Here is a 110,208-nt window from a genome sequence, read left to right as displayed (position 1 = left end):
CGCCGATCCCGGACCCTGTTCGGGGGGCAGCTCCTGTGCGGTTTCACATTGTTCGACGCGTCACTGCGCCATATGTTTGCATCAACCAAGGAGTTGCTGAATGCGAATGCGATCGGCTGTTGCCGCAATGGGGGCGCTTGTTTGTGCCGCAACGCTGTTCCTCACGGGTTGCACAAATGACACGAACACGACTGCAGATCCCACGTCGAGTGCTCGTGCATCGCGGGCTCTCGTGGACCCGATGGTGCAGCTGCGCGACAAGTCTCACGACTTCTACACGGACGCAACACCGGTTCTGCACGAGTCCGGGACCGGCACGACGACGTTCACCGTCTCGAACATCCCGGCCGGGACGAAGCAGATCACCTACTACGTGTCATGCTCGCCAGTGAGCCATTACACGGTCACCATGGGCAAGCACTTCGAGGGCCCTTGCACGTACATCGTCTCCAACAGCGGCGGTATCCCGATCGCGTCTGCGGCCGACACCTCCGTCACCATCACGCTTCCAGCGTCCACCCGTTTCTGGATCGTTGGAATTCCTGATAGCAACTGATGCCCAATCTGGGGGGAAAATGAAGAAAACAATTGCGACGCTGGTTCTGGCGACAGTCCTGGTCGGCACCGGCGGCACGATGGCTCTCGCTGATGAGAGTGGACCGGACACGCCGATCTCGACCGATGCCACCGAGAACGGGATCGTCTCGGAGGACGGTTCCCCGCGGTCTGTCGATGAAGGCGGCACCGGAACTGGTGCCGGATCGGGGAGCGGTGGAGGTCTGCAGCATTCTCCGGTGAGCAGCCCCAGCAGCCTGTGCGAGGGCGGCCGGATCGTCTACACCGCGCGTGACGCGTCGACCGCATTCACGGTTGCGAGCGGGAAGGACGCAACCGTGAGTGGCGAGTCCGACATCACGCTCTCGATCAGTCGGAGCACCACGTTCTCCGTCGGTGGCTCGATCACGAGCACGACCGGAGTATCCGTCTCTGCCGGTGTCGCGGCAGTGAAGGAAGACATCGGTGTCACCATCTCGGCGAACTACTCGGGTACCAGCTCGAGCAGCGGCTCCTGGAAGGTCCCGCACAACTGGAAGCTCGGTCGCCTCGAGATCGGTTCGATCAAGCACACCGGCAGTGTGCAGCGATACGTCGAGAACAAGGCATGCAAGCTGGTCGCCTCTGGTGACCCGCTGCGGTACAAGGCGCCGGAGCGGGGTTGGAGCTTCCGGCACGTGCACGTCTCCTGACGCGGACATGACAAGCGGGGTCTCGGTCGCGCCGAGACCCCGCTTCCTTCTTGCTGATGAGGGTCGTCACTGCTCTGCCTCTCAGCATCGGCGCCCCTCGTCCAGATCTGAACATCGTGTCCACTCGTCGGCAGAAGATCGAACGTGGCATGTCGAATCGTCGGCTGCGCACCCCGTCGCTCAGGCCGGCGGCGTCGCGCCCGCGCCCTCGGTGTCGTCTGCCCCGGCCGGGCCGGTGCCTGCCTGGTCGAGGTTCTCGTGCGGGTCGCCCATGTCGCCGGTGGCCTTGCCGGCGGGGGACAGCCCGAAGTGCTTGCGTGCGGCGTTCTCGTCGGCGAGGGACAGGGTGTTCCCGGCGCCGGCGGACGGTGCGTCCTTGATCGCGCGCTTCGTGTACCCGACGTGCAGGTCCGAGCCGTCGAACGTGGCGTCCTCGACCGGGACGAGCACGGCGTGGCTGCCGAGGAGTCCGGTGGCGACGCTGATGAACGCGGCGCTGCCGTCCTCGTCGGAGGGTAACACCTGCGCGACCTTGCCGACCGATGCGCCGTCTCGGTCTCGGACGGTCGCGTGCTCCACCTCGTGGATCTGGGCCTTGGTGATCATGCGTGTAGTCAACGCCCTCGGCCTGACGCACCCTGTACGGCGAGTCCTCGACCTGTCAACGTTGGCCCATGGGTGAGGACGCGACGACGCTGCGTCGTGTCGCCGGCTTCCGGTCGTACTGGTCGGCGGCGACCGTCTCGTCGTTCGGGTCCGCCGTGAGTGCGGTAGCGGTGCCGGTCCTCGTGGTGACCGTGCTGCACGCGACGCCCTTCGAGGTGGGCTTGGTCAACGCTGCCCAGTTCCTGCCCTACACGATATTCGGACTGGTCGTCGGGGCGTACGTCGACCGCTTCCGTCGGAAGCCCCTCCTGATCTGGTCCAGCGTGGGTCGTGGCCTGAGCCTGGCCGTGATCCCGGTCTCCTGGGCGTTCGGACTGCTCGATCTCTGGGTCACGGCCGGCGCCTTGTTCGTGTTCGGTGTCCTGTCCGTCATCGGTTTCGCCGCGACCCAGTCGCTCCTGCCGCGGATCGTGCCCCGACCGCTGCTCCTGGCGGCCAACGCACGGATCGACCAGAGCGACGCGGCCGCGCAGACCGTGGGGCCGGCGCTGGGTGGTGCGCTCGTGAGCCTCGTGACAGCGCCGCTCGCGATCGCGCTCGACGCCGCGAGCTACTTCGTCGACGCTGTCCTCGTCGCCCGCGTCCGGGTCGACGAGCGCGTGCCGATGCGCCGCGCACGTCCGCGGTTGCGCCGCGACGTCGCCGACGGCCTGCGGTGGACCTACGGGCACGCGATGCTCGCCCCGCTGGCCTTCTCCACGCACCTCTGGTTCCTCGCCAACGCGGCCGGGTCGACGGTGTTCGCGGCCCTCGCACTGCGGACGCTCGCGTTGCCGGCAGTCGTCTACGGTGCCGTCCTCGCGGTCAGCGGTGTCGCGATGCTCCTCGGCACCACCGCGGCACCACGACTCGGCAGCCGCTTCGGGGCTGGGCGCACGATCATCGCCGCTCGCGGCGCGTACCCGGTCGCCTGGGCCGCCATCGCGGTCGCGACCATCGTGCTCGGGCAGTCGATGCCGACGGCGAGCACCATCGTCCTCTTCGCTGCGTTCGCGGTGCAGGGTGTCGCTGCCGGGTGCGAGAACGCGAACGAGATGAGCCTGCGCCAAACAGTGACGCCGGACGAGCTCCTCGGACGCATGAACAGCACGATGCGCAGCGCGAACCGGTCGCTCGCAGCGGTCGGAGCGATCGGAGGCGGAGCTCTCATGACCATCGCGGGCGGAGGGATGGCGCTCATCGTCGTGACGGTCGTCTTCGTGGCCGCTGCGGTCGTCGCCGCTCGTTCTCCGTTGCGGACCGCGCAGCTCCGACAGCACGGCGAGTGATGGAGGTCGGTCAGGAAGTCAGTGTCGCCCGCGGGTGTGCTCCACGACCGTTGGTCCATCGGTTGCCGTTGCGGCGACGGGACGGCACCGGAGGAGCGGGGCTCACGACCGAGCGCTGCCAGCTACGAGTAGGTGCGTCCGACGGCAGGTAGCGACGGTCGCCGTGACTTGTCCGTCGCCGCATCAGTCCTCGGATTCCGCTCGGCGCACCGCGCTGTGGGCAAAAGGAATGGAGAGGAGTGCGCCGCCCAGGAGGACGACCGACACGACGATCACCGACGCGGGGGTGCGGAGCGAGGGTACGACGATGCACACTGCGCAGCAGAGGATCGTGATCACGCCCGAGATCAGCGCCGGAGGCAGCGCCGCTCGGTGCCCGGTCCGCCAGGCTTCGTCGCTGGACATCGTCACCCGCGTCCGGATGCCGGCGAGGTCGTTCCGGCCCAGCTGCCCGTTCGCAGCTCGCCACGTCAACCACATCACGAGGACCGCTCCACCGATCTCGATGACGAGTGTGGACACCATTGCTCCAGGCATGGTGACGACGCTAACGTGCTGGTACATGAACGGCAATGTTCCACGTGGTCAATGGCGGGCGGGCGTTCGGACGACCGACGGCTGGCAGTCCGTCCGCGAGCCCGCCGGACGGTACGCCGAGGCATCCTTGCTCGAGTGGGGGAGCATCACGAAGGGGCTCGTCGGGACGACGGCCGCGGTCACGCTCGAGCTCGAACGGCCGGTCGCGTCGTACCTGCCCGGCGTGCCCGACAGTGAGATGACGGTCGGTGATCTCGTCCGCCACACCTCCGGGCTGGCCCGGGTACCACCGACGATCCGTGACAGCCTCGTCCGTGGCCCGTACCGACCGGCCGTCGGGGTGCCGCTGGACCTGACGACCGCGGTGCCCCTGACGCCGAGGGGGCAGTACGTGTACTCGAACCTCGGGTACGCGCTCCTCGGGGCGGTCCTCGACGCGGCGTACGGGAGCTGGTTCGACGCCGTGCAGGAGCAGGTCCTGCGGCCGGCGGGCATCGATTCCGCGACACTGGTGCCGGCTGCATCGGAGCGCATCATGCCGAGGTTCCTCGGTCGCGCGATCTCGCCGTGGGCGCTGGGTGCGTCCTCGTTCGCGGCGGCCGGCGGGCTCTGGTCGACCTTTGACGACCTCTGCCGCTACGCCGACTGGGCGCTGGAACCGGGTGCACCGCCCTCCCGCACGGTCAGCTGGCAGCGCGACGAGGGCACTCGCTGGATCAACGGCGAAGTCCGGGCCGCGGGGGCGGTGATCGCCCGGGCAGCGGGAGTGACCGCCGTGGTGCACACGCTCGCGAAGGCACCGTACGCGGCCGATGCGATCGCGGCGGCGCTCGTCGAACGGGAAGCGCTGCGCGCGAGAGACGCATGATCCCGATCAACGCGACCGACCCGTCGAGGTCGAGGCAGCTGGACGGACGGGCGCGTCGGTCATTGAGTAGTGTCGGGAACCAGCTTGCGAGCGACACGGGGGTGTGCGTGACGACGGTGTTCGATGACAGGGCGAACGACGCCCCCATCGCTGCTGCAGACGGGACGTCCGGGGACCTGCGAATGCATCGCTCCCGTCCCCGACCGCGCGGCGCGATCGTGACCGTGCTCGCGGCCGTGGTGCTCGCGACGACCGGATGCGCCTCGGACGGCGGAGGCGGACAGGACGCGCGAGACGCGGCAGGCAGGACGCAGGCGCAGGTAGCCGATCTCTCGTTGCAGGACGAGTTCGAGCTGGCTGGCGAGCGGTACGAGCACGGGCAGGCCGTGCTCGCAGCCGCACAACGACAGATCTCGGATGGCACGTGGTACTGGAACGGCGGAGACGTCCGTCCTCTGCCCGCAGGCGATGACGCGTTCGGCGAGGCGCCGGAGGGTGCGACCAAGGAGAACTCCTACAAGTTCCGAGCCGTGCGGATCATCGAACCGGAGGGTGCTACCGGCGCGGTGCAGGACCTCGAGCCGATGCAGCGCTACTTCGACGAAGAAGGGTGGCGCTGGAGCAGCGCGAAGGTCGGTACGGATCACGAGGTCCGGGCCGACACCGGCGACGGATGGTGGGTGACCTGGAACGTGCGACCGAACGGGCAGTACTCGCTCGGCGTGTACAGCGAGGCGTTCTGGGCACACGATGCTTCGGAGCTCATCAAGGCGATCGCACTGCGGGACCCCGCCGACTTCCCCGATGCATCCGAACCGGGTGTCTCGGAGCCGTTCCCGAGGTGGAGCGACCATGTCCGGCAGCGCTGATCTCCGGACGAGGGTGCGCCTCGCAGACGCCGACCGGTCTGCGAGGGACTCCCGCGCGGAACTCACTCGGTGGATGGCCGTCACCGGGCTCCGAGCCACCGCAGTGGCTCTGCTCGCCGCGGTCGTGCTCACCGGCTGCAGTGCCGGCATCGGGAAGACCCCTGAGCAGGCGAAGCAGTCCGTCGTCACGTTCGTCGAGGAGTCCACCGACGTCGTCGGCGACGGCTGGGAACCGAGCGAGGGTCCGGGACTCGGGAAGTGCGGCCTCGCACCCGGGCTCGGTGGCGTCCGGTACGTCTACGCCGTGGTCCGGTCCGCGAGCGCCGACCCGAAGGCCGACGTCGAGGCGGTGGAGCAGCACTGGAAGGACCTCGGGGTCACCACCGAGCGCTACCAGACGGGTGGCGAGGACCCGATCCTGGGCGTCCGGGGCCGGGGTGGCCCGGTGAGCTCGTCGGACTTCCGCGCCGACCCCCGCGGCTACACGATCGACGCCAGCTCGCAGTGCTTCGTGGGCGACTTCGACCGGATGAGCCTGGACGGTCAGGACTGACGGACGTGAGCCGCCTGTCGGGGCCGAGCCGTGCCTCCAGGCCGGTCTGGAGCCGCGCCGCTACCGCCCGGCCGACACCGCGACGTTGGCCAACTCGGCCCGCAGGATGTCCGCACCAGCGGACAGCGCACTGAGCTTGCCGAGTGCCGCACCCCGCACCAGCGGCGCCATCCCGCAGTTCGAGCTCGGGATGAGCTTGTCCGCGTCGACGAACTCGAGCGCCCGGCGGAGCGCCTCGGCGACCTCGTCCGGGGTCTCGACGGTCTCGGTGGCGACGTCGACCGCGCCGAGCATGACCTTCTTGCCGCGGATCAGCTCGACGAGTTCGAGGGGGACGTGGGAGTGGATGCACTCGAGCGAGACGATGTCGATCGAGGACTGCTGCAGGAGCGGGAAGGACTGCTCGTACTGCCGCCACTCGGCGCCGAGGGTCTCCTTCCACTTGTTGTTCGCCTCGATGCCGTAGCCGTAGCAGATGTGCACGGCGGTCTCGGCGTGCAGCCCCTCGGCAGCGCGTTCGAGTGCGGCGACGCCCCAGTCCTGCACCTCGTCGTGGAAGACGGTGAAGGCGGGCTCGTCGAACTGGATGACGTCGACGCCGGCGTCCTGGAGCTCGCGGGCCTCCTGGTTGAGGATCGTGGCGAACTCCCACGCGAGCTTCTCGCGGCTCTTGTAGTGCTGGTCCGACAGGGTGTCGATCATCGTCATCGGGCCGGGGAGCGCCCACTTGATCGGCCGGTCGGTCTGCGCGCGGAGGAACTTCGCGTCCTCGACGAAGACCGACTCCGGACGGCTGACCGCGCCGACGACGGTCGGCACGGCGGCGTCGTACCGGTCGCGGATACGGACGGTCTCCTTGCGCTCCTGGTCGATGCCGTCCAGGTGCTCGATGAACGTGGTGACGAAGTGCTGGCGGGTCTGCTCACCGTCGCTGACGATGTCGATGCCTCGGCGCTCCTGCTCGTGGACGGCGGAGCGGAGGGCGTCCTGCTTGCCCTCGGTCAGCGCGTCGCCCTCGAGCTGCCAGGGGGACCAGAGTCGCTCGGGCTCGGCGAGCCAGGACGGCTTCGGCAGGCTGCCGACGATGGCGGTGGGGAGGAGGGTGCTCATGCGGGCGGGGTTCCAGTCGTTCAACGGGTCGGGACGGCGGTGTCGGCGGCGAGACGTGCCAGGAGTTCGCGGTGTGGCTTGACCAGGTGCTCCTCGGTCCAGCGGCCCTGGGTGACGCCGAGGCGGCTCCGCTCCTCGCGGTCGTAGGTGACGGGCGGCACGGCGAAGTCGGTGTGCTCCAGGGTCGGGCGGTAGGTGGCCGGGGCGACGACGTCCGCGTTGTAGATCTCCGGGCGGTAGATCTTCTGGAACGTCTCCATCGTCGCGATCGTGCCGATGAGCTGCAGGTCCGAGTAGTCGTGCAGCAGGTCGCCGCGCGTGTAGAACGCGAGCGGGGCCTTGCCACCCGGGGGCATGAAGTAGCGGACCTGCATGCCCATCCGGCCGAAGTAGTCGTCGGTCAGCGAGGAGTGCTCGTGCGCGTACTCGGCGCCGAGCACGGGGTGGACCGTCGCGGTCTGGCGGTAGGTCTGGCTCGTGGAGACGCTGATGCAGACGACGGGCTCCTGGTCGAACTCGGACCGGAAGGCGTCCGACTCCAGGAAGCGCTGGAACAGTCGGCCGTGCAGCAGCCCGAAGTCGGCGGGAATCCCGGCGGACTTGTCGAGCGTCGGCAGCAGCACGGAGAAGTCGTAGTCGCGCAGGTACGACGAGAAGTTGTTGCCGAGGATGCCGTGGTGGCGCTCGCCGGTGTGCTGGTCGACGATCGTGACGTCGAGCATCTCGAGCAGCGGGAACGCCACGTCCGTCGCTCCGTCGTCGAACTCGGCGGTGACCGAGACGATGTCGAGCTCGACCGCGTAGCGACGCGTGACACCAGCAGGCGACGCCGACGACGCGTGCGAAGCCGACGTCGCCGCCGCCGACGCCGACGTCGCCGCCGCCGACGGCGCGGCCAGGTCGTTCGCCCGCTCGTCGATCATGCCGAGCGCGTTCCGGAGGTTCTGCTGGCGGTGCTCACCGCGCGCCAGGTTGGCGAAGTTCGTGGTCAGCCGGGAGCTGTCGGCGGGGGAGTAGTCCTCGTCGAAGCGGGTCCGGGTGATCCGGAAGGTCAGGTCGTTCGCCATCCCCCGATCATGACCGCGGGCGCGGGCCATCAGGTAATCCGCAGTTGCTATGCGGCGGTATAGCCTCTGCCTATGGCCCGCGTGTCGAACGACATCACCCTGCAGCAGCTCCGGTACTTCATCGAGGTCGCGACGGAGGGGTCGATCACCGCCGCGGCCGACCTGCTCTACGTCTCGCAGCCGACGATGTCCGCGGCGATGAAGGACCTGGAGACCCGGATCGGCCGCCCGCTCTTCACCCGGTCGGCCCGAGGGGTCGTGCTCACCGTCGACGGGGTCGAGTTCCTCGGGTACGCCCGGCAGGTCGTCGAGCAGGTCTCCCTGCTCGAGCAGCGCTACGTCGGGCGGCAGGCCTCGCGGCGGCTGCTCGGCGTCTCCGCGCAGCACTACTCCTTCGCGGTGGAGGCCTTCGTCCGCATGGTCGAGGCGGCGGCCGCGGACGAGTACGAGTTCTCGCTCCGGGAGACCCGCACGTGGGACATCATCGAGGACGTCCGCACCCTGCGCAGCGAGGTCGGCATCCTGTACCGCAACGACTTCAACCGGCAGGTGCTCGGGAAGCTCATGCGCGACGCCGGGGTGGTCTTCACGCCGCTGTTCGTGGCGCAGCCGCACATCTTCGTGGCCAGACGGAACCCGCTGGCGTCGCGGGAGCGGGCGACGCTCGAGGACCTGGCCGACCTGCCCCGGCTGACGTTCGACCAGGGCGCGAACAACTCCTTCTACCTGGCCGAGGAGATCCTGTCGACGATGTCGAGCAAGCGGGAGATCCGGGTGTCGGACCGGGCGACGATCTTCAATCTGATGATCGGTCTCGGCGGGTACACGATCTCGACGGGGCTGATCAGCGACGACCTGGACCCGGAGATCGTCGCCATCCCGCTCGACGTCGACGAGCGCATCGAGATCGGTTGGATCGCGCACGCGTCGGTGCCGCTCACGGTGCAGGCGCAGGCGTACCTGGATGAGCTGCGTGCGGTGGTCGTCAGCTACGGGGTCGAGCCGCTGGGCTGAGCCCGGCGGGCGGCGGCCCGGCAGGCGGGCTCGCGTCGTCCGTGTGGGTGGTGGCCGGCCTGGAGGCGCGACCTGCGTCCGTCACCTGGGTCGCGCCTCCAGGCCGGTCGCCTCCTCGCGGACCGGACCCAGCGTCGCGCTCTTGGGGGTCCGCCCGTCCCCGGACGACCGTCCGGTGAGGCGTCTGCCGACCCACGGCAGGACGTGGACGCGGAGGTGTTCGATCGTGGACGCACGCTCCGCGAGCCGGACGGCCCCGTCCCAGGTCGGCGCGGGGACGCCGAGGGCGGTCAGGACGTTCGCCGCGACCCGCCGGTGGCCGAGGGTGTTGAGGTGGAGCCGGTCCGGCGCCCAGAGCGCGAGGTCGTGGAACCCCGCGTCCGTCCAGTTGTCGACCACGGTGACGTTCGGCCGGTCCGCCCATGACCGGATGTGGTCCGCGTACTCGTCCCCGCGTCGGCGGATGAGCCGGCCGAGCGGCAGGTGCCGGGTCATGTCCGCGACGGTGACGAAGAGCACGTCCGCACCGGTGCGCACGGCGGCGTCGAGCCCGGCCGTGATGCGTCGGGCGTTGGCGGCGATCGACACCCGCGGGCGCAGGATGTCGTTGTTGCCGCCGCTGATGCTCAGCAGGTCCGGCCCGAGGCGCAGCGCGGTGGGGAGCTGATCGTCGAGGATCGGCGCGAGCAGCTTGCCGCGGATCGCGAGGTTGGCGTAGGTGAACGTGCGGTCGGAGGCAGCGGCGAGGCCACCGGCGACGAGGTCGGCCCACCCCCGGGGCGAGCCGTCGGGCCACTCGTCGCCGACCCCCTCGGCGAAGCTGTCGCCGATCACCGCGAACTTGGTGTGCATCGTCGCCATCCTCCCACCGTCACCCGAGCGCGGTCCCGGGCGCGGTGCAAGCACCCGGGACCACGCTCGGCGCGCCTGCGCCAGCTCCCGGCGCTCAACTCGTCGGCACGACGTCCCAGTGCTCGCGGATCAGCCCGCCGTCGACGCGGAACAGGTCGGCCGCGAGCAGCGGCGCGTCCGGTGCCGCCCCGACCGGCTGCGAGAACGTCCACACCAGGTCGCCGTCCGCGAGCGAGATGACCGACTGCTGGGCGGGGAACTGCGCGCCGCTGCCGAACAGCTGCTCGAGGGCGGCCGTCCCGTTCGGCGCGACGGGGTTGTGCTGCAGGTACGCGGGGTCGAAGTCGCGGTCGAGGACGGACACGTCGTGGTCCCGGAACAGGGTGTCGTAGGCGGACACCGCGAAGGTCCGGTTGCGCTCCTCCTGGCGTTCGCTCGGGGGCGGCGTCGGTCGCGCCGGGCGGTACAGGTCGCTGAACATCGTGTTCGTGTTGCCGCTGGCGGGCTTCCCCGTCGCGATGGCCTGGTCGAGGGACCAGTGCTCCACGACCCGGCCGTCCCGCAGCCGGAACAGGTCCACTGCCGCGTCCCCACGGCGCTCGTCGTGGATGTCGGGTGCGACCTGCCAGTGCACGGCCACCAGGTCACCGTCCGCCGCGACGTGCTTCACGACCGTGTGGGCGCCGGGGACGCGGGCGCGGTCGGCGGCGAACTCGGCCAGGACCCCGGCGGGGCCGGCGCTCGCCCCGTTCGTGTGCGTCACGGCCTCCGGGGCGACGAGCGTCTGCGCCAGGCGGCGGGCCGCCGGGCTGGTCGGGTCCACGAACGTCCGGGTCAGGAGCGTGACGACCGCGCAGCGGTTCCGGCGTTCGGTCGCGGTGTCGAGACGGGAGGCGGTGGTCCCGCCGTCGGCGATCGTGGCCGACCGGGAGGCGCGGGTCACGTCCGGTGCGGCGCTGGCGGTCGCGGGGACGCCGAGTCCGGCGAGCAGGGCGGCGCCGGTGACCAGGGCGGCGCCGCCCACGAGGGCGGCGCGGTGGCGGGTGCGGTGCTTCGTCAGCGGGTGCTTCGTCGTGGGCTGCATGGCGACGACGGTAGGTCGAGCGTGCACTGGCCGGAAGGAGGCACTTCTCCGTACGGTACTGACATGGACGTCGGAATCGCGGTCCCGGACGGAACGCACGACACCCCTGCGGACGGACCGGTCCGGTTCCCCGCGGCGTGTCCGACGCGAGTGGTGCTCAGTCACGTCACGAGCCGGTGGGGCGTCCTCGTCCTGCTCGCACTGCGGGACGGGCCGGTGCGGTGGGGTGCGCTGCGCCGGACGATCGAGGGCGTGAGCGAGAAGATGCTCGCCTCGACGCTCCGGACGTTGGAGCACGACGGCATCGTGCACCGGGACGTGCAGCCGACGGTGCCGCCGCGGGTCGACTACTCGCTGACGGGTGCCGGGCAGGAGCTGGCCGAGCGGCTCGTGCCCCTGATGGACTGGATCGTCGAGCACGCGGACGCGATCGTGGACGGTCGATGACCGCTCCTGTCCCGCACCGCGGCGGCCGCTGTCAGTTCTCGAGTCGCTGCTGGTCGGGCATCCCGTCGGAGCACTTCGACGTCGCCGACATCTGGTAGTTCCCCGGGTAGGCGTCGAAGCTCGCCGACACGACCGGCCCACCGCGCCCGCGGACTCCCGGTACCGGGTCGGGGCCACCGCTCTGGTACTCGTCGACGTCGACTCCGGCGTCCCGCCAGTGCTTGCTCACCGCTTGCACGTCGACTCGGGCATCAGCGCCAGAGGTGTCAGCCCGCTTCATGACGTAGACGAACATCGTGCCGGGTGCACCGGAGTCTTGCTCGCACTCTCGGACGCCGGGACCGCTGAGGTGCTCCCAGGTGCCGCCGGCGGCGGTCGTCGACTGCTCGACGAATTCGATCACGGACTGCTTCGCTTCCGAAGGCTTCATGGTGGGTTCTCCAGGGTCGTGGGCGCAGGCCGCCAGGATGAGTGCGGACCCGACCAACAGCGCCGTCACCGACGCCGGTTGCGATCGTCGCGCCGTCACGGGACCTGTTGCATCTGTTTGAGCACGGTCTTCTCGTACCACGTCATCCCCTTGGGTTCGTGCTTGGTCATCGCCTCAGGGTGGCCCGTCGTGGCCTGCCCGATGTTGTAGAGCGACTCCGTGTCGGGGTCCAGGTACCCCCGCATCTCCTTGGTGTGGACGTTGTGGTCGTCCACGGAGAGCTTCTCGTCGTCGCCGGGGACGCCGTCCGTTCCGAACGCGGTGGCGTCGAAGTCGGGGTCGGTGGGATCTTGACCGTGTGACCAGCTCAGCCTGCCGGTCTGTGCCCATCGGTCGCCTCGTCCTGGCTCGAAGACCCAGATGTTCTGGGCCTGTCCGGCGTACACGTGGTCCGCGTGAAGGTCCGATGCGTTGTCGACGGAGTCGGGGAGGCCTGCCGAGCCGATCGTCGTGAAGGTGTCGACGTGGATGTCCGGCTTCGTCAGCGTGTACGCAGCGGTGGTCGAACCGTACGAGTGGGCGACGATGTTGTTCGAGTACGAGTCGTCTCCGCGCGACGCCTTCAGCCCGCGCAGCGCGTTCGCGAGCTTCTCGCTGCCGTCCCTCGCGTACTTCGTGCCGAGGACGCCGAAGTCGAGTTGCCCTTGGATGACGGGTTGCGGCGGTGTCGAGTAGCCGACCCAGGAGATGACGGCACGGTCAGCTGGTCCGGTGAGGCCCTGTTGCCGCCGAGCACCTTCACCGTGCCGGTCGACGCCCAGGACGTCCTCGACGGCGGGGCGCTCGCGGCGGGGTCCGAGCTGTCGCTCGGGGCCTGGGACGTGCGGGTGGTGGCCGTCCGGTAGACGCGACCACAGGACGGACGGGAGGCGCGGTGCCAGCTGGCACCGCGCCTCCCGTCCGGTTTGCGGTCGCGTGCCGCCTCAGACGCGCGTCGCCTCGATCACCACGTTGTCGACCGAGGGTCGACCGTCCGGCCGCTGCAGGCAGGTGACGACGACGAGGCGGTCGGGAGTGTCCGCCCAGACGGTCGCGTCCGTTGCGATGTCGCCCTTCCGGACGGTCTCGGTGCGCGTCACGCGGTAGGTGACGTCGTCGACCGTGATCGTGGCACCGGCGGCGATCCGCGCCCGTCCGTCGGCGACGTCGATCAGGGCGTTGCCCGGACCGACACCCCCGCCGCGCAGCGAGTGCATCGCGACGAAGACCGTGCCACGAGAGGCCGCGGACGGCTCGACGCCGAGGTTGCGGACCCAGTACGCGGACGTGGACCCGGGCGGTTCGATGACCCCGTCGGCGACGTCCAGTGCCCCGAGCGGAACGTCGAGCCCGACCGAGGGCACCACGAAGCGACCGTGCCCGGACGGCGTCGCCGAGGCCGCTGCCGGCGGCGGCGGACCGTCGAGCTGCACGGCGTTGCCGGCGAGGTCGACGCTCGACGTCGTACCGGAGCCGTGCGGGTGCGGCGTGAGGAGCTCGACGCCCGCGACGGCGATCATCGCAGCCGCCGCGGCCCCCGCGACGGCGGTGAGGCCCACGCCCCACCGCCGTCGCTGCGCTGTGCTCGGCACTCAGCGCCCCGTCCGGAGGCGCGCGCGGAGCCGGAACGCGCCGAGGCCGCCGAGGACGAGGGCGCCGAGACCGCCGAGGGCCAGCCACGGGGCGTCGTCCCGACCGCCGACGACCGTGCCGCCCGTCGCGACCGACGGCCCGACCGCTGCCGTGGTCGTCGCGCCGGTCGAGGTCGCACCCGTAGTGGTCGACGCCGTGATGGTGGCGGTCACGGTGAGGGCGAGCGGGTCGCTGACCGCGTCGCCGGCTGCGTCGGCGAGGAACAGCGTGTGTGCACCGGGGACGAGGTCGGCGGGCAGCGTCACCGAGGCGCGGACGGAGCCGTCCTGGGCCGCGGTCACGTGGCCGAGGACCTGCGGCGTCGAGTGCACGACGACCTCGTACACGGAACCGGGCGTCATGCCACCGGCGTCGACGGTGACGGTCGACCCGGGCGTGAGCGTGCCGTGCGCCGCGAGCGTCAGCGTCGGGCGGGCGACGGTCACCCGGTAGGTCCCGGTGGTGGTGCCGTCCTCGGCCGTGACCGTGACGACGGCGGTGTCGCCCTGCACGTCGACGGTCGAGCGGGCTGCCGCGTTCGTCGTCGTGACGTGCACGTCGCCGCTCGTGAGCGTCGCGACCGGCGCGGTGACGGTCGCGCCCGCACCGGAGGACGCGGCGGCGAGCGGGACGGTGACACCGTCGACGGTGATCGCCGACGCGGAGGCGTCGTTCGAGACGAGGAAGCGGCTCCGCAGGGCCGCCGCCTCGGCCGGGGTCACGCCGATCGTCTTCGACAGGTAGGAGTCCATGCCGGCGTACTTGGTCGCGATGTCGCTCTCGAAGGTGCCCTGCAGCAGCGCGGGCGTCGCCCACGTCACACCGAGCTGCGTGTTCGAGAGCAGGTAGTCGTGCAGGATGTCCGCGCTGTCGACGCCGAGGACGCGGTCGAGCAGGTCGACCACGGTGCCCGTGCGGTCCATGCCGTGCGAGCAGTGGATGAGCACGGTGCCGCTGGTGTGGGTCGCGAGGATCTGCAGGACCTGCGCGTACGCGCTGATCATCGGTCCGCGGTCCGATGCGTCGACGTAGCCCTTGTCGACGAGGTCGTGGTACATCGCGGTGTCGTCGCTGTAGTTGCCGTCGGCACCGAACATCGAGATGTCGACGTCCTTCGCGCCCGGGATGGCGACGTCGGGCTTCGCGGCCACCTGCGTGGGGGTGCGCAGGTCGATGACGAGGTCGACGTGGTACTTGCTCGCGAGCGTCTGTGCGCCGGCGGCCGTGACCTTGTCCAGCGACTCCGAGCGGATGAGGCGGGAGGCGTCCACCCGCTGCCCGCCGAGACCCGTGAAGGCACCGAGCTCGCGACCGTTCACCATCCCGGGGACGTCGGTGATGGCGTGGTCCTGCGCGGTCAGTGCCGGCTGGGCACCGGCGTCGGCGTGGGCGGCGGTGGACGAGAAGGCGACTGCGCCGAGGACGGCGGCAGCGGCGACGGCGGTGGAACTCGCGCGGAGGAACGCGGACGAGCGGGCGGGACGGCGGGACACGGGTCTCCTCGGGGACGGGGCAGCGATGTCGGTCGTCCGGTCGTCCGGGCGGCCCGCGGAGCAGCGTGCCGACGTCGCCGGTCCCGTCCGTGAACGGGTCGGGGCGGTGGGGTTACCGGGAGGTGAGGTGGGTCACAGGTCCGGGGTCGTGTCCCGCTGGCGCCCGCGCACGACCGACGCGGCCACGAGCGCCGCGCCGACGATCGCGGGGTACGCGCTGACCGCGGAGTACCCGACGGCGTCCGTCGGGCTCCACCACTGCGTGGTCCCGGTCGTCCAGGCAATCCGCTGCGTGACCGCGAACACGGTGACGAGGAGCACGACGGCCCCTGCGGTGGTGCCGACCGTCGGCCAGCGCGTGCCCACGGCCACGGCGGCCGCGCCCACGACGGCGAGCCCCGCGAGCACAAGTGGGTTCGTGGTCGAGCCGCCGCCGAGCGGTGCCGTGGCGATCACCGCGACCACGTACACGGTGACGAGGCCGACGAGGACCCCGGTGCCGAGCCGCGCGGCGATCCGGTTCGGGTGCTGACGGGTGGTGGTCTCGGACGTGGTCGTCATGGTGTCCCCCTCGACCGACACGACGGCGTGTCGGGGCCCCAGCGTCGCACGCCGACCGGGCGCCGTCCAGCCGCTGGCGTCGCGCCGGCTGCGCTCCGGCAGCTCAGGCGCGTGGACGGGGCTGTTGCGCGCTCGCTCGCCCCGCGGCCGCCCCGTACAGGAGCGCCCCCTGCAGCGCGACCCCGGCGCCGAGGACGAACACGATGATCCCGGCCGCGATCGCCCTGACCGAGCTGCCGACCGCGCCCGAGACGATGCCGAGGGCGGCATCGGCGAAACCGGTCAGGAACGCCGCGATCGTGAGCGCCTGGAACGTCCGGGGGCGCGGCGCGGTCGTCGGGCCGACGGCGAACCGTCGAGCCGCGACCGCGATGGCCGCGCCGATCGCCGCGAGGGCCAGGTGTGCGACCGCCGGGCCGGACAGCGGTGGTTCGGTCGTCGCCACCCAGATCCAGGCCGCCGCCAGGACGAGCGACGCGACAGCGGCCACCCAGCACACGGCGGCGTTGACAGCCGGTCGACGTGTCCGGAAGTCGGTCACGCCGTTCCGCTCGTTGCCCTGGTGCGTCATGTGGTCCCCCCGTCACCCGGTCCGCGCTGCTGGTCAGCGCCGTGCCCAGCACGTTGTCGTGCCCGGACCCACCATCCCACGCTGCACGGCAGAGTGACCGATCGGTCGCCAGCGAGGCAGGACCGCGAGATCGTGGAGCTTCGGCGACGCTCGTCCGTCGGACGACTGCGCTACCCTCGGGCCCCGGCGACCGGGATGTCCCAGTACGTCGGCTGCTCGTACTGTTCCGACCAGCCGCGACGCATCCGTGTCGCAGCCCGGTCGAACGCCTCGACGAGGTCGGTGTCGGTGGTGAGCAGTGCCTGCAGCCGGAGCCCGTCGTACAGGGCCAGGAGCTGTTCGGCACCGCGGACCGGGTCCATCGTCTCCGGCTCGCGACCCGCGCGCACGTCCTCCGCGAGTCCGTTCCGGACGGACTCCCGGAAGCGGCGGTAGATCGATCGGTAGTAGTCGGCTCCGTCGACCGTCGGGTCTGCCGCGGAGACGAGACTCGCAGCGAGGAGCTCCACGAGCCCCGGTTCCTCGGCCTGCGCCGCGAGGAGCGCGTGCAGGTACGCGACCGTTCCCTTCTCGGCCATCAGTGGCGTCAGCGGCGTCGAGATCGCCAGGGTCCACCGTTCCACCGTGGCCGCGAGCAACGCGCGCTCGGTCGGGAACGCCGCGCGCACCTCCGTCGCGGTCATCCCGGCGTGCGCCGCGGCGACCTCGAGGCTGAACCGCGTCACCCCGCCGTCGTGGAGCGCGAGAATCGCACCGTTGATCGCCCGCGTGCGCGGTGCCTCGTCCGCTTCGGCGCTCCGGCTCGTCAGGGGCGCGAGCGGGTGCTTCCGGAACCACTCGAGCAGACCCCGAGCGCGGCTCAGGCCCGCGGCCGGGTCGAGCGGGCGACCGGGCGCGAAGAGGTCGCTGAACCCCGGGACCTGCTCCATCAACGGGTCGATCGGTTGGAACGCCATCGACCAGTCGGGGAAGGAACGGTGCTCGATCGACTCGTCCATGAGGACCCGGACGTTCGTGTGCCGAGGATCGGTGCGGACCTGCCCGAAGCGCGCACCGACGACGGCGTCGTCGCCCTCGAGGATGCCGAGGCAGTTGTCGCCCTTGTGCGCGAGGATGCCGGTCACCCCGAGCACGGTGTTCTTCTCGCGGCCGACCGCGAGGATCTGGGCGAGCTCGGTGTCCGTGATCGGACGGGTCTGCGTGCTGGTGTACACGATCGAACGCATGGAACGGGGTCTCCCTTTCTCACCGGGGTACGGCGTCCCTCCGAGTGAACCGTTCGGTCCACTGCGCCACAACCCCCAGATCGGCCGGGTCCGCGCCGGCCTGGAGGATCGCGGTGCGTCAGCGACGCCCGTCCGTCGGGCGCACGGTCACCGGGGCGAGCCACCGCGTCAGGCACACGGCCGTGCAGGCCCCGGCGGTCGCGATGGCGGCGAGCACGACGATCTGGAAGCGCCCGGCCTCGAGCGGGGAGAGCCCGCCGAACACCGCCCCGACGAAGGCGCCAGGCAGGGTCACCAGTCCCGTCGTCTTCGTCTGGTCGACCGTCGGGACGAGTGCTGCACTGACGGCACGGCGCACCAGGGTCTCGGTCGCACGGCGCGGGGGAGCGCCGAGCGCGAGCCACCCCTCGACGGTGTCCCACTGGTCGACGAGCAACTCGCGGAAGCGGCGACCACTGATCGTCGCGATGGTCATCGCGTTGCCGATCACGATCCCGCCGACGGCCAGCGCGTACCGCGGGCTCAGCTCGATCGCCCCGGTGCCGAACACCACCGCACCCGTGACGACGATGCCGATGGCCATCGAGACACCGACCGGGAGCGCGGACTCGCGCAGTGTGCCGAGTCGTCGGGCAGCCGTGACCACCGCGACGGAGAACATCACCACGAGCGCGACGGCGATCAGGACGGGTGAGCGGATGATGCCGGACAGCACGAGGCTGATCACCGCGAGCTGCGCTGCGCCGCGCAGGATCGCGACGGCGGGTGCCCACGGGGCCTCGGCCCGGGTCGCGAGCAGGACGGCCATGGCGACCGCCACGAGCAGCAGCACGCCGACGAGCGTGTGCAGCAGCGAGTCGGTCACGCCTCGAACAGTACGGGGCGGCCCGGCTCCAGGGCGCTGAGGACGGCCACCCGCACGGCGTCCGGGCTGGTGGCCTCGCGGTCGACGAGCAGCCCCCGCATCCCGGCCCGACGGGCACCGGCGACGTCCCGCTCGGGGTCGTCACCCACGAACAGGCATGCGGACGGGGCGAACCCGAGGGCGCGCGCAATCCCGGTGAAGGCCCGCTCGTCCGGCTTCTGCAGGCCCGTCCGCCCCGACGCGTGGACGACGTCGAAGGCCTCGCTGAGCCCGGTCCGCGCGAGCTTGTCGCACTGTTGTTCCGCGTCGCCGTTGGTCAGGAGCCCCAGGCGGTACCCACGGGACCGGAGTTCGTCGAGCAGGTCGCGGCTCCCGGGGAACGCTCGCCACGCGGCTCGGTACCGCCGGAGGTAGTCCGCGAACAGGTCGTCGAGTGCCGCGGTGTCATCGAGGTCGAGTGGGTGTCCGAGCGCCGGCAGCACCGTGCGCAGACGCTCCCGCCGCTGCTCGGCGAACCCGATCTCGCCCGACCGCCACCGTTCGAAGTGCTCGTCCTCGGCAGCTGCCCACCGCCCCAGGGCCGGCGCAGAGGCGGGCAACCCGAGGTGCGTGAGGAACGCAGTGGCACCGGTCCTCGCCGCAGCGCGGTGGTCGAAGAGCGTCCCGTCGAGGTCGAACACGACCGCCTGCAGGTGCTCCGCCACGTCAGAACATCGTGTCGGCGTTCGCTGCCTCCGGCTCGCCGGCGGCGGACGCCGGTTCGGAGGGCCCACGGACGAACTGCGCGTTGTGGGTGGCTGCCATCGTGTCCTCATCGTGCGGTGCTGGCTCGGTGCGCCAGAACCTACTCGCCCGGACGGGCGGCGGTCGCGACGGGCTGCTCCGGAGCGGTGAGTGCGCCCGCCGGAGCAGCGGGGCGGACTGCTGCGCGCCTCCCGGCCGGGGTGGCGGGGAGTGCCGTCGGACGGCCACCCGCCATCTCCTGCAGGATCCGGTGGACCTGCCGACTGTAGCCGGACTCGTTGTCGTACCAGACGTACAGGACCACGTGCTCGGAGCCGTCCGCGATCGTCGCGAGCCCGTCGACGACGCCCGCGCGGCGGCTGCCGAGGAAGTCGGTCGAGACGACCTCGGGGGACTCGACGTAGTCGATCTGGCGGCGGAGCGACGAGGTGAGCGACGCGTCGCGGAGCAGCCCGTTCAGGGCGTCGCGCGTGACGGGCCGGGCGAGCGTCAGGTGCAGGACCGCGAGCGACACGTTCGGCGTCGGGACGCGGACGGCGTTGCCGGTGAGCCGACCCCGCAGCTCGGGCAGGGCCTTCTCGGCGGCCCGCGCCGCGCCGGTGGCGGTGATCACCATGTTCAGCCCGGCCGCCCGCCCGCGCCGGTCGGCGGGGTGGTAGTTGTCCACGAGGTTCTGGTCGTTCGTCGCCGAGTGCACGGTCTCGACGTGGCCGTGTACGACGCCGTACGCATCGGACACCGCCTTGAGGACGGGGACGATCGCGTTCGTCGTGCACGAGGCCGCGCTGACGACCGGGGCGTCACCGACCTGCTCGTGGTTGATGCCGTGCACGACGTTCGGCACCCCGCCCGTGCCCGGCGCGGTGAGGAGCACCCGGGCGGCTCCGGGCGCGAGCAGGTGCTGCTCGAGACCCTCGGCGTCCCGCCAGCGGCCGGTGGTGTCGACGACGATCGCGTCCTCGATGCCGTGGGCGCGGTAGTCGACCGCGCTCGGGGCGTCCGCCGAGATGAATTGGATGAGCGTGCCGTTCGCGGTGATCGTGTCGTGCTCGGGGTCCACCGTGGCGGTGCCGGCGAACGGGCCGTGGATCGAGTCCCGGCGGAGCAGGCTCGCGCGCTTCACCAGGTCGTCGGGACCACGGCGACGGACGACGACGGCGCGGAGCGCGAGGGGCGCGTGCTCGCCGGCGCGTTCGAGCAGGATCCGGGCGAGCATCCGGCCGATGCGCCCGAAGCCGTACAGGACGACGTCGCGCGGGGCGGGGCGGGGACCGTCGGCGCCGTCGTGCCGTGCGGCGCCGCGGGCGAGGAAGAGTTCGTCCTCGAGGAACTCGCGGAGCGGCGTGCCGAGCGGGTCGGCACGGTGGCGGGCGGCGAGGTCGGCGAGGTCGACGGACGCCGAGGACAGGGTCATGGCGTCGAGCTCGGTGAGGATCGCCAGGCTCTCCGTCACCGGGAGCTCTGTCTCGTCGACCCGGCGCGTGGAGCGGTGCGCCTTGACGATCCCGATCGGGGACTCGCCGACGAGGGGTCGGCCGTACACCGAGGCGACGACGTCGTCCCGGCGGTACAGGCGTCCGATGAGGGGGACCATCGCCTCGGCGGCGGCGAGCTTGTCGGTCCAGGCGCGCTGCAGTCGTGCGCGGTCCGCCGCGGACGGCGGCGCGCTGGGCTGCGCGCCGGGTGTGGTGCTGGGCGAGGTCGCCATCAGACGACCTGCGGGGTGCGGGCAGGGGCGGCCGCGGCGGCGTGCAGGGCTGCCCGCCGCTCGTCGAGGACGGCGGTGAAGACCGCGGGGGAGCGGCCGCCGAACTCGTCGAGGAACTCCTCGGTGCGGCGGCACTCCTCGAGCCACGAGTCCGGGTCGACGGCGAACAGGGCGTCGAGCTGCGCGTCCGAGATCGCGAGCCCCCGCACGTCGAGGTCCGCGACGTCGGGGAGCAGGCCGACCGGGCTCTCGACCGCGGGGACGGCGCCCTCGACCCGGCGGGCGATCCACTCCAGCACGCGGGCGTTCTCGCGGAAGCCCGGCCACAGGAAGCTGCCGTCCTGGTCCTTGCGGAACCAGTTCACCTGGAAGACCGCGGGGGCACCGGCGCCGAGCTGCTCGCCGATGTCGAGCCAGTGCGACCAGTGCTCGGCCATGTCGTAGCCGCAGAACGGCAGCATCGCGAACGGGTCGCGGCGGAGCTCGCCGACCGTCCCCTCGGCCGCGGCGGTGCGCTCGGACGACACGGTTGCGCCCATGAACACGCCCTCGGCCCACGTCGGCGCCTGGGCCACGAGCGGCACGTTCGTCGAGCGTCGGCCGCCGAACACGACGGCGTCGATCGGCACGCTCGCGTCGACGTCGGCCGCGAGCGACGGGCAGCGGTCGAGCGCGACGGTGAACCGGGCGTTCGGGTGCGCGGCCGGGGTCCCGCTGGCCGGGGTCCAGTCCGCACCCGTCCAGTCGACGAGGTGCGCGGGCGGCTCCGGCGTCAGACCCTCCCACCAGACGTCGCCGTCGTCGGTCAGGGCGACGTTCGTGAAGATCGTGTCGGCGGCGATCGTCTCGACGGCGACCGGGTTCGTGTCGGCGCCGGTACCGGGTGCGACGCCGAACAGTCCCGCCTCGGGGTTGATCGCGTGGAGCCGGCCGTCGGAACCCGGCCGCAGCCAGGCGATGTCGTCGCCGATGGTCTCGACGGACCACCCGGGCAGCGCGGGCTGGAGCATCGCGAGGTTCGTCTTGCCGCAGGCCGAGGGGAACGCCGCTGCGACGTGGAACGCCCGGCCCTCCGGCGAGGTCAGCCGGATGAGGAGCATGTGCTCGGCGAGCCAGCCCTCGTCGCGGCCCATCACCGACGCGATCCGGAGCGCGAAGCACTTCTTCGCGAGCAGCGCGTTGCCGCCGTAGCCCGAGCCGTACGACCAGACCTCCCGCGTCTCGGGGAACTGCACGATGTACCTCGTCTCGGCGCAGGGCCACGCCACGTCCGACCGCTCGGTGCCGGCCGCGTCGCGCAGGGGCATCCCGACGCTGTGCACGGTCGCGACCCACGGCACGCCGGCCCCGATCGCGCGGAGCACCTCCGGCCCGAGGCGCGTGGTCTTGCCCATGCTGAGCACGACGTACGCCGAGTCGGTGACCTCGACCCCGAGCTGCGAGATGGGACCGCCCACCGGGCCCATCGAGAACGGCACGACGTACATCGTCCGGCCGCGCATGCTCCCGGCGAACAGGTCGTCCAGCTCCGCACGCATGGCGTCCGGGTCCCGCCAGAGGTTCGTCGGGCCGGCGTCCTCCGGGGTGCGGGAGCAGGTGAAGGTCCGACCCTCGACCCGTGCGACGTCGTCGGGCGCCGAGCGGGCGAGGTAGCTGTTCGGTCGGCGCTCCGGGTCGAGGGCGATCAGCTTGCCCTCGTCGACGAGCTGCTGCGTGAGGCGAGCGGTCTCGTCCGGTGACCCGTCGCACCTGACGACGGCATCGGGGCAGGTGAGGGACGCGACCCGGGCGACCCACGCCTCCAGGGCGACGCGGGGTGAACCGGGGACGGTGGCGGGGGCGGGCGTCGTGTGGTTGGGGTTCGTGATCATCGTCGATCTCCTCGTGTCGGGGGGACTACCGGCGGGTGGCGGCCTGGCGCTCGGGCTCGACGATGGTGCGGACGGCCTCGGTCGAGATGCGCTCCTGCTGGTCCGACGGGGCCGCGGCCGGTGCGCTGTGCTCGTCGGCGGACATGGTCCGCTCGTCGAACGGCGCGGCACCGGACAGCACCCGCTCGACCTGCTCCTTGTCGATCTGGCGCGTCCAGGTGCCGACCAGGACGGTCGCGACGGCGTTGCCGGTGAAGTTCGTCAGGGCGCGGGCCTCGGACATGAACCGGTCGATGCCGACGATCAGCCCGACGCCGTTCACCAGGTCGGGACGGTGCGCCTGGAGACCGCCGGCGAGGGTCGCGAGGCCGGCGCCGGTGACGCCGGCCGCGCCCTTCGAGGCGATGATCATGAAGACCAGGAGCGAGATCTGCTCCGGGATGTTCAGCGGGGTGCCGAGGGCGTTCGCGATGAACAGCGAGGACATCGTCAGGTAGATGGCCGTGCCGTCGAGGTTGAACGAGTAGCCGGTCGGCACGGTGACGCCGACGACGGGCTTCGAGACGCCGAGGTGCTCCATCTTGGCGATGAGGCGGGGCAGGCTGACCTCGCTCGAGGACGTCGACACGATGAGCAGGTACTCGCGGCCGAGGTACTTCATGAGCCGGAAGATGTTGACGCCGGTGACGAGCCGGAGCAGGAGCCCGAGCACCCCGACGACGAAGACGATGCAGGTGATGTAGAAGGCGACCATGAGCGTGCCGAGCGCGACGAGCGCCGCGACACCGGTGGCACCGACGACCGCGGCGATCGCTCCGAAGGCGCCGACCGGCGCGACCCACATCACCATCGCGAGGATGCGGAACACCAGGGCCTGCAGATGCCGGATCCCGGTCAGGATCGGCGCACCCTTCTCGCCCATCGCCTGGAGGGCGAAGCCGACGAGCAGGGCGACGAAGAGCGTCTGCAGGATGCTGCCGCTCGTGAGCGACGACACCAGGGTCGCGGGGATGATGCCGAGCAGGAACCCGGACGTCGACGACGCGTCCTCGGTCGAGCCCGACGGCGGGTCGTACTTCGCGGTGGACATGTCGAGGTGGTCGCCGGGGTGGATCAGGTTGCCGACGACCAGGCCGATCGCGAGGGCGAACGTGGACATCGCGATGAAGTACCCGAGCGCGAGCCCACCCACCTTGCCGACCGTCGCCGCCTTGGCGATCGAGCCGACGCCGAGGACGATCGTGCAGAAGATGACGGGGGCGATCATCATCTTGATGAGGGCGATGAACCCGTCCCCGATGGGCTTGAGGCCGACCGCGAACGCCGGGGCGGTGAGCCCGACCACGATGCCGGCGAGCACGGCCACGATGACCGCGATGTAGAGCCAGTGCGAACGGTCCAGCCCGCGCCGCCGGACGGGGCGTGCGGTGGACGAGTGCGTCGATGCCATGAGACTTCCTTGTCGTCAGGACCGGGGCGTCGTCACCTCGGTCGGCTCGTTCCCCGAGGGGACGGGCCCACCCTGCCGCGGACCGTGGGCCGGGCGTGACTTGCGTTCATTGCGTTCACGGATGCCCCCACACCGCCCTGCGGTGTCGCAGAATGGTGGTCCCGCGACGAGGCGAGGAGGGTCGGACCGTGGCACCGAGACGGTGGAGCATCGCCAGACGGCTCTTCGCGCTGCAGCTGCTGTTCGTCGTGGTCGGCGTCGTGGTCGGCGTCGCGGTGGGCGGCGCGTGGAGCTGGGCATCGGCGCGGGCGGACCTGCAGGCCGACGCCGCCGAGAAGAGCACCGCGCTCGCCGTCTCGATCGCCCGGAACCCGTTCGTGGTCGAGCAGGCGGCGACCGCCGATCCCTCGGCGCGGCTCGAGCCGTACGCACTCGACCTGATGCGGCGCACGCACACGGACTTCATCACGATCATGGCGCCGGACCGCACCCGGTGGACGCACCCGGACCGTGCCGAGATCGGTCGGCCGTTCCGCGGGACGATCGCCCCGGCGCTGGACGGGCAGACCTTCACGGAGACGTTCGCCGGGACGCTCGGCCCCTCCGTCCGGGCCGTCACGCCGATCACCGACCAGGACGGGAAGGTCGTCGGGCTCGTCGCCGCGGGCGTCACCGTCGCGAACATCTCCACCGCGCTCGTCCCGCGGCTCGGGTCCGTCGTGGCGCTGGCCCTGGCCGTCGTGGCCGTGTCCGCGCTGTTCTCGTGGCTGCTCAGCCGGTACCTCGGCCGGGTGACCGCCGGCCGCGGGCCCGAGGAGCTCGCGCGGGTCTTCGCCTCGTACGAGGGCGTGCTCCACTCGGTGCACGAGGGACTCGTCGTAATCGACCGGAGCGGTGCCGTCGTCCTGCACAACGACCGCGCCGCCGAGCTCCTGCACCTGCCCCCGCCCGCCGAGCGCCAGGTGCCGATCCCGCTCGCCGCGCTCGACGTCCCGGACGGGCTCCGCACGCTGCTGGCGTCGGGGGACCGCGCCGTCGACGAGACCCACGTGACGGCGGACCGGGTGCTCGTCGTGAACCAGGAGCTGGCGTTCCCGCGGGGCTCCGCGAAGCCGATCGGCACGGTCGCGACGATCCGCGACCAGACCGAGCTGCTGCACCTGTCCGGCGAGCTCGCGGCGACGCGGACGCTGACCGGGGCGCTCCGCTCGCAGACGCACGAGTTCGCGAACCGGCTGCACACCGTCGTGGCGCTGCTCGAGCTCGGGCGGGTCGACGAGGCGATCCGGTTCGCGTCCGACGAGATCGATCGGCACCGGATCGACCGGCAAGGGGTGGAAGCCCCAGATCCGCGAGGGCACCCCGACGACGGCCCCCTGGTCGTGACCCCGGAGGTGCTCGCCGCCGTCCTGCACGCCAAGCGCGCACAGGCCCACGAGCGCGGGGTCGTGCTCGTGGCCGACACCGACGGCCTGCACGCTCCGGTGGCAGCGCCGGCGAGCGACGTCATCACGGTGCTCGGGAACCTCGTCGACAACGCCGTCGACGCGGTGGCCGAGCACACCGGCGGGCCCAGCGGTCCGCGGGTCGCCGTCACCGTCACGACGCAGGACGACGGACGCACCCGCATCGTCGTCGCGGACAACGGCCCCGGGATCGCCGACGTCACCGCCGCCGCCGAGCGGGGCTGGTCGACGAAGCCGTCCGGGCCGGAGGGGCGTGGCATCGGACTCGACCTCGTCCGCTCGGCCCTCGCCGACATCGGCGGGACGATGACCGTCGACACCGGCCCGACCGGCAGCACCTTCGTGGTCGACCTCGAGCCGCGGCAGGTGCCCGCGTGACGGACGTGATCCGCGTCCTGATCGTCGAGGACGACCCGCTCACCGCCGAGGCCCACGCCGCGTACGTCGGCCGCGTCGACGGCTTCACCGTCGTCGCTTCCGCCGCCACCGGTCGGGAGATGCTCGCCGCGGTCGCCGCCGCGAAGCCGGACCTGGTGCTGCTCGACTTCAACCTGCCCGACGCGCACGGCCTCCAGCTCGTCCGCGCGCTGCGCACCGCCGGCTCCGCCGTCGACGTCATCGCCGTCACCGCCGCGAACGACGTCCGGGGCGTGCGGAACGCGATCGCGCTCGGGATCGTCCAGTACCTCGTCAAGCCGTTCAGCTTCCGCACCTTCGCGGACCGGCTCACGACGTACCGGGAGTACCGCCGGGGCTTCGAGGACCGGCGGTCGCTCACGCAGGCGGACATCGACGCGCGGCTCGGGAAACTGCGACCGGCGGCGCCGGCCGAGTCGGAGAAGGGCATCGCCCCGGAGACGCTCGAGACGGTCCGGTCCGTGCTGATCGGCACCGACGGGGGCACGTCCGCCACCGAGGTCGCGCAGGCCACGGGGACCTCGCGCGTCACCGCGCGGCGATACCTCGAGCACCTGATCGCCGCCGGCCAGGTCGACAAGGACGTGCGGCACCGCGGGCCGGGTCGGCCCGAGTACGAGTACCGCTGGTTGCGCTGACCCGACATCGGCGCTGACGCGCCACGGGACGGACGGGAGGATCGCGGCGGCGCCGCCACGATCCTCCCGTCCGTCGTGCGGTCCCGTCTACAGACCGACGCTGCCCTGCGAGATGCCGCCGTCGATCGTGACGGTGGTGCTCGTCATGTAGGCGGCCTTGCCGGAGGCGAGGAAGACGACCACCTCGGCGATCTCGTGCGGCTTCGCGGGTCGACCGAGCGGGATGGCGTCGTCGAGCTGCTTGAGCTTGTCGGGGTCGGACGTCGTCGCCGTGTTGATCGGGGTGTCGACGGCGCCGGGGGCGATGTTCACGATCCGGACGCCGTGCGGGCCGAGCTCGACGCCGCCGCTCCGGGCGAGCATGCGCATGCCGCCCTTCGCGACGCAGTACGCCAGGTTGCCGGGCATCGGCCAGTCCTCGTGGACGCTCGAGATGTTCAGGACGAGGCCGCCGTTGCCCTGCGCGATGAACTGCTTCGCGGCCGCCTGGGTGCCGAAGAACGCGCTCTTCATGTTCACGGACATGACCTTGTCGTAGCCGTCCTCGGTCTCCTCGAGCAGCGACTTCCGGTCCTCGATCCCGGCGTTGTTCACGAGGACGTCGAGCGAGCCGAAGGCGTCGACGGCCTTCTGGACCATCCGGTGCAGGTCGTCGGCGCGGGTGATGTCCGCGTCGACGCCGACCGCGTGGCCGCCCGCGTGCTCGATGCGGTCGATCAGGGACTCGGTCTCCTCGGGGTGGGCGACGTAGTCGATGACGATGTTCGCGCCCTCGGCTGCGGCGGCGAGGCAGATCTGCTCGCCGATGCCGCTGTTGCCGCCGGTGACGACGATGGTCTTGCCCTCGAGCAGCATGGTTCCTCCTGGTGGGGCGGGGTCGTGGTGCCCCTCCCACGGTGCTCCGGACCGGCTGGCGGGGTCCGGCGGATGTGCTGAGGTCTCGCGCAGGGTGAGCGGCGTCTCGTCGCCGGGGCCGGGCGCCGGGGCCGGGCGCCGGGGCCGGGCCGGGCCTGGCCTGGCCGTCGATGGAGCAGAAGACGTCGGGTCGCCCGAGCACACCCGACGTCGTCTGCTCACTCGACGGGCGGAGGAACCACGAACGAGCGGTTGAACGCGCTCGTGTCGTACCGGACGAGCCAGGGGCTGGTCCCGTCGAGGAACGCCGGCAGCTCCGACAGGGGCAGCCACGAGCCGTCCACCGGCTCCGGGGCGAACACCCCGTCCTCCCCGCCGCGCAGGAGTGCCTCGACGGCGCCGCCGCTCGGCTGGAAGCTCTTCGACACGTGGACGTCCCGGCCGCCGAGCGCCCGGACACGGTCCAGCGCGTCCCGCTTGCCGTCCGCGACGAGCACGACGGAGACGATGAACGGGTCGAACACGGTCACCTCCACCACGGTGCGGCCGTCGGGCAGCCGCGTGGCGAACTGCGCGAAGGGCTTGCCGGAGCGGGACACGGACCGATCGTACGGCCGCGCGGGCGCCGAGCGGCCGTCGATGGAGCAGCAGACGTCGGGTCGCCCGAGCGCACCCGACTTCGTCTGCTCACTCGACGGCCCTGGGCAGCGAAGCCCCGGGACGCGGACCCCGGCTACTCGAACATCTCGGCGAGGGCCGCGTGCGGGTCCCCGTCGAACCGGTGGGCCGACGGCGGCGAGGGCCAGTGGGTCGTGCCGTCGTCCGGCCAGCAGGGGACCACGTGGACGTGGAGGTGCGCGACGCTCTGGCCGGCATCCGCTCCGGAGGCCTGCAGCAGCACCGTGCCCGTGGCCCCGAGGGCGCCGCGCATCGCCCGGGCGACCCGCTGCGCGAGCGCCGTCGTCGCGGCGAGGGCGACCGGCCCGGCGCTGAGCAGGTCCCGGGTGTGCTCGACCGGGACGACGAGGGTGTGCCCGGGTGCGAGCGACGAGTCGGGCAGGGGAGCGAAGGCGACGGCGTGCTCCTCGCGTTCGACCCAGACGGCGGGTGCGGAGCCCTCGATGATGCGGCAGAACGGGCACGGGTCCATCGGCCCAGTCTGCACGTCCCCTACGCTCCCCACGTGGTCACCATCGCGCGGGTCAGTCCCTCCGACGCCGTCGCCGGCCGGATCGTCCGGGCGTACCTGACCGACGTCGCCTCCCGCTGGCACGGCCGGACCGCGAGCGAGGACGAGGTCGACCGAGCGCTCGCCGACGAACCGTTCGACGACCTGGTCGAGCCCACCGGCGTGCTGCTGGTCGCGTCGGACGGAGGCCAGGCCGTCGGGTGCGCGGGCGCGCGGTTCCTCGGGAACGTCGCGGAGCTCACGAAGGTCTTCGTGTCGCCGACGCGCCGCGGGACGGGCCTGGGCGCCGCACTGCTGCGCGCTGTCGAGGCCGCCTGCCGAGAACAGGGCGTCGCGGTGCTCCGCCTCGACACCCGCGCCGCGCTGGCTGAGGCATGCGCACTCTACGAGCGCTCGGGATTCGAACGGGTCGCGCCCTTCAACGCAGACCCCTACGCGGACCGGTGGTACCGCAAGGTGCTGGAGCCGTGACCCACGACCGGACGGGAGGCACGCGGCGGACCCGCCACGTGCCTCCCGTCCGCTCGTGTCGGCGGGTACGGTGCGGACCATGACGGTGACCGGGATCGGTGGGCTCTTCTTCCGCAGTCGCGACCCGGAGGCTCGCGCAGCGTGGTACCGCGAGCACCTCGGGATCGACGCGGGGTCGGACACGGTGTGGCAGCAGGAGGCGGGCGCGACCGTGTTCGCGCCGTTCCCGGCCGACAGCGGGTACTTCCCCGCCGACAGCCCCTTCATGCTGAACCTGCGCGTGACCGGGCTCGACGACCTGGTGGCGCGGCTCGAGGCCTCGGACACCGCGGTGGAGCGTCGACCGGAGTGGGACACCGAGTACGGGCGCTTCGTACGGATCCACGACCCGGAGGGGCTGCCGCTCGAGCTGTGGGAGGCCGCCGGCTGACGAGCCCCGTGGCCGGGGCGGCTACCCGCCCTGCTCCTCGCGCCCGACACCGGCGAACACCTCGGGGTGGTCGTCGAGCCACGACCACCGGGCGACCGGCCACGTCACGACCACGGCCCGCCCGACGACGTCGGACTCCCGGATGAACCCCTTCGAGGGCAGGTCCTGGTGGAAGCGCGAGTCGGCCGAGCCGTACCGGTTGTCGCCCATCACCCACAGCCGTCCGGCGGGAACCGTGACGTCGAACGGGACACCCGACGCGGGGTCGCCCTCGGGTGCGAGGACGTACGGCTCGACGAGCGGGACGCCGTTCACCGACATCCGCCCCTGCGCGTCGCAGCACTCGACGTGGTCGCCCGGCAGTCCGATGAGCCGCTTGATCAGGTGGCCGTCGGTGTCCGGCCCGAAGCCGACCGTGCTGAGCGTCCGGCCGAGGAGCGTCGGCGTCCGCGCGGCGACCTGTTCGGGGGAACCCGGGACGTCGAGCCACCCGTCGGCGTCCCGGAAGACGACGACGTCGCCCCGGTGCAGGCCGGCGAGTTCGTTCACGACGACGTGGTCGCCCACCTGCAGGGTGTTCGTCATCGAACCGGAGGGGATCGAGAAGCTGCGGATGACGAAGGTCTTGACGAGGAACGACGCGAGCAGGGCTGCGAGCAGGATCACCACCATGTCCCGGAGGAACCGCAGCACCCCGTTCCGCTGTCCCGCGCGTCGTGCCATCCGTTCCCCCATGCGAGCAGCGTAGGGCAGCGCGCGGCAGGTCGGCTGACGCGACCAGCCCGCCTGCGTGACGTGCGCGTCGGGCGCGCACCGCGCCTCCAGGCCGCCTGGGAGGCACGGATCACCGCCGGCCGACGCGTGCGGTGGGTGCAGATGGCCGGTACGGTCGGTGCAAGGGGGTCGCGATGCGCTTCATCAACTGGCTGGTCGGGGTGTTGGGTGTGGTCGCGCGCGGCGTGGACGCGACCAACGGGGCGGGACCGGGTGTGCCGCCGAACGCGGCGAGCTGGCTCGCGGCCAACGAGAGCGACCACCAGCGGCGGCGCGACTACCGGCCCTGACGCGCGCCCCGGAGGGCCCGCAGGTCGCGGCCCGACAGGGCGTCGCTCCACGTCGCGGTGTCGCCACCGTCGCCCGCGCAGTGCAGGCCGTCGTGACCGGCCTCACGCTGACACCGCCAGCGGTCGAAGGTGCTCTGGCACGGTCCCGTGGTCCGGTCGGTCCGGTCGGTCCGGGAGTCGCGTGAGGTCCTGATCGCACTCATGACACTGCTGGGACGAGTCGAACGCCCGGATCGTCACGCTTCTTCGACGTTTCTTGGGGAACCTGCCGTCGGATGTCCGGGTGACCACCCCACTGCCCGTGTCCCCAGCCCGTCCGACCCGGCGTCGCGCCGTCGAGCGGGCGGTGGTCGGCGTCGTGCTCCTCGTGGTCGTCGGCTTCGTCCTCCGTGCGCACCCGGTGGACGCCGGCCTCGCCCGAGCGCTCAACAGCCTGCACGTCGGGGTCCTCGGCGCCGTCGGCTCCGCGGTGTACACCGTGTTCGAGCCGGTGCCGGCGGTGCTCCTGACCATGGTCCTGACCGGGCTCGTGTGGGCTCGGACCCGCCGCCTGGTGACGGCGGCGGCGTTCGCCGGCGTCGTCGCGCTGACGTGGATCCCGTCCGACCTGCTCAAGGTGGTCGTCGGGCGGCCGCGACCCGACGGGTCCGTGCTGCCGCACCCGTTCGTCCCCGTGCAGCCCGACGCGTCGTTCCCGAGCGGGCACACCGTCTTCGTGGTGGCGCTCGTGCTCGCCGGACTGATGCTCGTGCCGGCAGGTCCCCGCCGCCGGGTGCTCGCGGTGCTCGGCGGGGTCGTCGTGCTGGTCGTGGCGACGGCGCTCGCCGTGGACGGGGTGCACTGGCCGACGGACGTCGTCGCGTCGGTGGTGTGGGCGCTCGCGGTGGCGCCGGTCGCCCGGATCGTCTGGGTCGACCTGGTGCTGACGCGGGTGGTGCAGCGCGGAGCAGCCCGCGTCGAGCGCTTCCGGACGCCGGACGAGCGCGCGGCGGTCGTGGGGGAGCAGACTGGGCGCCACCGCGCGGACGAGGAGGACGCTTCGTGAAGCCCTGGCTGACCCGGATCGGCACGGCGGTCGGCCTCGGCTCCGACCAGGACCCCGACCGCCGCGAGTACCGACGGTCCGCCGTGCGCATCGGCCTGCGGGTCGCGGTCGTCTCCGCGGCGCTCGTGGTGTCCGTCGTCGCGCTCGTCGTGGCCTACGTGGCGTGGCAGCTCACCCCCGCGCAGCAGCTCGAGCGGCACGGGGCCGAGGATGTCCACGTCTACCTGGACACCGTCGACCTGCTCATCGCGGTCCTGGTCGTCGGCGGTGCGGCCGTCGTGCTCGCGGGTGTGGCGACCTGGCTCATCGCCGCACGTGCGGTCCGGCCGCTCGCCGAGGCGTACCGGCTGCAGCGGACGTTCGTGGCGGACGCGAGCCACGAGCTGCGGACGCCGCTGACGGTGCTGAGCGCCCGGGTGCAGCAGCTCCAGGCGATGCTCCCCGCCGCGAGCTCCGAGCGCACGGTCGCGGACGAGCTCCGCACGGACACCCGCGCCCTCGCCGAGGTCGTCGAGGACTTGCTCGCCACCGCGGCCGGCCGGACCGACGAAGCCGCCGTGGCGGAACTCGACGCCGGTCTCGCGGCGGCGGCGAACGACATGGCGGTCCTGGCCCGCGACCGGCAGGTGCACCTCGTGGTCACCCCGGGCGAGGGCGTCCTGGCCGTCACGCCCACGCAGCTCCGGCGGTGCCTCGTCGCGCTCGTCGACAACGCGGTCGGGCACAGTCCGACGGGCGGCGCGGTGTGGGTGGAGAACGAGGTCGTCGGCGACCGCGTGGTGATCCGGGTCCGCGACGAGGGGCAGGGCATCACCGGGATCGCGCCGCGGCGGGTGTTCGACCGGTTCGCCCACGGCGACGCCCCGGCCACCGGCGGGCCGACCCGGACGAGCAACGGCATCGGACTCGCGCTGGTGAAGGACGTCGCCGTCCGCGCGGGCGGCGACGTGCGGGTGGAGCGCACGGGTCCGTCCGGCACCGTGTTCGCGCTGACCCTGCCGCTCGCCGGTGTGACTGGACGGCGGCGGCGCGGATGAGCGGCGGCGGACGGGTCCTGCTCGTCGAGGACGACCCGCGCCTCGGGCCGATCGTGCGGGACGTGCTGTCGGCGTCGTGGGAGGTCGAACTCGTCACCACGCGGGTGGACGCGCTCGAGGCCGCGCTGCACCGGCTGTTCGACGTGCTCGTGGTCGACCGTCGCCTGCCGGACGGCGACGGCCTGGACGTGGTCCGGGAGCTCCGGCGCTTCCGGGGCGCCACCCCGGCGCTCGTGCTCACCGCGCTCGGCGAGGTGCACGACCGGGTGTCCGGGCTCGACGCCGGCGCGAACGACTACCTGGTGAAGCCGTTCGACTTCGACGAGCTGAACGCACGGCTCCGGGCGCTCACCCGCGCGCCGGTGGACCTCGGGCCCGCGTTCGAGATCGGCGGCTGGTCGTTCCGGCCGGACGACCACACCGTGCACTCGCCCTACAGCGGCCGGGTGGCCCTGACCGACCGGGAGTCCGACCTGCTCGCGGTGCTCGCCGCGGAGCCGGACCGGGTGTTCTCGCGCGAGCAGCTGCTGTCCGCGGTGTTCGAGCACGGCGAGCAGCTCGGGACGGTCGACACGTACGTGCACTACCTCCGGAAGAAGACCGAGCGGGACCTCATCGCGACCGTGCGGGGCAAGGGCTACCGGCTCGGCACCCCGGCCTGACGCGGAGCGGACGGGGCCCGCGCGTCCGCGGGGCCCTGCGCCCGGTGCCCGGCACCCTCGTCACTCGGGGTCGAGCAGCCCCTCGCGCTCCGCCTCGACCGCGACCGCGAGCAGGGCGGCCCCCGCACTCACCACACCGAGCACCGCGACCCCCGCCGCTGCCACACCGATCCACACGCCCATGACGCCTCCTCGTCCGACAGCGTGGAGCGGATCGCCCCAGAAAGCAGCAAGGCTGCACGGATCGTCAGCCTTGGTCGTTCCTGGGAGACCCGGTCCGACGCTGGTGCCATGCGCACCACACCACGGACCCGCGAGCGCTGGTTCGACCTGGTCTTCCTGGTCGGCTTCGCGCTCAAGGCGGTCGACGGGCTCGTCGAGCTCCTCGTCGGCCTGCCGCTGCTCGTGCTCCGGCCGGCGCAGGTCGAGGCCGTCGCCCGGCTCCTGACCGCCGGCGAGCTCCGCGAGGACCCGGGCGACCCGGTCGCGCACCTCGTCCGCCACGGGGTCGCGGCGCTGAGCACGGACGCGACGCTGTTCGCCGCCGTGTACCTGGTCGTGCACGGCCTGGTGAAGCTCGGCATCGTCGCGGCGATCTTCCGCGGGTCGCGACGGCTGTACCCGTGGGCGATCGCGGCGCTCGGCGGCTTCGTGGTCTGGCAGGGCGTCGAGTTCGTGCAGCACCCCGGCGTCGGACTCGCGCTCCTGACCCTGTTCGACGTCGTCATCGTCGCGCTCACCGTGCGCGAGTGGCGGCACCACCGGAGCCTCGGCGACGCCGTGCGCAGCGTGCTCGGACGGAGTGCCCGTCGAGCCCCGTCCGACCGATCCACCGACCCCGCCTGGAGGACCGCCCAGTGATCCCCGCAGCCCTGCACCTGTTCGACGCCGCCTCGGTCCTGCACGCCTTCGGGCCGTGGGTCCTGGCCGGGATCGCACTCCTCGTCGTCGTGGAGTCCGGCGTCCTGTTCCCGTTCCTGCCCGGGGACTCGCTGCTCGTCACCGCCGCGATCCTCAGCGCCACGCTCGGGGTCACACCCGGCGAGGTCGCGCTCGTCGCCGTGACCGCCGCCGTCGTGGGCGACTTCGTCGGGTACGCCCTCGGCGCGCGTGTCGGCCGGCGGCTGTTCCGCCCCGGCGCGCGGCTGCTCACCCCCGCGCGGCTGCACGAGTCCGAGGCGTTCTTCGCCCGCTGGGGTGCCGCGTCGCTCGTGCTCGGCCGGTTCGTCCCGGTGGTCCGCACCTACGTCCCGCTCGCCGCCGGCACCGCGCGCATGTCGCTCGGGCGCTTCGCCACCTGGAACGTCGTCGGCGCCGTGGCCTGGGTCGGGGTGCTCGTCACCGCCGGGGTCCTGCTCGGTGGCGTCCCGCTCGTGGCGGACCACATCGACGCGGTGATGATCGTCGTGGTCGTCGTCTCGGTGCTCCCGCTCGTCGTCGGAGCCCTCGTCCGCCGCCGTCGCACAGCCCGGGTCGAACGGTGACCGCCGCGACGCAGGCACCCGGCTGGTGGCACACGAAGTTCACCCCGGAGCGCCGGACCGTCGGGCGTACCGAGCGGGCCGTCCTGCTCCGCGGGGCCGTCGTGCTCGCCGTCGTCGGGTCCGCCGTGTTCTCGGCGATGCTCGTCGGGGTGCTCGGCCACAGCGGCGTGCAGCACCTGGACCGACCGGTCGAGCAGTGGTTCGACGCGCACCGCGACCGGGACCTGACCGGGGTGTCGGCGTTCTTCGCGACCGTGTTCGGGCCGGTCGGGATGCCGATCATCGTGCTCGTGGTCACCGTGGTGTGGGCGCTCCTCGCGCGGCACGCGTGGCGGGCGCTGCTGCTGGCGTGCGGGATGGTGCTCGGCGTCGCCACCGCGCAGCTGCTCGCGCCGATCGTGCGGCACCCGAGGCCGCCCGTCGGGCTGATGCTGCTCGCGCCCGACCACACGTTCTCGTTCCCGTCCGGGCACGTGCTCGGGGCGAGCGACTTCTTCCTGATCGGGGCGTTCCTCGTCGCCTCGCGGACCCACCGTCGGTGGGTCACGGTCCTGTTGTTCGCGCTCGCGGCGTTGATGATCACGGCGCAGGTCGTCACCCGGCTGTACCTGGGCTACCACTGGCTGACAGACACGCTCGCGTCGGTCGGGTTGTCGATGATGATCACCGCGCTGGCGATCGCGGTGGACACGCACGTGACGGTGCGCGTCCCCGAGCTGGCGGACGCGACCCGCTGACGGCCCGGAGGCCCGTGGCGGGCCCGCCACGTGCCTCCAGTCCGTCGCCTGGTCGCGTGGACGGGGGACAAGCCGCGGACCGCACGCTCCGGACCCCGCAGGGCCCGGAGCCTAGCGTGGGCGTGTCATGGCAGCCGAACACCGCAAACCCGTCGAGCCCGATGCGGCTCCCTCCGTCGCACACCACGGCGCGCACCACGCCGCCACCGCCGCACCCACGGCGACCCCACCGGAAGCCCCGAAGGACACCACCCCGGACCGCGCCCGCCCGTCGGGCGGTGGCGGCGACGACTACGAGCCGGACCCGAACCGCTGGAAGGCGCTCGTCATCTGCCTGCTCGGCGGCGGGATCGTGCTGCTCGACGTGTCGATCGTCAACGTCGCGCTGGAGTCCATCTCGAGCGGCCTGCCCGGTGCCTCGCCCGAGGCCGTGCAGTGGATCCTGTCCGGCTACGCGCTCGCGTTCGGCCTGCTGCTCGTGCCCGGAGGCCGGCTCGGGGACGCCTCCGGCCGGCGACGGATGTTCATCGTCGGCGTCGCGCTCTTCACGCTCGCGAGTGCCCTCTGCGGCTTCGCGCCGAACGGCCTCGTGCTCGTGATCGCCCGCCTGGTGCAGGGCTTCGCTGGTGGTCTGCTCACGCCGCAGGTCACCGCGCTCATCCAGCAGCTGTTCCGCGGGAAGGAGCGCGGCACCGCGTTCGGCCTGTTCGGAGCGACGGTCGGCATCGCCACCGCGATCGGCCCGCTCGTCGGTGGGCTGCTCATCACGGCGTTCGGGACCGAGAACGGCTGGCGGTTCGTCTTCTTCGTGAACCTGCCCGTCGGACTCGTCACGATCCTCCTGTCCTTCCGCTACCTGCCCGCCACCGCGAAGGCCGAGCGCGGGCGCAAGCACGACTTCGACCCCGTGGGGATCGTCCTGCTCGGCGCCGCGGTCGTCGCGCTGCTGCTGCCGTTCGTGCAGTCCGAGGAGTGGAAGAGCAACGCGAAGTGGTGGCTCGTCGTCGCTGCGGTCGTGTTCGCCTTGCTGTTCGTGCTCTGGGAACGGCGGTACGCGCGGACGAAGGAGCCCGTGATCGACCTCGGGCTGTTCCGCCGCCGGTCGTTCTCGCTCGGTGTCGGGCTCGCGACCGTGTACTTCGCCGGCTTCACCCCGCTGTTCTTCGTGCTGACGCTCGCGCTGCAGTCCGGCCTGCACTACTCGGCGCTGCTGGCGGGGGCGTCCTCGGTGCCGTTCGCGATCGGGTCCGGCGTCGCGTCGACGATCGGCGGTCGGGTCGTGTCCCGGTTCGGGCGGCAGCTCATCGTGTTCGGCACGATCCTGGTGCTGCTCGGGCTCGGCGGCGTGATCTGGGTGGTCGCGAACCACTACGGGCCGTCGCTCGGCTGGTGGCTCGTGGTGCCGCTGCTCGTCGCCGGCGTCGGCTCCGGCCTGACGATCTCGCCGAACCAGACCCTGACGCTGTCCGAGGTCCCCGTCCAGCAGGGCGGCTCGGCCGGTGGGCTCATCCAGGTCGGTGCCCGGGTCGGGTCGGCCATCGGGATCGCGGCCGTGGGCAGTGTGTTCTACTCGGCGCTCGCCAGCTCGAAGGGCGACTACGCGCAAGGGCTGCCGCTCGGGCTCGGGGTGTCGCTCGCGTTCGTGGGGGCGGCGCTGCTCGCCGGGATCGTGGACGTCGTCGTGGGGCGGGTGCGGGGGACGCAGGCGTCGGTGTGAGGCGGGGCGGCGGCGACACTCGGCGCTCGGCTGGTCGGCGCTCGGCTGGTCGGCTGGTCGACTGCCGCGGTGACCTTTCGCGCTGAGCGACAGGTCACGCGCGCCGCTGCCCGTGACATGTCGCTGGGCGCGTGAGGTCGGGCGACGGCGACCGCCACCGACCGCGCTACCGGGACCGGTCGAGCGCGGCGGCGGCGCGTCCGAGCAGCCAGTTCACCGCCCAGCCGACGACGCCGATCACCGGCACCGCGACGATGACGACGGTCCACACGGCCTTGACGACGTCGCTCCGACGACGATCACGCCACACCTGAAGGAGCGCCACCACGTCGAGCGCCAGGATCACGACGATCACCAGCAGGTGCGCCCCACTCATGTTCTGCAGCACGGCTGCCTCTCCTCCTCGCACGGTCGTGCGACGGTTCCCACGGTAGGTCGGCGCTCGGGCCCGGGGCGTCAACCGGGAGGACGACATCCCAGCGTCCCGACACCGCCACCCCTACGCTGACGGGATGGCACCCCGCGTCCGACCCGTCCGACCGTCCGACGAGCAGGCGTGGGCGGAGCTGTACGCCGGGTACCGCGCCTTCTACCGTCTGCCCGACGACCCCGACGCCGTCGCTGCGACCTGGCGATGGGTGTCCGGCGGCGAGCACGGCCTGCTCGGGCTCGTCGCCGTGGACGACGACGACCGCCCGGTCGGGCTGGCGAACCTGCGGCGCTTCGCACGTCCGTCGACCGCCACGATAGGGCTGTACCTCGACGACCTGTTCACCGCACCGACCGCCCGGGGAGCGGGTGTCGCGACGGCACTCCTGCACGAGGCCGCCGCCGTCGCGGCTGCCGAGGGGGCGAGCGTGGTGCGGTGGATCACCGCGCAGGACAACGCGGCGGCACGACGGGTGTACGACGCCGTGGCCACCGCGACGCCGTGGGTGACCTACGACCTCGCCCCCGGTTCCCCGCGCGACTGACCGGCGTGGGCTCAGCGCCGTGGGTGACCTACGACCTCGCCCCCGGTTCCCCGCGCGACTGACCGGCGTGGGCTCAGCGCCGTGGGTGACCTACGACCTCGCCCCCGGTTCCCCGCGCGACTGACCGGCGTGGGCTCAGCGCCCCCGGGCGTACGCGCTGCCGTCCCACGTGTGCACGGCGTCGTCGTCCCAGAGCATCCGGAGGTCGTACGCAGCGCAGTCGACGAACGTCCCGATGCTGATCCAGTGCCGCGAGCGGCGGAGCTCGCCGCGCGACGGCCCGTCCGAGCCGATGCCGGCCCGGTGCACCATCCACTCCAGGTCCCGGGCCTGCTCGTCGAGGTACCGCATCACGGCCTCGTTGTCCCGGTGCTGCCCGTCGTAGGACTTCGCGATCGTGCGGCGGACGATCCGGAGCGGCAGGGCCAGACGTCGCCCGGGCACCGCACTGAGTCCGCCCGCCTGGTACAGGAACCGACGTGTGCCGCTGCGGCGCATCGCGGGCACGAGGCGCTGCACGAACTCGGTGTTCACCAGGCGGTCCTGCTGGGCAACCCGGTCCCCGAGCATCGCGACGACGCCGTCGACCCCGTCGAGCAGCCGGTCGAGGTCGAGTTGGTCGTCGGTGATCGAGCCGGCGACCACCTCGAGCCGCTCGTGCCGGACCGCGAGCTTGGCGGGCGTGCGGGCGAGGGCGCGCACGTGGTGGCCCTGCTCGAGCGCGAGGCGGGTGAGGTGTTGCCCGGTCTGCCCGGTGGCGCCGAGCACGAGGAGGGATCGTCCGTTGGTCATGCCCATAATCTAGACACTGACTACTATCTAGTCAATGCCTGGTTTGGGTACGATGGCGACATGACCGAGCGGCCGTTCCACCACGGGAACCTCCGCGCGGTGCTCCTGGACGAGGCCGTCGCGGTCCTCCGCGACTCGGGCGTCGAGGGGCTGTCGCTCCGGGACCTCGCACGCCGCGCCGGGGTCAGTCACGGTGCGCCGCGGAGCCACTTCGTCGACCGCCAGGCCCTGCTCGACGCCCTCGCGGTGGTCGGCTTCGAACGCCTCCGGACCGCGGTCGAGCGGGCGATGACGGCGTCGACGGACCTGCCCGACCGCTTCCGCCGCGTCGCGCACGCCTACGTCGACTTCGCCATCGCCGACGCCGCCCTGATGGACCTGATGTTCCAGGCGAAGTCGAGCACCCGCACCGGTGCCGTCGGGGAGGCCGCCGGGGCACTGTTCGGCCTGCTCGACCAGGCGGCGGGGCCCCGGGACGCCGACACCGACGAGGCCGCACGCGAATCGTTCAAGATGCTCTTCGCCGCCACGATGCAGGGCCTCGCCGCGCTCGTGGTGTCCGGTCGGATCCCGCGTGCGCAGGGCGAGCGGCTCGTCGACGACGCGGCCGACATGATGCTCGCCTCGGACCTGGCGCGACGGTCCGTCACCGACCGCTGACGGCCCGGCGCGACCAGCGGACGGACAGGAGGATCGTGGCGGCCCCGCCACGCGCCTCCCGTCCGGTCCTGGTCGCGGCCAGATCCGCCGCCAGATCCGCGCGCGTCAGACGCCGGCGGGCACCGCCACCCGTGTCAGCCGCACCGGGACGGCCTTCGACACCGGGGTGTTGCTGCCCTTCGCCGCGCTGTCCAACGGCACGAGCACGTTCGCCTCGGGGAAGTAGGCGGCGGCGCAGCCGCGCGCACTCGGGTACGCGACCACTCGGTAGTCCCGCAGCACGCGCTCGACGTCGTCGTCCCAGACCGTCTCGACGTCGACGTGGTCGCCGTCGGTCAGCCCGAGCTCGGCCAGGTCGTCGGGGTTGACGAAGACGACGTGCCGGCCCTTCTTGATGCCGCGGTACCGGTCGTTCAGGCTGTAGATCGTCGTGTTGTACTGGTCGTGCGAGCGCAGGGTCTGCAGCAGCAGCGTGCCCTCGGGGCGCTCGACGTGCTCGAGCTCGTTCACCGTGATCATCGCCTTGCCGGTCTTCGTCGCGAACGTCCGTGAGTCACGCGGGCCGTTCGGCAGCACGAAGCCCTCCTTGCTGCCGGCGCGGCGGGAGTAGTCCTCGAAGCCGGGGACGACGTGGCTGATGTGGTCGCGGATCACGTCGTAGTCGTCCCGCATGGCCTGCCAGTCGACCGGGACGCGGTCGCCCAGGGTGGCCTTCGCGAGCTCGCACACGATCGCGACCTCGGAGAGCAGGCCGGGGGCGACCGGCGGGACCTGCCCGTGGCTGCCGTGCACGGAGCAGACGGTGTCCTCGACCGAGACGAACTGCGGGCCGGCAGCCTGGACGTCGATCTCGGTGCGGCCCATGGTCGGCAGGATCAGGGCTTCCCGCCCGACGACGGCGTGCGAACGGTTGAGCTTCGTGGACACCTGGACGGTCATCTCGGTGCCGCGGAACGCCTGCTCGGCGAGCTGGCTGTCCGAGATCGCGGCGACGAGGTTGCCGCCCATGCCCATCCAGAACCGGATGTCGCCGCGCTGCATCGCGTGGATGCCCTTCAGGGCGTCGACCCCGTGCTCGCGGGGCGGCTCGAAGTGGAACTCCTTCGCCAGGGCGTCGAGGAACGAGTCCGGCATCTGCTCCCAGATGCCCATCGTCCGGTCGCCCTGCACGTTGCTGTGCCCGCGGATCGGCGAGGCGCCGGCGCCGGGTCGGCCGATGTTCCCGCGGAGGAGCAGGAGGTTGATGATCTCCTTGATCGTGTCGACGGCCTTGGTGTGCTGCGTGATGCCCATCGCCCACGTGATGATCGTGCGCTCGGACCGCAGGTACCGCTCCGCGAGCTCGTCGATCTCCTCGATCGTCAGGCCGGTGGCGCGGACGACCTCGTCGTCGTCGACCTGCAGGATGTGCTCGACGAACGCGTCGTACCCACTCGTGTGCTTCTCGATGAACGCGTGGTCCACGACGGACCCGGGCGTGCGCTGCTCGGCGAGGACCACGCGCTTCGCGATCGCCTGCAGCAGCGCCATGTCGCCGCCGAGCCGGATCTGCAGGAACTGGTCGGCGATCTCGGTGCCGTGCCCGACGACGCCGCGGACGCGCTGCGGGTTCTTGTAGCGGCGCAGGCCGGCCTCGGGCAGGGGGTTCACCGCGACGATCTCGGCGCCGTTGCGCTTGGCGTCCTCGAGCGCGGTGAGCATGCGGGGGTGGTTCGTGCCGGGGTTCTGGCCCATCACGATGATGAGCTCGGTGTGCTCGAAGTCGTCGTACGCGATGGTCGACTTCCCGATGCCGACGGTCTCGGCCATCGCCAGGCTCGTGGACTCGTGGCACATGTTCGAGCAGTCGGGCAGGTTGTTCGTGCCGAAGGCCCGGACGAACAGCTGGTAGACGAACGCCGCTTCGTTGCTCGTGCGTCCCGAGGTGTAGAACGATGCCTCGTCCGGGCTCGACAGGCCGTTCAGCTTGTCGGCGATGATCCGGAACGCCCGCTCCCAACTGACCGGTTCGTAGTGGTCCTTGCCGGCGGGCTTCCACACCGGTTCGGTCAGGCGGCCCTGCATGCCGAGCCAGTACTCGGTCTTGTCGGCGAGGTCGCCGACGGAGTGTTCGGCCCAGAACTCCCGCGGGACGAGCACCGGAGTCGCCTCCCAAACGACGGCCTTGCCGCCGTTCTCGCAGAACTCGGCCGTCTTGCGCTTGTCCGGGTCCGGCCAGGCGCAGCTCATGCAGTCGAAGCCGCCCTTCTGGTTCAGGGAGAGCATGAGCTTGGCGGTGCGCGCGAGCCCGAGCTGCTCGATCGCGGGGCCCATCGAGTGCAGGACGCCGGGGACGCCGGCCGCCCAGTCCTTGGGTTCGCCGACCGTCATCTCGGCGTCGGTCACGTCGTCCTTCGGGGGCTGCTCGGTCACGGGGCGCTCACTGTCTCTCGAGGGGCGGTTGCTGGTTCGACGATCCGCTCGGGCCGGCTGTAGACGACCATGCTCTGGCCGCGCAGGAAGCCGATGATCGTGATGCCGACCTCCTTCGCCAGGTCGACGGCGAGCGACGAGGGTGCCGACACCGCCGCCAGGACCGGGATCCCTGCCATCGACGCCTTCTGTGTCAACTCGAAGCTCGCGCGGCCCGACACCATCAGGACGGTGCCGCTCAGGGGCAGTCTGCCTTCCTTGACCGCCCACCCGACGACCTTGTCGACCGCGTTGTGGCGCCCGACGTCCTCGCGGAGGACGAGCATCTCGCCGCTCCGCCCGTCGAACAGCGCCGCGGCGTGCAGCCCACCGGTCTTCTCGAACATGTCCTGCGCCGCCCGGAGCCGGTCGGGGAACGTCGCGAGGAGCGCCGGGTCGAGCACCAGGTCGTCGTGGTGCACCGCGTGCTGCGAGGTCGTCCGGACTGCGTCGATGCTCGCCTTGCCGCACAGCCCGCAGGAGCTCGTCGTGTAGAACGCCCGTTCCAGGCTGGGGTCCGGGGCGGGGACGCCCGCCGCGAGCGTGACGTCGAGCAGGTTGTAGGTGTTCAGGCCCTCGTCCGTGGCACCCGCGCAGTACCGCGCGGCGGCGAAGTCCTCGCCCCGGGCGATGACCCCCTCGGACACCAGGAACCCCGCCGCCAGGTCGACGTCGTTGCCCGGCGTCCGCATCGTGATCGCGAGCGAGTTCCCGCCGACGCGGATCTCCAGCGGTTCCTCGACGGCGAGCAGGTCGTCACGCACCGACCGGGACGTCGCGACGGTGATGCGGGTGACGCGCTTCCGCGCCGTGATCCGGCTCATGGTCCGGGTCTACCACCCGAGGCGGTGACCCCGCCAGCGTGGTGCGGTTCGCGGTGGGAACGCGCGGTTCTCCACAGGGCTGTTCTCACCGAGCTGCGGTCACCGGGTCCACGGCAGCCGGACGGGAGGCACGGCCTCGCCCGCCACGCGGCCCCCGGACGCGACGACCATCAGTCCGTCGGCGTCGGCCAGGCCCCGGAGCATCGCCGACGTCTGGTGCGCGGCCGGCACGGCTCCCCCTGGAGTGTCCCGGTACGCGAGGACGAGGTCATCCGGCCGTTCGTTCGGGACGTCGACGGCCAGTCGGACGGACCCCGTCGGCTCCGGTGCGCGTCCGAGCACGCCCGCGACGAGCGGGCCGCCGAGCAGCACCGCCCCGACCATCGCCGCCATCGGGTTGCCCGGCAGGCACAGGTAGACGGTCGCCCCGCGACGGGCGAGGAGCATCGGCCGACCGGGGCGGACGGCGACCCGGTCGACCAGCAGCTCGGCGCCGATCCGGGCGAGCGCGCCGCGGACGTGGTCCGTCGAGGACCCCGCCGTGCCGCCGGTCGTGACGACGATCCGCTCCTGCGCGCCGTCGAGCACGCGGGCGGTGGCGTCGGCGTCGTCGGACACGCGCTCGGCTGCGACGGGGTCGGCCCCGAAGGCCCGGAGCACGGTCGGCAGCGTGTGGGTGAACACGTCGCGGACCTGGCCGGGGCGTGGGACGCCCGCGCCGACGATCTCGTCGCCGAGCACCGCGACCCGGGCCGTCGGGGCCGGCGCGACGAGCACGTCGTCGACGCCGGACGCCGCCGCGAGGGCCGCCCGCGGCGGGGTCAGCACCGTGCCCGCGGGGAACAGCGTGCTGTGCCGGGCGACCTCCTCGCCGGCGGGACGGACGTGGCGGCGGTCCGAGGGGGTGTGCCGGACGAGCCGGCCGTCGGCGTCGACCGCGGCGTCCTCCGAGCGCACCACGGCGGTCGTCCCGGGCGGCACCGGTGCACCGGTCGTGATCGGGCGTGCGTGCCCGGCGGCCAGGGTTTCCGTCGACGGCACGGCCCCCGCGACGATGCCCGCGCCGAGCGTCCACGGCCCGTCGCCCGCGACCGCCCACCCGTCCATCGCGGCCCCGTCGTGGCCGGGGACGTCCCCCGGGGCGACGAGGTCCCCGACGAGCGTCCGGCCGATCGCCGCCGCGAGGTCGAGTCGCAGGGGATCCGACCCGAACCCGGGGCCGGACGCCGCGAGGTCCGCCGTCAGTCGGACGCCCTGCCGGTGCGCCTCGGCGCGCGCGGCCTGCCAGGGGAGCAGGACCGCCGTCACCGGGCGCCGGCGTCGGTGCCGGAAGCGGTGCTCGCGTCGGTGCCCGGTTGCGTGCCCGGTTCGCTGCCCGTACCGCTGCTGTCGGCTCCGCGGGCGAGGGCGGCGCGGGTCGCGGTCGCCGCAGCGGCCTCCACGTCCGCCGTCGAGCCGCCCCGGAGCCCAGCGGCGTAGCCGACCAGGAACGTCGTGAGCGGGGCGGCGGGCCGGGCGACACCGTGCGCGGCGTCCCGGGCGAGGTCGAGCACGACGTCGCGGTCGAGCGTGAAGTCCTCGGGGAACCCGAGCGCCTCGGCGAGCTCTGCGGTCCATGCGGCGAGGACGTCGTCTGTGGTCATGCGGTCAGTCAAGCAGCCCGCTCGTCCCCGTGACCCGGGCGGCGTCCGCCGGTTCGTCCACGTCCGCACAGAGACCGCCGGACAGCGGCACCTCGACGAGCCGGAGCCCCGCGGTCAGTCGCCGCACGGCAGCGTCGGTCGGGTCGCCGAGCGCCCGGACGGCGTCACGCAGTGCGGACGACCGGTAGAGGGCGAGGAGTGGCTGCCGACGCCCGTCCTCGTCCACGGCGACGAAGCCGTCGGCGTCGACGGTGTCGTCCGCCGACCGCAGCAGCGCGTCGACCGCCCGCTCGGGCCGCACGAGGTCGCACGCGAGCACGAGCGTCCACGGCGCGGGCGCGGGGACCGCCTCGAGCCCCGCGGCGATCCCGGCCACCGGTCCGCCGAACGGCGGTTCCTCGCGCGTGACGACGACCCCGTCCGGCGCGGTCCGGCCCTCCCGGAGCCCGACGAGCACGACGCTGCGGGCCCTGGCTGCCGCGGCGACCGCGTGGTCCGACAGTGCCAGGCCGTCGGCGACCAGGGCCGTCTTGTCGATGCCGCTCATCCGCGACGCCCGACCCCCGGCGAGCAGGACGGCGTCGTACTGCACGCCCGGGGTGGTCATGCGGGAACGTTACCCCGCCGTGGTCCGCCGACGGCATCGCACTCGGTACCGTGAGCCCGTGAAGTCGAAGAAGATCCGTCGTCGGCTCGACGAGGCCGTCGGGGCAGACCACGTGGTGCGCGTCGTGCGTCGCACCGAGCGGGAGTCCCGGTACTCCGGCTTCGTGCTCCGCGTCGGCGCGAAGTGGGTCCTGATGGCCCCGCTGGCCGACGGTGGCGCGTTCGACGGCCTGATCGCGATCCGGTTGCGTGAGGTGCACAGCGTCAGGCGCGACACCACGTTCGCGGCACGCGCCGCCCGGCTCCGTCCAGAGTGGCCACCGTCGTCGCTGGTCCCGGCGGGCATCGACCTCGACACGACCGCCGGCGTCCTCCGCACGATCGCCGCCGAGGGAGAGCTGATCGGGATACAGACGGACCAGCGACTCGACGCGCTGTGGATCGGGCTGCTTCACGAGGTGACCCGGCGGTGGGTGTACCTGCACGAGGTACGGCCGGACGCCTCCTGGCGGGACGTGCCGCTGGGGTACCGCCTCGGCCGCATCGACACCGTCGAGACGGGCGGGCAGTACCTCCGCGGGCTGCGCACCGTGGCCGGCCGGGGACCCTCGGCCTGAGCCACGGGAACTGTTCACCACTCCCGGCCCCGCTCGACCGGGGATCGCCACTAGCGTGACGGGTGTGACCCTCCGAACCCGACGGCGTGCGACGTGAGCGGCCTGCACGCCGTGCCGACCATCCACGACGTGGCGGCGCTCGCCGGGGTGTCGAAGTCCGTCGTGTCCCGGGCGCTCGCCGGGGCGTACGGGGTGGCGCCGGCGACCGTCGAGCGGGTCAAGCGCGCCGCGGTCGAGCTCGGGTACGTCGCGAACGCGAACGCCCGCGGGATGTCCGCCCACCGCACGCACACGGTCGGGGTGTTCGTCCGCGACGCCGCGACGCCGTTCTACGGGCACCTGCTCACGGCGTTCCAGCTGCAGGCGGCGGCCCGCGGCTACCGGGCGGTCACTGCGACGGGCGCCGGGTCGTTCCCGCTCGCCGAGGAACGCCGCGCGCTCGAGACCCTCGTGTCGCTCCGGGTCGAGGGGCTCATCGTCTGCAGCGGCGCCCTGCCGGTGGAGGACGTCCTGCCGTTCGCCCGACGCATCCCCACGGTGATCGCCGGACGTCCGGAGCGCGACCCGTCGGTCAGCAGCGTCTACTGCGACGAGCGCGGCGGCGGCCGAGCACTCGCAGACCACGTCGCCGACGCCGGGCACGTGCGCGTCGCGGTGCTCACGATCAGCGCCGCGGGCTCCCTCACCCAGTCGGCCCGGACCGACGCGATGGCCCGACGGCTCCGGTCCCGCGGGGTCGACGTCCTGCGGATCCGTGCCGAGGACCACGGCAACGACCCCCGCGCGCTCGACTCGTTCGTCGCGGCCGTGATCTCGGCGGGCGGGGTGTCGGCGATCATGGCGCCGAGCGACCACTACGCCGTCGGGGTCCTCGAGGCACTGCGGCGCCGCGGGCTCTCGGCGCCGCAGGACTTCTCGGTCACGGGCTACGACGGCATCCGGCCGTACGACACGGAGCTGTTCGGGATCACCTCGTGGCGGCAGCCGCTCGACGTGATCGGCACGATGGCGGTCGACGCCGTCGTCGACCAGGTCGACGCCAGCCGGGCGAACGCCGCGCACGTCGCCGTCGACGGGGAGTTCGTCCCCGGCCGCACGCTCGCCAGCGCCTGACCGCGCAGCGACCCAGCCGACACCGGTCGTTCACCGCTTCGTCACCGCGGGGAGGGGTGCGCTCGGGAACGATCCCCACCACGATGGGGAACGTTCCCGAAACCGCGACGAACAGGACGAGCATGCCGACCCCCACCACCCTCGACACCTCTGCGGCGACCGCCCCCGCCGTCACCGCCAAGGGCGCCCGCGACGACAGCGACCCCTACCGCTACGGCGTCTACCTGCGTCCAGACCCCCGGACCTGCCGCGCGGTCACCGTCGTCACCGACCAGCTCCGCGCCCAGTACGGCCTGGTGTCCTCCGGCGCGTTCCCGCCCCACGCCACCCTGATCGGCAGCCAGCCGTTCGGGTCCGCCGAGTCCGAGGTGATCGACGCCCTCACCGCGCTGCTCGACGGTCGACCCGGCTTCCCGGTGCACAACGCCGGGGTCCGCGAGCAGGGCATCGGCTACGTGTACGACGTCGCCACGAACCCGGACGGTTCGCGGAACACCGCGTTCGACCAGCTCGCGATCGACGTCGACGCGGCCGTGGCCCCGTTCCGCCGGTCGATGAACGCGCCGCTGCCGAACGACCACGACCCGGAGCGCTACCGCCCGCACCTGTCGCTCGCGTCGCACGACCTGTACGTCCGGCCGGACCTGCACGACGAGGTCGGCGAGTTCATCCGCGGCCTCGACGTCCCGGTGCCGTCGGACTTCGTCGGCGACACCGTCGTGCTCTGCCGCACCGCGAGCCCCGACTGGACGGGGCGCTGGTGGCAGACGATGACGTGGGAGCACGTCCGCACCTGGAAGCTCCGCACGCCGTGACCGCGACGCTGCGCGACGTCGCGCGCCGGACCGGCATGTCCCGCTCGCTCGTGTCGCTCGCCCTGCGGGGCGACGACGGCGTGTCCGCACCACGTCGGGAACTGGCCGTGCGCGCCGCGGACGAGCTGGGCCTCCCGGTCGGGTCGCTGGCGCGACGTCGCGCAGCCGGCGCACCGCTCGTGCTGGGCCTCCTGCTGACCGAGCGGGCCAACCCGTTCCACGCGGAGGTCCTGCGCAGCGCGCAGGCCACCGCGGACACCCTGGGGTTCGCGCTCCGGGTCGTCGATGCGTTCCGTGACGACGACCGCCTGGTATCCGGCCTGGAGGCACTGCACACGTCCGCCGGGTCGGCCGACGGGGTGCTCGGGGTCGCGGTGGTCAGCAGCCGGCTCCCGCCAGCCGCGCTCGCCGCGGCCGCGGCGGACCTGCCGGTCGCGGTCCTCGGGTCGGCCGGCGAGGCGCTCGCCGGCCGCGGGGTGGACACGGTCCGCTCGGACGAGGAGTCCGGGATGCGGGAGCTCGTGCTGCACCTGGCGGCGGCGGGCCACGTGCGCACGTGCTTCGTCGGCGAGACCGAGCACCCGTCGACCACCAGGCGCGGGCGGGCGTACGGCGCGGCCGTGGCGCTGCTGCCGACCGACGGCCGCGCCGAGGACGTCGGGTCGCTCGTCGCCGACCCGGCGCGGATCGCCCGACTGCTCGGCGACGGGGTGACGGCGTTCGTGACCGCCAACGACGCGACGGCCGCGCGGCTGGTCTCCGCGGCCGCCGGTGTCGGCCTCCGGTTGCCGGGCATCGCTTCGGTGACGGGGTTCGACGGGACCGCCCTCGCCGGGCGGCTCGACCTGACGACCGTCGACCAACCGCGTGCCCGGATGGGTGCCCGCGTGGTGGAGCTCGTCGTCGAGCGGCTCCGCGGGCGCCGGGTCGAGCGGCACGAGGTGCTCCCGACCCGGCTCGAGCAGCGGGGGTCCGTCCGTGCGGCCCCGCTCGTCCTCAGCCCGCGCGGGTGACGGTGGCGGAGAGGGCTGCGACCCGGGTGACCAGTCGCTCGTGGGGGTCGCCGGCCCCGACCGCGACGTAGTCCTCGGCGTCGACCGCGCGATCCGTCGGGACGCCGTGGCGGAAGCCGCGGAAGCGACCGCCGGCACGTTCGAGCACCAGCGCGCCGGCGGCGACGTCCCAGGGGTGCGTCGCGAAGCCCAGCGTGACGTCGGACCACCCGGCGGCGACGTGCACCAGGTTGAGCGCGCCGCTCCCGGTGCTGTGGTGGTGCCGGAAGTCCAGGGTCAGGTCCCGGAGCAGGCCGAACGCGGCGGTCTCGCCGAGCAGCTCGAGGTCCTGCTGCACCGGGAAGCTCGTCAGCACCGTGGCGTCCTGCGCCGGTCCCGAGACGGACCGCATCGGTCGGCCGTCCAGGAACGCGCCGGTGTCGTCCGCGCCGAACGCGTGGTCCGCGACGGGGTCGAGCACCACGCCGGCGACGACCGTCCCGTCCACCTCGGCCGCGATCGAGACGCACCAGTACGCCAGGCCCCGGGCGAAGTTGGCGGTGCCGTCGATCGGGTCGACGATCCAGCGCACCCGGGCGCCCTCGGGAGCGGGACCGACGGTGCCCTCCTCGCCCAGGACCGTCGACCCGGGGACGGCCGTCGTCAGGAGTCCGGTCAGGGCACGCTCGGCGGCCCGGTCGTGCTCGGTCACGACGTCGTGAGCGTCGCGCTTCGTGTGCACGACGACGTCGGAGCGGAAGGCACTCAGGAGCGACGGGGCGACGGCGCGCGCGGCGTCCTCGGCGGCGCGGCGGAGGACGGCGGGTGCCGGCGGGTCGGTGCAGGGGAGTTCGGTGCGGAGGCGCCCGGTGCGAGGGGGCACGGTCGGGGTGGGTTCGGTCATGTCCCCGGTGTACGACGCCCGCGGCGCTGGACGCGGAACCCCCGGCGTCGCGCGGCCGTCCCACGGGTGAACTCCGGCGACGGTCCGGGGTCCACGACGCCCCGTCCGGGCCCGGTGTCGAACACTGCGTGAACGGCGGGCGGCGGGACGTCGACCTCGCTTGCGACCGCCGCGGCCGCGCCTCCACAGTGGTGTCGTCCCCAGATCGGGAACGTTCCCTAACCCGAGGAGTCCCCACCATGACGGTCTCCGTCCGGCCCGGCCTCGTCGCCGGTCGCCAGCGGTCCGCCCCGGCCACCCGCTCCTGGCACCGAGCCGACCGACGCGTCGGCGTCGTGCTGCTCCTGCCCGCGCTGCTCGTCTTCGCGGTCTTCGTCTTCTGGCCGCTCGGCCGGGTGCTCCTCCTCAGCACGCAGGGCACCGACATCTTCGGGCAGCCCGCCGGCTCGGTCGGCCTGCAGAACTACGTCAGGACCCTCACCGACCCGGCGTTCGGTCGGACGATGCTCAACACCGCGGTGTTCTGCGCCGGGGTCGTCGCCGCCCGGGTGGTGTTCGGGCTGCTCATCGTGGTGCCGCTCACCGCGAAGCTCCGCGGCATGCCGGTCTACCGGGCGCTCCTGACGTCCCCGATGGTCGTCTCGGTGTCGGCCGCGTCCGTCGCCTTCGCCGCGATGCTCGCGCCGGGGACCGGTCTCGTCGACACCGTCGTGCAGCAGTTCGGCGGGACCCCGGTGCCGTGGCTGACGAGCACACACTGGGCGCTGTTCAGCGTGATCGTCGTCACCGCGTGGGGGTCGCTCGGCTTCACCGTCCTGCTGCTCCTCGGGGCGTTCGGGGCGATCGACCCCGAGGTCGTCGAGGCGGCCCAGCTCGACGGTGCCGGACCCCTCCGGGCGTTCTGGTCGGTGTCGCTGCCGCTCGTCACGCCGACGCTGTTCTTCGTCGTCGTCACCGGCACGGTCGAGGCCCTGACGACGTTCGGGCAGATCCAGATCCTGACCGGCGGGGGACCGGCGGACTCGTCGAAGACCCTCGTCTACGCGATCTACCAGCAGGCGTTCGGGTCGGCGAGCGCCAACTTCGGGCTCGCCGCCGCCCTCGGGGTCGTGCTCTTCCTGCTCGTCCTCGCGCTGTCGCTCGTACAGTTCGGCGTGCTCGAGAAGCGGGTGCACTACTGATGGGCCCGCGCACCGCACGACGCGTCCGCAGCACCCTGCTGCACGTCTGGCTGATCGTCGCCGTCGTGGTCGTCTGCTTCCCGCTGTACTACGTCTTCGAGGGGGCGCTCACCCCGTCCGAGTACCTGCACCAGGGGCTCCCGGGACTCGTGCCGATCCACCTCGACCTCGGCAACGTCGAGCGGGCACTGCAGGTCGCACCGCTCGGTCGGCAGTTCCTCAACAGCATCGTCGTCACGCTCGCCCAGACGACGTTGCAGGTCGTCATCGGCATCGTCACCGCGTACGCCCTGGTGTTCTGCCGGCTCCGCGGGACCCGGGCGATCTTCCTCGTGCTGCTCGCGAGCATGATGATCCCCGGCGAGACGACCCTGATCGCGAACTACCTCACGGTCGCGTCCTGGCACCTCATCGACACCCTGCTCGTCGTGTTCCTGCCGTTCGTCGCCTCGGCGCTGACGATCTTCCTGTTCCGGCAGGCGTTCCTGTCCTTCCCCGCCGAACTGCACGAGGCCGCCGTGCTCGACGGCGCCGGGCACTTCCGGTTCATCCGGTCGATGCTCCTGCCCGTCACCCGTCCGACGCTCGTCTCCGTGACGCTCGTCAGCGCGACCGCCGCCTGGAACGGGTTCTTCTGGCCGCTCCTCGTGACGAACTCGCCCGAGAACCGGACCGTGCAGGTCGGCATCGCGCAGCTGTCCAACGCCGAGGCCTCGGACGTCGGCGTCGTGCTCGCCGGCGCGGCGATGGTCACGCTCCCCGTGCTGCTGCTGGTCCTGGTGACCCAGCGCTTCCTCGCCGGCGGGATCACCGCCGGCGCCCTCAAGTAGCCCCGGCCGCACGACCCCGCGCGCACGACCTGGCCCGCCCGCACGACGCCCACCACTCCCGCCCCATCCCGACTCCGTCCCCACAGGAAGGCCCTCCCATGCCCGCTCGTCGCTCCTCCGTGCTCGCGGTCGCCGCCGTGTCCGCCGCGGCACTGCTCGCCCTCACCGGCTGCTCCGCCTCCGGCTCCGCCACCCCCGCCGCGTCCTCGGGACCGGTCACCGTCGACTTCTGGCACGCCATGACCGGCCCCGCCGCGACCGAGCTGGACGAGCTCGTCAGCCAGTACAACGGCTCGAACGAGCAGGGCGTGACGGTGAAGGCCACGTTCCAGGGCCAGTACGCCGACGTCCAGACGAAGTACACCGCCGCGGTGCAGTCCGGTTCGACCCCGGACCTGCTCATGATGAACGACGTCTCGACCGGCTTCATGGTCGACTCCGGGCAGACCGTCGCACCGTCGACCTTCGCGAAGGAGACCACCACGGGCGGGAGCATCGTCCCCGCCGCGAAGGCGTACTACAGCGCCGGCGACGGCCTCGCCGCGATGCCGTTCTCGGTCTCGATGCCCGTGCTGTACCTCGACAAGGCGATCGTCCAGCGCGCCGGACTCGACGTCACGAAGCCGCCGACGACCCTCGACCAGGTCGCGCAGTGGGCCGACCAGATCCACCGCACGACCGGCCTGTACGGCATGAGCATGAACATGGCCGACTCGTGGATGCTCGAGGAGCTCAGCGCCTCGGGCGGCCAGCCGTTCTGCACCCCGTCGAACGGCCGCACGGGCAAGGCCGTCACCGGCGTCTCGCTCACCTCGGACACGCAGGTCGCCTTCATGACGACGCTGCAGGGGCTGTACCAGGACGGTGCCGCGCTGAACCCGGGCACCGACTCGGCGGCGCAGAACTCGGCGTTCTCGAGCGGCAAGGTCGGCATGGTCCTCACCTCGTCCGGTGCCTACACGACCCTCGACCCGACCGGCACGAAGTCCGTCGTGTCCACCTTCCCGACCACCTCCGGCGCGAAGGACGCCGGCGCGGTCATCGGCGGCAACGCCCTGTGGATCTCCGGCAAGGGCCACTCGTCCGCCGAGCAGCGCGCCTCCTACGACTTCGCCGCGTGGCTCGAGACCCCCGAGGTGCAGGCCGAGTGGGCGAAGGCGACCGGCTACCTCGCGGTGAACACGGCCTCGAAGGACACCGCGGTCGGCAAGCAGTCGCTCGCCGACCCGAACGCCGCGACGATGTACCGCCAGCTCAGCGACGACCCGACGAGCACCGCGAGCGCGGGCTGCGTCACCGGCGCCTTCCCGACCGTGCGCGCGACCGTGATCGGCGCGTTCAACAAGGTGGTCGAGGGCGCGGACGTGCGGTCCACGATGCGGGCTGCGGAGACGCAGGCGAAGTCGCAGATCGCGTCGTACAACGCGGCCGCCGGCAAGTGACGCTGCCGGACTGGCGGACGGGAGGCACGGGGCGCGTCCGCCCCGTACCTCCCGTCGTGCGTCGGCGGGTGCCATGATGTCGCTGTGTCGGACACGAGCGCGCTCCTGGTCATCGACCTCCAGCGCGGGGTCGTGCGGGACTGCTTCGACGCGGACGGAGTCCTCGCCCGCACGGCGATCCTCGTCGACCGCGCTCGGGCGAGCGGTGCGCCGGTGGTCTGGGTGCAGGACCACGGCGACTTCGCCGAGGGCTCCGCGGACTGGGAACTGGCAGCGCCGTTGCACCGTCTGACGGACGAACCCCTGGTCCGGAAGGAGTACCGCGACTCGTTCTCGGACACCGATCTCGGCGATGTCCTCCGGTCACTGGGTGTGCACCACCTCGTGGTGGCGGGAGCGCAGAGCGACTACTGCGTCCGGACGACGACCCAGGCCGCTGCCGTCCGCGGCTTCGACGTGACCCTGGTCTCCGACGCGCACACGACGACGGACGCCGAGCACGACGGGGTCCGCATCAGCGGCGAACAGATCGTCGCGCACACGAACATGTACTTCAGCGGTCTCCGGTACCCGGGGCAGCAGCACGCCGTCGAGCGGCACGACCGCGTACAGTTCACATCGCTCGGCTGACGCAGCGCACCCAGCGCTCCTCGTCGAGCCCCGTGCCGGGGTCGGTCCTGGGCTCGCCGAGACGCGAGAAACCGTGGCGAGCATAGAAGCGCTTGGCTCGCTCGTTGACCGAGAAGACGAGCAGATGGGCTGCAGCTCGCCCGAGCGCAGCGTCGAGCAGCTGGTCCGACACCCCGGTGCCCTGTGCGGCTGCATCGACGTAGAGCGTGCAGAGCTCCATCGCGGGCAGGCCGGGCTCGCTCGACCGTGAGGTTCGCGACACCCCGAGGACGACGTCGCGGGCGCTCGCGAGCAGGACGCGACGCTCGCCACGGCGGATCCGTCCAGCCCAGCGCGCGCGGCGGTCCTGCGAGCTCGGGGCGTCGAGGAACGTGTCGGGGACGAGGCCTCGGTACGTCTGCTCCCACGCCCGGACCTGGAAGGCCGCGACGGCCTCGGCGTCGTCGAGTTCGGCCACGCGGATCTCCATCGTCCGATCCTGCCGTACCGCACGACGCGTCAGGAGCAGCGCTCGAGCGCGAAGGACGTGCCGCCGCCGAAGGACCGACCGGGGGCCGCGTCGGCGAAGGTCGAGCCCCAGCGCTGCACGACCCGGCAGCCGAGGTCGGCGGCGGCGCGGCGGACGGGATCGGTGGCGGCGGCGCTCGACGCGACGACGAGCAGGTGGGTCCGACCCGACCGGACGATCGACTCCACCTGCGCTGCGGTGAAGACCGGGACCCGGCCGGAGAACCCGCCGTCGGTCAGGACCTCGTCGCCGGTGTCGCCGATGACGTCGGCGGCGATCCGCCACGAGTCGGTGAGGAACAGCGGCGCCCCGTCCTGACCACCACCGGCACGCCGGGCCGCGCCGACGAGGGCGGCCTCGTCGGCGGGCAGCCGGGTGTGGCCGCCGACCACGTCCGGAGCGGAGATCGTGAACGCCGCGGTGCCGGCGGACCGACCGCCGGCGGACGAGCCGCCGCCGCGGCCGAGCGCGAACGCCCGCTCCGGGGTGCCGCCGCGGGCGAAGGCGCCCTGCCCGACACCGACCGACGCGTCGCCGCCGCTGCCGTCCCGTGCGGCGTCGAGGACCTGCAGCGAGAAGCACGCCGGTCCGAGCACCACCGCGGCGACGAGCAGCCCCGCCGCCGTCCGCCGCCCGCGGGTCGACGCCACGATCGGGTCGCTCCGACGCCAGCGGACGACGAGCAGCACGAGCGTCACCACGGTCGCCCCGACGGCGATCGCCCCGAGGAGCGCCGGCTCGGACGAGGCTCTCGCCAGCCACGCCCACCACGCACCCTGGACCACGAGCAGGCCGACGGGCACGAGCCGCATCCGGCGGTCGGTCGCGTCGACGAGGCTCGCGGCACCCCACCAGCCGAGCGCGCCGAGCGCCGCGAGCTGCACGCCGATCCCGGCGACGTACGCGGTGTGCGGGAGCCGCAGGACGGACAGCACCGCTACCGCCGTGACCAACCACACGACCAGGGCGACGAGCGTGGCGGCGGGGACCCGTGCCTCCCGTCCGGCGGTCCGGCGCCACCACCGGGCCGCACCGATCCCGATGCCGGTGAGCGCAGCGGGCCACGACCAGCCGACCTGCGACGCGTACCGCGGCGAGAAGAGCTGCAGCAGCGAGTGCCCGCCGCCCCCGCGGCCGGCGGTCGCCGTGCGCCACGCGTCCGCGACGTGCGTCCCGGCGTGCCCGACGGCGGCACCCAGCGCGCCGACGGCTCCCGGCCACAGCCCGGGCAGGAAACGGTCGACACCGTTGTAGCCGAAGACCATCGCGAACACGCTGTCGTCGGTCGACCCGTCGAAGTACGGGTGGTCACCGGTCGGCAGCAGGCCGAGCACGACCGACCACGCGAGGCTCGCGACGATCGCGGCGCCGAGCAGCGCGGCGACGTGACCGGTGGCACGGCGCCACCGCGCTCCGGGACCCGCGGTGGCGATGACCGTGGCGAGCACCAGGGCGGGCAGCACCATCCAGGCCTGCAGCATCTTCGCCTGGAAGCCGACCCCGACGAACAGCCCGGCGAGCAGCAGCGGCCACCACGTCCGGGTCAGCGCGGCCCGCTGCCACCACACCAGCGCGACGGCGAGCGACATCGTGAGGAGGCCGTCCTCCATCGGGTGGCCGAACATCGACACGAAGATCGGGGTGCTCGCGGCCAGTGCCGCGGCGACCAGGCCGGCCCGGGCGCCGAGCCAGCGGAGGGCGACCACGGCGACGGCGAGCGTCGTGACCGCGCCTTCGACCACCTGCGGCAGGGCGAGCGACGCGGTGGACATCCCGAACAGGTGGATGCTGATCGCCTGCGGCACCGCGAAGCCGGCGAGCTTGTCGAGCGTCACCGTCGCGCCGGGGTCGAACGATCCGGACAGGAACGCGGGCAGCGACTCGGACATCGACCGCGCGGCTGCGGCATAGAAGGACATGTCGCCGCCGCGGGCGAGGTTCCAGCTCGTCAGGACCGCGCCGAGCACGACGATCGCGGCCAGTGTCGTGCGCTGGGGGACGGTCTGGTGCCACCACCGTGCGGGCCGTGCGGCGGCGGGGTCGCCCGACGTCGGGGCGGGGTGGTTCGGGTCCATGCGCCGAACATCGCGCCGGAGTCGATGAAGGAGCCTGGGGTCGCCGGTCCGCAGGACTCCGGTTCGTTCAGGAGCGGTACCAGGATGCCCATCGATAGGGTTCCCGGATGCGTCCTCGTCACTCCGCTCAACGTGCTGCGCTCCTGCTCGCCGGCCTCGCTGCCGTGTCGGTCGTGGTGGCCGCCGCCGCCGAGCACCTGGCCTGGCCGGTCGCGCCGGCGTTCCCGTGGGCGCACGGCGGGTCGTACTCGTACGTCGCGGTCCGGTCCGGCGAGGCCGTCGCGCGCGTCGCCCAGGTGGTGGTGTGGGGGTCGTCGGCGCTCGCCGTGGTGCTGTCGCTGGCCGCGGCGGTGGCGGGCGTGGTCGCCAGCATCGCTCGGCGGACAGACGGGGCAGCACGCTCCTGACGGCGCGCCGATCCGCTGCTATGTTCGGCCGCACAACAAATCCCGCCCGACGCCGGTGTCGACGGGTGCCGGGGAGTGGTCGGGATGCACGGAGTGGTCGGTTCTGAGGGAGCACCGCAGCACGCGGTCGCGCACCGCACGGGCACGGCGGTCCTGACCGTCGTCGACCGCCACGGCGAGCCGCTCCGCGACGCCGAGGTCACCGTCGAGCAGACCCGGCACGCCTTCACGTTCGGCAACATCGGGTTCGACTTCATCGGCCTGGCGAACGGCGAGCGGGAGCCGATCGGCACGGGCGACCCCGACCACCTCGCGGACCTGTTCACCGACGTGTTCACCACCGCGACGCTGCCGTTCTACTGGGGCACCTTCGAGCCGGAGCCCGGCCGTCCCGCGACCGACCGCCTGCGTCGCACCGCGGCGTGGTTCCGCGACCGCGGTCTCGACGTCAAGGGCCACCCGCTCGTCTGGCACACCGTGCAGCCGGACTGGCTGCTCGGCCGGCCCCTCGACGAGGTCGAACGACTCCTCCGCGAGCGCATCCGCCGCGAGGTCGGCACCTTCGACGGGCTCGTCGACACGTGGGACGCGATCAACGAGGTCGTCATCATGCCCGTGTTCGACAACGGGCCGAACGCGATCACCCCGCTCGCCCGGGCGAAGGGCCGCATCCCGATGGTCCGGCTGGCGTTCGAGGAGGCCCGCGCGGCGAACCCCCGGGCGACGCTCCTGCTCAACGACTTCGACCTGTCCAGCGCGTACGAGTGCCTGATCGAGGGCGTGCTCGAGGCCGGGGTGCAGCTCGACGCGATCGGTCTCCAGACCCACATGCACCAGGGTTACTGGGGCGAGGACACGATGCTCTCGATGGTCGACCGCTTCGCCCGGTACGGCCTGCCGCTGCACCTGACCGAGACGTCCCTCGTCTCCGGCGAGCTCATGCCCGCGGACGTCGTCGACCTGAACGACCACCGCCTCGACTCGTGGCCGTCCACCCCGGAGGGCGAGGCACGACAGGCCGACGAGCTCGAGCGGCACTACCGCAGCCTGGTCGGGCACCCCGCGGTCGAGGCGATCACCTACTGGGGCATCACGGACGCCGGGGCCTGGCTCGGTGCGCCGATCGGTCTGGTGCGGGCGGACGGAACGCCGAAGCCGTCGTACGCGGCACTCCGTCGGCTCGTCAAGGACGAGTGGTGGACGCCGCCGACCGTGCTGCGCACGGACGACCGCGGGCAGGTGCGGACCACCGGGTTCCGCGGCGCGTACCGGGCGACCGTCCGCGGGACGGCGACGGACTTCTCGATCGGTCGGCAGCCGACGGAGGTCACGCTCACGACGTGACCGGAGGACGGACGGGAGGCACGTGGCGGGTCCGCCACGTGCCTCCCGTCCGTCGCGGCCCGCGTGCCCGCCGGACGCGAGACGCCGCCACCTGGGCGGGACGCCGCCGGGATCCGCGGCGTCTCGCGGCCACGAGGGCATCTCGCGGCCGTCCGCGTGGATCCCGGCGTACCGTCCGCTCCGTGGACGAGATGCTGATCGGGATCGAGGAGCACTGGACGTCGGAGCCGGTCGACAAGGCGTTGCGGGCGCTGTCCGGGAACGACGCCGACGCGAGCCTGGTGCTCAACGACCACGGGGACGTCGCTCGACGGCTGGCCGACCTGGGCGAGCTGCGGCTCGAGGCGATGGACCGCCAGGGCGTCGACGTGCAGGTGCTCTCGCTCGCGCCGCCCGGGGCGCAGGTGCCCGCGGCGGCCGACGCCGTCGCGCTCAGTCGGGACGCGAACGACCGGGTGGCCGACGCGGTCCGGGCGCACCCCGACCGGTTCCGGGCGATGGCGACGCTGCCGCTCGTCGATCCGGTCGCGGCAGTGGCCGAGCTCGAGCGCGCGGTCGCGTCGGGCCTGACCGGTGTGATGGTCTACGGCCGCGTCGGCGACGTGATGCTCGACGACCCGCGGTACGACGACCTCTGGTCCGTGGCCGAGCGACTCCGGCAGCCGGTGTTCATCCACCCGCAGGTCCCGCCCCGGGCCGTCCGCGACGCGGTCTACGGCGGGCTCGGGGCGCCGGTCGACCTCGCACTCGCGACCTTCGGGTGGGGGTGGCACCTCGAGGCCGGCACCGCTGCGCTCCGGTTGATGGCGAGCGGTGCCCTGGACCGGCACCCGGACCTGCAGCTCGTGCTCGGGCACTGGGGCGAGCTCGTGCTGTTCTGGCACAGCCGGGCGGACGGCGTCGCCCGGATGGCGGGCCTCGACCGGTCGGTGACCGAGTACCTCCGGCAGAACGTCTGGATCACGGCGTCCGGCATGCTCGACCCGGCGCTGCTGCACCACGCGCTCGCGGTCACATCGGCCGATCGACTGCTGTTCTCGACCGACCACCCGTTCCAGGACCCGTCCGCGGCGGAGATCGCGGCGTTCCTCGACGCCTTCCCGGACGACGGCAGCCGGCGGGCGTTCGCCTCGGGGAACGCCCGCCGGCTGTTCGGCCTCAGCTGAGGTCGAGCGTCCGCTCGAAGGTGCGGGTCACCGGCGGACCGGCGAGCACCTGGGCGAGGGCGTTCGCGGCCCCCTCCGGGGTGGCGCGCCACGCGACGTAGGCGTCGTGGTCGGCGGCCGTCGTCCAGCGCTCGAGCACGACCGCGCGGTGGGCGTCGGCGTCGTCGACGAGCACCTCGAGGGACTCGTTGCCGGGGAAGCCCGCCGTCTGTGCGAGGGTCTCGCGGACCACCGAGGCGATGGTGTCGTGGTCGACGTCGTCGCGGAACTGGACCTCGAGGAAGACCGTCTGGGTCACGGGTGCACCTTTCGTCTGCGGGCGGCCGGCGTTCGGCCACCCGTCGAGCCAACCGCGCGGTGCTCCGCGGTGTTCCACGCGAGGATCACGGGTAGTTGAGACGTTTGCGGCGGAGCCCCTGCTCTCCGAGCGCCATCACGAAGGGTGGAGCGACCGAGCCCAACCGGTGGATCGAGCGTTCGTGCCGGAGACAGAGATCTCCCATGGCCTCGCCGGTCAGCTCGCCCCGCACGAAGGCGATGATCCGGGCCTCGTGCATGTAGATGGCACGGGCCTCGAGCGGCCGGCTCGCGACCCGGTGGTCCTTCGCGAGCAGGAGGAACCCCGAGCGGGTGCCTTCGGCGATCCACTCCTCGTCCGGCATCGCCTGCGCGCGACGGTCCCCGTACTCCTCAGCCAGGGTCCGGGCGTCCCACCCGGCTGCGCGGAGACGTGCGACCAGGATCCGGCCACCCACGGAGCGGTCGAGCAGGAACCGTGCGGGTGTCACGGTCAAGCGGCTTGCACCAGGATCGACCGCAGCTCGTCGTCCTCCAGCGAGAAGTCCGAGGCCACGTCGCGCATCCGTTCCCCTGCTCGGACCCGGCTGACGACGTCCTCCACGCTGACACCGATGCGAGCGATCGTCGGTCGGCCGGAGTTGCGACGCGGGTCCACGACGACCTCCGCCCGCTCGTAGGCGGGCAAGCGGAGGAAGTCCACGAACCCGTCACGGTAGGAGATGGTCTGCAGGAACTCGGCGACGACGTCGCGGAAGACACCCTGACCGTTCCGCACGACGACGAGCTCCCGGTCCCCGTTCTCGATCAGGATCTCCGCGCCGTCGGTCCGGAGCCGCTCGCTCAGGAGTGCGTACTCAACGCCGATCTCCTTCCGGAGAGCATCGATGGCGGGCCGGATGCGCGCCATCGGGAGTCCGGCTCGGCGGAACGTCTCGACGATGTAGCCCTCGGCGAGGGCGTTGAACGGGACGGTGTACCCCCGGCCGTCGCTGACTCCGGTGAGGATCGGCTCGCTCCACCCCCACGCATCAGCCGCTCGCTGGCGGAAACGGTGCCCGTGGGACCAACGGGCGAACGACGTGGACGGCGCCCGGACGATCTGCGCGGCCTCGGTCAACGAGTAGATGGGCGTCGTGTGCGCGACATCGTCGATCGACGTTTGCATGCAAACACCCTACCTCGGCGCTGTACGCTGCCGCCGTGACCGCTGCGGACGAGGCCGGCCCCTTCTTCCACGGCTCCCGGGCGGAACTCCGCCTGGGAGACCTGCTCGTGCCCGGACGCCCGTCGAACCACCGGCCCGAGGTGGTGATGCGGCACGTGTACTGCACGGCGCTGCGGGACGGTGCCGGGCTCGCAGCCGAGGTCGCCGTGCTCCTGGTGGAGATCGCCGGCGGCGACGCGTCGACCGTCGCTCCCCACGTCTACGAGGTCGAGCCCCTCGGATCGCTCGAGGACGACCCGAACGTGACCGACCAGAAGTTCCCCGGCAACCCGACCCGCTCCTACCGCTCGACCGAGCCACTTCGGGTCCTCCGCGAGGTCCACGACTGGACGCCCCTGACACTCGAGGCCCGCGCGCTCTGGTGCACTCGACTCCTGCGGATGCGCGACGACCCCGCCGCCGTCATCCGCAACTGAGGCACCCCGGACCCTCCTCCTCGCACGACGCAACGTGGGCGGTTCCTCGCAGTGACATCCCGCTGTGAGGAACCGCCATCATTGCGTTCCGCGGTCTGCCGGGACGTGTGACGACAAAATCCTTCCGTTGCAAGGTTTTCGATGCTAGCTTCTGCTTCACCTAGCAGCACTAGGTATTCAGAGGGCCTCGCGCCCCCGATGACTCGAGGAGGAGTCATGTCGACACCGACGTCGAAGGAAGAGCCCCAGACCGGGCTCGCCGGAACCGCCAACCCGCCGGTCACCGCGGCCGCCGGGGCGACGAGCACCGACCCCGCAGCCGCGTCCCGCGCGTTCTCGGTCGAGGGCATCACGCAGTCCGTCAGCACCATGCGCGTCGGCGCCGGGTACATGTGGGCGCTCAGCCTCGCGCAGTTCGGCCTCTTCGCCGCACTGCTCACCCCGGTGTTCGTGAGCATGGCGATCAAGGCGACGGTGCTCAACCCGACCAGCCCCGAGACGATCGTCGGCTCGGTCCTGCCGTTCGGTGCCCTCGGTGCCCTGCTCGCGAACCCGCTCGCCGGTGCGCTGTCCGACCGCACCCGGACCCGCTGGGGTCGTCGCCGGCCGTGGATGGTCATCGGCGTCGTCGTCTTCGTCGTCGCCCTCGCCTGGCTCGCCTTCTCGCCGGACGTGCTGCAGCTGACCTTCGCGTGGGTCCTGGCGCAGGTCGCCGCGAACGCGGTCCTCGCCACCCTGACCGCGAGCTTCGCGGACAACGTGCCCGAGTTCCAGCGCGGCAAGGCGTCGAGCGTCATCGCCCTCGCGCAGAACATCGCGATCCTCGCGGGCCTGTACCTCGCGGTGTACCTGACCGGGAACCTGCCGGTGCTCTTCATCGCGCCGGGCGTGCTCGCGATCGTGGTCATCCTCGTCTACGCGTTCGTCGCCCGTGACGAGCTGCCGACCCGCGCGATCAAGACGTTCAGCTGGGTCAACCTCATCTCGTCGTTCTGGACGAACCCGATCAAGCACCCGGACTTCGGGCTCGCCTGGTGGGGCCGCTTCCTCATCACCTTCGGCACGTTCATGTTCACGACGTACCGCGTGCTGTACATGCAGGAGCACCTCGGCATCAAGAGCCTGGCGGAGGCCACCGCGACCGTCGCCTTCGGCGTGCTGCTCTACACGATCGCCCTCCTCGTCAGCGCCGCCGTCTCGGGCTGGGTGTCGGACCGCGTCCGTCGCCGCAAGGTCTTCGTCTGGGGCTCCACTGCGCTGACCGCGGTCGGCCTGGTGATCCTCGCCCACGTCGACTCCGTCGGCGGGTTCTACTTCGCCGAGATCGTGCTCGGCTTCGCGTTCGGCATCTACGCCGCGATCGACACGGCGCTCGTCGTCGACGTGCTGCCGGACCCGGAGCGCCCGGGCAAGGACCTCGGCGTCATCAACATCGCCAACGCCCTGCCCCAGTCGCTCGCCCCCGCGGTCGGCCTGTTCCTGCTCGGTATCGGCGGTGGGCAGAACTACACGCTCATGCTCTGGGGTGCCGGTGTCGCCGTGCTCCTCGGCGCACTCGTCATCCTCCCGATCAAGAAGGTCCGGTGACACCCGTGATCCCCACCGTCTCCCTGCAGCTCTACACGGTGAACGCCGCCCTGGAGCCCGACCTCGACGCCGGCGTCGCCCGGCTCGCCGCGATCGGCTTCGACACCGTCGAAGCGTTCGCCTTCGTCGACCGGGCCCCGCAGCTCAAGCAGGCGTTCGACGCGCACGGCATCAGCGCGAAGACCGGCCACGCCTTCCTGGTCGAGGAGTCCATCCCGCTGCCGGACGGTTCCGTGATGACCGCCCCGTCGCACGCGGACACGTTCGCCGCGGCGGCGGTGCTCGGCATCGAGATCGTCATCGACCCGTTCGTCGGTCCGGACGCCTGGACGACCCGCGAGGGCGTCGAGCGCGTCGCCGCCCGGCTGAACGCCGCCGCCGAGGAGGCAGCGGCGCAGGGCATGCGCGTCGGCTACCACAACCACGACCACGAGCTCCGTCCGCGCATCGACGGCAAGCCCGCGCTCCAGGTGCTCGCCGAGCTGCTCGACCCGCGCGTCGTGCTCGAGCTCGACCTGTACTGGGCGTCCGCCGCCGGCATCGACGTCCCCGCCTTCGTCGCCGAGCTCGGGGACCGCATCGTCGCCGTGCACGTGAAGGACGGCCCGATGCGCGAGGGCATCTCGACCGCGTCGGTCCCGACCGACCAGACCCCGGCCGGCCAGGGCGACGTCCGGCTCGCCGAGGCCCTGGCAGCTGCGACCGCGCTCGAGTACGCGGTCATCGAGTTCGACGGCTTCGACGGGGAGATCTTCGACGGCGTCGCGCAGTCCCACCGGTGGCTGACGGAGACCCTCAGCGCGGCCGCCACCCCGAACAAGGACGAGGTACACGCCTGACCCGCACCGGCCGCGTCGGCGTCGGCTTCATCGGCGCCGGCATGATCAGCGAGCAGTACCTGACGAACCTCACGACGTTCCCCGACGTCGAGGTCGTCCGGATCGGCGACATCGACACGGCTCGCGCCGCCGAGTCCGCCGCGAAGTGGGGCGTCCCCGCGTCCGGCAGCGGCGAGGACGTCCTCGCCGACCCGGACGTCGAGATCGTCGTGAACCTCACGCTGCCGGCCACCCACGTCGAGGTCTCGACCGCGGCCCTGCGCGCCGGCAAGCACGTGTGGAGCGAGAAGCCGATCGGTGTCGACCGCGAGAGCGCCGCCGGCCTGGTCGCCCTCGCCGACGAGCTCGGCCTCCGCCTCGGCATCGCCCCCGACACCGTCCTCGGCACCGGCTGGCAGACCGCCAAGCGCGCGATCGAGGCGGGCGCGATCGGCACCCCGCTCACCGCCGTCACGAGCATGCAGTGGCAGGGCCCGGACGTCTTCCACCCGAACGCGTCGTTCCTGTACGCGAAGGGCGCCGGTCCGCTCTTCGACATCGGCCCGTACTACTTCACCGCGCTCGTGCACCTGCTCGGCCCGGTCGAGTCGGTCGTCGCGACCGGGTCGCGGTCGCGGGAGACCCGGCAGCTGGTCGTCGGCCCGAACGCCGGGCAGGAGTTCCCGGTCGAGGTCCCGACGCACGTGTCGGTCCTGACGTCGTTCGAGCGGGGCGGGAACGCGCAGTCGCTGCTGTCCTTCGACACCCCGCTGTTCCGGCACGGCGTCTTCGAGGTCAACGGGACCGAGGGCACGATCGTCCTGCCGGACCCGAACACGTTCGGCGGCGGTCACCCGATCCGCATCGCCCGCCCGCTCGGCACGGACGTCTCGTTCCCGTTCGAGCAGGACTGGGAGACGCTCTCGGACGAGGAGCCGACGGTCGGTCGCGGCCTCGGTGTGCTCGACATGGCCCGCGCGATCCGCGGTGGCGGCTCGCACGTCGCCACCGGCGAGGTCGGGTACCACGTCCTCGACACGATGGTCGCCGTCGAGGAGTCGATCGCGCGCCGCGCGTTCGTCCCGGTCGCGTCGACCGTCGCGCCGATCGCGTCGCTGCCCGAGGACTTCGACCCGCTCGCCGCGACCTTGGAAGGCGCGCCCGCCTCGGTGTAGGTGAGCGGTGACGGACGGGAGGCACGGTGTCGGTCGGCACCGTGCCTCCCGTCCGTCACGTGGTGCGTCGCGGACGCAGGACGGCCTCGTAGACCGCCACCAGGTCGTCGACCCGCTGCTCGACGCGGCCACGCGCCGCGACGAGCGCGGCACTCGCCCGTTCGAGCCGCTCCGGCTCGTCGTGCAGCGTGCGGACCACCGCGGCGATGCCCGCGGCGTCCGGGGTGGGGGTGGTCCACCCGCCGCCCGCGGGGACGACCTCGGCCAGGTCGGGGTCGCAGTGCACGACCGGCAGCCCGGTCGCGACCGCCTCGAGCATCACCATCGGCTGGTTGTCGAAGTCCAGGGAGCTCGAGACGAGCACGTGCGCGTCGCGCATGGCCGCGAGCACCCGGTCGTGCGGGGTCGAGCCGTGCAGCGACACCGGGGTCCCGGACGCCGCGCGGGCGACCGCGGTGCGCGCGACACCGTCGCCGAGCACGTCGACGACCGTGCCCGCGGGGAACGAACGGGTGGCCGCGACGAGGACCTCCGGGCGCTTCTCCGGCGACAGCCGACCGACCCACAGCACCCGCAGCGGCTCGCCGGGTGCGCGCGTGCGGACCCGGGCCGGGCCGATCGTGTCGAGGACCGTCGGCTCGATGCCGTTCGACAGCACCGACACGGGCGTGCGCACGCCGCGGTCCACGAGCTTGTCCGCGAAGTGTTGCGACGGCACGACCACGTGCGCGCTCGCCCGGGACTGCGCGAGCATGACCCGCCACATCCGCCGGGCCGTGCGCGTCCGGGTGAACGGCCGGTCCGGGGCGACGGGGATCCCACGGTGGTCGACCTGGGTGCGGTGCAGGAACGCGAGCAGCGCGGTGGTCACGGCCGGGACGGGCAGGACGTTGCGCGTGTAGACGTCGATGCGGCCGTGCATCGTGTGCACCACCGGGAGGTCCAGGTCCTGCGCGGCGCGGATGCCGGCGAGGGCCGCGAACATCTCGGAGTGGGTGTGCACGACCTCGGTGCGCCGGGCGGCGAGCTCGCGGCGCAGCACGGCACGGACCCGACGGGGCGGCCAGGCGAACGGGTAGCCGTCCGGCCGGAACACCCGGGAGACGGGCAGGCCGACGACCTCGTGGGCGCCCTCGTGCCGCGGGACCGCGGGGTCGTCCGGGCAGTAGACGGTGACCTCGTGCCCGGCGGTCGTGAGTGCCTCGGCCAGGGAGCGCACCGCCGTCTGGACGCCACCGAGCGTCGGCAGGTAGTAGTCGGTGACCAGGGCGATCCGCACGTGCCGAGCCTAGGGGCCGGGTGGCAGGGCCGCCGGGTGCCCCTAGGATCGGTCGGCATGGGGCCAGGGTCGTCGGAACGTGTCCTGGTCACCGGTGCGAGCGGATTCGTCGGCGGGCACGTCGTCCGGACGCTCCGCGAGCACGGCTACCGGGTCACCGCCGCCGGCCGACTGGCCGACGCACTCCCCGAGGGCGACGTGTTCGTCGGGGACCTCGACGACCTCGGTCGTGCCGAAGTGCCGGCGGACGTCGTCGTGCACTGCGCTGCCCTGTCGTCGCCGTGGGGGCGGTGGGCGGAGTTCGAGCACGCCAACGTCACCGGCACCGCGCAGGTCCTGCGGTACGCCCGCCGGGTCGGGGCGCGGCGGATCGTGCACGTCTCGTCGCCCGGGATCTACGCAGCACCCCGCGACCGGCTCGCCATCCGCGAGGACCAGGTCGACCCGAGCCGCCCGATGAACCACTACATCCGCTCGAAGCTGCACGCCGAGGCGCTCCTGCGCGCCGCGGTCGGCGACCCCGACGGGCCGGAGATCGTGGTGCTGCGGCCCCGCGGGGTGATCGGCGCCGGCGACACCGGGCTCGTCCCACGGCTGCTCCGGGTGCACGAGCGCGCCGGGGTACCCCTGCTGCGCGGCGGTCGCGGGCTCGTCGACCTGACCGCCGTCGAGAACGTCGCGCACGCCGTCCGGCTCGCGGCCGAGGTGCCCGAGGCGGCAGGACTGGCGTTCAACGTCACGAACGGCGACCCCCGGCCCTTCGTCGACCTGCTCGACCAGCTGCTCGCCGGACTCGGGCTCGACCCCCGCCACCGGTCCCTGCCGGCCCGTCCCGTGGCCGCGCTCGCCGGGGCGCTCGAGGCGGTCTGCGCCGTGCTGCCCGGCCACCCCGAGCCGCCGGTCACGCGGTACACGGTCTCCACGATCACGCACTCGCAGACACTCGACATCACCCGGGCCCGCAGCGTCCTCGGGTACGCGCCGCAGGTGTCCCTCGACGACGCCCTCGCGAGCTACGCCGGTGCCCGTGGCTGAGGCGTCGCTGCACGCGTACGCGTGCGGGTCCACGACGCACGACGTCGGGCAGCTGCTCCGCGGGGCCCCGCGGCAGCGCCGGGTGTTCCCGGCGACCGTGTTCCTGTTCCGCACGGGGGACCGGCAGGTGCTGTTCGACACCGGGTACGCGCCGCTGCCGTGGCGGACCGGGATCGCTGGACGTCTGTACCGACACTTCCTGCCGCCCGTGGTGCCGGCGGGGGCGACCCTCGCCGACGTCGTCGACACCGCTGCCGTGACGGAGGTCGTGCTCTCGCACCTGCACCCGGACCACGTCGGCGGCCTCGCGGCGGTCCCGCACGCGCGGGTGCTCGTCAGCGAGGGGACCCGCCGCCAGCTCGCGCGGCCGAGGGTCCGGGACGGGGTCCTGCGCGGCCTGCTGCCCGACGACCTGGCGGACCGTCTCGTGGTCGTCCCGGACGCCGCGTTCCACCCGGGGCCCGCTGCGCTGGCCGGACTCGGGCTCGCCGACCCGTTCGGCGACGGGCGCTTCCGGCTCGTGCGGCTCCCCGGGCACACCGACGGACAGCTCGGTGCCCTCGTCGACGGCCGGGTGCTGCTCGCCGCCGACGCCGCGTGGTCCCGGGACCTGCTCGGGCACGAGGACCGGATCCGTGCCCTGCCCCGGGCCGTCGCCCACGACGCCGGTGCCCAGCGCGACACCGCGCAGCGGCTCCTGGCGCTCGAGCGCGCGGGTGTCAGACTGCTCTTCAGCCACGACGAGCATCCGACCGGGGTGGACCTGCTCGCCGAGGACGACCGAGGGGGATCATGAAGCACTGCGCCATCGCCGGCTGGGGGACCGTCCTGCCGGAGCGGACCGTGACGTTCGGCAGCGGGGACCGCACGGTCACCCGCCACCGGATCGCGGACGACGTCTCGCACCTCGACATGCTCGCCGGCGCCGCCGAGCGGGCGATCGCCCACGCCGGGATCGCCGCCGACGACCTCGACCTCGTCCTCGCCGCGTGCGCCGCCGGGGTCCAGCCGATCCCGTGCACCGCGGCACTCGTGCAGGAGCGCGTCGCACCGGGGGCCCGGGCGGCCGCGTTCGACGTGAACTCGACGTGCACGAGCTTCGTCACGGCGCTCGACGTCGCCTCGCGCTACCTGGAGGACGGCGACCACGAGCGCGTGCTCGTGGTCTCGGGCGACGTCGGCTCGCGCTTCCTCGACCCGGCGCAGCGCGAGTCCGCCGAGCTGTTCTCGGACGCCGCGGCGGCCGTCGTGCTCACCCGCGGCGACGGCACGCAGGGGGTCCTGTCGGCGCTGCAGCAGACCTGGCCCGAGCACGCCCACGACACCGAGCTCCGGGGTGGGCTCTCGCGGTTCCCGGCGCAGGCCTTCGCGGACGGTGACCCGGCGGACTACCTGTTCGACATGCACGGGCGGCGGGCGCTCATGGGGATGCTCCGCGTCCTGCCGGGGTTCTTCGAGCGGTTCTTCACGCGCAGCGGCCTGACCCTGGACGACGTCGACCTCGTGGTGCCGCACCAGGCGAGCGGCGCACTCGGCATCGCGATGCGCCGGATCGGCATCCCGGAGGGGAAGTACGTCGACGCGGTCGCGGAGTACGGCAACATGGTGTCGTCCTCGGTGCCGTACACCCTCGCCCGGTGCCTCGACGACGGACGGCTGCGGCGCGGGGACACCGTGCTGCTGTGCGGGACCGCCGCGGGCCTGACCGCGAACGCCCTGGCCCTGCGGCTCTGACCGCCGCCGCGGCAGCGCGCCGCCGACCGCCGACGTCGACACCGGCCACGATCACGTCCGCGACGTCGCGCCCGGACGCGACGACGCCCCCGTCGCGTCCACGACGAAGGCGTCCCGGTGGCCCCTGATCCCCGGCCACCGCTCGCGCGGGGGCGTCCAGCACCGGACGGCCCCCGCGGGGTCAGCGGGTCAGCGGGTGGCGCGACCGGCGCGCGGCAGGAGCACACCGAGCACGATCATCGCTACGGCGAGGACCGCGTGCAGGGCGTTGTCCGCGACGTTCAGCGGCACGAAGTTCGCGCCACCGGCCATGCCGGCGGTGAACAGGCCGTAGACGAAGAGGACGGCGTAGACGATGCCGCCGATGAGCAGGTAGGAGCGAGCCCCGCCGGCGGTGCGCGCGGCGAGCAGGCCGACGACGCCGAAGAGCAGGTGCACGATGTTGTGGAGCACCGAGACCTGGAACAGGCCGAGGAGCATCGCCATCGAGCCGTGGCCGGCCACCGACATCGTGCCCATGTCCATGGTGAGGCCGGGGATGAAGCCGGCGATGCCGACGATCAGGAACACGACCCCGAACAGCAGGGCGCCCTTCTGCGTCAGCGTCGAGCCGTAGCCGGTGTTCCGCGTTGCTGCATTGCTGGTCATGATGAGTCCTTCCGGATGTGTTCGTCGGTGCCCGGTCCCTTCCGTTCGGGGAAGGCGCACCGTCGTACAGGGGTTTCGGAGTCCCTGTGTAGACGGTTTGGGTCGACTTGCCAGCGATTGTCCATCCTGCGCTGCTCAGCGCGACCGATCGCCCCCGAGCTGGGGGAGGCGGGGCGGGTCATCCCGGGGGATGATGCCCGGTCTCCCCCCTGCGGGGGACGCGTCGGCCACCGGTGCGGCAATAGCGTGACGACGTGATCGAGATCGAGCATCTTTCCAAGCGGTACGGCGCCAAGCTCGCCGTCGACGACATCTCGTTCGTCGTGCGGCCCGGCAGCGTGACAGGCTTCCTCGGCCCGAACGGCGCCGGCAAGTCCACGACGATGCGGATGATCATGGGCCTCGACCAGCCCACGGCGGGACGCGCGACGGTGAACGGTCGCCCGTACACTTCGTTCCGCGATCCGCTCCGGCAGGTCGGGGCCCTGCTCGAGGCGAAGGCCGTGCACTCCGGTCGCAGCGCCTACAACCACCTGCTGTCCCTCGCGGCGACGCACGGCATCCCGAAGTCCCGGGTGCACGAGGTCATCGAGCTCACCGGTCTCGAGTCCGTCGCGAAGAAGCGCGTCGGTGGGTTCTCGCTCGGCATGGGGCAGCGCCTCGGCATCGCGGCGGCACTCATCGGCGACCCGAAGACCCTGATCCTGGACGAGCCGGTCAACGGCCTCGACCCGGACGGCGTGGTGTGGGTCCGCCAGCTCGCCCGGCACCTCGCCGCCGACGGTCGCACGGTCTTCCTGTCGAGTCACCTCATGAGCGAGATGGCGCAGACCGCCGACCGCGTGGTCGTGCTCGGCCGCGGCCGCGTGCTCGCCGACGCCCCGATCGCCGAGTTCGTCGCCGGGGGATCCGCCGGCGGCGCCGCACGGACACTCGTGCGCACCCCGCAGCCCGACCAGCTCTTCCGCGCGCTCGGCTCCGCCGCGTCCGGGATCACCCAGCGCGAGGACGGCGCCTTCGAGGTCGTCGGCCCGGACGCGCAGCACATCGGCACCGTCGCGGCGCAGACCGGTTCGGTGCTCCACGAACTCACCCCGATGGGTGCGAGCCTCGAGGAGGCGTACATGGCCCTCACGAGGGACGACGTCGAGTACCGGGCGGAGGCCACCCGATGAGCGCCGCGACGACGACGGCGCCCGGCAAGGTCGGCCTCGGCTTCCCGCGCCTGGTCCGCAGCGAGTGGATCAAGTTCCGCAGCATCCGGTCGACGATCTGGTGCTTCGCGATCCTCGTCGCCCTGACGATCGGCCTCGCCGCGCTCCTCGGGGCGCTCGTCGAGCAGCCCGAGGGTGCCGGGACGGTCCCGCAGGCCGTGGCCAACGCGCAGATCGTCATGATCAACACCGTCGGGGTCGGGTTCTCCGCCCTCGTGGTCGCGGTGCTCGGTGTGCTCATCATCACCGGCGAGTACACGACCGGGCAGATCCGCTCGACGTTCACGGCCGACCCGGGGCGACTCGGCGCGGTCTTCGCGAAGGTCGCGGTGCTCGCCGTCGCGACGTTCCTGGTGAGCGCCGTCGCGACGTGGATCGGCGTCGCGATCTCGGTCCCGCTCCAGGCGGCGAAGGGCGTGCAGGCCGACCTGGCGGACCCGGCGGTGTTCCTGCCGATCCTCGGGTCCTCGGTCTACGTGACGCTCCTGGCCGTCCTCGCGTTCGGCATCGGGCTGCTCGTCCGGTCGAGCGCCGGCGGCATCGCGATCACGCTCGGGCTCATGCTCGTCGTGCCGATCATCCTGCAGCTCGTCGGCGGACTGCTCGGCGTGCAGTGGGTGCTCGACTCGATGCAGTTCCTGCCCGAGCAGGCCGGTCGACAGCTGTACGCCTACGAGTCGTCCGGCGCGACGACCGCGGCGCCCGGCACGACGACCGAGGGCCTCGTCCTGAACGGCTGGGGCGGCTTCGGGATCCTCGCGGCGTGGGTCGTCGCCGTCGGTGCCGTCGCAGTGTCGGTCACCAAGTCGCGCGACGTCTGAGACGCGACCGGAGACGGACTGGAGGCGCGGTGCCAGCTGGCACCGTCCTCCCTCGCAGGCTCGGTCGGCGCGCCCCGCGCAAGGCTTCGCCTTGCCACAGAGCGGGGCGCGCCCGTCCGTCTCGTGGTCGCATCGGACGCGACCGTCCCCGCGGTCAGGACCGACGCGGGAACAGCGCCTGCAGGGCGCGCGCCAGCAGGCCCGGCCGCACCTGCGGCGCGACGACCTGCACGGCACGCGTCGGCGTGCGGAACGCCAGGTCGTGCAGCATGTTGCGCTTCGACCCGTCCCAGTTCGCGAACAGGTACGAGCCGCCGATGAACGACATGCTCCGGACCGGGGTGCGCTTCCAGGAGTCGGCGCGCACGTAGTACCCGGCGTGGCCGGCGTGGATGTGGTCGATGACGGTGTCGACGTCGATGACACCGGTCGTGGTGACGACGGCGGTGATGCCCGTCTTGTCGCGGGCGACGTACTCGATGAGGTGTTCGGTCACGGCGTGCTCTTCGGTCTGCTCGACTCGCGGGACCCGTTCGCACGACCCCTGGGTGTCGGGGCACGGCGTCTGCGGGAACGGCGAGCGAGGGCGCTGCTGGATGACTGGAACCGCCGTTGCTTCCGGCATCGATGGTACGCCCCTGCACCGATGCACAGCCGGTCGAGCCGCACAACGCAGCGGCCGGAGGAGCAGGCTGGACCACATGCGCCACACCAGCACCACCCGTACCGCCGGAGGGCTCCTGCTCGCCGCGACCACGATCGCGCTCCTCGCCGGGTGCTCCGGCGGCGGGACGCCGACGCAGACCGCCACCCGGACGGTGACGGCGACGCCCTCGTCCTCGGCGTCCGCGACACCGGTCGACGGCACGGCAGCGACGCCCTCGGCGACCGCGACGTGCGGACCGTCGGACGGTGCCGCGGCGGCCGCGGGCCCGATCGCCGACCTGGCGCTGCCCGCGGGTCTGGAGTCGGCCCGGTGGGACGCGTCCCGTGCCGACACGTCGCAGTACGACGGGTGCGCGGCGCTCTCGGCCGTCACGGTCTCGGTGGCGGACGCGACCGCGAGCTCGCCCGTGGCCGTGCTGCTCTTCCACGACGGCACGTACCTCGGCACCGCGACGAAGCTGCAGTACCCGTTCGTCCCCGACGTCAGCCGCCCGTCGGCCGACGCCGTCCGGGTCGTCTACCACTTCCCGCAGGGGCAGGACAGCAACGCGGACCCGACCGGCCGCGCGACGGCGACCTACACGTGGGACGCTGCGGCGGGCCGGGTGGTCATGACGGGCGACGTGCCCCCGACACCCTGACGGTCGGCGCCGGCGGGCAGCGACCGGGTCGCGGCCGCGCCGCGCCGCGGCGCGCCCCCGGGTGGTGGGATGCTGGTCCGCATGCCCTCCCGTCAGACGGTCGCCGCCGCCCTGCCCGGCCTCGCCGCCGCCCTGGTGATCGGCATCGTCGCGACCCTGGTCGGCCGGCTCGTCCCGGTCGTCGGCGGTCCGGTCCCCGCGGTCGTCCTCGGCGCGCTGGTCGGTGCCGTCCTGCGACGGCGACGCGGTGCGGGTGACCTCGGCCCCGTGCAGCCCGGCGTCAAGTTCGCCTCGAGCCGGGTCCTGCAGGCCGCCGTCGTCCTGCTCGGCGCGCAGCTCTCGATCGGCGAGGTCGTCCGCATCGGCGGCGAGACCCTTCCCGTGATGCTCACCACCCTCGTCGTGTGCCTGGTGGCCGCGTGGGGTCTGGGTCGGTTGATCCGGGTCTCGAGCGCGCTCCGCACACTCATCGGCGTCGGGACCGGCATCTGCGGCGCCTCGGCGATCGCCGCCGTCACCCCCGTCATCGGTGCCGCCAGCGCCGAGGTCGCCTACGCCGTCTCGACGATCTTCCTCTGCAACATCGCGGCCGTCTTCGTCTTCCCCGTCGTCGGGCACGCCCTCGGACTCTCGCAGCACGCGTTCGGCGTCTTCGCCGGGACCGCGGTGAACGACACGTCCTCGGTCGTCGCGACCGCGACGATCTACGGTCGCCAGGCGACCGACACGGCGGTCGTCGTGAAGCTGGTCCGGACGCTCATGATCATCCCGATCGTGGTCGGGCTGGCCGGCCTGGAGGCACGCCGCACCGCCCGCACCGACCTCGCCCCCGCCTCGGGGCCGGGCCGGGCCGGGGGCGTCCGCGTGCTGCGGCTGGTGCCGTGGTTCCTGGTCGGGTTCCTCGTGGTCGTGCTCCTGCGCACCGTCGGGGTGCTCCCGTCGGCGGCCGCCCCGGGGTTCAGCACCGTCGCGACGTTCCTCATCACGGTGGCGCTCGGCGCGATCGGGGTCTCGACGGACTTCGGCGCACTGCGTCGCGCCGGGTTCCGGCCGATGCTGCTCGGGATCGCGCTCTGGGTGCTCGTCGCGGGGACGAGCCTGGGGGTGCAGGCGGTCCTCGGCCAGCTCTGAGCTGGCGCAGGCGCGTCCGCGCCGCCGTCGGTGGAGCAGGAAACGTCGAGTGGCGCGAGGCAACCCGACGTCGTCTGCTCCATGGACGCGCCCCGCGCGCCCGCGACCGCACGACGGAGGGGAGGCACGGTGCCAGCTGGCACCGTCCTCCCGTCCGGCCCGCGGCGTCAGCCGCGCAGCGCCTCCGTGAGCTTCACGCGACCGCCCGTCCGGAGCAGCGCGTTCTCGTAGACGCGGGCCCCCACGAGGACGACCACCACCACCGAGACGGCGACCACGAGCAGCGACAGGACCGGCTCCCACCACTCGGCCGTCCCGAGGAAGATCCGCATGGGCATGCCGATCGGCGCGCTGAACGGCACGTAGGACATGATCCCGACGACGGTGGGGTCGTCCGCGGCCACCACGATCAGGATGTACGGGATCATCACGAGCATCATCACCGGCATGGTGACGCTGCCGACGTCCTCCTGGCGCGAGACCAGCACGGCCGTGGCGGCGAACATCGCGGCGATGAGCACGAAGCCGACCGCGAAGAAGGCGACGAACCACAGCACGCTCGGTCCGAGCATCGAGAACATGTTGTCCTGGCCGGTGACCGCGAGGGCGACGGCGGCGGCGATCGCCACCGCGACGATCTGCGCGAGGGCCATCACGCTGTTGCCGAGCACCTTGCCGGCCAGCAGCGCCCGCGCCGGGATCGCCGCCATCAGGATCTCGACCACGCGGGTCGACTTCTCCTCGACCACGCTCTGCGCGATCGACGAGCCGAACGTCACCGCCGAGGCGAAGAACACCACGCCGAACATGATCCCGATGAGCGAGACGAGCCCGGCGGGCAGTGCGGCCGGGTCGAGCAGCTCCACCCGCGGCGTCTCGCTCAGCGCGGTCACGACACCGGTCGGGGCGTCGTCGAGGGCGACCACCGAGTAGCCGAGCGCGTCGTCCGCGGGCACGATCGCCGCGTCGACATCGCCGCTGCGCACCAGCCGCTCGGCCTGGGCGACGGAGCTGGTCGGCGTGACGTCGAGGCCCGCCGTGGACTGCAGCGAGACGCCGTCGACCACGGCGACCGGGGTGGTGTCGTCGGCGGTGGCCTTGCCGACGACGCCGCCGATCACGATCGAGGCGACGACCGCCACGAGCAGGATCGCGGCGGAGACGATGAACGCCTTGCTGCGGATGCGTGCCTGGATCTCGCGGACGGTGACGAGCTGCACCGCGCCGAGGAAGGAGCCGTTCACCGGACCACCTCGCGGAAGACCTCGCTGAGACGGGGGACCCGCGGCGCGAACGACCCGACGGTGCCGTGCTGCACGGCCCGCTGGAGCACGGCCTGCGCGGTGGCGTCGTCGGCCTCGAACACGGCGTAGCCGCCGTCGAACTCGCGGACCGTGACGCCGGGCTCGGTGCGGAGCCACGCCAGGTCCCCGTCGACCAGGAGCTCCCACGCCGCCGGGCCGGCCGCACGGCGCAGGTCCTCCTGCGGTCCTGCGGCGCGGATGGTACCGTCGGCGATCACGACGACGTCGTCGCACAGGCGCTCGACGACGTCGAGCTGGTGGCTCGAGAACAGCACCGGCACGCCGCGGGCAGCGGTCTCGCGGAGCACCCCGAGGACGGTGTCGACGGCCATCGGGTCGAGGCCGGAGAACGGCTCGTCGAGCACGAGGACCTCCGGGTCGTGCGCGAGCGCCGCGGCGACCTGGACCCGCTGCTGGTTGCCGAGCGAGAGCTTCTCGACGGCGTCGTCGGCGTGCTGGGTCAGGTCGAGCCGCTCGAGCAGCGCGGCCGTGCGCTCCGCCGCGGTGCGCTTGTCGACCCCGTGCAGCCGCGCCAGGTACGTGACCTGCTCGGCCACCGGCATCTTCGGGTAGAGCCCGCGTTCCTCGGGCATGTACCCGAAGCGGCGCCGGTCGGCCGGACCGACGGTCGTGCCGTCGATCGACACCGTGCCGGCGTCCGCCTGGAGCACGCCGAGCAGGATCCGCATGGTGGTCGTCTTGCCGGCGCCGTTGCCGCCGACGAACCCCGTCAGTCGGCCGCTGCCGACCGTGAACCCCACGTCGTGGAGTACCCGGCGGTCGCCGAAGTGCTTCGTGACGCCTGCGATGGTGAGCATCGTCGTTCCCCTTCCGTCGACGGTCCTCGCCGACGGCTCGACGCTACGGGCCAGGAGGCGCGGGGCACCTCCGGCGGGAGACGGGACTTCCCGACGTGGCGGCTCCACCGCACGGGGGAGCAGGGGGCGTCAGCTCGAGGCGGTGATGCCGCGCTCGAACGCCCACACGACCGCCTGGATCCGGTCGCGGACGCCGGTCTTCTGGAGCACGTTCGACACGTGGGTCTTCACGGTGGCCTCGCCGACGTAGAGCGTCCGGGCGATCTCGGCGTTGCTCAGGCCACGGGCGAGCAGGCGCAGCACCTCGGTCTCGCGCTCGGTCAGGCCGACCGCGGCGATCGCGGCGGCGCCGGTGTCGGTCGCGCGGTCGCTTCTGGTGCCGGTGGCCGGCGTTCGTACTGGGTCGGGGGCGTGCGCGGCAGCCGCGGTCGTCGCGGTTGCCCGGCTGATCACCCGGCGCGTGACGTCGGGGTCGAGGAGCGCGTCCCCGGCCGCCACCGTGCGGACCGCGTCGATCAGCCGCTCGGGGGAGGCGTTCTTGAGCAGGAACCCGCTCGCCCCGGCCTCGAGCGCCGCGAACAGCGCCCCGTCGTCGTCGAAGGTGGTCAGGACGAGGACGGCCGGCGGGTCCGGGAGCGCGGCGATCCGCCGGGCCGCCTCGAGCCCGTCGACGCCCGGCATCTGCACGTCCAGGCAGACGACGTCCGGACGCAGCGCGAGGACGGCGTCGACCGCGGCCGCTCCGTCCGGGGCCTCGCCGACCACGCGGAAGCCCGGCTCGGACTCCAGGATGACGCGGAAGCCCGCGCGGACCAGGTCCTGGTCGTCCGCGAGCACGATCGTCAGGTCGTCGGTAGCCATGCCCGCACCAGGTACCCTCCCCGAGCCCGCGGCCCGATCTCCACGCGGCCGCCGACCGCCGCGACGCGCTCGCGCATCCCGACGTGCCCCAGGCCGCTCCCCGTCGCCCGGCGGACCGCGCGCTCGCCGTGTCCGTCGTCGGCCACCTCGACCTCGATGCCGTCGTCGAGGTACCGGAGCCGCACGTCCGCACGTGCCGTCGGACCCGCGTGCTTGAGGACGTTCGTCACGGCCTCCTGGGCGATGCGGAAGGCGACGGCGCCCACGGTCGGCGGGACGGGACGTTCGTCGCCGACCACGACCAGGTCCGCGGCGTGACCGGCCGTCCGGACCGCGTCGACCAGCTCGGGCAGTCGTCCGAGTCCGGCGGTGCTCGGTGCGGTGTCCGGTCGGTCCGACAGTCGGCCGGTGTCGTCGGCGCGCAGGGTCCCGAGCATCCGACGGAGTTCCTCGACCGCCGTGCGCGCGCTGTCCTCGACGACCCCGAGCGACGCCGTCGCCTGGGCCGGGTCGCGGTCGACCACGCGCCGTGCCGCACCCGCCTGCACGCCCATGAGCGAGACGTGGTGGGCGACGACGTCGTGCAGTTCGCGGGCGATCCGGACGCGCTCCAGCGTGACCGCCTGCGCCGCCGTCCGCTCCCGCTCGGCCGCGAGCTCCGCCGTGCGCTCGTCGAGCTCGTGCTTCGCGACGGCCGATGCCCAGGCCCGGTTGCCGGCGTACCAGGCGCCACCGAAGTAGATGACGTTGATCAGGATGTTGAGCAGCGAGTACGCCACGTAGGGCGCGATGATCGCGTCCCGGTCGTTCGGCAGCGCGTTCGGGACCGCCCACCCGAACGAGATCGCGAGGAACAACCACACGAACATGCCGACGATGACGACCCACCGCACGACCTCGGCCCGCACCCGGTCCGAGCACCACGCCCCGACCGTGTACAGCGCGATGAACAGCGTGAAGTTGACGAGGAAGACCTCGGGCACGTGGAGCAGCTGCGTCGCGGCGAACGCCAGGGCCGACCAGACCGCGACGGTCATCGGCCAGCGGCGGCGCAACGCGATCGGGACCGTGTTGGCGAGGATCATCAGCCCGGAGACCCACCACGCGGCCTGGTCGTCCTCGTAGAAGCCGGACGCGCTGTACAGCGTCGTCGTCACGACCATCCCTGCGGCCAGGACCACCGCGAGCAGCGCGTCCTGCCGGTGCTCGCGCGGGCCGACCGGCAGCCGTGCCCAGTCCGTCGTCGCCCGCCCCATGCGGACCACGGTAGCGGCACGGACTCGCCGCTCACCAGTCGCCGAGCGTCTGCCCCACGAGCAGTGCGGCGAAGACCAGGGTGGCGATCGCGATCACCACCCACGCTGCGGCGGAGCCCCACCGCCGTTCGACGAGCCGCGACCGCACCTGCACCGCCGATGCCGCCGCGACACCCGTGATCGCGGCGAAGCCCGCCCAGTGCGACGGCAGCACGAGCGACGGGAGCAGCTCGCCCACCACCCGCAGGACGAAGGCCAGGGCGGTCAGCCCACCGGCCACGAGGAACAGCGACTCGGCCAGGTCCGGCGAGGTCCGAGCACGCACGGGAACGTCCATGATCTTGCGGTACCGGTCGACCTCGGGCAGCAGCTCGACGACCTCGGCCGGCAGGTCACCCTCGCCGGGGAGCACCAGGAACCTCCGCAGGTCCGGCCGTGCGACGCCCGACGACGCCAGCAGGCGCGCAGCCCGGTCCCGCTCGACGGCCGTCGCGACCCCCGGGAGGCCGATCGCCCAGCGCCCGGCCTGGTCCGGGTGCCCCATCGACCGGTACCGCTCGACGAGCGCGAGGCGCCGCGCGGTGTCCTCCGGCGCTGCCTCGACCATCCGACGGAGCAGCAGGAGCGCACCCCGGCGGTCGCCGTCGGCCCAGAGCCGGTCGGCGTCCTCGGTGGTCGGGTCGACGTGCACGCGACCATCATCCGGTCTCGGCGGCTCCGGTGACGACGTGCTGGCGTCCCCGCGGGTGCAGGCGTACCGTCCCGGACGACGGCGTGGTCGACGAGGACGGCGCCGCACCGAGCAGGGGAGTACGCCGTGCAGTTCCTTCTCAACGTCATCGACGACGGACAGTCCCAGGTCGCCGGGCGCACCGCGTCCGCCACGCAGACCGAGTCCGACGCCGTCGACCGGTTCAACGCGACACTCGGCGACGCCGTGGTGTTCGCCGCCGGGGTGTCCGCGCCCGCGGACGCCACCGTCGTCGACGGCCGCGGCGGGCAGGAGTCGCACACGTCCGGTCCGGCGTCGAACACCCCCGGGTACGTCGCGGGCTTCTGGGTGCTGGAGCTGGCGGACGCCGAGACCGCGTTGCGCACCGCGACCGAGGCCTCCGCGGCGTGCAACCGACGGATCGAACTCCGACCGATCCTCTGACCCGCGGTCAGGCGGTCCGCGCCGGACGCCGCCGTCGCGCCAGGGGCAGGACGGCGGCCAGGAGCACGACCACCGCGGCGGCCGTGCACGTCGCGTCGGTGCCGAGCGGCCCGACGAACGAGCCCGCCACGGCGGCGCCGACCGCCTGCCCGGCGACGAGCAGCACGAAGAGCATCGAGGTGCCGGCCGCCGCGTGTGCGGCGTCGACCTCGGTGGTCCAGGCGATGAGCGCCCCGGTCGCCGCCGTGTAGCCCCACCCGAACACCGCGCAGGCGACCAGCACCACGGGCGCGACGCCGGGTACCGTGCCGATCGCGAGCACCGCGGCGGCGGCCACGGCGGTGATCGCCCACTGCCGCCCGGCGGTCAGCCCGGACGTCCACCGCGCGGTGACGGTGACCGCGGCGCCGCCGAGCCCGATCGCGACCCAGGCGACGATCGTCACCGCCACCGGTAGACCCGCGTCGACGAGGGCCGCCCGACCGAAGGTCCAGACGACGGCGGACCCGGCGCCGAACGCCAGGGCGGCGACGACCGGGACGCGGTGCGCGACGACCCAGCGTCGATCGGGCCACCGGCCGGCCGACGTCCCGCTGCTCGGGTTCTCCGTCGCCGGTCGTCCGCTGGGACGCCCTGCCGCGAGCAGCGTCGCCGCGCCGACCAGCAGGGTCACGGCCCCGGCCGCCGTCCATGCGGCACGCCACTCCGGCAGCAGCAGCAGCGCGAGCAGACCCGCGACCACGAGTCCCGGACCGGTCCCGGCGTTCACCACCGCCTGCGCCCGCGACCGGCCCTCGGCCGCGACCCGTTCGCGCACGAGCTGCACGAGTGCGGGGGAGGCCAGCCCCGCACCGGTCGACGCCACGACCGCGGCGGCGCCGAACACGAGCGCGGTCGGCGCTGCCGCCATCACGACCGCGCCGAGACCCGCGGCCAGGGTGGCCGCGGCGACGAGTCGGCGCGCGGAGCGTCCGGCGGACACGAACCCCACGAGGGCACCGACGCAGTAGAGGACGGACGCACCGGAGGACACGGCGCCGCCGACCGCCGCACCGAACCCGAGGTCGCGCTGCACGTCCGGCAGGAACAGCCCGAGGGCCAGGCGGACGAGGCCGTACGTCGCGGCGATGGTCCCCAGTCCGGTCGCCACCAGGATCCGGTCGGTTGACGAAAACGATCGTTTCACTTCTGCGATCGTAGGCTGGCTCCGTGGTCATGCGTCCAGGTACCGAGCAGCGCGTGCTCGACGCCGCCGAGGAGCTCTTCTTCTCGCGGGGCATCGCCGCGACCCCGATCGACGTGGTCCTCGAGCGCGCACACGTGTCGTCCGCGACCCTGTACCGCGGGTGGTCGAGCAAGGAAGCCCTGGTCGCCGCCGCCCTCGACCGCCGTCACGACGACTGGGTCGCCACCTGGGACCGTGCGGTCGACCGAGCACGGGACGACCGCGGACGGCTCCTCGCGGTCTTCGACGCCCTCGACGACTACCGCGCGACGCCGGCAGGGTCACGCTGGTGCGCGTTCCTCGGCACGGCCGCCGAGTACGTGGACGCCCCGGCCGACGTGCGCGCCGTCCTCGACCGCGAGACCGACACGCTGCGTCGACGGTTGGCCGAGGCGGCCCGCCCGCTCGTGGGCGGACGGGCGTCGGCGCTCGCCGAGCAGCTCCTGCTCGTGGTGTCCGGGTCCCTGGCGATGCGCCTCCGGGACCCGGCGGCCGGGACGGTGACGGCCCGCGCGGTCGCCGACGCACTCCTGCCCTGACGCGGGCCCGGCAGTGACGCCGGCCCGGCGCGCGGACGCGCGGACGCGCAGACCGGACTGGAGGCACGGTGCGGGTGACGCGCGCTGGTCACCCGCCACGCGCCTCCAGTCCGTCACCGCCGCGCAGACGGCGGGACCGGTCGTCGGATCAGCGCGTCGCGACGCTGAGCGCGTCGACGGCGGCGAGCACCTCGGCCACCTCGGTGCGCGTCGTGTAGTCGACGTGCACGTCCGCGAAGCGGACGACCCCCGAGTCGTCGAGGACGAAGACCGAGGGGAACGGGACGGCCGCCGTGTCGTCCGCGTTGCTGTCGGCCACGTCGAAGCCGAGCTGCGTGTGCGCCGCCCGCGCGGCGGCGCTCGGTTCGGTGACGATGCCGAACCGTCCCGCGAGGACGTTCTCCGGGTCCGTGAGCACCGGGAACGCGAGCTCGCCGTTCGCGATGGACTGCTCCGCGGCCGCCGGCGTCTGCGGCGAGACGGCGACGAGCTGCACGCCGCGCTCCTGCAGCGCCGGCAGGAGCTCCTGCTGGTACGTCCGGAGCGTGATGTTGCAGTAGGGGCACCAGGCGCCCCGGTAGAAGACGAGGACGGTCGGGGTGTCCCCACGCACCGCCGGCAGCGAGGTCGTCTCGCCGGTCGGGGTGACGAGCGGCCCGTCGGGCGCAGCGTCACCCACCGCGACGACACCGCCGGGCACACCGGCGCTCCGCAGGTCGCGCTGCTCGCCGTCGAAGACCGCGGACAGCTCCGGGCCGATCTGGGCCGTGAAGCCCTCGTTGAACTCGTCCACCTGGCGGGCGATGGTCTGGTCGGTCACGGTCGGCTCCTCGGGTCGGGCGGGGCGGAACTGCGGCGTCGGTGCCGGTGCGTGGAGCGTAGGCGCGAGCGATCGACGCCGGTACCGGCTGCGTCACGGGAGGTCACGGAGTGCAGCCGCATCAGATCTTCGGGGGGCTGACGATCGGGTCGTCCCAGACCGGGAACGGCGGGTACTCGCCGGGCAGGGACTCCTCCGGGTGGACGCCGTCGTTGCGGCCACCGACCGCCTCGGAGAGCGCGTCGCCGTCGTTGGTCCAGAAGGGTTCGCTGTACACGGTGAGGACGTATCGGCCGTTGGGTTGGACGACGTACTCGATCTGCCAGCCGTCGTCCGTCTTGGCCCAGGTGTCGTGGTCCCGGCCGGGGTGGCCCTCGCGGTGCCGCCAGCCCTGTTCGTCGAAGTAGTCGATCATCGGTTGCAGGTCCCGAGCATCACCCGTGGCTCCCGGGGGCTCCCAGATCCGATCGGTGCGGAGGAAGTAGCTGTTCACGGCGTCCGAGCCCGCGAGCGGGGCGACGCCGTCGCCACCGACCTCTGTGCCACGATCGCTGCCGGTCCAGTCCCACGGGCCGTCGTTGACCGCGCGTTGTGCGCCCGCTAGTAGCTCCTGCATGTGGTGGTAGTGCTGGCGGTAGGCGTCGAACTCCTCGTGGAGGGACATCGCGGCGACGTCTTCCTGGGTCAGGCCGGCGGCGTCGGTGGGCATGGGGCCTCCTCGTGTCGAGCACCCGGTGAGCAGCAGTGACACCACGAGGGTCGTGCCGACGAGCGCGAGCCGCTTCGACCGGCGCATCAGATCTTCGGGGGGTTGATGATCGGGTCGTCCCAGTCCGGGAACGGCGGGTACTCGCCCGGCAGGGACGCCTCCGGGTAGACGCCGTCGCTGCGGCCGCCGACCGCTTCCATGAGCGCGAGGTCGTCGTTGGTCCAGAAGAGTTCGCTGTACACGGTCAGGGAGTACCTGCCGTTGGGTTGGACGACGTACTCGATCTGCCAGCCGTCGTCGGTCTTGGCCCAGGTGTCGTGGTCGCGGCCGGGGTGGCCCTCGCGGTGTCGCCAGCCCTGTTCGTCGAAGTAGTCGACCATCGGCTGCAGGTCCCGAGCATCACCCGTGGCTCCCGGGGGCTCCCAGATCCGATCGGTCCGCAGGTCGTAGCTGTTGAGCGTGTCTGCGCCCGGGAGCGGCTCGAGGCCGTCGCCACCGATGCCCGGCACACGGTCCCCGCCGATCCAGTCCCAGGGGCCGTGGTTGACCGACCGTTGTGCGCCCGCCAGCAGCTCTTGCATGTGCTCGTAGTGCTGGCGGTACGCCTCGAACTCCTCGTGCAGGGACATCGTCGCGACGTCTTCCTGGGTCAGCCCGGCAGCGTCAGTCGGCATGGGTCCTCCTCGGTTCGTGCAGCCCGTCAGGGTTCCGACGAGCAGGGCGGCGGTCAGCAGGGCGCAGAGTGATCTGGCGCGATTCATCGAGGGGCTCCCGTGGCGATGATCGAGGCGATGTTCTGCTGCGCGGTCGCGTCCGGACTCAGGTAGCCGACTTGGCCGTCCCTCTCGGGGAACATGTCGTGGCCGGTGACGGCCAGCGTGCCCGCGGCCGCTTCGGAGCTGAACACCTGGACGCCCGGAACGTCCCGGGGGTCGGTCCGGCCGATGCGCCCCCAGATCGCGGTGTGGTCCGCTTCACCCTCCGTCGCGAACACGTGGCGGGCGCGCAGGTGTTCTGGCTTGGTCGCCTCCGTGAAGCCCACCGACCCGTACGTGACGAAGGTGTCGACCGGGTACCGCACCTGCTCGAGTGCCTCGGCAACGGTCGTCGAGCCGTACGAGTGGCCGAGGACCGACAGAGAACGAGGTGTGGTCCCTCGACTGTCGTGGATCCCGTCCAGGAAGGACGCGAGCGTCGCGCCGCCGGCCGCGGCGCGCTGCTGGGCGGGCACTTCGGCGAAGGCCGGCGCGCGGTACCCGAACCAGGAGACGACTGCGAAGGAGTCCGTTCCGCTCTTTCTGGCAGCCGCCCTCAGGAGCGCGGACGCCGCCCGGACCTTCTGGCCGCTGCTGTCGAGGGTCGTGGTGGCGCCGGGCACGTTGACCGTCAGGTTCGTCGCGGTGTCGAGGTTGCCGACCGAGATCGCTGCGACCGGCGCACCGTTCGCCACGCCGAAGCCGACGAGCTGGGCGACGGTGTCCGATGGTGTGTCCAGGTCCGCCGCGAGTTGGTCGGCCTGCCGCAACCCCGCCGCCAGAGCCTGCACCTGCTCGGTGAAGTCCTCGAGGCTCACCGCGCCGTACGTGTACGCCAGCCCGAACACCCGGTAGAGCCGGCCGGGATCCCGGAGCGCTGCCGCGAGCACCGCACGCGAGACGACGTCTCGCGACGCCGCCGGGATTCCGTCCAGGGCCGCCACCCGGATCTGGGTCGTCAGCGGGAGCGCCCGGAGGTCGTCGGCGGTGAACCCCAGCGCCCGCCACCGCTCGGCGACCTGCGCCGGGGGCAGTGACGGATCGAGCAGCCGCTCCACCGCGTGCGGCAGCGTCGAGCTCCCGGCGGCATCGAGCACGGCGTCCGCGAGCGTCCCACCGCCGGCCGCTGCGAACGCGTCCGCGATCCGCTCGGCCCAGCCCGCGTCTTCCTCGTTCTCCGCCAGGAGCTCGCCGAACCCGAGCGGCAGGGTCGCGACGTCGATCGGGACCCACGCGCACCGGCTCATGAACCCAGACCAGGCGTTCCGCACGCGCACGAGGTCCTGCTCCATCGCGCCGTCGAGCGCCCGGGTCGTGGCAGCGAACCGCCGGAGGTGCTCCGGGTCGGCGCTGCTCCGACCGCCCGAGTGCCCCGCGGTCCGGGGCCGACGCCGGGGACGGAACGCGGCGGACACCGGCGTCGGACGGACCGGCGCGTCGGACGGCTCGGGGTCGAGCACCGCGGCACCCGCGTCGAGCACGGGCTCCCACACGGCGCCGACGCCCACCAATGCGCGTTCGCGGTCCGCCGTCCGCGCGCGCCAGGCAGCATGATCAGCGAGCCGGCGCCGTTCCTGGTCCGCCTGGTGCCGCACGATCCGCACCTGGTCGGCCAGGTCGTCGAGGGCCGCGGCGAGCCGCACCCGGTCGCCGGACTCGATCACCCGAGCAGCCTCGAAACACCTCGCGTACCCGCCCGCGAAGTCGCGGAGCGCGGCTTCCACCGCTCCGCGGCGCGGCAGCGCGCTCCCGCGGAGCGCCAGCGCGGCCTCCGTCGCGCACGCGACGAGCCGCGCTGCCGCGGCCTCGTCGAACTCGATCCCCATCGCCCACCCCCATCGCCATCCAGCAATGTGTGGAACGTAGCATTTCAGAGGAGCGTGAACCAAACATGTTCATTCCGGACGGGAGGCACGGGGCGGGCCCGACCCGTGCCTCCCGTCCGTCAGCAGCGCACGCTGGTGCGCTCCGCACAGCGCCGCGCACGCCGCACCATGGGCCGACGCGGTGCGACGTGCTTCCGGTTGTGCGGAAGCACGCCGCACCCATTTTCTGCCGCGCGCCTCAGGCGCGACCGCGGTTGCGGCGCCGGATCTCCTTCGGGGCACGCCCGGCGGTGAACGACCGCGCGGGGTCGACGAGGAACGCCTGCCGGAGCGCCTGGCGCCCCACGAGCATCCGGAAGCCCATCTGGTCGCGGTTGCTCAGCGTGACCTCGGCGTCGACCGTGACCCCGGCGAGGGTGATCGGCGTGAGCACGACGATGCGCTCCTGGGTGTGGCCCGTCGAGCTGCGGACGATGCGGCGGTCGTGCACGGCGCACTCGTAGGTGACGGCACCGGCGTCGGAGTCCTGCCACGGGTGCACCGAGAAGCGCACGCGGTCCCCGGGGAGTTCCTCGAGGTCGAACGCGTGCAGCGCCGAGCTGCGGGCTCCGGTGTCGAGCTTCACCTTGATCCAGGGCAGCTCCAGGGCGGGCAGGGCAGCCCACTCGCGCCATCCTGCGATCGTCGGGTTCCGGGCCATGCGCCCATCCTGTCGCATGCTTTGATTGAGCGTCGCCGTCGACGTCCTCGAACCCCCGTGGAGCACCCCGATGAAACTCGCCATCCTGTCGCGCGCCCCGCACGCGTACTCGACGCAGCGCCTGCGTGCCGCGGCGATCGACCGCGGGCACGACGTCAAGGTGCTGAACACCCTGCGGTTCGCGATCGACCTGACCGCCGACGAGCCCGACCTGCTCTACCGCGGCCGGCTCCTCAGCGACTACGACGCCGTGCTGCCCCGGATCGGGAACTCGATCACGTACTACGGCACCGCGGTCGTGCGGCAGTTCGAGCAGATGGACGTGTACACGCCGAACACCGCCACGGGCATCACGAACTCGCGCGACAAGCTCCGGGCGAACCAGATCCTGTCGCGCCACCACATCGGCATGCCCGCGACGACGTTCGTGAACAGCCGCGCGGACGTCCGCGGCGCGATCGACCGGGTCGGCGGCGCGCCCGTGGTGATCAAGCTGCTCGAGGGCACGCAGGGCATCGGCGTGATCCTGGCGCCGGAGGCCAAGGTCGCCGAGTCGATCGTCGAGACGCTGCACTCGACGAAGCAGAACGTCCTCATCCAGTCGTTCATCTCGGAGAGCCGCGGCCGGGACATCCGCGCGCTCGTCGTCGGCGACCGCGTGGTGGCCGCGATGCGACGGAGCGCGAGCGGGGACGAGTTCCGCTCGAACGTGCACCGGGGCGGGACCGTCGAGAAGGTCACGCTGTCGCCGGAGTACGAGGAGGCCGCGGTCCGCTCGGCCCAGATCATGGGACTCCGGGTCGCCGGCGTCGACATGCTCGAGGGCAACGAGGGGCCGCTGGTGATGGAGGTCAACTCGTCGCCGGGCCTCGAGGGCATCGAGCGCGCGACCGGCCTCGACGTCGCCGGGGCGATCATCGACTTCATCGGCAACCAGGTCGCGTTCCCGGAGATCGACGTCCGCCAGCGCCTCAGCGTCTCGACCGGGTACGGCGTCGCCGAGCTGCTCGTGCACACGAACGCGGACCTGGTCGGCAAGACGATCAAGGAGTCCGGGCTGTGGGACCGGGACATCACCGTGCTGACGCTGCACCGCGGTGCGACCGTCATCCCGAACCCCCGCAGCGGCGTCGAACTGCAGGCGAGCGACCGGCTGCTGTGCTTCGGCAAGCTCGAGGAGATGCGCTCGATGATCCCCGACCGCCGCCGCCGTCGGAGCAAGGTGCGCAAGCTCCCGAAGGACGCCTGACCCTGCGTTCCGCGGAGACGGACCCCACACCCAGCCATGATGCGGAAGTATGAGCCGGTGACGATACTCGCTGACCGCCCCGTCGACCCCACCCCGAACGACGACGTGGAGCGCCCGGGCAACGCCACCGCCAAGCACCACAACGTGTCGCTGCTGTCGGTGGCGACCACGACGGCGGAGCGCGTCACGACCTCCGCCGACATCGAGGCACGCCTCCGTGGTGCCCTGCGCCGCCTGCGGCTGCCCATGGGCCTGCTCGAGCGGGTGGCGGGTGTCACGGAGCGCCGCAACTGGGGCGAGGGCCAGACGTTCCAGGACGCCGCGATCGACGCCGGCCGCCGTGCCATGGCCGAGGCGGGCATCCGCCCCGAGGACGTCGGGCTGCTCATCAACACCTCGGTGACGCGCCCGCACCTGGAGCCGAGCGTCGCCGTCCGCCTGCACCACGGGCTCGGACTGCCGTCGTCCGCGATCAACTTCGACATCGCGAACGCCTGCCTGGGCTTCGTCAACGCGATGAGCGTCGCCGCGGGCATGATCGACTCCGGCCAGATCAAGTACGCGCTGGTCGTGGACGGCGAGGACGCCGACCAGGTGCAGCTCAACACCATCGACCGCCTCAACCAGGGTGGTCGGAACCGCAAGGACTTCATGAGCGAGTTCGCGAGCCTGACCCTCGGGTCGGGTGCCGCGGCCGCCGTGCTCGGCCCGTCCGACGTGCACCCCGAGGGGCACCGGATCGTCGGCGGCGTCACCCGCGCGGCGACCCAGTGGTACGACCTGTGCGTCGGCAGCGTGGACGGCATGTTCACGGACGCGAAGATGCTGCTCAAGGGCGGCATGGAGCTCGTCGTCGCCGCCTGGAACGAGGCGCGTGCGCACTTCGACTGGGCCGACATGGACCGGTACGTGCTGCACCAGGTGTCCGACGTGCACACGAACGCCTTCGTCGAGGCGATCGGCATCCCGCGTGCCAAGGTCCCGACGACGTACCAGCGGTACGGCAACGTCGGCCCGGCGTCCATCCCGATCACCCTCGCCGACGAGGTCGCCCGCGGCGGCATCGCCCGCGGCGACCGGGTGTTCCTGGGCGGCGTGGGCTCCGGCATCAACACGGCGATGATGGAACTGCGCTGGTGAGGTCCGTCCTCCCGCGCGTCGCCGCCGCAGCGGCTCCGGCGACGCTCCCGCCGCCCCTGCCCGGACTCGACCCGGCCTGGTCGCGACTGGTCACCGTGCCGGGTGGCACGGACCGGCCTGGAGGACCGGATCGCCCCGCGCGGACGTGGCACCTCCTCGACACGGCGGGCTCCCTCGACGCCATCGGCGTCACCCCGGTCGGCACCGTCCTGTGCGTCCACGGGAACCCGACGTGGTCCTACCTGTGGCGCTCCGTGGTCACGCGGACCCTCGAGGTCGCCCGCGCCGGCGGTCCGGCCTGGCGCGTCGTCGCGGTGGACCAGCTCGACATGGGCTTCTCGGAGCGCACCGGCACGCTGCACCGGCTGGCCGACCGTGTCCGGGACCTCGGTGCCCTCACGGACACGCTCGGGCTGACCGGTCCCGTCGTCACCCTCGGACACGACTGGGGCGGCGTGGTGTCCCTCGGTTGGGCGGTCGACCACCCGGGTGCCGTCGTCGGCGTCATGACGTGCAACACCGCGGTGCACCAGTCCGACGACGCCCCGATCCCCGCGCCGCTCCGGCTCGCGCTCCGGCCACAGGTGCTCGGCCGCGGCACCGTCCTGACGCCCGCGTTCCTCGAGACCACCCTCGCGATCGCGCACCCACGGCTCGACCGTGCGACGGCGGACGCCTACCGGGCGCCCTACCGCGGCGCCGCACGGCGCGGGGGGATCGGCGGATTCGTCGCCGACATCCCGGTCGACGCGGCGCACCCGAGCGCGGTCGAGCTCGACCGCATCGCCGCCGGGGTCGCCGCGCTCGACGTCCCGGCCCTGGTGCTCTGGGGCCCTCGTGACCCGGTGTTCCTGGAGAGGTACCTCGACGACCTCACCGCGCGGCTGCCGCACGCCGACGTCCACCGCTTCGAGGGCGCCGGGCACCTGCTGCCCGACGACGCCGACGTGGCGGGCGCGGTGACCGACTGGCTCGGCGACCACCTGCCGGACGGAGGGCCGCGGGACGGAGCCGGCCCGCGCCTCCCGTCCGTCGATGCAGACCCCGCGGCGGACGCGGGCCGCCCGCTGTGGGCCGCACTCGACGACCAGCGCGCGTCCGACGGCCCCGCGCTCGTCGAGATGGCCGCACCCGGCGGCCCGCGCACGGTCTCCTGGCGTCTGCTCGCCCGGCGCGTCGACGAGATCGCGGTCGGGCTCGCCGACCTCGGCGTCCGGCACGGCGACCGCGTCTCGCTCCTCGTCACCCCGGGCGCCGACCTGACCGCAGTCCTGTACGCGTGCGTCCGGATCGGTGCCGTCGTCGTGGTCGCGGACGCCGGACTCGGCCTGCGCGGTCTGACCCGTGCGGTCCGCGGAGCGCGACCGGACTGGATCGTCGGCGCGCTGCCCGGTCTCGCCGCGTCGCGGGCGCTCGGCTGGCCCGGCCGTCGGATCGCGACCCTCGCGCTCCCCGCACCCGCTCGTCGGGCACTCCGCGTCGAGCACTCCCTGGCCGAGGTCGCACGTCGCGGCGCCCGCCTGCTCGCGTCGGGGCGGGCCCTGCCGGCCGAACCGTCCGCCGACGACCGGGCCGCCGTGCTCTTCACGTCCGGTTCGACCGGGCCGGCGAAGGGCGTCGTGTACACGCACCGGCAGCTCGGCGCCGTCCGGGACGTGCTCGCGGCGCAGTACGGCGTGGGCGTCGGGACCGGGCTCGTCGCCGGGTTCGCGCCGTTCGCGCTCCTCGGACCGGCGCTCGGCGCGCGCTCGGTGGCGCCGGACATGGACGTCACCGCGCCCCGGACGCTGACCGCGCGGGCGGTCGCGGACGCCGTGGCCGCGGTCGACGCGACGGTCGTGTTCCTGTCTCCGGCGGCGCTCGCGAACGTGGTCGACACCGCCGGTGCGCTGACCGACGCCGACCGGACCGTGCTCGCCGGGGTGCGCCTGTTCCTGTCCGCCGGGGCGCCGGTGTCCGCGACGCTGCTCGAGGCCGCCGCGCGCCTGATGCCGAACGCCTCCGCGCACACGCCCTACGGCATGACCGAGGGCCTGCTGATGACCGACGTCGACCTGGACGGCGTGCGCGGTGCCGCCGCCGGGAGCGGTTCGGGTGTCGCGGCAGGATCCGGTGTCGGGTCCGGGATCTGCGTCGGCGTCCCCGCGCCGGGCGTCCGGGTCCGGATCGCGCCGCTCGACGAGCACGGGGTGCCGACCGGCGCGCCGACGGACGATCCCGGGGTGACGGGCGAGGTCGTCGTCGCGGCGCCGCACGTGCGCGACCGGTACGACCGGCTCTGGCGCACCGACCGGGTCTCGCGCAACGGGGTCGACGACCCGCGCGGCCACCGCACCGGGGACGTCGGTCACCTGGACGCCGAGGGGCGCCTGTGGATCGAGGGGCGCCTGCAGCACGTCGTGACCACGCCCGCCGGCGTCGTCACACCGGTCGGACCCGAGCAGCGGATCGAGGGCGTCGACGGGGTCGGCCGTGCCGGGATCGCCGGCATCGGACCCGCCGGCACACAGCAGGTCGTCGCCGTCGTCGAGACCGTCCCGCCGGTCCGCCGACCGGGACCCGCGTCCGCCGACCTGTCCGCCGCCGTCCGTGCGGCCGCCGGGGTGCCCGTCGCCGCGGTGCTCGTCGTCCCGGTGCTGCCGACGGACGTCCGGCACAACTCGAAGGTCGACCGTGCCCGGCTGGCGCGCTGGGCGGCGGGGGTACTCGGCGGTGGTCGGGTGCGCGACCCGCGACGGACCCGCCCGTGAGGGTCCTGGTCACCGGCGCGAGCGGGTTCCTCGGCGCCGCGACCGCGAACGCCGTGCGGGACGCCGGACACACCGTGCGCACGCTGCAGCGCCGGCCGTCCGGGGTCGAGGGCGTGACGGACGTGCTCGGCTCCGTGACCGACACCGACACCGTCCGCGCGGCCGTGGCCGACGTCGACGCCGTCGTGCACCTCGCGGCGAAGGTGTCGCTCGCCGGTGACCCCGCGGACTTCGCACGCGTCAACGTCACGGGGACGCAGTTCCTGCTCGACGCGGCACGAGCCTCGGGGGTGCAGCGCTTCGTCGCCGTGTCGTCCCCGTCCGTGGCGCACACGGGGTCGTCGCTCGCCGGCGTCGGCGCGGGGCCGGCGGAGCCCGAGGCCGCGCGCGGCGACTACGCCCGGACGAAGGCCGCGGCCGAGCTCCTCGCGCTCGCGGCGGACGGCCCCGGGTTCGCGGTCGTCGCGGTCCGCCCGCACCTGGTCTGGGGGCCGGGGGACACCCAGCTCGTCGGACGGATCGTCGAGCGGGCCCGAGCCGGTCGGCTGCCGCTCCTCGACTCCGGGGCGGCGCTCATCGACACGCTCTACGTCGACAACGCAGCCTCGGCGATGGTCGCGGCGCTCGAGCACGCGGCCGACCCGGACGTGCACGGCAACGCGTACGTCGTGACGAACGGCGAACCGCGGCCGGTGGGGGAGCTGCTCGCCGGGATCTGCACGGCGTCGGGCGTCCCGGCACCGCGGTGGCACGTGCCCGCCGGGCTCGCGCGGGTCGCAGGTTCCGTCGTCGAGGCCGTGTGGCGGGTCCGACCGGGGGCGGACGAGCCGCCGATGACACGGTTCCTGGCAGAGCAGCTGTCGACCGCGCACTGGTTCGACCAGCGGCGGACCCGGGCCGACCTGCAGTGGGCGCCGACGGTGTCGATCGACGAGGGGCTCCGGCGGCTCGCCGGTCGCTGAGCCGCGGGCGTGTCCACGCGCACAGCGACACCTCACGCGCGTCGACGCGCGTGAGGTGTCGCTGAGGCCGTGGAGTGGCGGTCAGGCCGTGCCCGGCAGCACGGGGGAGCCGCGGCGAACCCGTGTTCGGGTCACGGGCTCGCCGCGGCGGTCAGGGAGGTCAGCCGGTGAAGCGCTGCCAGAGCTCGGTGACGATCGGCCACACGTCACCGGCACGGTCGGCCGAGGCGATCGCCACGGTGACGACCGGGTAGGCCGTCACCGCCAGGCTCACCAGCACGGCGAGCACGACGGCGAACACGGTCGTGACGGTGTGCCGTCGGGTGAGCCCGAGGACGACCAGGGCGAGGACGACCACCGCGCCGAGCAGGGTCACGAGGGTGACCCGCAGGAACGGGAAGGGCACGAGGCCCGCGGTCGTCGCGGTCACGCCCCCGAGGAACCCGACGAGCGGCAGGTACGCGCCGAGGGCGATCGCGAGCACCAGGACGATGCCGATCCCGGAGGTGATCCAGACGCCCCGCGGCCGGGGCCGGGGCGGACGGGACACACGGGCCCGCCGACCCGACCACACGGCGCTCATCGTCCGGCCTCGGCTCCGCCCGTGTCGGCGTCGTGGTCACGGCGGGTGTCGGCCTCGTCACGGACGACGTCGGCGGCGTGCTCGATGCGGTCGGCGGCGTCGTCGAGGGCATCGGCGACGCGCTCGTCGGTGCTCGCACCGGCGGCGTCGCCGTCCCCGGCATCACGACCACGGACCGCGTCGGCGGCGGAGTCGGCGGCGTCGGACGCGGCGGCGCCGGCGTCGGCCGCTGCGTCGGTCGCGGCGGCTGCGGCGCCGGAGGCCCGGTCGCGGACCTCCTCGGAGGCGGAGACGGCGGCGTCCTTCGCGGCACGCACCGCGTCCTTCGCGGCGTCGCCGGCCTCGGACGACTTCTCGGCCGCACGCTCGGCGGCGTCCGACGCGGTCGACCGGGCTGCGTCCACGGCGTCGGCAGTGCGCTCCCGTGCCGTGTCCGCGGCGTCGGCGATGCGGTCACCGGCGTCGGCGGCGGCATCACGGGCGCGGTCGGCGACGTCACCGGCGGCGTCCTTCGCCTTGACGGCGGCCTCGCGCGTGGCGTCGGCGGCGTCCTGTGCGACGTCCTTCGCCCGCTCGGCGACCTCGGCAGCGCCCTCGCGGACGTTCTCCGCGGCACCGGCGACGGCGTCCTTCGTGCGGTCCACGGCGTCGCCGACGGCGTCCTTCGTGCGGTCCACGGCGTCGCCGACGGCGTCCTTCGTGCGGTCCACGGCGTCGCCGACGGCGTCCTTGGCCTTGTCGATCGCGGTGGGCTCGTCGTCGAACGGCCCGTGCACGTCGAGCACGCGGACGTCGACCGTGGTGGGCTGCCCGGCGCCGAGCTGCGAGACCGCGGCGGTCACCTGACGGCGGACCTCCTCGGCGACCTCGCGGACGGGCTGCGGGTACGTCACGACGAGCGACACGGTGACGTCGAGCGTCCCGTCGACCTCGTCGACCTGCACCCCCGGCGCCCCGGCGGAGCGCCCGAGCTGGGAGCGCACGCGGTCGGCTGCGCGCGCGACGAGTCCGCCCAGGTGGTGGACGCCCGGCACGCCGAGCGCCGTCTCCGCGGCGGTCCGCGCGGCGACCGCGAGGGGGCCGGCGTCCTCGGGGAGCGGAGTGGTGAGTCCGGACGGCAGGTCGACCTCGGTGATCTGCGTCCGGGCGTTCGGATCGTGCTGCATGGCTTCCTCCTCGAACAGGACGGCCGTCGCTCCCGTGACGGGAGCGACGGCCGTCGGCTGCTTACTTCTTGAAGACGTCCTTGATGTCCTCGCCGGTCTGCTTCGTGCTCGCGGCGGCCTGGTCCTTCTTGCCCTCGGCGACCTTGGAGTCGTCGTTGGTGGCGTTGCCGAAGGCCTCCTTCGCCTTGCCGGCGACGTCCTGAGCGGCGTTCTTGATCTTGTCGTCGAGTCCCATGGTGGGTTCCTTCCTGTGTGTGCGGGTGCGCCTTCCGGACGCCCCGGTGGTGGTGGTGCGCTGAGCGGATGGTCCTAGTGGACGCGGGTGGTCTTGGCCAGTGCGGTTCTGGTGCCGCCGGTGAGGTGGACCAGGACCGGGAGTTGCTGGCCGAGGGTGGTGTCCAACGTGTTGACGGCGTGGTCGACGGCGTCGAGGACGCTCACGGCGTCACCGCCGCGGCGGACGTGGACCCGGATCCGTGCGGCGCGCTGCTGCTTGACCGTGTACGTGTCGACCTTCGCGGCGACGACGTCGTGGACGCCGTCGAGTTCGTGGTCGATGACGTCCCGCACGAGGGCGACGTTCACGGTGACCTGGTCGTCCCCGGTCTTCGTCCGGGCAGCGACACTGGTGCCGCCGCCGCCGCGGGTGAAGACCACGATCAGCGCCAGGACGATCACGACCGCGCACACGGCGGCGATGATCCACAGCGACGCCGCCGGGACGGTGACCTTGTCGGGCAGGGTCAGGGAGGGCTGGAGGGCGTCGCGGACGGGGGTGAGGACCCCGGCGCCGATGGTGACCCCGACGATGACCGCGACCAGGCCCAGCAGCAGCAGGATGATGCGGTTCAGGGTGCGGTTGGTGGTGGTCATGCCAGCGTTCCCTTCTGCTCCACGTGCACCTTCACGTGGGTGCCGTGCTTGCCGCCGAGCCGGCCGAGACGGTCCTGGACGGCTTGCTGGACGACGTGGGTGTCGACGGGGATGCCGGACAGGGGCACCACCCGCACCTCGGTGCGGTGCCCACGTGCCGACGCGGATGCGTTGGACTCGGGGACGCCGGCGGCGAGGGCGGCCGCGTTCGCGGCGGTCGAGGCCAGGATCCTCGTGTCGATCACGACCGCGCCCCGGTCGTGGTCCACGACCGAGCGGGGCTGCCGGCCGGGCCCCAGGGCCAGGACGATCAGGACGATCCCGGCGATCACGAGGACGGCGGCGGTCACCTCGGCGATGGTCGTGAACGCGGCGTCGGGCTGCAGGGCGGCGTCGACGATGGTCTGCGGGTCGGCCAGCAGGGGGCGCTGGCCGATGGCCTTCAGGACCGCTTCGACACCGATCCACGCCGCGACCAGGGCGGTGACGATCAGGGTGATCGCGACCGCGGTGGACCGGGACCGGTGCACGCTCCGGCGGCGCAGGCGCCGCTCGAGCGAAGAAGTGCTGCTCATCAGTTCCTCCTGTTACCGGACCCGGTCCTCGTGCTCACGCACGATCCCGGTCAGTTCGATGTGGGCACTGCCCACCTGCCGCCCCGACAACTCCGACACCCGCGAGCGGACCCGCTCGGCGGCGGCCGAAGCCGCCCCGAGGACGTCCGCCTGGGCACGGATGGGGCCGGTGACGTCCAGCGCCAGGGCGCCGGCGTGGTCACCGAGCCCGACACGGACTCGCTTCGCGGGAGCGCCGAGCCGTTCGGCTGCGACTGCCCGGGCGAGGGCGGTCAGTGCACGAGCGGTGATCTCGACGCGGCCCGGGACGGAGCTCTGGGCGAGGCCCTCCGGGCCGGCGTTCACCGGGAGCTCCGGCGTCCGGTCAGCACGTCGGTCAGGGCGCCGCGGTCGATCTTGCCCGAGCTGATCGCGGCCACGAGGGCACCGATCGCACCGAACACGATCACCAGGACGAAGCCCCAGAAACCGAACTGCAGGGCCACGACGGCCAGGATGGCGCCGATCAGGGCGCCGACGAGTGTGTTACTCAACGCGCGACTCCTTCTTGTCCTCGTTGTCGTCGTCGTCACCCGGGATGTGGACGTCCTGGACGGTCACGTTGACCTCCGCGACCTCCATGCCGACGATCTGCGTGAGCGCACGGGCGACCGACGAGCGGACACCGTCGGCGACCTGCTGCAGCGACACGGGGTACTCGGCGACGATCACCACGTCGGCAGCGACCTGCTTCTCGCCGACCTCGACCTTGACGCCCTGGCCGTAGTCGCGCTGGCCGATCGCGTCACGCAGGGCGCCGATCGCACGGGCCGCGCCGTTGCCGAGGGAGTGCACGCCGTTCACCTCGCGGGCGGCGATGCCGGCGACCTTCGAGACGACGGTGTCGTCGATCGTGGTCTTGCCCGAGGTCGAACCCGAAGCGTGCGAGCCGGTCGCGCGAGCGGCGGTGGTGGCGGGGGTGGTGTTCGTGGTGTCAGCCATTGGTTGCTCCTTCCGAGGTGTCCGCCGGGCGATCCCAGCGGATGCTGTTCACGAGTGGGACGGACTGCCACCGAGGTTCGTCACGCTCGGTTCAGCGGTTCCAGAGAACTTCCAGCCAGGACGCCAGAACGGCGGTTCTCGTTGTACCCCGTGAGCTGAGGCTCAGGCCCGGCCGCCGATTCCGGCCCGGGTGTTGCGCCGTGCAGCGGAGCGGAGGGCGCGCACGTAGGCCATGGGGGACTGCCCGCACTCCTCCTGGAAGAGCTGCTGCAGCCGGCGAGGTCGGACACCGGCGGCCGCCGCGATCTGCTCGACCGTCAGCTCTGCGTCGACGTGCCGTTCGATGTGCGCCACGGCCCGTCGCACCCGCCAGGACGACCGGCCCATCTCGGGCTGCGCCGCGCGCGACGCCCGCAGGGTCGCGGCCGGGTCCTCGCCGAAGCGCTCCCGGTACGCCGCAGCGAAGCGCCCCGGGTTCGTGAAGCCCCACTGCCGCGCGATCGGGGTCACGCCGTCGTCGCCGGCGGCGTGCAGGAGTGCACGGCGGACGCAGTCCAGGCGGTGGTCGCGGAGGAACCGGTTCGGCGTCGTCCCGAGGGTGCGCGCGAAGACGTCCTGCAGCCCGCGCTGGCTCAGGCCGCACGCGGCGGCGATCTCGGGCACCGAGGGGCGGTCGGCGGCGTGGGCCTCGACGTACCGGATCGCGTCCCGCAACCGGTTCGCGACGGGGATGTCGTCCCCGCGGTCCCGCACCGGGAAGGTGTCGAGGACGACGGTCGCCAGCCGTCGGTTGAGCGCCGTGCGCATCGGACCGACCACGCGGTCGTCGAGGAGCGCCGGCGCGAGGTCCTGCACGAGCCGCCGCAGTGGTTCACGCTGCGCGACGGCCTCGTCCTGCTGGTCGAACAGGAGCGGCCCGGACGGCAGCCGGTAGCCGAGCTCGTCGCCGACGGACCGCAGGAAGGCGTCGGACAGGTGCAGGCCGTTGTAGACGGTGTCCGCCGACTCGAACTGGTACGCCTCGGACGCCGACGCGATGTAGGCGCTCCCCGGCTCGATGATCCGGGAGCGGTCCGCGAAGTGCATCTCGAGCAGGCCCTTGGTGAGCCAGAAGACCACGTGGTCGTCGCGCGGCCCGATGACGCCGCCCCGCCGTCCACCCTCGGAGCGCATGGTCCGCAGCGTGAGGTCGTCGTCGCCCACGATCGTGTACTCGTAGTGGGTCCCCTCGGTCACGAAGGTGTCCGTCCCGAGGTCGCGACCGTTGTACTCCGCGGAGAAGATCCGCTCGTACGAGGTGCCGTCGCCGTCGGTGAACCGCAGTCGGCGGAATCCGTTCGTCGACGAGGTGCTCACCCGCGCATCATGACAGCACTGTCCGGGAACCGCGCTGACGACTACGGATCGCGGACCGCAGACAGGCCCGGACACCCCCGGCCGGGAGGCACGTGGCGGGCCCGCCACGTGCCTCCCGGCCGATCCGCACCACCTGCGCGACCGCACGCGGAATACCCCAGGGGGGTACCGTGTTGGCCATGCCGGAGGACAGCATGCACGACCACGCGCACGTCGGGTACATCGACGACAAGGACGACCTGCTCAAGCGGCTCCGCCGCGCGGAGGGGCAGGTGCGTGGCATCGCGCGCATGGTCGAGGACGAGACGTACTGCATCGACGTCCTCACCCAGATCTCCGCGGCCAACCGCGCGCTCGAGCGCGTGGCGCTGTCGCTGCTCGAGGACCACCTGCGGCACTGCGTCGCCGAGGCGGTCGCCGAGGGCGGCGACGCCGCCGACGTCAAGGTGCGCGAGGCGAGCGACGCGATCGCACGCCTCGTGCGCTCCTGACCACCCCTGCTGACGATCACTGATCCACCGACCGGAAGGAACCCCATGAGCACCGAGACCCTCGCCGTCACCGGCATGACCTGCGAGCACTGCGTGGCGAGCGTCACCGAGGAGGTGTCCGAGCTCGAGGGCGTCACCGACGTCGCGGTCGAGCTCGTGCCGGGCGGCTCCTCGGCCGTGACCGTCACCTCCGACCGTCCGCTCGACCCCGCGGCCGTGCGCGCCGCCGTCGCCGAGGCGGGCTACGAGGTCGTGGCACGGTGAGCGACGGGGTCGTCGAGCTCGACATCACCGGCATGACCTGCGCCTCGTGCGCGAACCGGATCGAGCGCAAGCTCGGCAAGCTCCCGGGGGTCACGGCGACGGTGAACTACGCCACGGAACAGGCGCAGGTCGAGGTCGCCGGCCCGGACGCGGCGGACACCGCCGCCCTCATCGCCGCGGTCGAGGCCGCCGGGTACGGCGCGACCGTGCACGCCCCGGCGGCACCCGAGTCGGACGGCGACGTCCCGCCCGCTGATCCGACCGCGGCCCTACGGCAGCGACTCGTCGTGTCCGCGGTGCTCGCGGTTCCCGTCGTGCTGCTCTCGATGGTGCCCGTGCTGCAGTTCCCGAACTGGCAGTGGGCAGCGCTCGCCCTCGCGGCTCCCGTCGCGGTGTGGGGTGCCCTGCCCTTCCACCGTGCGGCGTGGACGAACGCGCGGCACGGTGCGGCGACCATGGACACCCTGGTCAGCGTCGGGGTGGGCGCGGCGTTCCTCTGGTCGCTGTACGCGCTGTTCCTCGGCGACGCCGGGCGGCCGGGGATGCACATGGCGTTCTCGTGGTTCGCGACCGACCCCGAGGCGAGCGACCTGTACCTCGAGGTCGCGGCGGCCGTGACCGTCTTCATCCTCGCCGGGCGGTACATGGAGGCCCGGGCCAAGCAGCGCTCGGGCGAGGCGCTGCGTGCCCTGCTCGCCCTCGGGGCGAAGGACGCCTCGGTGCTCCGCGACGGCCCCGGCGGCCCGGTCGAGCAGCGGGTCCCGGCCGCCTCGCTCGTCGTCGGCGACGTCGTGGTCGTCCGACCGGGGGAGCGGATCCCGAGCGACGGCGTCGTCCGGGACGGCTCCTCGGCGGTCGACATCGGCATGCTCACGGGCGAGTCCGTCCCCGTCGAGGTCCGGCCGGGCGACCGGGTGACCGGGGCGACCGTCAACGTGGGCGGTCGGCTCGTGGTCGAGGTCACCGCGGTCGGCGCCGACACCGAGCTCGCGCGGATGGGCAAGCTCGTCGAGGACGCGCAGACCGGCAAGGCCGCGGTGCAGCGCCTGGCCGACCGGGTCTCCGCCGTGTTCGTGCCCGTCGTCATCGGACTCGCCGTCGTCGCCTTCGTCGGGTGGCTCGTCGCGGGCGGCTCGGTGACGGCCGCGTTCACCGCGGCCGTCGCGACGCTCATCATCGCCTGCCCGTGCGCCCTCGGCCTGGCGACCCCGACGGCGCTGCTGGTCGGGACCGGCCGGGGGTCGCAGCTCGGCATCCTGATCGGCGGGCCGCAGGCACTCGAGCGGACGCGGACGGTCGACACGATCGTGCTCGACAAGACCGGCACCGTGACGACCGGCGTGATGGCGGTCCGGGACGTGCGGGGCGTCGCGTCGGCCGACACCGCCACGGTGCTCGCGCTCGCGGCGTCCGTCGAGGACGGCTCCGAGCACCCCGTCGGCCGCGCCGTGGTCGAGGCGGCACGCGCCCGGGGGCTCGACGTGCCCCGCGCGGTGGACTTCCGCGCGGTCCCCGGTGCCGGCGTGCAGGCGCTCGTGGGGACCGAGGTCGTGCTCGTCGGTACCGCGTCCTGGCTGGCGTCGGACTGGGCGATCGCGCTCCCGGACGACCTCGCCGCCGCCGTGTCCACAGTCGAGACCGCCGGCGGCACCGCGGTCGTGGTCGCCCGCGGCGGGATGGCCCTCGGGGTCGTCGTGGTCGGCGACACCGTCAAGCCCGAGGCCGCCGACGCGGTCCGGCGCTTCCGGGAGCTCGGGCTCCGACCGGTCCTGCTCACCGGTGACAACGCGGGTGCCGCCCGTGCGGTCGCCGAGCAGATCGGCATCGACGAGGTGCACGCCCGGGCCACGCCGGCGTCGAAGCTCGAGACCGTCCGGCGGTTGCAGGCCGAGGGACGGACCGTGGCGATGGTCGGCGACGGCGTGAACGACGCGGCGGCCCTGGCGGCGGCCGACCTCGGGATCGCGATGGGCGCCGGCACCGACGCGGCGATCGCGGCGAGCGACATCACGGTGGTGAGCGGCCGACTGACCGTCGTCGCCGACGCGGTCCGGCTCGCGCGGGCGACGCTGCGGACGATCCGGGGCAACCTGTTCTGGGCGTTCGCGTACAACGTCGCGGCGATCCCGCTCGCGATGGCGGGGCTGCTCAACCCGGTGCTGGCCGGTGCGGCGATGGCGTTCTCGTCGGTCTTCGTCGTGACGAACAGCCTGCGGCTCCGCCGGTTCGCCGCTTGGTCCTGACCGCAGCGACTCCGGGTGTGGGCGGTCGCGCGCGGTGCGCGGCTCCACCTGCGGGCTGGTCGCGCCTGGCGGTCGGCTCCCACGGACCGGTCGCGGACGTCCTGGCGGCGCTGCTCGCGTGACGCGCGCGGCGGACGCTGGTCGTGCCTCCCGTCCGGCGGTTCCTGCCCATCGCACGTGACGTGGGATGCAGGACCGCGCGTCGGAGGACGAAAGGTCCGGCACCCGATGCGCGGAACGGTCCGCCACGAGCGGAACGGCCGCTGTGCGCGCGCCTGTACGGACGGCACTACGCTCGGACGTGGTCCGCGACGCAGCGCTGCGGTGACCCGCGGGCTCGATTGATCGAACGCGATCCCAGGAGGACCGAAGTGACCGAATCTGCTCCCGTCGACCCCACGTCGACCGACGGCTGGAAGAAGCTCGCCGGCATCGCCGACGGCTTCACCCCCGACCTGCGCGGTTGGTTCGACAGCGACCCCGGTCGTGCCGAGCAGTACACGTTCCAGGCCGCCGACCTGACCGTCGACCTGTCCAAGGGCCTCGTGACGCCCGAGATCCTCGACGCGCTGCTCGAGGTCGCGAAGGACACGAAGGTCGCCGAGCGTTTCCGTGCGATGCTCGCCGGCGAGCACATCAACGTGACCGAGGACCGCGCCGTCCTGCACACCGCGCTCCGTCGTCCGAAGGGCATCGAGCCGGCGCTCGTCGTGGACGGCCAGGACGTCGACGCCGACGTGCACGCCACCCTCGACAAGGTCTACGCGTTCGCCGAGCAGGTCCGCTCCGGCGCCTGGACCGGCGTCTCGGGCAAGCGCATCGAGACCGTCGTGAACATCGGCATCGGTGGCTCGGACCTCGGCCCGGTCATGGTCTACGAGGCCCTGAAGCCGTACGTGCAGCCCGGGCTCGAGGCGCGCTTCGTCTCGAACATCGACCCCGCCGACATCTACGAGAAGACCGCGGACCTCGACCCCGAGACCACGCTCTTCATCGTCGCGTCGAAGACCTTCGGCACCCTCGAGACCCTGACGAACGCCCGCCTGGCGCGCCAGTGGCTCTGGGAGCGGCTCGGCCTGACCGACGCGTCCGAGGACGAGAAGTCGAACGCCGTCGCGAAGCACTTCGTCGCCGTGTCGACCGCGCTCGACAAGGTCGCCGCGTTCGGCATCGACCCGGAGAACGCCTTCGGGTTCTGGGACTGGGTGGGCGGCCGCTACTCGGTCGACTCCGCCATCGGGACCTCGGTCGTGATCGCCATCGGCAAGGAGAACTGGGAGCAGTTCCTCGCCGGGTTCCACGCCATCGACGAGCACGTCCGGACCACCCCGCTCGAGCAGAACGTCCCCGTCCTGATGGGCCTGCTCAACGTCTGGTACACGAACTTCCTCGGCGCCCAGAGCCACGCGGTCCTGCCGTACACGCAGTACCTGCACCGCTTCGCCGCGTACCTGCAGCAGCTCACGATGGAGTCGAACGGCAAGCGCGTCCGCTGGGACGGCAGCCCCGTCACGACGGACACCGGCGAGGTCTTCTGGGGCGAGCCCGGCACGAACGGCCAGCACGCGTTCTACCAGCTCATCCACCAGGGCACGCGCCTGATCCCGGCGGACTTCATCACGGTCGCGAAGCCGGCCCGTCCGCTCAAGGACGAGTCCGGCGACGGGAAGGCCGTGCAGCCGGGCCAGGACGTGCACGCCCTGTTCCTCGCGAACTTCTTCGCGCAGACGAAGGCGCTCGCGTTCGGCAAGACCGCCGACGAGGTCCGCGCCGAGGGCACCACGGACGAGGGGATCGTCGCGGCCCGCACCTTCACCGGCAACAAGCCGTCGACGTCGATCCTCGCGCCGGAGCTCACCCCGAGCGTCCTCGGCCAGCTCATCGCGCTGTACGAGCACATCGTGTTCACCGAGGGCACCATCTGGGGCATCGACTCGTTCGACCAGTGGGGCGTGGAGCTCGGCAAGCAGCTCGCGCTGCAGATCGCCCCGGCGGTCGACGGCGACCAGTCCGCGCTCGACGCGCAGGACTCGTCGACCAAGGCGCTCATCGCGAAGTACCTGGAGCTGCGCGGCTAGGTGTACCCGGCCGTGACGTTGGTGACACTGCGGGGCTTGTGACTCAGCGAGGCCTCCTGGCTTGATGGAGCTGTCTAGTTCTGCCATCGCCAGGAGGCCTCTGTGTCCCACGCTAATGCCCGTCTGACCCTGCACGGCCGGCGGCTGCTCATTACTCGCGTCATAGATGACCGTCGTCCCGTCGCGCACGTTGCCAAGGAGCTCGGCATCTCGCGTCAGTGCGCGCACCGGTGGGTTCGTCGGTTTCGGGCTGACGGCGCCATCGGATTACTGGACCGGTCAAGCCGCCCGCTGCGGACACCGACGAGAACGAGCCCGGAGCGTGAGGCAGCGGTCCTGACCGCGCGGGCCGAGCTCCGGTTCGGCCCCGCCAGGCTCGCCGCTGCGACCGGTGTTCCCGCGCGGACGATCTCCCGCATCCTTACCCGCCACCGTGTGCCGCCGCTGGCCTGGCTGGACCCGGTCACCGGGACGCTGATCCGCGCGACGAAGGCAACACAGAACCGGTACGAACACGAGCATCCCGGCGACCTGATCCACGTGGACGTGAAGAAGCTCGGCCGGATCCCGAACGGCGGAGGCTGGCGGGTCCACGGCCGCCGCGAGGAGTTCCGGGGGCGCGGCATCGGGTTCGACTACGTCCACGCGGCCGTCGATGATCACACTCGACTCGCCTACGCGGAGATCCACCCAGATGAGAAAGGCGCGACCGCAGCAGCGTTCCTGACACGCGCGGCGGCCTACTTCGCTGAGCACGGCATCGCAACGATCGAGCGCGTGATCTCGGACAACGCGTTCGCCTACCGGCACTCGGCCGCGTTCAAGGACGCCGTCGCCGCGCTCGGGGCGAAGCAGAAGTTCATCAAACCCCACTGCCCATGGCAAAACGGCAAGGTCGAACGATTCAACCGGACCCTCGCGACCGAGTGGGCCTACCGGCAACCTTTCACCAGCAACCAAGCACGCGCCGACGCGCTTGCGCCCTGGATCGAGCACTACAACACTGGCCGGACCCACTCAAGCCACGGACTCACACCTGCAGCCCGAGTGTCACCAACCTAACGGCCTAGTACAGCTAGACCGCGTCACCCCGAGACGGACTGGAGGCGCGTGACGGGTCCGCCACGCGCCTCCCGTCCGTCTCGTGGGGGTCAGCGACCGAGCGGATCGAGGTTCAGCGACGTGTCCTGGTAGAGCTCCTGGTCGTCACCGAAGACCTGCAGCCCCTGGTTCAGCCAGACGAGGTCCTTCACGGTGATCCCGAACCGGAGCGCGACGTCCGCGATGAGGTCCCCGGACCGCACCGTGTAGGCCTTCGGCGCTCCGGACGCCGTCGTCGCCGTGACCGGACCCGAGGCGTTCGCCCGCACGCCGCCGTCCACCGGGTGCACGTTCGTCTGCCGAGCGGGCACGGACCACCGCACCGTCGAGACGGCGAGCACCTTGTCGAGCGCGATCTCGACGGGGACGTCCTGCCCCTGCGCGGCGGCCGAGGCGACGACGAGCTCGGTGAGTCCGGACGGGTCGACGCCGGAGCCGTCCAGCGGGACGTCGACCGACTGCGGCCCGGACGTCGGTCCGCCGAGGACGTGGTCCCCGACGCCGTGGTAGGTCAGGGCGTCGCCGACCTGACGGGCCTTCTCGAAGAACCCGACGCCCACGGGCACCGGCAGCGTCGAGGTGAAGCCCGTGTACTGCGCCGTGAAGGTGTCGTCGCCGTCGGCCACGACCCGGAGGTGGAAGTGGATGCTGCCCTTGGGCGATGCGACGTCGGCCTCGGTGAGCACGGTCCCGGCCGGGATCGGCGTGAGCTCGGGGTCGGGCGCCGCGGCCTCGGTCGGGGCGGGGGTCGGCACGCGCGGGGTGGCGGAGGCGGCCAGTCGCTCGGTGTCGGACGTGCCGTCGGCGGTCGCGGACGGCGTGGGGGTCGCGGTGGCCGACGCCGTCGCCGGGTCCGAGGGCGCCGGGAGCGCTCCGTCGGACCCGCGCAACAGCGAGCAGCCGGACAGTGCGACCAGGGTCAGTGCAGCGACGCTGATCGCGGCCGTTCGGTTCATGATTCCCCCTCGGGTCCGAGCGTACCGAGCCGCTCGCGACTGCACGAGTCCGAGGTGCACGGATGTGTCGCCGGACCCATGCTGTCGGTCGGAGCGGCTACCGTCGAGGGCATGGACCGCCACGAGATCCTCGCCGCCGCCGCAGCCGCCCACGCCGCACGGATCGCGGCCGCCGGCGGGGACGCCACCGACGCCCGACAGCGTGCCGAGGCGGTCGCCGGTCGGGAGCCCGGGTCGGACGCCGCCGACGCTGCCCGGTCGGTCGAGCGCCGTCGCGCGGGAGAGGTCGAGCGCGCGGCCTCGCGGACCGAGGGCGCCCTGTCCGACTGGCACCGGATGGGCACCCGCCGCGGGGTCACACCGGACGACCAGCTCCGGAGCGCGTGGGCCGTCACCGGCGTCCCGGAGTCCGGCGACGCCCGGGCGCTCGCGAACGTCCTGCTGTCCACCGCCGGGCACGCGGGACGGGTGGCGGACGCCGCACGGCGGAACCCGGCGCTCGCGGGGGCTGCGAGTGCCGCGGCCCGTCGGACGGTGCGGCGGTACACGGACCACGGAGCGGGGATGGCCTCGCTCGGGGACGTCCTGGGCGACGGGGCGACGGCGGCCGAGTAGCGCGCCGTGGTGCGGCGACGGTCACGGCTGTGCGGTGCCGTGCGTCTCGACTGGACCGAGGTGCGTTGTGACTCCGCACAACCGGAAGCAGCTCGCGCCACGGGCTTCCGTGGCGCGACGTGCTTCCGGTTGTGCCGAACGTCCCGGCCGGGTCGGTCGGCTGCCGACCGATCGACCGACCACCCGCCGGCCGTGGCGCGCGCCCGGGTGATTGGACCGCGCCCGCGCTGATCGGGGCTTTCATGGAGCGATCCACACGTCAGATTGGCTTAATGTGTGATTGACAGGACATGGATCGGGGCTACCATCGGTCCCACGCGAAGACGCGCGATCACCCGACGAAGGAGTCACCGCATGGTCGACATCAAGCCGACAGCACCGAAGGTCGCACTGCCCCCGGTGGGCACCGGCCCGCACCGTCGCCGCCTCGGCGTCCTGGCCCTCGTCGCCACGTTCGGCGGCCTGCTGTTCGGCTACGACACCGGCGTGATCAACGGTGCTCTGCTGCCCATGAAGCAGGAGCTCGGGCTGACGAACCTCACCGAGGGCGTCGTGACCAGTTCCCTGCTGTTCGGGGCCGCGATCGGCGCGATGCTCGGCGGTCGGATCGCCGACGGCTGGGGGCGTCGCAAGACGATCATCCTGCTCGCGGTGACGTTCTTCGTCGGCACCGTGGTCTGTGTCGCCGCGCCGGCGTTCGGCGTCATGGTGATCGGCCGAGTGCTCCTCGGGTTGGCGGTGGGCGGTGCCTCGACGGTCGTCCCCGTGTTCCTCGCCGAGCTCGCGCCGTACGAGATCCGCGGATCCCTCTCCGGTCGCAACGAGCTGATGATCGTCATCGGGCAGCTCGCGGCCTTCGTCGTGAACGCGATCATCGGCAACCTCTGGGGCGAGGGCAACGGCGTCTGGCGCGTCATGCTCGCCGTCTGCGCCCTGCCGGCGATCGCGCTCTTCGTCGGCATGCTCCGCGTCCCCGAGTCGCCCCGGTGGCTCGCGTCGAAGGGCCGCAACGACGAGGCGCTCGAGGTCCTCGGACAGATCCGATCGCGGGAGCGTGCGGTCGCCGAGCTCGACGACATCAAGCGGACGAACGAGTTCGAGGCGAAGGTCGAGCGGGTGAGCGGCTGGCGCACCCTGCTCGGCAACAAGTGGCTCATCCGCATCGTGCTCATCGGGGCTGGCATCGGCGTCGCGCAGCAGCTCACCGGCATCAACTCGATCATGTACTACGGACAGACCGTCCTGATCGAGTCCGGCTTCCAGCAGTCGGCAGCGCTCATCGCCAACATCGCACCCGGCGTCATCGCCGTGGTCGGCGGTGTGATCGCCATCGCCAACATGGAGCGGATCAACCGTCGGACGACGCTCATCATCGGGTACTCGCTGACCACGGTCTGTCACTTCCTGATCGGGATCGCGTCGATGACCCTCGTCGAGGGCAACCCTGCCCGGCCCTGGGTCATCCTGTTCCTGGTCGTCGCGTTCGTCGGATCGATGCAGACCTTCCTGAACATCGCCACCTGGGTCATCCTGTCCGAGATCTTCCCGACGCAGATCCGGGCGCTCGGCATGGGCATCGCGGTGTTCTGCCTCTGGATCGCGAACGCGTTCCTCGGGCTGTACTTCCCGACGATCGTCGCCGCCACCGGGATCACCGGGACGTTCTTCGGCTTCGGCATCGTCGGCCTGCTGGCGCTCTTCTTCATCTGGAAGTTCGTCCCGGAGAGCCGCGGGCGCACCCTCGAAGAGGTCGAGGAGGGCGTCACCACCGGCAACATCTTCGTGGTCGACAAGAAGCAGACGCGCGCCTGAGGCGCGCGCACGGGACGGACGGGAGGCGCGGTGCCAGCGGGCACCGCGCCTCCCGTCCGTCTGCCGGTCACCCGGGGGACGCGAGCCCGGGAACCGACATCGGCGGTGTCGGTACGCTCGGCGGTTGTACGGGTACAACCATGCGCGGAGGGTGGACAGGGTGACCGGACTGCAGGTGGCGGACCTCCCGCCCGCGCTCACGGCCGTCTGCGCCGTCCTGCTCGTCCTGGCGGTCGGCTGCGCCGCGTTCGTGGCCGTCGACGTCGTCCGCCACCCACCGCACATGCGGGTGATGGCGCTCGTCTGGCCGCTCACGATGCTGTTCGGCAGCGTCGTGTGGCTCGTCTTCTACCTGCGCCGCGGCCGGGCGACCGTGGACGGACACGGCCGCTGGGCGGGTGCCGCGATCGACACGAGCCATTGCGGTGCCGGGTGCGCGCTCGGCGACCTGGTGGGGGAGTTCGGGCTCGTCGCGTTCCCGGCGCTCGGCACGCTCGTCGGGCTCGGGTCGCTCTACGGGGACCCGATCTTCGCGGGCTGGATCATCGACTTCGTGATCGCCTTCGTGGTGGGGATCGCGTTCCAGTACGCGGCCATCGCCCCGATGCGCGGGCTCGGGTGGCGGGACGGGCTCGTCGCCGCGCTCAAGGCCGACACCTTGAGCATCACGGCGTGGCAGGTCGGCATGTACGGCGTGATGGCGCTGCTGCAGTTCGCGGTGCTGCCGGCGGTCCTGGGCGGTCGGCTCGCGGTGACGACGCCCGAGTTCTGGGTCGCGATGCAGCTGGCCATGGTCGCGGGCTTCGTGTGCTCCTACCCGGTGAACGCGCTCCTGGTGCGGTGGGGGCTCAAGGAGGCGATGTGACCGCCTGCCAGGATGAGGGCATGTCGGAGCACGCTGTCCAGGGGATCGACGAGGTCCTCGCCGCCTCCCGGGGGCTCCTCGGGGTCGTCGCCCGGTCCCTGGCCCCCGCGCTCGAGGACGTCACCGTGCCGCAGTTCCGGCTCATCGTCCTCGTCGTCTCCCTCGGGCCGACGCGCTCCGGCGACCTGGCCGACCGGCTCGCGGTCGGCCCCTCGACCCTGACCCGGAACGTCGACCGGCTCGTCGCGGGCGGCTGGGTCGAGCGGCGTCCCGGCGCCGACAACCGGCGCGAGGTCCGCATCGCCGCGACCGACCGCGGGCGCGCCCTGGTGGACGAGGTGACCGAGCGCCGCCGTCGTGAACTCGAGGCGATCGTCGCGGGGATGCCCGAGCAGGACCGGGTGGTCGCGGTGGCGGGCATGGCGGCGTTCCGCCGGGCGATGGGGGAGCCGGCGCCCGAGGAGGTCTCCGCCTTCGGGGGCTGACGCCGACCGCTCTTGTGAGGAGCAACAGTTGCGTGCGTACAATCATTGCTTGTATGCAACTGATCGGAGGACCGTGCCCGCCCGCTTCCCCACCGTCCACGCCCACGTCCGGCTCGCCGGCACCCGCTTCGGGTCCGCCGCGCTCCGCCTCGCCCTCCCCGCACTCGTCGTCGGCGCCGGCGCCGGGGTCGCCGCCGTCGTCTTCCGCTGGCTGATCGAGCACGCGACGCTCCTGTTCAGCGGCCACGCCGACTACGCCGCGATGACCGGGCACCCGCCGAACCCCTGGGTCCCGTGGCTCGGCGCCGGGTTCGTCGTCCTCGCGCCGGCCGTCGGTGGACTCCTGTACGGACCGCTCATCCAGCGCTTCGCCCGGGAGGCCCGCGGCCACGGTGTCCCCGAGGTGATGTTCGCCATCGCCCGGAACGGCGGCCGGATCCGTGGCGGCGTCGCCGTGGTCAAGGCCCTCGCGAGTGCGATCTGCATCGGGTCGGGCGGCTCGGTCGGCCGTGAGGGGCCGATCATCCAGATCGGTTCGGCGCTCGGCTCGACGATCGGCCGGTGGATGCGGATGCCCGAGGGTCGGCTCCGCACGCTCGTGGCCTGCGGTGCGGCCGGGGGTATCTCGGCGACGTTCAACGCCCCGGTCGCCGGGGTGTTCTTCGCGCTCGAGCTCCTGCTCCGCGACTTCACCCCGACGTCGTTCGGGGCGGTCGCCGTCGCGAGCGTCACGGCGGCCCTGATCGGTCGCGCGGCCTTCGGGGACACGGCCTTCCTGCACCTGCCGACGATCGGCGCCGTGACCCCGCCGGAGTACCTGCTGTTCGCCCTGCTCGGGTTGCTCGCGGGCGCGGTCGGCATCGGCTTCACGCGCGTGCTGTACCTGGTCGAGGACCTCTGCGACGTGGCCTGGCGGGCGACCCGGGGCCCGGAGTGGCTGCGGCCCGTGGTCGGCGGGCTGCTGCTCGGCGCGCTGCTCCTGGTGCTGCCGCAGATGTACGGCGTCGGCTACCCGGTGCTCGAGGACGGGGTCGCCGGTCGGTACGCGCTCGGCTTCCTCGCGGTGCTCGTGGTCGGCAAGGTGCTCGCGACCTCGTTGACGCTCGGCATCGGCGGCTCCGGCGGGGTGTTCGCGCCGTCGCTGTTCGTCGGCGCGATGACGGGTGCGGCCTTCGGCGAGGTCGTGGCGTCGGTGGCGCCCGGGATGCACGGTCAGGTCGGTGCGTTCGCGGTCGTCGGGATGGGTGCGGTGTTCGCCGGGTCGACGCGGGCGCCGATCACGGCGGGGATCATGTTGTTCGAGCTGACGGGTGACTACGCCCTCGTGCTCCCGCTGTTCGTCGCGATCGTCGTCGCCACCGCGGTCTCGCGGGTGCTGTCCCGCGACACGATCTACACGCTCAAGCTCAGCCGCCGCGGGGTGGACCTGACCGACTCGGCACCGCTGCCGACCGAGGGTGCCAGGTCGGACGTGCCCGTCGGTGCGGCGGTCCGGCCGCTCGGACCGGTGCTGCCCGCCACGGCGACCGCGGACGAGGCACTCGCCCGGCTCGGTGCGGCGGACGCGGGGGCGCTGGTCGTCGTGGACGCGGACGGTCGCCTGACCGGGGTGGTGACGGCGCGGTCGGTCGGTGACGCGCTGCTCG

121 protein-coding genes and 1 pseudogene (1 of these 122 cut by a window edge) are annotated in these 110,208 nt (G+C 72.8%); 61 read left to right on the top strand and 61 right to left on the bottom strand.

The window, feature by feature from the left end; translation table 11 throughout:
* The first annotated feature begins 241 nt into the window (after positions 1–241).
* Both FB462_RS15430 and FB462_RS15425 read left to right on the top strand, forming a co-directional pair.
* Positions 242–556, top strand: coding sequence for a hypothetical protein (locus tag FB462_RS15430; RefSeq protein WP_141862854.1), 315 nt, complete (start codon positions 242–244; stop codon positions 554–556).
* A gap of 19 nt (positions 557–575) precedes the next feature.
* Complete coding sequence (locus tag FB462_RS15425) at positions 576–1,247, top strand: hypothetical protein (protein ID WP_141862852.1); 672 nt, start codon at positions 576–578, stop codon at positions 1,245–1,247.
* A 180-nt stretch (positions 1,248–1,427) separates the two neighbouring features.
* On the opposite strand, the gene FB462_RS15420 is transcribed toward FB462_RS15425, so the two are convergent.
* Entirely contained in the window at positions 1,428–1,853 is a 426-nt protein-coding gene (locus FB462_RS15420; protein ID WP_141862850.1) for a PRC-barrel domain-containing protein, read from the bottom strand.
* Positions 1,854–1,921: 68 nt separating this feature from the next.
* On the opposite strand from FB462_RS15420, the gene FB462_RS15415 reads away from it, so the two are divergent.
* Positions 1,922–3,181 carry an MFS transporter gene (locus FB462_RS15415; RefSeq protein ID WP_141862848.1) on the top strand — a complete coding sequence of 420 codons (1,260 nt, stop codon included), beginning with the start codon at positions 1,922–1,924 and terminating at the stop codon, positions 3,179–3,181.
* 183 nt (positions 3,182–3,364) lie between these two features.
* Here the strand turns inward: FB462_RS15415 and FB462_RS15410 are convergent, their stop codons facing one another.
* Positions 3,365–3,718 (bottom strand): SdpI family protein, encoded by a 354-nt coding sequence (locus FB462_RS15410; protein WP_141862846.1) that lies wholly within the window; start codon positions 3,716–3,718, stop codon positions 3,365–3,367.
* Here FB462_RS15410 and FB462_RS15405 point away from each other — a divergent pair.
* The 3 genes from FB462_RS15405 (at position 3,717) to FB462_RS15390 (ending at position 6,008) form a co-directional block, all read left to right on the top strand.
* Positions 3,717–4,586, top strand: a complete 870-nt coding sequence (locus FB462_RS15405) for a serine hydrolase domain-containing protein (protein ID WP_167510144.1) — start codon at positions 3,717–3,719, stop codon at positions 4,584–4,586. The two genes, FB462_RS15410 and FB462_RS15405, sit on opposite strands and share 2 nt — an antisense overlap.
* A gap of 335 nt (positions 4,587–4,921) precedes the next feature.
* On the top strand, positions 4,922–5,455 hold the full coding sequence (locus FB462_RS15395) for a hypothetical protein (RefSeq protein ID WP_167510143.1): 534 nt from the start codon (positions 4,922–4,924) through the stop codon (positions 5,453–5,455).
* A gap of 73 nt (positions 5,456–5,528) precedes the next feature.
* The gene (locus FB462_RS15390; protein WP_141862837.1) at positions 5,529–6,008 is read left to right on the top strand and encodes a hypothetical protein; all 480 of its coding nucleotides are present in this window, start codon (positions 5,529–5,531) and stop codon (positions 6,006–6,008) included.
* Positions 6,009–6,068: 60 nt separating this feature from the next.
* Here the strand turns inward: FB462_RS15390 and FB462_RS15385 are convergent, their stop codons facing one another.
* Both FB462_RS15385 and FB462_RS15380 read right to left on the bottom strand, forming a co-directional pair.
* Entirely contained in the window at positions 6,069–7,118 is a 1,050-nt protein-coding gene (locus tag FB462_RS15385; RefSeq protein ID WP_141862835.1) for a methionine synthase, read from the bottom strand.
* Positions 7,119–7,138: 20 nt separating this feature from the next.
* A complete protein-coding gene (locus tag FB462_RS15380; RefSeq protein WP_141862833.1) occupies positions 7,139–8,185 on the bottom strand; it encodes a putative oxygenase MesX in 1,047 nt (348 codons plus the stop codon).
* Positions 8,186–8,257: 72 nt separating this feature from the next.
* Between FB462_RS15380 and FB462_RS15375 the strand changes: the two genes are divergently transcribed.
* On the top strand, positions 8,258–9,199 hold the full coding sequence (locus tag FB462_RS15375) for a LysR family transcriptional regulator (protein ID WP_058741093.1): 942 nt from the start codon (positions 8,258–8,260) through the stop codon (positions 9,197–9,199).
* A gap of 81 nt (positions 9,200–9,280) precedes the next feature.
* On the opposite strand, the gene FB462_RS15370 is transcribed toward FB462_RS15375, so the two are convergent.
* Both FB462_RS15370 and FB462_RS15365 read right to left on the bottom strand, forming a co-directional pair.
* Positions 9,281–10,051, bottom strand: coding sequence for an SGNH/GDSL hydrolase family protein (locus FB462_RS15370; RefSeq protein ID WP_229666955.1), 771 nt, complete (start codon positions 10,049–10,051; stop codon positions 9,281–9,283).
* 94 nt (positions 10,052–10,145) lie between these two features.
* A complete protein-coding gene (locus FB462_RS15365; protein ID WP_141862830.1) occupies positions 10,146–11,135 on the bottom strand; it encodes a nuclear transport factor 2 family protein in 990 nt (329 codons plus the stop codon).
* A gap of 63 nt (positions 11,136–11,198) precedes the next feature.
* Here FB462_RS15365 and FB462_RS15360 point away from each other — a divergent pair, with 63 nt between their 5' ends.
* Positions 11,199–11,582, top strand: coding sequence for a winged helix-turn-helix transcriptional regulator (locus tag FB462_RS15360; protein ID WP_141862828.1), 384 nt, complete (start codon positions 11,199–11,201; stop codon positions 11,580–11,582).
* Between the two features lie 31 nt (positions 11,583–11,613).
* Here FB462_RS15360 and FB462_RS15355 read toward each other — a convergent pair whose 3' ends face one another.
* The 3 genes and pseudogenes from FB462_RS15355 to FB462_RS17920 form a co-directional block, all read right to left on the bottom strand.
* The gene (locus FB462_RS15355; protein ID WP_058741089.1) at positions 11,614–12,012 is read right to left on the bottom strand and encodes a hypothetical protein; all 399 of its coding nucleotides are present in this window, start codon (positions 12,010–12,012) and stop codon (positions 11,614–11,616) included.
* Positions 12,013–12,107: 95 nt separating this feature from the next.
* Complete coding sequence (locus tag FB462_RS17730) at positions 12,108–12,458, bottom strand: hypothetical protein (protein WP_141862826.1); 351 nt, start codon at positions 12,456–12,458, stop codon at positions 12,108–12,110.
* 24 nt (positions 12,459–12,482) lie between these two features.
* A pseudogene (locus tag FB462_RS17920) lies at positions 12,483–12,761 on the bottom strand (alpha/beta hydrolase); the annotation flags it as partial.
* A 33-nt stretch (positions 12,762–12,794) separates the two neighbouring features.
* On the opposite strand from FB462_RS17920, the gene FB462_RS17825 reads away from it, so the two are divergent.
* The gene (locus tag FB462_RS17825) at positions 12,795–12,917 is read left to right on the top strand and encodes a hypothetical protein (RefSeq protein WP_257222048.1); all 123 of its coding nucleotides are present in this window, start codon (positions 12,795–12,797) and stop codon (positions 12,915–12,917) included.
* Between the two features lie 78 nt (positions 12,918–12,995).
* On the opposite strand, the gene FB462_RS15340 is transcribed toward FB462_RS17825, so the two are convergent.
* The 10 genes from FB462_RS15340 to FB462_RS15295 form a co-directional block, all read right to left on the bottom strand.
* Entirely contained in the window at positions 12,996–13,610 is a 615-nt protein-coding gene (locus FB462_RS15340; RefSeq protein ID WP_244289140.1) for a class F sortase, read from the bottom strand.
* A 33-nt stretch (positions 13,611–13,643) separates the two neighbouring features.
* The gene (locus FB462_RS15335) at positions 13,644–15,176 is read right to left on the bottom strand and encodes a tyrosine-protein phosphatase (protein ID WP_141862819.1); all 1,533 of its coding nucleotides are present in this window, start codon (positions 15,174–15,176) and stop codon (positions 13,644–13,646) included.
* 132 nt (positions 15,177–15,308) lie between these two features.
* Positions 15,309–15,737, bottom strand: a complete 429-nt coding sequence (locus FB462_RS15330) for a hypothetical protein (protein WP_141862817.1) — start codon at positions 15,735–15,737, stop codon at positions 15,309–15,311.
* Between the two features lie 103 nt (positions 15,738–15,840).
* Complete coding sequence (locus tag FB462_RS15325) at positions 15,841–16,308, bottom strand: hypothetical protein (protein WP_141862815.1); 468 nt, start codon at positions 16,306–16,308, stop codon at positions 15,841–15,843.
* Between the two features lie 170 nt (positions 16,309–16,478).
* On the bottom strand, positions 16,479–17,534 hold the full coding sequence (locus FB462_RS15320) for a BLUF domain-containing protein (RefSeq protein ID WP_141862813.1): 1,056 nt from the start codon (positions 17,532–17,534) through the stop codon (positions 16,479–16,481).
* A 118-nt stretch (positions 17,535–17,652) separates the two neighbouring features.
* The gene (locus tag FB462_RS15315; RefSeq protein ID WP_141862811.1) at positions 17,653–18,399 is read right to left on the bottom strand and encodes an ABC transporter permease; all 747 of its coding nucleotides are present in this window, start codon (positions 18,397–18,399) and stop codon (positions 17,653–17,655) included.
* Positions 18,396–19,103 (bottom strand): HAD family hydrolase, encoded by a 708-nt coding sequence (locus tag FB462_RS15310; protein ID WP_167510142.1) that lies wholly within the window; start codon positions 19,101–19,103, stop codon positions 18,396–18,398. The genes FB462_RS15315 and FB462_RS15310 overlap by 4 nt, the downstream gene beginning before the upstream one ends.
* Before the next feature lie 140 nt (positions 19,104–19,243).
* Positions 19,244–20,851 carry a glyceraldehyde-3-phosphate dehydrogenase gene (locus FB462_RS15305; RefSeq protein WP_141862807.1) on the bottom strand — a complete coding sequence of 536 codons (1,608 nt, stop codon included), beginning with the start codon at positions 20,849–20,851 and terminating at the stop codon, positions 19,244–19,246.
* A complete protein-coding gene (locus FB462_RS15300) occupies positions 20,851–22,722 on the bottom strand; it encodes a phosphoenolpyruvate carboxykinase (GTP) (RefSeq protein ID WP_141862805.1) in 1,872 nt (623 codons plus the stop codon). Before FB462_RS15300 ends, FB462_RS15305 begins: the two co-directional genes overlap by 1 nt.
* A 25-nt stretch (positions 22,723–22,747) precedes the next feature.
* The gene (locus tag FB462_RS15295) at positions 22,748–24,172 is read right to left on the bottom strand and encodes a cation:dicarboxylate symporter family transporter (RefSeq protein WP_141862803.1); all 1,425 of its coding nucleotides are present in this window, start codon (positions 24,170–24,172) and stop codon (positions 22,748–22,750) included.
* 188 nt (positions 24,173–24,360) lie between these two features.
* On the opposite strand from FB462_RS15295, the gene FB462_RS15290 reads away from it, so the two are divergent.
* Positions 24,361–26,016 (top strand): sensor histidine kinase, encoded by a 1,656-nt coding sequence (locus FB462_RS15290; protein ID WP_229666956.1) that lies wholly within the window; start codon positions 24,361–24,363, stop codon positions 26,014–26,016.
* Complete coding sequence (locus FB462_RS15285) at positions 26,013–26,693, top strand: response regulator (RefSeq protein WP_308423695.1); 681 nt, start codon at positions 26,013–26,015, stop codon at positions 26,691–26,693. The genes FB462_RS15290 and FB462_RS15285 overlap by 4 nt, the downstream gene beginning before the upstream one ends.
* 87 nt (positions 26,694–26,780) lie before the next feature.
* On the opposite strand, the gene FB462_RS15280 is transcribed toward FB462_RS15285, so the two are convergent.
* The 3 genes from FB462_RS15280 to FB462_RS15270 form a co-directional block, all read right to left on the bottom strand.
* Complete coding sequence (locus tag FB462_RS15280) at positions 26,781–27,548, bottom strand: SDR family NAD(P)-dependent oxidoreductase (protein WP_141862799.1); 768 nt, start codon at positions 27,546–27,548, stop codon at positions 26,781–26,783.
* A 218-nt stretch (positions 27,549–27,766) separates the two neighbouring features.
* Positions 27,767–28,147: a hypothetical protein gene (locus tag FB462_RS15275; RefSeq protein WP_141862797.1), complete on the bottom strand. Its 381-nt coding sequence runs from the start codon at positions 28,145–28,147 to the stop codon at positions 27,767–27,769.
* Positions 28,148–28,281: 134 nt separating this feature from the next.
* Positions 28,282–28,698 (bottom strand): HIT family protein, encoded by a 417-nt coding sequence (locus tag FB462_RS15270; protein ID WP_114851388.1) that lies wholly within the window; start codon positions 28,696–28,698, stop codon positions 28,282–28,284.
* 33 nt (positions 28,699–28,731) lie between these two features.
* Between FB462_RS15270 and FB462_RS15265 the strand changes: the two genes are divergently transcribed.
* Both FB462_RS15265 and FB462_RS15260 read left to right on the top strand, forming a co-directional pair.
* A complete protein-coding gene (locus tag FB462_RS15265; RefSeq protein ID WP_167510141.1) occupies positions 28,732–29,208 on the top strand; it encodes a GNAT family N-acetyltransferase in 477 nt (158 codons plus the stop codon).
* Positions 29,209–29,287: 79 nt separating this feature from the next.
* The gene (locus FB462_RS15260; protein WP_141862793.1) at positions 29,288–29,638 is read left to right on the top strand and encodes a VOC family protein; all 351 of its coding nucleotides are present in this window, start codon (positions 29,288–29,290) and stop codon (positions 29,636–29,638) included.
* Positions 29,639–29,659: 21 nt separating this feature from the next.
* Here FB462_RS15260 and lepB read toward each other — a convergent pair whose 3' ends face one another.
* Entirely contained in the window at positions 29,660–30,373 is a 714-nt protein-coding gene (gene lepB / locus FB462_RS15255; RefSeq protein ID WP_229666957.1) for a signal peptidase I, read from the bottom strand.
* 173 nt (positions 30,374–30,546) lie between these two features.
* Between lepB and FB462_RS17435 the strand changes: the two genes are divergently transcribed.
* From FB462_RS17435 to FB462_RS15240, 4 genes are all read left to right on the top strand, one after another.
* Entirely contained in the window at positions 30,547–30,702 is a 156-nt protein-coding gene (locus tag FB462_RS17435; RefSeq protein WP_167510140.1) for a hypothetical protein, read from the top strand.
* A gap of 283 nt (positions 30,703–30,985) precedes the next feature.
* Positions 30,986–31,747 carry a phosphatase PAP2 family protein gene (locus FB462_RS15250; RefSeq protein ID WP_141862791.1) on the top strand — a complete coding sequence of 254 codons (762 nt, stop codon included), beginning with the start codon at positions 30,986–30,988 and terminating at the stop codon, positions 31,745–31,747.
* Complete coding sequence (locus FB462_RS15245) at positions 31,744–32,784, top strand: sensor histidine kinase (protein ID WP_141862789.1); 1,041 nt, start codon at positions 31,744–31,746, stop codon at positions 32,782–32,784. The genes FB462_RS15250 and FB462_RS15245 overlap by 4 nt, the downstream gene beginning before the upstream one ends.
* Entirely contained in the window at positions 32,781–33,446 is a 666-nt protein-coding gene (locus FB462_RS15240; RefSeq protein WP_141862787.1) for a response regulator transcription factor, read from the top strand. Before FB462_RS15245 ends, FB462_RS15240 begins: the two co-directional genes overlap by 4 nt.
* Before the next feature lie 60 nt (positions 33,447–33,506).
* Here FB462_RS15240 and FB462_RS17820 read toward each other — a convergent pair whose 3' ends face one another.
* Positions 33,507–33,629: a hypothetical protein gene (locus tag FB462_RS17820; protein WP_259550730.1), complete on the bottom strand. Its 123-nt coding sequence runs from the start codon at positions 33,627–33,629 to the stop codon at positions 33,507–33,509.
* Between the two features lie 108 nt (positions 33,630–33,737).
* Here FB462_RS17820 and FB462_RS15235 point away from each other — a divergent pair, with 108 nt between their 5' ends.
* The 4 genes from FB462_RS15235 to FB462_RS15220 all read left to right on the top strand — a co-directional run bounded on the left by FB462_RS15235 (position 33,738) and on the right by FB462_RS15220 (position 37,384).
* Positions 33,738–34,307 (top strand): DUF2127 domain-containing protein, encoded by a 570-nt coding sequence (locus FB462_RS15235; RefSeq protein ID WP_141862785.1) that lies wholly within the window; start codon positions 33,738–33,740, stop codon positions 34,305–34,307.
* Positions 34,304–34,930, top strand: a complete 627-nt coding sequence (locus FB462_RS15230) for a DedA family protein (protein WP_141862783.1) — start codon at positions 34,304–34,306, stop codon at positions 34,928–34,930. The genes FB462_RS15235 and FB462_RS15230 overlap by 4 nt, the downstream gene beginning before the upstream one ends.
* A complete protein-coding gene (locus tag FB462_RS15225; protein ID WP_114851381.1) occupies positions 34,927–35,667 on the top strand; it encodes a phosphatase PAP2 family protein in 741 nt (246 codons plus the stop codon). The genes FB462_RS15230 and FB462_RS15225 overlap by 4 nt, the downstream gene beginning before the upstream one ends.
* A 127-nt stretch (positions 35,668–35,794) precedes the next feature.
* Positions 35,795–37,384: an MFS transporter gene (locus tag FB462_RS15220; RefSeq protein WP_141862781.1), complete on the top strand. Its 1,590-nt coding sequence runs from the start codon at positions 35,795–35,797 to the stop codon at positions 37,382–37,384.
* 166 nt (positions 37,385–37,550) lie between these two features.
* On the opposite strand, the gene FB462_RS15215 is transcribed toward FB462_RS15220, so the two are convergent.
* On the bottom strand, positions 37,551–37,772 hold the full coding sequence (locus tag FB462_RS15215) for a PLDc N-terminal domain-containing protein (protein ID WP_167510139.1): 222 nt from the start codon (positions 37,770–37,772) through the stop codon (positions 37,551–37,553).
* A gap of 124 nt (positions 37,773–37,896) precedes the next feature.
* Here FB462_RS15215 and FB462_RS15210 point away from each other — a divergent pair, with 124 nt between their 5' ends.
* Positions 37,897–38,358 carry a GNAT family N-acetyltransferase gene (locus FB462_RS15210; RefSeq protein ID WP_058740535.1) on the top strand — a complete coding sequence of 154 codons (462 nt, stop codon included), beginning with the start codon at positions 37,897–37,899 and terminating at the stop codon, positions 38,356–38,358.
* Positions 38,359–38,493: 135 nt separating this feature from the next.
* Here the strand turns inward: FB462_RS15210 and FB462_RS15205 are convergent, their stop codons facing one another.
* Positions 38,494–39,150: an NAD(P)-dependent oxidoreductase gene (locus FB462_RS15205; RefSeq protein WP_141862776.1), complete on the bottom strand. Its 657-nt coding sequence runs from the start codon at positions 39,148–39,150 to the stop codon at positions 38,494–38,496.
* Between the two features lie 60 nt (positions 39,151–39,210).
* Between FB462_RS15205 and FB462_RS15200 the strand changes: the two genes are divergently transcribed.
* A complete protein-coding gene (locus FB462_RS15200; RefSeq protein ID WP_141862774.1) occupies positions 39,211–39,810 on the top strand; it encodes a TetR/AcrR family transcriptional regulator in 600 nt (199 codons plus the stop codon).
* Positions 39,811–39,915: 105 nt separating this feature from the next.
* On the opposite strand, the gene FB462_RS15195 is transcribed toward FB462_RS15200, so the two are convergent.
* The 5 genes from FB462_RS15195 to mobA form a co-directional block, all read right to left on the bottom strand.
* Positions 39,916–42,180 (bottom strand): FdhF/YdeP family oxidoreductase, encoded by a 2,265-nt coding sequence (locus FB462_RS15195; RefSeq protein WP_141863386.1) that lies wholly within the window; start codon positions 42,178–42,180, stop codon positions 39,916–39,918.
* A 38-nt stretch (positions 42,181–42,218) separates the two neighbouring features.
* Positions 42,219–43,085 (bottom strand): formate dehydrogenase accessory sulfurtransferase FdhD, encoded by an 867-nt coding sequence (gene fdhD, locus FB462_RS15190; protein ID WP_141862772.1) that lies wholly within the window; start codon positions 43,083–43,085, stop codon positions 42,219–42,221.
* Between the two features lie 99 nt (positions 43,086–43,184).
* Positions 43,185–44,393 (bottom strand): molybdopterin molybdotransferase MoeA, encoded by a 1,209-nt coding sequence (locus tag FB462_RS15185; protein ID WP_141862770.1) that lies wholly within the window; start codon positions 44,391–44,393, stop codon positions 43,185–43,187.
* Entirely contained in the window at positions 44,390–44,728 is a 339-nt protein-coding gene (locus FB462_RS17720; protein ID WP_188868881.1) for a DUF6457 domain-containing protein, read from the bottom strand. The genes FB462_RS15185 and FB462_RS17720 overlap by 4 nt, the downstream gene beginning before the upstream one ends.
* A 4-nt stretch (positions 44,729–44,732) precedes the next feature.
* A complete protein-coding gene (gene mobA, locus FB462_RS15175; RefSeq protein WP_114851372.1) occupies positions 44,733–45,335 on the bottom strand; it encodes a molybdenum cofactor guanylyltransferase in 603 nt (200 codons plus the stop codon).
* Positions 45,336–45,393: 58 nt separating this feature from the next.
* Here mobA and FB462_RS15170 point away from each other — a divergent pair, with 58 nt between their 5' ends.
* From FB462_RS15170 to FB462_RS15155, 4 genes are all read left to right on the top strand, one after another.
* Positions 45,394–45,951 carry a hypothetical protein gene (locus tag FB462_RS15170; protein WP_141862768.1) on the top strand — a complete coding sequence of 186 codons (558 nt, stop codon included), beginning with the start codon at positions 45,394–45,396 and terminating at the stop codon, positions 45,949–45,951.
* A gap of 93 nt (positions 45,952–46,044) precedes the next feature.
* On the top strand, positions 46,045–47,064 hold the full coding sequence (locus tag FB462_RS15165; RefSeq protein ID WP_114851370.1) for a LacI family DNA-binding transcriptional regulator: 1,020 nt from the start codon (positions 46,045–46,047) through the stop codon (positions 47,062–47,064).
* 122 nt (positions 47,065–47,186) lie between these two features.
* On the top strand, positions 47,187–47,879 hold the full coding sequence (locus FB462_RS15160) for a 2'-5' RNA ligase family protein (protein WP_114851369.1): 693 nt from the start codon (positions 47,187–47,189) through the stop codon (positions 47,877–47,879).
* Positions 47,876–48,892: a LacI family DNA-binding transcriptional regulator gene (locus tag FB462_RS15155; RefSeq protein WP_114851368.1), complete on the top strand. Its 1,017-nt coding sequence runs from the start codon at positions 47,876–47,878 to the stop codon at positions 48,890–48,892. The genes FB462_RS15160 and FB462_RS15155 overlap by 4 nt, the downstream gene beginning before the upstream one ends.
* Here FB462_RS15155 and FB462_RS15150 read toward each other — a convergent pair.
* Positions 48,876–49,775, bottom strand: coding sequence for an inositol monophosphatase family protein (locus FB462_RS15150; protein WP_141862766.1), 900 nt, complete (start codon positions 49,773–49,775; stop codon positions 48,876–48,878). The genes FB462_RS15155 and FB462_RS15150 overlap by 17 nt on opposite strands.
* 239 nt (positions 49,776–50,014) lie before the next feature.
* Between FB462_RS15150 and FB462_RS15145 the strand changes: the two genes are divergently transcribed.
* The 4 genes from FB462_RS15145 (at position 50,015) to FB462_RS15130 (ending at position 53,858) form a co-directional block, all read left to right on the top strand.
* The gene (locus tag FB462_RS15145; RefSeq protein ID WP_141862764.1) at positions 50,015–50,956 is read left to right on the top strand and encodes a carbohydrate ABC transporter permease; all 942 of its coding nucleotides are present in this window, start codon (positions 50,015–50,017) and stop codon (positions 50,954–50,956) included.
* The gene (locus FB462_RS15140) at positions 50,956–51,786 is read left to right on the top strand and encodes a carbohydrate ABC transporter permease (protein WP_058740823.1); all 831 of its coding nucleotides are present in this window, start codon (positions 50,956–50,958) and stop codon (positions 51,784–51,786) included. The genes FB462_RS15145 and FB462_RS15140 overlap by 1 nt, the downstream gene beginning before the upstream one ends.
* A gap of 98 nt (positions 51,787–51,884) precedes the next feature.
* A complete protein-coding gene (locus FB462_RS15135) occupies positions 51,885–53,228 on the top strand; it encodes an extracellular solute-binding protein (RefSeq protein WP_141862762.1) in 1,344 nt (447 codons plus the stop codon).
* Positions 53,229–53,312: 84 nt separating this feature from the next.
* Positions 53,313–53,858: a cysteine hydrolase family protein gene (locus FB462_RS15130; RefSeq protein ID WP_141862760.1), complete on the top strand. Its 546-nt coding sequence runs from the start codon at positions 53,313–53,315 to the stop codon at positions 53,856–53,858.
* Here the strand turns inward: FB462_RS15130 and FB462_RS15125 are convergent.
* Together FB462_RS15125 and FB462_RS15120 are read right to left on the bottom strand one after the other, a co-directional pair.
* On the bottom strand, positions 53,842–54,315 hold the full coding sequence (locus FB462_RS15125) for a GNAT family N-acetyltransferase (RefSeq protein ID WP_167510138.1): 474 nt from the start codon (positions 54,313–54,315) through the stop codon (positions 53,842–53,844). The genes FB462_RS15130 and FB462_RS15125 overlap by 17 nt on opposite strands.
* A 41-nt stretch (positions 54,316–54,356) precedes the next feature.
* On the bottom strand, positions 54,357–56,441 hold the full coding sequence (locus FB462_RS15120) for an ArnT family glycosyltransferase (protein WP_141862756.1): 2,085 nt from the start codon (positions 56,439–56,441) through the stop codon (positions 54,357–54,359).
* Between the two features lie 107 nt (positions 56,442–56,548).
* Here FB462_RS15120 and FB462_RS15115 point away from each other — a divergent pair, with 107 nt between their 5' ends.
* The 3 genes from FB462_RS15115 (at position 56,549) to FB462_RS15105 (ending at position 59,358) form a co-directional block, all read left to right on the top strand.
* Entirely contained in the window at positions 56,549–56,848 is a 300-nt protein-coding gene (locus FB462_RS15115; RefSeq protein ID WP_141862754.1) for a hypothetical protein, read from the top strand.
* Positions 56,849–56,932: 84 nt separating this feature from the next.
* The gene (locus FB462_RS15110; protein ID WP_141862752.1) at positions 56,933–58,192 is read left to right on the top strand and encodes an endo-1,4-beta-xylanase; all 1,260 of its coding nucleotides are present in this window, start codon (positions 56,933–56,935) and stop codon (positions 58,190–58,192) included.
* Between the two features lie 191 nt (positions 58,193–58,383).
* Complete coding sequence (locus FB462_RS15105) at positions 58,384–59,358, top strand: amidohydrolase family protein (protein WP_141863385.1); 975 nt, start codon at positions 58,384–58,386, stop codon at positions 59,356–59,358.
* Here the strand turns inward: FB462_RS15105 and FB462_RS15100 are convergent.
* The 3 genes from FB462_RS15100 to FB462_RS15090 all read right to left on the bottom strand — a co-directional run bounded on the left by FB462_RS15100 (position 59,351) and on the right by FB462_RS15090 (position 60,823).
* On the bottom strand, positions 59,351–59,656 hold the full coding sequence (locus FB462_RS15100; RefSeq protein WP_141862750.1) for a putative quinol monooxygenase: 306 nt from the start codon (positions 59,654–59,656) through the stop codon (positions 59,351–59,353). The two genes, FB462_RS15105 and FB462_RS15100, sit on opposite strands and share 8 nt — an antisense overlap.
* Before the next feature lie 85 nt (positions 59,657–59,741).
* Positions 59,742–60,146, bottom strand: coding sequence for a PIN-like domain-containing protein (locus FB462_RS15095; protein WP_141862748.1), 405 nt, complete (start codon positions 60,144–60,146; stop codon positions 59,742–59,744).
* 2 nt (positions 60,147–60,148) lie between these two features.
* Positions 60,149–60,823: a DUF433 domain-containing protein gene (locus FB462_RS15090; RefSeq protein ID WP_141862746.1), complete on the bottom strand. Its 675-nt coding sequence runs from the start codon at positions 60,821–60,823 to the stop codon at positions 60,149–60,151.
* 35 nt (positions 60,824–60,858) lie between these two features.
* Between FB462_RS15090 and FB462_RS15085 the strand changes: the two genes are divergently transcribed.
* The 4 genes from FB462_RS15085 to FB462_RS15070 all read left to right on the top strand — a co-directional run bounded on the left by FB462_RS15085 (position 60,859) and on the right by FB462_RS15070 (position 64,879).
* Positions 60,859–61,299, top strand: a complete 441-nt coding sequence (locus FB462_RS15085) for an NAD(+)--rifampin ADP-ribosyltransferase (protein WP_141862744.1) — start codon at positions 60,859–60,861, stop codon at positions 61,297–61,299.
* 216 nt (positions 61,300–61,515) lie between these two features.
* Positions 61,516–62,886 (top strand): MFS transporter, encoded by a 1,371-nt coding sequence (locus FB462_RS15080; protein ID WP_141862742.1) that lies wholly within the window; start codon positions 61,516–61,518, stop codon positions 62,884–62,886.
* Complete coding sequence (locus tag FB462_RS15075) at positions 62,883–63,725, top strand: sugar phosphate isomerase/epimerase family protein (RefSeq protein ID WP_244289138.1); 843 nt, start codon at positions 62,883–62,885, stop codon at positions 63,723–63,725. The genes FB462_RS15080 and FB462_RS15075 overlap by 4 nt, the downstream gene beginning before the upstream one ends.
* Complete coding sequence (locus FB462_RS15070; RefSeq protein WP_114851356.1) at positions 63,722–64,879, top strand: Gfo/Idh/MocA family protein; 1,158 nt, start codon at positions 63,722–63,724, stop codon at positions 64,877–64,879. Before FB462_RS15075 ends, FB462_RS15070 begins: the two co-directional genes overlap by 4 nt.
* Before the next feature lie 55 nt (positions 64,880–64,934).
* On the opposite strand, the gene FB462_RS15065 is transcribed toward FB462_RS15070, so the two are convergent.
* Positions 64,935–66,158, bottom strand: a complete 1,224-nt coding sequence (locus tag FB462_RS15065) for a glycosyltransferase (RefSeq protein WP_114851355.1) — start codon at positions 66,156–66,158, stop codon at positions 64,935–64,937.
* Positions 66,159–66,215: 57 nt separating this feature from the next.
* Here FB462_RS15065 and FB462_RS15060 point away from each other — a divergent pair, with 57 nt between their 5' ends.
* From FB462_RS15060 to FB462_RS15050, 3 genes are read left to right on the top strand one after another with little or no spacing between them, the layout of a single operon-like run.
* On the top strand, positions 66,216–67,193 hold the full coding sequence (locus FB462_RS15060; RefSeq protein WP_114851354.1) for an NAD-dependent epimerase/dehydratase family protein: 978 nt from the start codon (positions 66,216–66,218) through the stop codon (positions 67,191–67,193).
* Complete coding sequence (locus FB462_RS15055; RefSeq protein WP_167510136.1) at positions 67,186–67,989, top strand: MBL fold metallo-hydrolase; 804 nt, start codon at positions 67,186–67,188, stop codon at positions 67,987–67,989. Before FB462_RS15060 ends, FB462_RS15055 begins: the two co-directional genes overlap by 8 nt.
* A complete protein-coding gene (locus FB462_RS15050) occupies positions 67,986–68,927 on the top strand; it encodes a 3-oxoacyl-[acyl-carrier-protein] synthase III C-terminal domain-containing protein (RefSeq protein WP_141862738.1) in 942 nt (313 codons plus the stop codon). The genes FB462_RS15055 and FB462_RS15050 overlap by 4 nt, the downstream gene beginning before the upstream one ends.
* Positions 68,928–69,116: 189 nt before the next feature.
* Here the strand turns inward: FB462_RS15050 and FB462_RS15045 are convergent, their stop codons facing one another.
* The gene (locus FB462_RS15045) at positions 69,117–69,575 is read right to left on the bottom strand and encodes a DUF4383 domain-containing protein (RefSeq protein ID WP_058740836.1); all 459 of its coding nucleotides are present in this window, start codon (positions 69,573–69,575) and stop codon (positions 69,117–69,119) included.
* A 254-nt stretch (positions 69,576–69,829) separates the two neighbouring features.
* Here FB462_RS15045 and FB462_RS15040 point away from each other — a divergent pair, with 254 nt between their 5' ends.
* Complete coding sequence (locus tag FB462_RS15040; RefSeq protein WP_141862735.1) at positions 69,830–70,750, top strand: ABC transporter ATP-binding protein; 921 nt, start codon at positions 69,830–69,832, stop codon at positions 70,748–70,750.
* A complete protein-coding gene (locus FB462_RS15035) occupies positions 70,747–71,610 on the top strand; it encodes an ABC transporter permease (RefSeq protein WP_141862733.1) in 864 nt (287 codons plus the stop codon). The genes FB462_RS15040 and FB462_RS15035 overlap by 4 nt, the downstream gene beginning before the upstream one ends.
* Before the next feature lie 154 nt (positions 71,611–71,764).
* Here the strand turns inward: FB462_RS15035 and FB462_RS15030 are convergent, their stop codons facing one another.
* Positions 71,765–72,106 (bottom strand): hypothetical protein, encoded by a 342-nt coding sequence (locus FB462_RS15030; RefSeq protein WP_058740839.1) that lies wholly within the window; start codon positions 72,104–72,106, stop codon positions 71,765–71,767.
* A gap of 205 nt (positions 72,107–72,311) precedes the next feature.
* Here FB462_RS15030 and FB462_RS15025 point away from each other — a divergent pair, with 205 nt between their 5' ends.
* Positions 72,312–72,917 (top strand): LppP/LprE family lipoprotein, encoded by a 606-nt coding sequence (locus tag FB462_RS15025; RefSeq protein ID WP_141862731.1) that lies wholly within the window; start codon positions 72,312–72,314, stop codon positions 72,915–72,917.
* Between the two features lie 81 nt (positions 72,918–72,998).
* Positions 72,999–74,048, top strand: a complete 1,050-nt coding sequence (locus tag FB462_RS15020) for a YeiH family protein (protein ID WP_141862730.1) — start codon at positions 72,999–73,001, stop codon at positions 74,046–74,048.
* A 167-nt stretch (positions 74,049–74,215) separates the two neighbouring features.
* Here FB462_RS15020 and FB462_RS15015 read toward each other — a convergent pair whose 3' ends face one another.
* From FB462_RS15015 to FB462_RS14995, 5 genes are all read right to left on the bottom strand, one after another.
* A complete protein-coding gene (locus FB462_RS15015) occupies positions 74,216–75,292 on the bottom strand; it encodes an ABC transporter permease (RefSeq protein WP_114851348.1) in 1,077 nt (358 codons plus the stop codon).
* Positions 75,289–76,170: an ABC transporter ATP-binding protein gene (locus tag FB462_RS15010; protein WP_141862728.1), complete on the bottom strand. Its 882-nt coding sequence runs from the start codon at positions 76,168–76,170 to the stop codon at positions 75,289–75,291. Before FB462_RS15010 ends, FB462_RS15015 begins: the two co-directional genes overlap by 4 nt.
* A gap of 129 nt (positions 76,171–76,299) precedes the next feature.
* The gene (locus FB462_RS15005; protein ID WP_114851346.1) at positions 76,300–77,031 is read right to left on the bottom strand and encodes a response regulator; all 732 of its coding nucleotides are present in this window, start codon (positions 77,029–77,031) and stop codon (positions 76,300–76,302) included.
* The gene (locus FB462_RS15000) at positions 77,013–78,287 is read right to left on the bottom strand and encodes a sensor histidine kinase (RefSeq protein WP_114851345.1); all 1,275 of its coding nucleotides are present in this window, start codon (positions 78,285–78,287) and stop codon (positions 77,013–77,015) included. Before FB462_RS15000 ends, FB462_RS15005 begins: the two co-directional genes overlap by 19 nt.
* Positions 78,288–78,318: 31 nt before the next feature.
* Positions 78,319–78,978, bottom strand: a complete 660-nt coding sequence (locus FB462_RS14995) for a hypothetical protein (protein ID WP_114851344.1) — start codon at positions 78,976–78,978, stop codon at positions 78,319–78,321.
* Between the two features lie 126 nt (positions 78,979–79,104).
* Here FB462_RS14995 and FB462_RS14990 point away from each other — a divergent pair, with 126 nt between their 5' ends.
* Complete coding sequence (locus tag FB462_RS14990) at positions 79,105–79,443, top strand: YciI family protein (protein WP_114851343.1); 339 nt, start codon at positions 79,105–79,107, stop codon at positions 79,441–79,443.
* 7 nt (positions 79,444–79,450) lie between these two features.
* Here the strand turns inward: FB462_RS14990 and FB462_RS14985 are convergent, their stop codons facing one another.
* Positions 79,451–80,629: an MFS transporter gene (locus FB462_RS14985; RefSeq protein ID WP_167510134.1), complete on the bottom strand. Its 1,179-nt coding sequence runs from the start codon at positions 80,627–80,629 to the stop codon at positions 79,451–79,453.
* A 29-nt stretch (positions 80,630–80,658) separates the two neighbouring features.
* Here FB462_RS14985 and FB462_RS14980 point away from each other — a divergent pair, with 29 nt between their 5' ends.
* Positions 80,659–81,207, top strand: coding sequence for a TetR/AcrR family transcriptional regulator (locus FB462_RS14980; RefSeq protein ID WP_229666961.1), 549 nt, complete (start codon positions 80,659–80,661; stop codon positions 81,205–81,207).
* Positions 81,208–81,355: 148 nt separating this feature from the next.
* Here the strand turns inward: FB462_RS14980 and FB462_RS14975 are convergent, their stop codons facing one another.
* The 5 genes from FB462_RS14975 to FB462_RS14955 all read right to left on the bottom strand — a co-directional run bounded on the left by FB462_RS14975 (position 81,356) and on the right by FB462_RS14955 (position 86,017).
* Complete coding sequence (locus FB462_RS14975) at positions 81,356–82,027, bottom strand: peroxiredoxin-like family protein (protein ID WP_141862724.1); 672 nt, start codon at positions 82,025–82,027, stop codon at positions 81,356–81,358.
* Between the two features lie 121 nt (positions 82,028–82,148).
* Positions 82,149–82,736: a hypothetical protein gene (locus FB462_RS14970; RefSeq protein ID WP_141862722.1), complete on the bottom strand. Its 588-nt coding sequence runs from the start codon at positions 82,734–82,736 to the stop codon at positions 82,149–82,151.
* 86 nt (positions 82,737–82,822) lie between these two features.
* Positions 82,823–83,410, bottom strand: coding sequence for a hypothetical protein (locus tag FB462_RS14965; protein WP_141862720.1), 588 nt, complete (start codon positions 83,408–83,410; stop codon positions 82,823–82,825).
* Positions 83,411–83,493: 83 nt separating this feature from the next.
* Positions 83,494–85,317, bottom strand: coding sequence for an alpha/beta hydrolase (locus FB462_RS14960; RefSeq protein WP_141862717.1), 1,824 nt, complete (start codon positions 85,315–85,317; stop codon positions 83,494–83,496).
* A gap of 238 nt (positions 85,318–85,555) precedes the next feature.
* Positions 85,556–86,017 (bottom strand): ATP-dependent zinc protease family protein, encoded by a 462-nt coding sequence (locus tag FB462_RS14955; RefSeq protein WP_141862715.1) that lies wholly within the window; start codon positions 86,015–86,017, stop codon positions 85,556–85,558.
* A 70-nt stretch (positions 86,018–86,087) separates the two neighbouring features.
* On the opposite strand from FB462_RS14955, the gene rimK reads away from it, so the two are divergent.
* Genes rimK through FB462_RS14935 form a run of 4 tightly spaced genes read left to right on the top strand, consistent with a single transcriptional unit; the run spans position 86,088 to position 92,118 of the window.
* Positions 86,088–87,266 carry a 30S ribosomal protein S6--L-glutamate ligase gene (gene rimK, locus FB462_RS14950; protein WP_058740865.1) on the top strand — a complete coding sequence of 393 codons (1,179 nt, stop codon included), beginning with the start codon at positions 86,088–86,090 and terminating at the stop codon, positions 87,264–87,266.
* Positions 87,267–87,323: 57 nt separating this feature from the next.
* The gene (locus FB462_RS14945; RefSeq protein WP_373286881.1) at positions 87,324–88,406 is read left to right on the top strand and encodes a 3-oxoacyl-ACP synthase III; all 1,083 of its coding nucleotides are present in this window, start codon (positions 87,324–87,326) and stop codon (positions 88,404–88,406) included.
* Positions 88,403–91,156 (top strand): alpha/beta fold hydrolase, encoded by a 2,754-nt coding sequence (locus FB462_RS14940; protein WP_229666958.1) that lies wholly within the window; start codon positions 88,403–88,405, stop codon positions 91,154–91,156. Before FB462_RS14945 ends, FB462_RS14940 begins: the two co-directional genes overlap by 4 nt.
* Positions 91,153–92,118 (top strand): NAD-dependent epimerase/dehydratase family protein, encoded by a 966-nt coding sequence (locus FB462_RS14935; RefSeq protein WP_141862713.1) that lies wholly within the window; start codon positions 91,153–91,155, stop codon positions 92,116–92,118. Before FB462_RS14940 ends, FB462_RS14935 begins: the two co-directional genes overlap by 4 nt.
* A 160-nt stretch (positions 92,119–92,278) precedes the next feature.
* Here the strand turns inward: FB462_RS14935 and FB462_RS14930 are convergent, their stop codons facing one another.
* The 9 genes from FB462_RS14930 to FB462_RS14890 form a co-directional block, all read right to left on the bottom strand.
* On the bottom strand, positions 92,279–92,668 hold the full coding sequence (locus FB462_RS14930; protein ID WP_231049400.1) for an MFS transporter permease: 390 nt from the start codon (positions 92,666–92,668) through the stop codon (positions 92,279–92,281).
* A 29-nt stretch (positions 92,669–92,697) separates the two neighbouring features.
* Entirely contained in the window at positions 92,698–93,867 is a 1,170-nt protein-coding gene (locus tag FB462_RS14925) for an Asp23/Gls24 family envelope stress response protein (RefSeq protein WP_141862711.1), read from the bottom strand.
* Between the two features lie 61 nt (positions 93,868–93,928).
* A complete protein-coding gene (locus FB462_RS14920; RefSeq protein ID WP_114851332.1) occupies positions 93,929–94,102 on the bottom strand; it encodes a CsbD family protein in 174 nt (57 codons plus the stop codon).
* A gap of 74 nt (positions 94,103–94,176) precedes the next feature.
* Positions 94,177–94,740, bottom strand: a complete 564-nt coding sequence (locus FB462_RS14915) for a hypothetical protein (RefSeq protein WP_141862709.1) — start codon at positions 94,738–94,740, stop codon at positions 94,177–94,179.
* On the bottom strand, positions 94,737–95,315 hold the full coding sequence (locus FB462_RS14910) for an Asp23/Gls24 family envelope stress response protein (RefSeq protein WP_141862707.1): 579 nt from the start codon (positions 95,313–95,315) through the stop codon (positions 94,737–94,739). The genes FB462_RS14915 and FB462_RS14910 overlap by 4 nt, the downstream gene beginning before the upstream one ends.
* A gap of 12 nt (positions 95,316–95,327) precedes the next feature.
* Entirely contained in the window at positions 95,328–95,660 is a 333-nt protein-coding gene (locus tag FB462_RS14905) for a hypothetical protein (RefSeq protein ID WP_114850590.1), read from the bottom strand.
* Entirely contained in the window at positions 95,657–95,848 is a 192-nt protein-coding gene (locus FB462_RS14900) for a DUF2273 domain-containing protein (protein ID WP_022902999.1), read from the bottom strand. Before FB462_RS14900 ends, FB462_RS14905 begins: the two co-directional genes overlap by 4 nt.
* Entirely contained in the window at positions 95,841–96,296 is a 456-nt protein-coding gene (locus FB462_RS14895; RefSeq protein ID WP_114850588.1) for an Asp23/Gls24 family envelope stress response protein, read from the bottom strand. Before FB462_RS14895 ends, FB462_RS14900 begins: the two co-directional genes overlap by 8 nt.
* A gap of 162 nt (positions 96,297–96,458) precedes the next feature.
* Entirely contained in the window at positions 96,459–97,652 is a 1,194-nt protein-coding gene (locus tag FB462_RS14890; RefSeq protein ID WP_141862705.1) for a helix-turn-helix transcriptional regulator, read from the bottom strand.
* Positions 97,653–97,831: 179 nt separating this feature from the next.
* Between FB462_RS14890 and FB462_RS14885 the strand changes: the two genes are divergently transcribed.
* The 5 genes from FB462_RS14885 (at position 97,832) to FB462_RS14865 (ending at position 103,790) form a co-directional block, all read left to right on the top strand.
* The gene (locus FB462_RS14885; protein WP_180224746.1) at positions 97,832–98,143 is read left to right on the top strand and encodes a metal-sensitive transcriptional regulator; all 312 of its coding nucleotides are present in this window, start codon (positions 97,832–97,834) and stop codon (positions 98,141–98,143) included.
* A 45-nt stretch (positions 98,144–98,188) separates the two neighbouring features.
* The gene (locus FB462_RS14880; RefSeq protein WP_114850586.1) at positions 98,189–98,407 is read left to right on the top strand and encodes a heavy-metal-associated domain-containing protein; all 219 of its coding nucleotides are present in this window, start codon (positions 98,189–98,191) and stop codon (positions 98,405–98,407) included.
* Positions 98,404–100,650 carry a heavy metal translocating P-type ATPase gene (locus FB462_RS14875; RefSeq protein WP_141862703.1) on the top strand — a complete coding sequence of 749 codons (2,247 nt, stop codon included), beginning with the start codon at positions 98,404–98,406 and terminating at the stop codon, positions 100,648–100,650. The genes FB462_RS14880 and FB462_RS14875 overlap by 4 nt, the downstream gene beginning before the upstream one ends.
* Before the next feature lie 371 nt (positions 100,651–101,021).
* The gene (pgi, locus tag FB462_RS14870) at positions 101,022–102,728 is read left to right on the top strand and encodes a glucose-6-phosphate isomerase (protein ID WP_058742471.1); all 1,707 of its coding nucleotides are present in this window, start codon (positions 101,022–101,024) and stop codon (positions 102,726–102,728) included.
* Positions 102,729–102,830: 102 nt separating this feature from the next.
* On the top strand, positions 102,831–103,790 hold the full coding sequence (locus FB462_RS14865; protein ID WP_141861048.1) for an IS481 family transposase: 960 nt from the start codon (positions 102,831–102,833) through the stop codon (positions 103,788–103,790).
* 89 nt (positions 103,791–103,879) lie between these two features.
* On the opposite strand, the gene FB462_RS14860 is transcribed toward FB462_RS14865, so the two are convergent.
* Entirely contained in the window at positions 103,880–104,785 is a 906-nt protein-coding gene (locus FB462_RS14860; protein WP_141862701.1) for a LysM peptidoglycan-binding domain-containing protein, read from the bottom strand.
* Positions 104,786–104,896: 111 nt separating this feature from the next.
* On the opposite strand from FB462_RS14860, the gene FB462_RS14855 reads away from it, so the two are divergent.
* From FB462_RS14855 to FB462_RS14835, 5 genes are all read left to right on the top strand, one after another.
* Complete coding sequence (locus tag FB462_RS14855) at positions 104,897–105,400, top strand: hypothetical protein (RefSeq protein WP_141862700.1); 504 nt, start codon at positions 104,897–104,899, stop codon at positions 105,398–105,400.
* Between the two features lie 354 nt (positions 105,401–105,754).
* A complete protein-coding gene (locus FB462_RS14850; RefSeq protein WP_141862698.1) occupies positions 105,755–107,212 on the top strand; it encodes a sugar porter family MFS transporter in 1,458 nt (485 codons plus the stop codon).
* A 160-nt stretch (positions 107,213–107,372) separates the two neighbouring features.
* Positions 107,373–108,077, top strand: a complete 705-nt coding sequence (locus FB462_RS14845; protein ID WP_229666939.1) for a DUF4396 domain-containing protein — start codon at positions 107,373–107,375, stop codon at positions 108,075–108,077.
* Between the two features lie 20 nt (positions 108,078–108,097).
* On the top strand, positions 108,098–108,562 hold the full coding sequence (locus tag FB462_RS14840) for a MarR family winged helix-turn-helix transcriptional regulator (RefSeq protein ID WP_141862695.1): 465 nt from the start codon (positions 108,098–108,100) through the stop codon (positions 108,560–108,562).
* Between the two features lie 49 nt (positions 108,563–108,611).
* A protein-coding gene (locus FB462_RS14835; protein ID WP_141862693.1) for a chloride channel protein crosses the window boundary here: on the top strand, positions 108,612–110,208 show its 5' portion. 206 nt of this gene lie beyond the right edge of the window; 1,597 of the gene's 1,803 nt are visible here — the first part of the coding sequence; the start codon lies at positions 108,612–108,614; its stop codon lies off the right edge, out of view.

Origin of the sequence: Curtobacterium citreum, assembly GCF_006715175.1 — a bacterium.
GTDB lineage: Bacteria > Actinomycetota > Actinomycetes > Actinomycetales > Microbacteriaceae > Curtobacterium > Curtobacterium citreum.
Note: the sequence above shows the minus strand (reverse complement) of the source record. Positions and strands in the feature narration are given on the sequence as shown.

Bases quoted from the DNA above. Each gene is read 5' to 3' on its own strand.
- FB462_RS15430 (WP_141862854.1), top strand. From the start codon at position 242: ATGGTGCAGCTGCGCGACAAGTCTCACGACTTCTACACGGACGCAACA.
- FB462_RS15425 (WP_141862852.1), top strand. From the start codon at position 576: ATGAAGAAAACAATTGCGACGCTGGTTCTGGCGACAGTCCTGGTCGGC.
- FB462_RS15420 (WP_141862850.1), bottom strand. From the start codon at position 1,853: ATGATCACCAAGGCCCAGATCCACGAGGTGGAGCACGCGACCGTCCGA.
- FB462_RS15415 (WP_141862848.1), top strand. From the start codon at position 1,922: ATGGGTGAGGACGCGACGACGCTGCGTCGTGTCGCCGGCTTCCGGTCG.
- FB462_RS15405 (WP_167510144.1), top strand. From the start codon at position 3,717: ATGGTGACGACGCTAACGTGCTGGTACATGAACGGCAATGTTCCACGT.
- FB462_RS15410 (WP_141862846.1), bottom strand. From the start codon at position 3,718: ATGCCTGGAGCAATGGTGTCCACACTCGTCATCGAGATCGGTGGAGCG.
- FB462_RS15390 (WP_141862837.1), top strand. From the start codon at position 5,529: ATGGCCGTCACCGGGCTCCGAGCCACCGCAGTGGCTCTGCTCGCCGCG.
- FB462_RS15385 (WP_141862835.1), bottom strand. From the start codon at position 7,118: ATGAGCACCCTCCTCCCCACCGCCATCGTCGGCAGCCTGCCGAAGCCG.
- FB462_RS15380 (WP_141862833.1), bottom strand. From the start codon at position 8,185: ATGGCGAACGACCTGACCTTCCGGATCACCCGGACCCGCTTCGACGAG.
- FB462_RS15375 (WP_058741093.1), top strand. From the start codon at position 8,258: ATGGCCCGCGTGTCGAACGACATCACCCTGCAGCAGCTCCGGTACTTC.
- FB462_RS15370 (WP_229666955.1), bottom strand. From the start codon at position 10,051: ATGCACACCAAGTTCGCGGTGATCGGCGACAGCTTCGCCGAGGGGGTC.
- FB462_RS15365 (WP_141862830.1), bottom strand. From the start codon at position 11,135: ATGCAGCCCACGACGAAGCACCCGCTGACGAAGCACCGCACCCGCCAC.
- FB462_RS15360 (WP_141862828.1), top strand. From the start codon at position 11,199: ATGGACGTCGGAATCGCGGTCCCGGACGGAACGCACGACACCCCTGCG.
- FB462_RS15355 (WP_058741089.1), bottom strand. From the start codon at position 12,012: ATGAAGCCTTCGGAAGCGAAGCAGTCCGTGATCGAATTCGTCGAGCAG.
- FB462_RS15330 (WP_141862817.1), bottom strand. From the start codon at position 15,737: ATGACGACCACGTCCGAGACCACCACCCGTCAGCACCCGAACCGGATC.
- FB462_RS15325 (WP_141862815.1), bottom strand. From the start codon at position 16,308: ATGACGCACCAGGGCAACGAGCGGAACGGCGTGACCGACTTCCGGACA.
- FB462_RS15320 (WP_141862813.1), bottom strand. From the start codon at position 17,534: ATGCGTTCGATCGTGTACACCAGCACGCAGACCCGTCCGATCACGGAC.
- FB462_RS15305 (WP_141862807.1), bottom strand. From the start codon at position 20,851: ATGGCGACCTCGCCCAGCACCACACCCGGCGCGCAGCCCAGCGCGCCG.
- FB462_RS15300 (WP_141862805.1), bottom strand. From the start codon at position 22,722: ATGATCACGAACCCCAACCACACGACGCCCGCCCCCGCCACCGTCCCC.
- FB462_RS15295 (WP_141862803.1), bottom strand. From the start codon at position 24,172: ATGGCATCGACGCACTCGTCCACCGCACGCCCCGTCCGGCGGCGCGGG.
- FB462_RS15280 (WP_141862799.1), bottom strand. From the start codon at position 27,548: ATGCTGCTCGAGGGCAAGACCATCGTCGTCACCGGCGGCAACAGCGGC.
- FB462_RS15270 (WP_114851388.1), bottom strand. From the start codon at position 28,698: ATGGACCCGTGCCCGTTCTGCCGCATCATCGAGGGCTCCGCACCCGCC.
- FB462_RS15260 (WP_141862793.1), top strand. From the start codon at position 29,288: ATGACGGTGACCGGGATCGGTGGGCTCTTCTTCCGCAGTCGCGACCCG.
- lepB (WP_229666957.1), bottom strand. From the start codon at position 30,373: ATGGGGGAACGGATGGCACGACGCGCGGGACAGCGGAACGGGGTGCTG.
- FB462_RS17435 (WP_167510140.1), top strand. From the start codon at position 30,547: ATGCGCTTCATCAACTGGCTGGTCGGGGTGTTGGGTGTGGTCGCGCGC.
- FB462_RS15240 (WP_141862787.1), top strand. From the start codon at position 32,781: ATGAGCGGCGGCGGACGGGTCCTGCTCGTCGAGGACGACCCGCGCCTC.
- FB462_RS17820 (WP_259550730.1), bottom strand. From the start codon at position 33,629: ATGGGCGTGTGGATCGGTGTGGCAGCGGCGGGGGTCGCGGTGCTCGGT.
- FB462_RS15235 (WP_141862785.1), top strand. From the start codon at position 33,738: ATGCGCACCACACCACGGACCCGCGAGCGCTGGTTCGACCTGGTCTTC.
- FB462_RS15220 (WP_141862781.1), top strand. From the start codon at position 35,795: ATGGCAGCCGAACACCGCAAACCCGTCGAGCCCGATGCGGCTCCCTCC.
- FB462_RS15210 (WP_058740535.1), top strand. From the start codon at position 37,897: ATGGCACCCCGCGTCCGACCCGTCCGACCGTCCGACGAGCAGGCGTGG.
- FB462_RS15205 (WP_141862776.1), bottom strand. From the start codon at position 39,150: ATGACCAACGGACGATCCCTCCTCGTGCTCGGCGCCACCGGGCAGACC.
- FB462_RS15200 (WP_141862774.1), top strand. From the start codon at position 39,211: ATGACCGAGCGGCCGTTCCACCACGGGAACCTCCGCGCGGTGCTCCTG.
- FB462_RS15195 (WP_141863386.1), bottom strand. From the start codon at position 42,180: ATGACGGTCGGCGAACCCAAGGACTGGGCGGCCGGCGTCCCCGGCGTC.
- fdhD (WP_141862772.1), bottom strand. From the start codon at position 43,085: ATGAGCCGGATCACGGCGCGGAAGCGCGTCACCCGCATCACCGTCGCG.
- FB462_RS17720 (WP_188868881.1), bottom strand. From the start codon at position 44,728: ATGACCACAGACGACGTCCTCGCCGCATGGACCGCAGAGCTCGCCGAG.
- mobA (WP_114851372.1), bottom strand. From the start codon at position 45,335: ATGACCACCCCGGGCGTGCAGTACGACGCCGTCCTGCTCGCCGGGGGT.
- FB462_RS15160 (WP_114851369.1), top strand. From the start codon at position 47,187: ATGCCGACCCCCACCACCCTCGACACCTCTGCGGCGACCGCCCCCGCC.
- FB462_RS15150 (WP_141862766.1), bottom strand. From the start codon at position 49,775: ATGACCGAACCCACCCCGACCGTGCCCCCTCGCACCGGGCGCCTCCGC.
- FB462_RS15145 (WP_141862764.1), top strand. From the start codon at position 50,015: ATGACGGTCTCCGTCCGGCCCGGCCTCGTCGCCGGTCGCCAGCGGTCC.
- FB462_RS15140 (WP_058740823.1), top strand. From the start codon at position 50,956: ATGGGCCCGCGCACCGCACGACGCGTCCGCAGCACCCTGCTGCACGTC.
- FB462_RS15135 (WP_141862762.1), top strand. From the start codon at position 51,885: ATGCCCGCTCGTCGCTCCTCCGTGCTCGCGGTCGCCGCCGTGTCCGCC.
- FB462_RS15120 (WP_141862756.1), bottom strand. From the start codon at position 56,441: ATGGACCCGAACCACCCCGCCCCGACGTCGGGCGACCCCGCCGCCGCA.
- FB462_RS15115 (WP_141862754.1), top strand. From the start codon at position 56,549: ATGCGTCCTCGTCACTCCGCTCAACGTGCTGCGCTCCTGCTCGCCGGC.
- FB462_RS15110 (WP_141862752.1), top strand. From the start codon at position 56,933: ATGCACGGAGTGGTCGGTTCTGAGGGAGCACCGCAGCACGCGGTCGCG.
- FB462_RS15105 (WP_141863385.1), top strand. From the start codon at position 58,384: ATGCTGATCGGGATCGAGGAGCACTGGACGTCGGAGCCGGTCGACAAG.
- FB462_RS15090 (WP_141862746.1), bottom strand. From the start codon at position 60,823: ATGCAAACGTCGATCGACGATGTCGCGCACACGACGCCCATCTACTCG.
- FB462_RS15080 (WP_141862742.1), top strand. From the start codon at position 61,516: ATGTCGACACCGACGTCGAAGGAAGAGCCCCAGACCGGGCTCGCCGGA.
- FB462_RS15060 (WP_114851354.1), top strand. From the start codon at position 66,216: ATGGGGCCAGGGTCGTCGGAACGTGTCCTGGTCACCGGTGCGAGCGGA.
- FB462_RS15050 (WP_141862738.1), top strand. From the start codon at position 67,986: ATGAAGCACTGCGCCATCGCCGGCTGGGGGACCGTCCTGCCGGAGCGG.
- FB462_RS15045 (WP_058740836.1), bottom strand. From the start codon at position 69,575: ATGACCAGCAATGCAGCAACGCGGAACACCGGCTACGGCTCGACGCTG.
- FB462_RS15035 (WP_141862733.1), top strand. From the start codon at position 70,747: ATGAGCGCCGCGACGACGACGGCGCCCGGCAAGGTCGGCCTCGGCTTC.
- FB462_RS15025 (WP_141862731.1), top strand. From the start codon at position 72,312: ATGCGCCACACCAGCACCACCCGTACCGCCGGAGGGCTCCTGCTCGCC.
- FB462_RS15020 (WP_141862730.1), top strand. From the start codon at position 72,999: ATGCCCTCCCGTCAGACGGTCGCCGCCGCCCTGCCCGGCCTCGCCGCC.
- FB462_RS15010 (WP_141862728.1), bottom strand. From the start codon at position 76,170: ATGCTCACCATCGCAGGCGTCACGAAGCACTTCGGCGACCGCCGGGTA.
- FB462_RS15005 (WP_114851346.1), bottom strand. From the start codon at position 77,031: ATGGCTACCGACGACCTGACGATCGTGCTCGCGGACGACCAGGACCTG.
- FB462_RS15000 (WP_114851345.1), bottom strand. From the start codon at position 78,287: ATGGGGCGGGCGACGACGGACTGGGCACGGCTGCCGGTCGGCCCGCGC.
- FB462_RS14980 (WP_229666961.1), top strand. From the start codon at position 80,659: ATGCGTCCAGGTACCGAGCAGCGCGTGCTCGACGCCGCCGAGGAGCTC.
- FB462_RS14970 (WP_141862722.1), bottom strand. From the start codon at position 82,736: ATGCCCACCGACGCCGCCGGCCTGACCCAGGAAGACGTCGCCGCGATG.
- FB462_RS14965 (WP_141862720.1), bottom strand. From the start codon at position 83,410: ATGCCGACTGACGCTGCCGGGCTGACCCAGGAAGACGTCGCGACGATG.
- FB462_RS14960 (WP_141862717.1), bottom strand. From the start codon at position 85,317: ATGGGGATCGAGTTCGACGAGGCCGCGGCAGCGCGGCTCGTCGCGTGC.
- FB462_RS14955 (WP_141862715.1), bottom strand. From the start codon at position 86,017: ATGGCCCGGAACCCGACGATCGCAGGATGGCGCGAGTGGGCTGCCCTG.
- rimK (WP_058740865.1), top strand. From the start codon at position 86,088: ATGAAACTCGCCATCCTGTCGCGCGCCCCGCACGCGTACTCGACGCAG.
- FB462_RS14925 (WP_141862711.1), bottom strand. From the start codon at position 93,867: ATGCAGCACGATCCGAACGCCCGGACGCAGATCACCGAGGTCGACCTG.
- FB462_RS14920 (WP_114851332.1), bottom strand. From the start codon at position 94,102: ATGGGACTCGACGACAAGATCAAGAACGCCGCTCAGGACGTCGCCGGC.
- FB462_RS14915 (WP_141862709.1), bottom strand. From the start codon at position 94,740: ATGACCACCACCAACCGCACCCTGAACCGCATCATCCTGCTGCTGCTG.
- FB462_RS14910 (WP_141862707.1), bottom strand. From the start codon at position 95,315: ATGAGCAGCACTTCTTCGCTCGAGCGGCGCCTGCGCCGCCGGAGCGTG.
- FB462_RS14895 (WP_114850588.1), bottom strand. From the start codon at position 96,296: ATGGCTGACACCACGAACACCACCCCCGCCACCACCGCCGCTCGCGCG.
- FB462_RS14885 (WP_180224746.1), top strand. From the start codon at position 97,832: ATGCCGGAGGACAGCATGCACGACCACGCGCACGTCGGGTACATCGAC.
- FB462_RS14880 (WP_114850586.1), top strand. From the start codon at position 98,189: ATGAGCACCGAGACCCTCGCCGTCACCGGCATGACCTGCGAGCACTGC.
- FB462_RS14860 (WP_141862701.1), bottom strand. From the start codon at position 104,785: ATGAACCGAACGGCCGCGATCAGCGTCGCTGCACTGACCCTGGTCGCA.
- FB462_RS14855 (WP_141862700.1), top strand. From the start codon at position 104,897: ATGGACCGCCACGAGATCCTCGCCGCCGCCGCAGCCGCCCACGCCGCA.
- FB462_RS14850 (WP_141862698.1), top strand. From the start codon at position 105,755: ATGGTCGACATCAAGCCGACAGCACCGAAGGTCGCACTGCCCCCGGTG.
- FB462_RS14840 (WP_141862695.1), top strand. From the start codon at position 108,098: ATGTCGGAGCACGCTGTCCAGGGGATCGACGAGGTCCTCGCCGCCTCC.